The sequence below is a fragment of the Acinetobacter sp. SA01 genome (assembly GCF_011319235.1).
Classification (GTDB): Bacteria; Pseudomonadota; Gammaproteobacteria; order Pseudomonadales; family Moraxellaceae; genus Acinetobacter.
Window position 1 is genome coordinate 1 of sequence record NZ_WXXM01000004.1, and the last position, 115,343, is coordinate 115,343.

Here is a 115,343-nt window from a genome sequence, read left to right on the forward strand (position 1 = left end):
TGGTGGCTGAAGGCGTAGGTGGTGTGGTAACTCCCTAATGGTTTTCAGCCACCTTTTTTTCAAGCGAATTTCTTATCCGCGATTCAGGTTAATTAATAGATTGTATATTGATGAAGAAAATGAGTATGGAACGTATAGATTAATTTAAAAAGCCCAATATGTGTTAATTGGGCTTTTTAACAATGTTTAAGTGTTTGAGTTATATTTAATTAAAAAAGATATTTCGTATGACGTATATTATGCTAATTTTAGGAAAACTTAATAATTAATGACTGATTTAAAAATAGAAAATTACATGTTCGATGAAAAATCTTTATATGTCGCTTTCACGATTATTTACAATGATCTTTTAACTTATGACAACAATCTCAAAGCACCTATTGAGGATATTCAATCTTTTATTTACAAATTACAAAATGTGCGAAATGTTTTTGTATCTTTAAAGAATTTGAAAGATATGTTAGATAACAAGCTACTTAAAAGTTTTGATAAATCAGCAACTAAAGCTCTTAAAAAACAATTAGATTTTGTAAATTTTATTCGAAATAAATCAATAGCACATTTAGATTTAGATTTATTAACAAGAGCTAGTCAATGGTCACCACAAATTTTTATTGCTGATCATGAAAAAGATTCAAAACAAATTATTTTAGAATGTTATAAGGCTTCTATTGAAGCTTCAATCAACGCATATATAGCAATGCATAAGCAAGAAACGTTTAAAAATGAAATAGATCTGTATTATCCACCAGATGCTGAACAATTTTTTAAATTTCTAGAAAATGCAATTCAGAAATCTCTTTCATGGTTAAATGAAAGATTAAATTTTCTTGCTGGAAAATTTACAAGAATTAGTGTGAGAGAAGAGCTGCAATTGTACTGCATAGCAGGAAGCACAAATTTTAATTTAAATGAGCCTTTATCTTTAGGTGAAGAAATTACAGAAGAAAGATTAAAAGAAATACAGCAAGGATTTGTATCTGGTTTAAATAAACATAATCTATTAACACCTGAATTAGAGAGCTTTAATCAAAAGTTGTATGAGGTATTCAAGACAATTTTATAAAAACCTCACTCATTTAACATACTGGTGATTATACGGAATTGACACAATAAACATTGGTGAGATCGAAGTGTTCTTCAAATCGATGCTAAACTAAAATAGTATAAATCATCATGCTATTTTATATTTATAAGAGTCTCCCATGCTGTACTCCATGCCCAAAAAAATCCAACTCGCCCTCTCCCAAGCCAAATGGCAGCTTTCAGCAACTGAATCGGTTTTAGTGTTGGTGGGATTGCACAACCTAAGGATGATGGCAGGCATACAAGACAGCGACCTCATGACCCATCTTGTTCAGATCACCAATAAAGCCAAAGCTTTAGATATTCCGATTGTTGATTTGTATGGCGATGACCTGATGCAGGGCATGCAGCAACTCGGTGAATATGCATCATCACATCCCCAACTGATTTTTGCCGGGCAGGTCACGCCGATGCTCAAGCAAATATTGCCGCATCTACAAAGTGTCACCGAGCAAATCTGTGTAGTGGACGATGCGATTTTATTGTCGAATCAAGATCAGCATATTCAATGGATTGATAACATTTCGGCACAAGGTTTGCATCACATGAATAGCTATAGTTTGACTAGATTATGGGATTTAAGTGCACCATCCAATTATGTGCTTTCCACCAAAGGAATTATGCTCGCGGTTGCAGAGCAACTGAACATGGATGCTCTGGAAATTGATCCTGATGTCGATCTGAAACAATACGGTTTGGATTCTGTCGCTATGGTCACCTTGGTGGGTATTTGGCGAGCGCATGGGGCAAACATTACGTATGAAGATCTCTTAAAACACAATTCACTACATGCGCTGGTCAGCTTTGTGTTGCAATCAGCACGTTCATAACACGGGATTGAAATAATTTTTGAGCAAAATCGGAAAAACCGTCACCAATTCGAATATTGTGCATTGTAATTCTGCGCCAAGCTTTCTATCATTGCCGCCTTGTTTGCGCGATCAGCCTGGGATTGAACATTGAGTAATTTTCTAACCGAACATCTGATACATCGTGATGAAGATTTTATGGTCATTCATAAGCCTGCAGGTGTACTCACCGTTCCCGGCAAAACCGAAGATTTACAAGATTGCGTGATCAACCGATTATTAGAAATAGAACCCAAAACACTACTGATTCACCGCCTGGATCGTGATACTTCAGGCATTCTGGTGTTTGGCCTGAGCAGATGGGGGCAAAAAACCATTTCCCGCCAGTTTCAGGAACGTCAAACCGACAAAACCTATCAGGCGCTTGTAGCAGGGCATCTTGAAGGGGAAGGCACGGTTGACGTACCTGTCGTCTATGATCCTGAACGTCCACCTTTACATATTGCCGATCCCAATCATAACAAGCCTGCACTGACCCATTGGCAGGCCATCGAACATTTTGAAATTCAGGGACAGGCGGTGACGCGGGTCAAACTTAGCCCGATTACCGGCCGTTCCCATCAGCTACGCGTGCATATGCAATATCTGGGTCATCCCATTATTGGTGATACTTTATATGCAACTCCTGAGCAGCAACTGATGATGCCGCGTCTGTGCCTGCATGCTGAAAACTTAAGTTTTTATCATCCGCAAACAGAACAGCTGATGGAGTTTTATGCTCCAGTTCCTTTTTAAAGTAAAAACTTTTTAATCCTCATAGATTTTGCGCACTTTTTAGTGGGCTTTATGTCAAAATATATTGCTTAAAGACCTGGTTTTTTGCTCAAATACCAAGCAGATTTTGGGCTTGAAATTAGTGTCCTCATTTTTAGATAAAGGTGGAAAAATTGCATCAGTTTGCTATTGGTCAGCGTTGGTTATCAGACACGGAAACAGAACTCGGTTTAGGGGTTCTTATAGACGTAGATGAAAGATCGGTTAGCATCTTATTCCCAAAAAGTGATGAAACACGTGTCTATGCACGTAATAATGCACCTTTATCACGTATTGTGTTCAATGTGAAGGATGAACTACAGGATCAGGAAGGCACCAAATGGACAGTTGAGTCTTTGGAAGACCGTCATGGTGTAGTTCGTTATAATGTGGTGCGCAATCTGGAAGATGGCTCAGAAGAACGTAAGTCACTCAACGAAACCCGTATTGGTGCGACCATCCAGCTGTCTAAACCGCTTGACCGTTTGCTGGCCAGTCAGGTCGACTATAAAGAATGGTATGACCTGCGTATTGAAGCTTTACTGATGCAAGCCAATATGAAGAACAGTCCTCTGCGCGGCATGGTCGGTGCGCGTGTAGGCCTGATTCCGCACCAGCTTTATATTGCCCATGAAGTGGGACAGCGTTTTGCACCGCGTGTCTTACTTGCTGACGAAGTCGGTTTGGGTAAAACCATTGAAGCGGGCCTGATTATTCATCAGCAACTCAAAACATCGCGTTCTGAACGTATCCTGATTCTGGTGCCAGATTCACTGCAATATCAGTGGATGATTGAAATGCGCCGCCGTTTTAATCTGGAATTTTCACTGTTCGATTTGACCCGTACTGCATCCATCAAGGAACATGATCCTGATCTAAACCCATTTCTGACTGAGCAGCGCATCATTGCTTCTGTTGATTTGATGGTGGATCACGAAGATTTACGTGAACAGGCTTTAGAAGCTGGTTTTGATCTGCTGGTGGTGGATGAAGCACATCACCTGATGTGGAGTGAAGAAGAAGGCGGTAATGACCGTTACGATTTGGTTGAAGAACTGGCGGAAAAAACCCCGGGTGTGTTACTGCTCACGGCTACTCCAGAACAACTGGGTGTAGAAAGCCATTTTGCCCGTTTACGTTTGCTCGATCCGCAACGTTTCAGTTCACTTGATCGCTTCCTTGATGAAGAAGAGCAGTATCATCAGACTGCAAAAATTGCTGAAGTGCTGATGTCAGACCTGCCTTTGGAAGAAGGGCATTTAAAAGCGATTGAAGGCTTGTTGGGGCATGGTATTCAGGATGAGCCGGAACAGCGTTTCCGTGCTATTCACGAATTATTAGACCGTCATGGTACCGGCCGTATCTTATTCCGTAATACCCGTGAAGCGATTCAGGGTTTCCCGGGTCGTGACTGTCAACCGGCACCTTTACCAGCACCTGCAAACTGGTCAAAAGACGGTAAGCTACGTGAACAGATGTGGCCGGAAGAAGCACAGCTCGATGGCGCATGGATGGAACATGATCCACGCGTGATGTGGCTGATGGAAAAGCTGCGTACTGATCTTAAACACAAAAAAGTCTTGCTGATTGCGCGTAGTGGTCCTGTAGTGGAAGCACTGGAAAATGTGCTGCGTTTACATGCTGGTATCCGTACTGCCATGTTCCATGAAGGTATGAGCCTGCTTGAGCGTGACCAGGCAGCGGCTTATTTCGCTGAAGAATCTTATGGCGCGCAAATTTTACTGTGTTCTGAAATTGGTTCTGAAGGTCGTAACTTCCAGTTTGCCTCTGACCTGGTCTTATTTGATTTGCCTGCGAACCCGGATGTGCTTGAACAGCGTATTGGTCGTCTGGATCGTATTGGTCAGGAAAACCGGATTCAGATTCATGTGCCTTATCTGGTTGGTACAGCGCAAGAGCGTATGTTCCGCTGGTACAACGAAGGCTTAAATATTTTCAGTAATATTTCCCCGACGGCACAAACACTGCAAGAAAACTTTATTGTGAAATTAAAAGACTGTTTATTGGCAGACCTAGGCCAGCAGTTTGAAGATTTGCTGGAAGAAGTCAGTGTTCAGCGTGAAGCGCTGGAAGCTGAATTGCAGGAAGGCCGTGACCGTCTGCTGGAATACAATTCTTGCCGTCCAATTGTGGCGCAGGAAATTGTGCAGGCGCTTGAAGATTATGACGACAACACCACTTTGCCGATGTTTATGAAACGCTTTATGGCGTCGACCAATATCGATTTTGATGAGCAAAGTAACGGTACGGTGATCATCAAGCCGACTGATCAAATGCAGGTTCAAGGCTTGTCTTTGGATGAAGAAGGCATGACTGTGACTTTCTATCGTGATCAGGCGCAGGTTCGTGAAGATGCCCAGTATTTAACTCTTGAGCATCCATTCACTGAAAGTGTGATGGAAATGATCAATACTCAATCTTTTGGTAGTACCAACGTTGCGGTATTAAAATCAGCAGCCTTGCCACAGGGTTCGGTATTGATGGAAGTCTGGTTCAAGGTGGATGTGGTTGCACCGAAGGCATTGAACCTGCCATCCAGCTTGCCACAACAGTTGATTCGTGTATTGCTCAGTGAAAAAGGTCAGGATCTCTCTGAAAAGATTGCTCCGGAAATCCTGAAACCCTATTTGCATCACCTAGATGGCAATAGCTGCCGTCAAGTGGTGAAAGCACGTCGTGAAGTGATTGAGCAGCGTTATGCACAGGCCTTGGAGATTGCCAAATCTGCATTGCCAAACTTCAAGCAGCAGGCAAAAGAAGTTTATGGCAATAAATGGCAATATGAAATTGACCGTTTAACTTACCTGAAGCAATTCAACCCAAGTATCCGTGAAGATGAAATTTCACGCTTACAGAAATTCCAGAAAGAAGGCTTGAGCTTGTTGGATGGCTTATCTGTCACACCGGAAGCCATTCAGGTGATGGTGGTAGTTAAACCATAATTTGGAATTGAAACATAAAAAGCACCTGTGGGTGCTTTTTATGTTTAAGATGAAGGGGTTCTGAATCATCTAGCTTAAAATTCAACTCATGCTAAAATAAGAAAATAATTTTTATAAAGAAAGTACAAGAAAAATAACAATGGCAAAGTCTTTAGTTACCCTGGGTTCTATAACCTCGCACGGCGGTATAGTTTCGGAATGCGATTCTTCTTTTATCATAAATGGAGTGGCTGTGCATTTGCATGGCATGAAGCATTATTGTCCGAAATGCCAAACTGTTGTGTCCGCGATTGCTGCTGAACAGTCAACTACTGTGAAAGGACGTGGGGTGGTGATTGCAGGTGATAAGACAACTTGTGGAGCGACTTTTTTAGGTAGTCAGTTTCTGGTGGTTTCGCGAAAATAAACCGCAGCAGTCAAATCATTTGGTGTGCAGAATTCTGTAATTAAGCCTTCTGACTTGCAAGTCAGGGAGTTAAGCATTTAGTGATTTCATCCAGGCCTGCTTTTGCTTAAGCTATCGCACTACTACGGGAACAATTTTAACAAGAGCAGCTTGTATGGCAGATGAATTATTCAGAAAAAATGCAATTCATTTTACTCATGCCAATGGTATTCCTTCGGCTAGTTATCAGAAGTTTTTTCGCTCTTTTGAAGAAGAATTTGATATTAAAGCTATTCCAGTGATTGGAATGAGTCCTGAATATCCCGTCACTTATACATGGACACATCTGGTGGATCAGGTGATTGCAGACATTGAACAACAGTTTCCAAACCAGCAGGTGATTGGCTTGGGTCACTCATTTGGTTCTTTGCTCACTTTAATGGCCGCCTATAAACGCCCTGATCTGTTCTCACAACTGGTGATTATGGATCCACCTTTTGTGATTGGCAGCAAGTCAGCTATTTTTGAAGGCTTGCAAAAGCTCAGGTTAAAAGCCGTGGATAAAATCACGCCTGCAGCGATTACGCTTAAACGCAAAGATCATTGGCGCAGTTTTGATGAAGCGTATACATCTTTACGCAATAACCGGCTGTTCAAAAATTTTGCTCAGCAGTGTTTCGATGATTATTTTGCTCATGCTATTACAGAAGATCAAAGCAGAGGAGGCGTGACCTTAACTATTCCTAAAGCCATTGAAGCAGAAATTTTCAGAACCGTTCCAGCCTGGTGGTGGCGTACACCACGTCAAGCACCGCAAATGCCTGTACATTTAATTACGGCAGAACAGAGTCACTTTTATAAACAGGGCTTGCCGCAAGGAATGAAAAAAATCTATGGAATTGAGTTTAGTGTGGTTGAAGGCGGACATATGTTTCCTTTAGAGCAACCTGAAAGCATATCCCAATCAGTGAAAAAAATTATTTCAGCACAGCAAAATATTGAATGCATAGTGAAGAATCCATATGTGTATTCTTCACGAACAATAAAATTATAAATTACCGGATTTTCGCTTCATCCAGATGGCGTGCACCTTCTAGAATCATCCGAATCATGATCATGGTTTGTTCGGCAATTTCCTTACGTTCCTTCGCAGAGATATCAATCACTGTTGCACCCATATTAAATACCAGCTGGGTAATGGCTTTTGCGGCGATATCGGGGTGAGAAAGCCTGTTGTTATTGAGGCGTTCCAGGCGAATGAGATCTTCCTGTAATTCTTGCTGGAAATAATTTAACTGGCGTTCAACCGCTAATTTATATGAAGCGGAGCCGGTATAGGCTTCACGCAGCAATAAACTTAAATTGCCTTCATCTGCATCTAACTGTTCAATAAAAACTTCGACTGAACTGCGAATAATGCTGTTTTGTTTGGAGGCCTTTAAGCGCGCTTGGTGCAAAATTTGACGCAATACAATCCCGGCACGATCAATCAGCTCAATCGCAAGTTCATCTATATCTCTAAAATGCCGATAAAAACTGTTGGGCGCAATGCCGGCTTCACGCGCAACTTCACGTAGGCTCAAGGAAGAGATGCTTTTTTGCGGTCCAATTAAGTTCAATGCAGCTTGAAACAGCTCTTCTTTGGTAATGGTTGCTTTTCGTCCTACAGTACGGACGGTCACCGGTTCATGAACAACATTCTGTTTATCAACAGGAGCATCAATATTTTTTTTGATTGAAGACGGGTTCATATTTTTCAAGGGATTAGAGATACGAAAACATTATAACGGTTGCATTGCAACTTGGGAAATGAATAGAAACAATACAAATATATATACAAGTATATATACATGTGTATAATAATTAAAAATCGATCGCGTGGTACTGACTATGCATGTTGTAGAAAAAATGAAAAAATCTCCCCTAAGTTCACTGGCTGAAAGCGTTATTGACCAGTACGCAGCTGATTTCTGGTTGCAAAAAATCAATCCCCTTTGGTCAGTCAATCAGGCCTTGGGTAAAATTGTCCAAAAAGAAAATTCTGCGCAAAATATGATGAGTTTAACCATTCAGGTGAACCGTCATTTTAAAATGGGGCAAGCAGGGCAGCACCATCCGGTTTTTGTGGAAGTCAACGGTGTTCGCTATGAACGTAGCTATAGTCTGACGCAGCTTGATACTCAACATGTCTTATTAACAGTTAAAAAAGTTGATCAGGGCAAAGTCAGTTCCTGGCTGGTTGAACATGCTCAAGTCGGCGATATTCTTGAATTTGGTCAGCCTTATGGGGACATGCTGTTACCAGAACAGGCTCAACCGATGATATTGCTTGCGGCGGGTAGTGGTATTACCCCAATGTTAAGTTTACTCAAAGCACTCTCTAAAACAGATCGTATGACTCAAGCACCGATCCAGCTATTGTATTGGGTTAAGCAATATGCTGATGTTGCTTTTAAAGCACGTTTTGAACAACTGGCTGAACAATATCCGAATTTTTCTTTTCAGGTTTTTTATACCCAGGAAGAAGATGCGGGCAAACGTTTAAACCAAGAACACCTGGCTTTGGTGAATAATATTGAAAATAGTCTGGTGTATGCCTGCGGCCCATCCGGATTTGTTGCACAGGCGGAACAGCTGTTTGCAAATGCACAGAGTTTCAAAAGTGAAGCTTTCAGTATGACCCCGGTTGAAAATTCGGATATTGGCTTTGTGAATATTACTTTGCTCAAATCCAATAAAGTACTGGTCATCCCTAAAGGCCAGTCTATTCTGAGCAGTCTGGAACAACAAAATATTAAACCTACTTATGGTTGTCGCATGGGCATTTGTCATAAATGTGTGTGTAATAAAGTTGAAGGTTCAACTAAAGATCTAGTGAATGGTAGTCAAAATTCCGAACCTGGTAATTTATTAAAAATCTGTGTCAATTCAGCACAGTCTGACCTTGTCATTGATTTATAAGTGAGATAAATATCATGAATATGCCTGTTAAAATAGAATATTTTAAAAATCCGAAAAATGGTGAGCTCACACAATCTCAATTAGATGATTTGGCTCGTGAACTGGATGCGATTAAACAAGAAGTGCTTGATGATATCGGCGAAAAGGATGCGAAATATATCCGCCGAGTTTATTCAACCATCCGTTATGCTTCCATTGCCGGACGTGCCTGTTTATTTGCAGGCTGGTTCCCGCCAGCATGGGTATTAGGTACCGGTTTACTGGGCTTTGCCAAAATCATGGAAAATATGGAACTGGGGCATAATGTCATGCATGGTCAATATGACTGGATGAATGATCCTAAATTCTATGGTCCAACGTTTGAGTGGGATATTGTCGGGACAGCAGATAACTGGCGCCAAACCCATAATTATAAGCACCATACCTATACCAATATTAAAGGAATGGATGATGATATTGGTTATGGTTTACTTCGTCTGTTTCCTGAGCAGCGCTGGAAGCCGGGTTATTTATTGCAGCCAATTTACAGCATTCCATTTTGCCTGCTGTTCCAGTGGGGCGTAGCTATCCAGAATCTTGAAATTGGTAAGGTTTGGAAAGGACGTAAATCTAAGGAACAGGCCAAGAAAGAATGGCAACCCATGCAGAAAAAAATTGGTAAGCAATTGTTTAAAGATTATGTGTTCTTCCCGTTGATTGCCGGTCCAGCAGCTTTACCTGTATTTACAGGTAACCTGGTGGCGAATGGTATCCGTAATATCTGGACATTCAGTATTATTTTCTGTGGTCATTTTACTAAAGATGTGGAAGTGTTCCCGAAATCGGTACTGGAAAATGAAAGTCGCGGTCATTGGTATATGCGCCAGATTCGTGGCTCATCAAACTTGACAGGTTCAGAGGCATTCCATATTTTGACCGGTCACTTAAGTCATCAAATCGAGCATCACCTATATCCGGATATTCCGGCGCGCCGTTATCGTAAAATGGCGCCTAAAGTTCAGGCAGTTTGTGAAAAATATGGTTTAAATTACAATAATGCCAGCTTGGTTAAACAGTATGGCAGTGTGCTTAAACGTATCGTTAAATATGCTTTTCCATTCAAGAAGTAAATAAAATTTAAATAGATGGGAAGATCATTTAAGTTGTGAAAGCGATTTGAACTGCGATAAGACGCGATTTTCTCATCTAGCCAAACTCTTAACTAAAAGTGACTTTGAAAGAGTCACTTTTTATATTTGAGGAATAGGTCAAACATTTAACTCATACAGTAGACTGTTTCAAAAAATACTTTTTTAATTTATTGTAAAATTTTGTTTAATTTTTTTCAAAAAAAACATGAAATTTATTATTTTGAGCATTTTTGCTATTGTTAATATTTAAAAATTAAAGTTAATAAAAAAAAATCTCTTATACACATCTTGTTATAAAAATACTTGCAAACTATTTAGCTAAAGAATTTATATATTTTTTATACATTTTTTTCATCCTGTTGAAAAATAAAATAAAATTATTGATTCAACATATTTTATAAAAGCTAAATATAAGTAATTATTTAATATTTAATGTAATTTAAAATAATAATCATTATTAATAGTGTTAATAAAATTTTGTTTGTAAAACAAAAAATGAGCATTTCTACAAATTAAACCTTAATTGTTTTATGGTATTTTTACAGATAGTTACAGACTGTAAGAGATTAATAAAATGTATATAAATAGAAAGAATACTCATCAATCTACGCAGGTCGGTTTCACACTTATCGAATTAATGGTCACTGTTGCAATTATTGCGATTTTAGCAGCAATTGCACTGCCGGCTTATGGGAATTATATCAAAAAAGCAAGAGCTAATAATGCTGGGTCTGATTTAGTCACATTAAGCCTGATGATGGAAAATGCTTATCAGAAAGCATTAAAGTATCCAATGGATCCTGTTACAGCTACGACTACCGCTACGACTACGACTGCTGATACTAAAACTTATATCAGTAATCAGACTGGTATCACCTGGACACCTGCAGAAGCTGCTAATTTTAATTATACAATGAGTATAACACCCACTACTTATACACTTACTGCTACGGGTATAAATGGTACACAGAGTAACGGCTGTACCTTAACGCTTACTAATACCAATACAAGAGGTATGCCAAGTACGACGGGCTGTGGTGGTTTAACCTCATGGTAAGGGCTTACAAAGGGGTAACCCTAATTGAACTGGTTATTGTGATTGCTATTTTGGGAATTTCAGCAGCTTCATTAATTCCCTTGGGAGCGTCATGGGTAGCCAAAACCCAGGTTGAGAAAACCCAAAAATTGCTGGTTGAGGCTTATAACAAAGCCACCACAGAGGCAATAAAAAATCCAAATGGCAAGCTGCAAACAGATACTAATCCAATGGTTGCAAAACTTACGGTAACGAATGGTAGCAGTGGTGCAGAAGGTGTCATTAACGTTAAAGCATCCGATGACAGCACTGTTTTATGGAGTACAAAATATCCTGCGGCTGTCTCGATAACGTTAAATGCTTCTTCTGGTTCTTCTTGTACAGCTATTCAGTTAAATAACAATGCTGCACTCATAGATACAACTTGTACTGGTGGCTATACAATATCTCGCTCAGGAGTTTCTAATGTTACAGTTACAGCACAGTTCTAAATATCAGCATCAGGCCGGTATTACACTGATCGAAGTGCTGATTTCTTTACTATTAATGGCGATTATTGGTTTAGGTGGTGCTTATATTGCTGCGCGTACTGCTGTTGTGCAGAGGGATGGCAATATTCAAATTCAGACCATTAACAAAATGCGCCAAATTGCAGTGAAGGCAGATACTTCAAGCTGTGTTGATACGAGTAGTATTACAATTAATGGAACAAGTGTTACTACACCATGTACCTTGACTTCAGCCACCTATACGGTCAATGCATCAATTAATAGTAGTCCACCGCCTACATCTCCACCTTATTCGGCAAGCGTTACTGTTCAATCACCTTCCATACAGGTAAGTAGTTCGAATACGTTTGTTCCTATTAAATCAGTGATTTCTCCCTGAAGGTGCTTAAAATGAACAGTACATTAAAAAAACAGCAGGGGATGTCACTGATTGAGATTATGGTTGCTCTCACCCTCTCTTTAGTTATTATTTTAGCGATATTAAGAGCTTATGTTTCTTTGGGGTATGTTTCTGCTGAAACGACACGCGGTGCCAGCATTGATGCCAATATTATGAAAGGCTTGATTGTTGCTGACCGTATTTTGCAGGGAGTGGGTTATAACATGACTGTACCTACAGATTCTTATGGGAGTGCTAGTGATAAATTAATTCAAGCTTACTCAGGTACAGCAACAACCAGTTTAAATACTAATGCTGATGCAATTGTATGGAAATTATCAAGTGGCAATTGCCAAGCATTAAAATCTGAAGGTAAGAGTTTAATTTATTATCTTGGTACAGATGGTGCAGGATATAGCTGTACGACGTTAGCACTTCCTTCAACAACCACGCCTCCACCTTCACAAACGTTAATTTCCGCTGCTCCTGATATGCCAAGCAATGTGGCTCCAACTGTAGGGAATATATCGTTAAAAATTACTAAACTAAGTGGTATCAATATATGTACCCCTTTTGGTGTTAAATACACTTCTGCAACGGCCTCTGGCGGAAAGTATTATGTAGAAATAACAGCCAATATTTATTCTACCAGTACTAGCACTACATCTTCTACAATTAGTAACTCAACCTGTTTATTTAATCTTACTACCTAAAGGAGCACTTAATATGCTGAATGATCAAGTTTTTCGCACTGTGCGTCTTCCTGTTGGTGGTGGAAAAATGCATAAACAGGCTGGGTTTGCTTCTATTTTGCTTATTTTATTGATTGGTCTTGCCTTAACTACTTTGGTTATCGGTATGGTCACGTCTTTACGGAGTTTGCAAGATAGTTCACTGACAACTCATGCGCAAACTCAGGCTCAGATTAAGTCGGCGATTGGCTATCAAGCTTTAACTGGTTTGTTAAAACCGTTGTCCGCTACGCAGATTGCTCAAATTAATAATGGCGTGATCAAAGATAATGGCTCCCCAGCAGCGACGATCGCAACGTATAAAGTAGTGACTACAACAGAAGGTTGCCCTGACAGTACAGGCGGTAAGAATTATTTTTGTTATGACATAACCGCAAAAAGCGGTGGTGCTTCTTCCGTGGTTCGGGCAATTTATACAGATATAACAATAGGAGGTGGTGCTTTTAATGGTTCAATATTTGCAGGGGGACTACAAGTAGGCCAAGTGAGAAATCTACAGGGTAATCAGACGATACAAGTAGGAAATGCTGGGCAAGGTAACGGTATTGTTTCAGGTAATGGTAGTAATTCTTATACAGCAGAGGATTTTTTTGATCAAACTGGTTTTACAGTACAGGCTTACCAGCCAACAACTTTTTTAACCGCTGAGGAAGTACGTCCTTATGCAAATTATATTTTTTATGCCGATGGCACTTGCGCTAAAAATAATCTTTATAGTGTCAATACTGCAGGTACTGCAGCAACTATTACTGCGGAAACAACACCAGCAATGACTATTACTATCGGATCAACATCTGTAGCTTGCAACAGTATTCCTGGTATTACGACCAGTGGCAGTGGAAGTAGTAAAGCATGGACAATTGATGCGGGTAATTCATTATTACCGGTAGGAGTGCTATGGTTCCAGGGTACAGTTACTATTGAATTAACTGATACTCGTGATTTAGTTAACACGATCATTGCAACCGGTATTATTAATGTTTCTAGTGAGAATGGGGGTAGTACCAATAAGGCTTATGCGCCCAACCATTACAATTTGGAAGCCGAAACCAACCTTGATACAAAAAAAGCCAGAATATGTGGTTCAAGCTCAACTGGCATACCGACACAATATTGCGATACGACGGGTACGCTTAAGGCACTGGATACAGAACTGGCCAAAATTGCAAATATTTTATTTTTAAGTAATAGTGACATAAATTTTAAAGTAAAGAATAAAAAAACTATGAGCCTTTATGGAAATATTATGGGTTCAGGTGGAGCGGGTGGTACAGGATTTTCTTCTGGTAAATTTACTGGTACAGGGGAGATTAATGTAAAGGGTAATTTATCCTTTACGGGAACGGGTATAACTGCAACGAATGGTAATGTTAACGTAACATTAAATAGTGGGAACAGTAGTGGGAATGTTACACCTAGTAAAAAAGTAATGATTTTATCTAGTTTCCGTTATATGTAAGGCTTTATGGGGTGACTTAAACGGATTCAACAAACAAGTACGACAGCATAAAAACCAGCCTAACCTCACTGGGTGCATCCCAGCCCAGTGATTTTTTAAGGAGATTATTTAGAGCGGATTTATAATAGCCCCAGCATTAGAAAGTCATCGCAGCTCACAGAGCGATTTTCTTCTCGTCCATATTCACCCAAAACTCCAGTAAGAAAAAGCACTTTTGGTAAGTTTCCATCTTAAAGGAATATTGTCGCTCGTATCTGAATTTTTGTGCACTAATTTCATCAGCTAATCGAAATCGACTGTTAGATGTGGAATCAGCAACTAAATACTGTCCTTATTTAGGGCTTGAATAAATGATCTGTATCTATGGAATCTGGGTTTTTATCTACTGCTTCAGATCAGATGATTGAAGTTTCTTCTATCACACATGTATGTCGTAAATTCCATGAGCTGCATATGAGCTGGGACATTAAAATTGCTGAAAACTAAGCCAATTTTTTATGATTTAAAATGTTTGGCAAATGATCAGGTCCACCAACCATGTAGCCATGATCAGCAAGCGCAAGCATTTCATTATCCTCATGACTATTTCCATAGGCATAAATCACAGCATAATCAGCTAAATGATATCTTTCTAAAATTCGTAGTCTTTTCTGTTCCGAACTGCAATCGGGTGTGGTGTATTGTCCTGTATAGATATTATTGAACTGTTCAGTATGGGTGCAAATTAAATCAATATTTAATAACTCACAGACAGGCTTGAGATAGACATCGACCGATGCCGACACCAATACAACATCATCACCTAAGGCTTGATGCTGCTTAAGCTGGTTAAGTAAAGGCTGATTTAATTGATTCATTAAATTTGCTGCATATTCCTGTGCCATTTGTTGTAGTTCTAAGGCATTGGCATTGCTAAACATGGCACGAAACAATTTGGAGCGCATGGCAGGGGCAGAATAGATATTCAAATAATAAGCTTGAATCCAGGGCAGAATTTTTATGCCTTGTTTAACGATATGACGTTTAGATAAGGCGTAAAAGATAAACCCTGTAAAACTGTCCTTTTTACACAGGGTTCCATCAAAATCAAAGAGCGCTAAATTTTTATTCTTTTTGCCCGTTGCATACATGATTGATATCTTCCATTTACGCGCGTTGCAAACCAGTTGGTATTATAATCACGACTCAGTTTAGGGCCGGAAATGACCACTTCAGGCATAATAGCATAAATTGGCTCTTTGCCTGTTTTCTCTTGGTAGAGCTTGGTTACCGCACGATAAGTTGCCGTATCTTCGAAACTTTTCTCTTTTTCTTTTTTTAAGTCAGAACGAATCTGTCGTGGTGTAACCAAAATATTATTGGCTGCAAATACACTAATCAGTTCACGTTCGGACTGACTGGCTGCAGAACGGACTGAGCCATCCTTAGTGTAAAGCAACAAATCACCATCCAGGTCAAGCTCTGTTGCCGTCAAGTCATTGAGCATGCTTTGAAAAGCTGCGTTGCGACTTGAATACATGCCAGAGTTATAATCTGCAAAACGATAAATCGCTTTGTCATAATCGGCAGGGTACATCATCAAACGGTGGATACCGTAATACAAACCGCCATATTGACTATATAAATCAGTACGTAATTCGGCCATGTTACCACCTTGACGTTTATGTTCTTTGGCATAGCCAATATGAACCTGCATGGAACCTAAAGTGGTAATCGGATTTAATTTTTCGTCCATGTCTTGACCGACCAGTTTGGCTGCACCAGTTAAGGCGCTGACATGATAATGTTTTGACATATAGTCAAAAATTTCACGATAGAGTTCATCTAATTCACGCTCGGTTTTCACGCGACGCATTTGACTTAAATAATTATTTTCAGGGGTGGGCTGATTTTTCAGAACCTGCTCAAAATAACCGGCCATGGTTCCGCCCAGAGTATCGCCCAATTTATCTTTAAATTTTTCATCCAGACGATCTTGAACTTCCTTCACTGCTTTTTCACCTAAACCGGGAACTTGCGGGTCAGCAACGAAGTTGGATTCCTGATCCACCACAGCCACAATACTGCAAATATTTTCTTTGGTTTGGGGAATGCCGAGCTGATCGGTAATGTCGTAAATGTCTTTGGCCCAAGAACTACGGTCATTAACACGTGGTGGGATAAGACGTTTGACTTGATCTTCTTCTAGAGTTGGTTCATTGTTTTTTGACCACCACGAACTATCCCCACATGCCACTAAGCTAAGAGACAAAGCCAGAATACTCAAAGATTTAAACCGAGATGAAGTAAAAAGAGTTTTTTTCATAATGATGAAAACATGTTCCAAAAGGATGAGCCCATACAGCAGATGCAGTATACTATGCCAGTCGAAAAAGTGATGAATTTATATGTATATTGGTCCATATCAACTGTCAAATAATTTAATTGTTGCTCCCATGGCAGGTGTTACGGATCGTCCCTTCCGGACGTTGTGTAAATATTTTGGTGCAGGCCATGCCGTCAGTGAAATGATGACTTCGGACCAGACCTTACGCATGAGCAAGAAAAGTCTGTACCGTGCCAATTTTGACGGCGAACTTGCTCCGATATCCGCGCAGATAGCCGGTTCTGAACCCGACGAGCTGGCAGAAGCGGCACGCTATCAGGTGGCGAATGGTGCACAAATTGTTGATATCAATATGGGATGCCCGGCCAAAAAAGTCTGTAATAAATTAGCAGGTTCTGCATTATTAAAAGATGAAGATCTGGTGGCACGAATTTTAGATACGGTGGTTGCGGCAGTAGATGTCCCTGTGACTTTAAAGACCCGTTTAGGATATTTAAATGGTCATGAAAATATCCTGCGGGTTGCTAAACGTGCCGAAGAAGCCGGGATTGCCGCATTGGCACTGCATGGTCGCACCCGTGAAGATATGTACTTGAATATGGCACGTTATTCTTTGATTAAAGAAGTCAAAGAAATGTTGAATATTCCAGTCATTGCCAATGGTGATATCGATAGTCCTGAAAAAGCCAAATATGTGCTCGATTATACGGGTGCGGATGCTGTGATGATTGGACGTGCAGCACAAGGTCGTCCCTGGATTTTCCGTGAAATAGCACATTATTTAAAAACAGGTGAACAGCTGGCTGCGCCAAGTATTGCTGAAGTGAAAGATGTGTTGTTGGGACATTTATCTGAACTTTATGATTTCTATGGTGAATACTCAGGTTGCCGTATTTCTCGTAAACATATTGCCTGGTATACCAAGGGTTTACGCTCAAGTAATGAATTCCGCCAGAATATGTACAAGGTTGAAAGTACGGCTGAGCAGTTTAATGTGGTGGAAGACTATTTTAACCAGCTCCTTGCTCAAGGTGAAATTATGAGTGACGTACAGGTGGAGCAGGTGAATTTGCTCGAAACCAGATAATTTTTATTGCTCCAATTTAAATAGATTACTGCTCTTTATTACAAAGAATTTCAGCAAAAAAAGAGTAGTAACTTTTTCTTTATCAAAACTTTTTTTCGTAATTTGTATAAAAAATATTCAAAGAATTACATGTGAAAACATCTCATCACCCAATCAGGACATATATAAGACAGAGCTGGCCGTAAATTACCCTATGCTGAATTCTTCTGAAGCTTGTTAAAGCTATTTATCTAAAATTATCCAAAAAACTTGATGATATGGATCTGACAGAAGGAGAAAGAAAATGGTGAATACCAAGCGGCCAGTTTCGGATATTAATCCTGCAGTTCCAACAGAGTTGGCTCCAAAACAGAATGATGCACTAGAGAGTGATCAATCTAGTCCATCCACGATTGCCAGTGCGCGTCCTGACCTGAATTCTCCAGAGACTAAAAGCCATCGGGTACCAGATATGAATGAAGCTGGCGATCATTTGGTTGCGACCGATGCCGGTACTTTAGGTGGTGCAGCTGTAGGAGCGACTCTGAGGATGGTCGGTGGTCCTGCAGATGCGGTAGTTGGCGGTATTGTCGGTAGTGTGGCGGGTAATGAAGCTGCCGATGCCATTAATCCTGCCGAAGAAGATGCCTATTGGAGAGAGCTGCACCGCGATAGACCTTATTTCCATGAAACCCTAAATACCTATAGTGATTTAGATTATGACCGGGATTATCGTGGCGCCTATGAGGTGGGATATAAGAATCGTCCTTTGTTCGACAATGATACACATTTTGAACAGGTGGAAACTGAATTGAGAACCCAATGGGAAGCAATCAAAGGTCAATCCCGTTTAGACTGGGAGCAAGCAAAATATGCTGCCAAAGATGCATGGCTTCGTGCTCCATGCTAGATGAATGTTGAACAAAAAACCTCTCAACTGAGAGGTTTTTTATCGAATATATACGCCAGTAAATTAGGCTTGACTAATTTCCAGAACTAGCTGATTAATTAAATCCGCAGCTTCCATCTCCCGAATTTGGGCGACATTGGTTCCCGCCCAAAATGCTCCAAAACCATGGTCACCTTGTGCAGCGGCTGCGGCATGCAGTTGTTTACCCAAGTCATAGCAATAGGGGTAAGTGGCAACTGGAGGGCGTTCAGGTCGATCGATTTGGGTATGCCAGTGGTTAATTAGACCCCGAGCAGGTCGTCCCGAAATGCTTGCAGTCATTTGGGTAATTGGTTTGCTAAACAGGGCTTGTCGATAGGCCGTGTTGACATTGGAACTTTTGCACTGTACGAAAGCGGTGCCCAATTGCACAGCTTCGGCACCTAACTGGATTAAGAGCTGAGCCTGGGTGCCATTCATGATTCCGCCCGCAGCTACAACAGGCTTGCTACAGTACTGTTTTAACAATTGTACCAGATCAGAAGTTTTGACTGCGCTGTCAAATGTTTCATTAAAAATGCCACGGTGCCCACCGGCTTCAATGCCTTGCGCAATAATGATATCAATCCCAGCCGCTTCAATCTGCAGTGCTTCAGCCAGATTGGTCGCCGAAACCATCGTCATGATACCGGCCTGTTTTAAGGCCTGAATTTGATGAGGATGCGGAATGCCGAAGTGAAAACTTACTGCCTGAGGTCGAGTTTCTAAAACAAGGTTTAAATAGTCATCGTTATCGAGAAAGCTGGGATAGATACATTTTAATTCTGTCGGCGGAGTTGAATGATACTTTTCGAATTGAGGTTTTAAGTATGCAATCCATTGTTTGGCAATATTGGGGTCAAGTGCTGAACTTTGATGGCAAAAGAAATTGACCTGAAAGGGTTTATGCGTAAGGGCTTGCGTTTCTAAAATTTGTTGACGTGCTGCTGCAACTGTACTGGCACCCAAACCCAATGAACCCAAACCGCCTTGATTGGAAACCTCAGCTGCCAGTTGGGGAGTAGAAATACCTGCCATCGGTGCAAGGAAAATAGGATGTTTAATTTCAAGTTGTTCTAATAAAGTCATATTTGGCTCCTATGCATCTCATCACTTTGCCCAAGCCCTATAAATTAAGCAAATAATATTCGTTATTTTTTTATGAAATAAAAAGTTTTCACCGCTAAGAATAAATGAAAATGAAATGATCAATAAGGCGTCAAACCATGTCGCATAAAAGATCAGTGAGCATGCGGTTTGAGTTGAAAATTTTATAATACAGATTCATTTTTTAGCGCTGTTTATCCATGTCTGATCGTATCCGTGAAAAACTGCAAATTTTAGCCGATGCTGCCAAATATGATGTCTCCTGTTCCTCAAGTGGCAGTAACCGAAAAAACAAGGACAAAGGGCTAGGGAATACAGGCTCAGGCATCTGCCATAGCTATACTGAAGATGGTCGCTGTGTTTCTTTGCTTAAAATTCTGTTTTCCAATGTCTGTATTTATGATTGTGCTTACTGTGTATCGCGGCGCTCCAATGATGTAAAACGGGCGGCTTTTACCGTTCAGGAAGTGGTGGATTTAACCATGAACTTTTATCGCCGGAATTATATTGAAGGCTTGTTTTTAAGTTCAGGGATTTTTAAATCGGCAGATTACACCATGGAGCGCATGCTGCAAGTGGTGAAAAAATTACGTCTGGACGAAAATTTTAACGGTTATATTCATTTAAAAACCATTCCCGGCGCATCGCAGGAAATCATTACTGAAGCGGGGCTGTATGTTGACCGGATGAGTATTAATTTAGAAATGCCGACTGAGGCAGGCTTGCAGAAATTCGCCCCCGAGAAAACCCATGCCGAAGTTCAAAAAGACTTGGGTATTGTGCGTGACCGTTTAATCCAGTTTAAAGATGAACGTAAGCTGATTCGTTCAGTTCCTAAATTTGTTCCGGCAGGGCAAACCACGCAAATGGTGGTGGGAGCATATAGCGAAAGTGATCAGGATATTATTTTGATGGCAGACCGACATTACAAAGAGTTTAAACTGAAACGGGTGTATTACTCGGGTTATATTCCAATTAATGAACAGGAAAAAGCCTTGCCGGCGATTGGTTCAGCACCACCCTTATTAAGAGAAAATAGGCTTTATCAAAGTGATTGGTTGATGCGTTTTTATGGTTTTGAGGCGACAGAACTGGTCGATGAAAAACACGCGAATCTGGACCTGGATGTTGATCCGAAACTGGGTTGGGCATTACGTCATCCTGAGCAGTTTCCTGTCGATCTGAACCGTGCAGATTACCGCATGATTTTACGTGTTCCGGGTATTGGCGTGCGCTCAGCGAAAAAAATTGTCCAGGCGCGTCGCTTTGGCACAATTCATATCGACCAACTAAAACGTATGGGTGTTGCATATAACCGTGCGCAGCATTTTATCCGCTGTACCGATACGCCAAAATTTATTAAGGAGCAGTTGCCAGGCCAGATTCGGACACAGATTTTGCAGTCGGGACAGTCCAAATATGTGCAGCAGTTATCGCCACAACTGGGTTTCGCTTTCTAATGGCAACTTACTGTTTTGATGGCAGCATGAACGGCCTGTTAAGCTGTGTATTTCGTGCCTTTCAATTTAAAGAGTTTCGGGTACAGGTGACGAGCAATCCACATGCGCAAAAGGGTTTGTTTGATGATTTTATACAGGTCGCATCGAATGAAGAGCATGCACAGCGGGTCTTGCGGGGATTGAAGCAAAAAACATCGGGTCAGAGTCAGCGTAATTTTTACTATACTTTTCTATCTGAAAATCAAACTGCTTATCAACATCTGTTTAACTATTGCCTCTATGTTTTTCAAAGTCGCTACAAGGTCGATGAAAACTATGGGCATGCTGATGTGCTGGCTTTATCGCAATGGGCAAAGCAGGTTGGTCGTGAAAAGCATCGTATGGAAGCCTTTGTACGCTTCAAGAAATGTCAGGACGGTCTGTTTTTAAGTCTGGTTCGGCCTGATTTTAATGTGTTGCCGCTGATTGAACGGCATTTTAAGGCACGTTATCAGGATCAACGCTGGCTGATTTATGATGAAAAGCGTAAATATGGCATTTATTATGATTTGCAAAATGTGCATCAAATTGAAATGGACGCTCATCAGGTCGATGCCACATTCGCGAGTGGTTATAGTCAGGCGTTTACTGTAGAACTGGATGAACAGGAATTACTGTATGACCAGCTGTGGAAAGATTATTTCCGCAGTGTCAATATTCAGGTTCGGCAAAATATGAAATTGCATATTCAGTATGTGCCGAAGCGTTACTGGCGTTATATGAATGAAAAATCAATATAGCTGTATATTTCAGGCATACTATTGCAAGATTTAGTGATGAGGACAATTTATAATGAAGCCGTTCATTTTGGCGACTTTAATTTTAAGCGTAGTACTTTCAGCATGTTCATCTTCCGAACAGCAAAAAATCCAGATTGATCCTCAAAAATATAAGGTGCAGGATGTAGCCAGCTTGCAGCAGCGCTTTGAAAGCTTAAATCAACAGCTATCTAAAGATTATCAGGCTTTTAAAAAAAGCAACAATATTGCCTTTTCAGACCAGTCGCTACTTGATGTGAATCAATTACAGACTTTAAATCTGCATGCAGTGAGCAGCACATCTTTAAAACCGGTCAAACAGGCATATTGTCAAATGATGAATGGCTATTTTGCCGAGATGTATCAGTTGGGGCATCAAAACCTGAACATTATTGGACAGGTGAAATTACCCCATGCGCAGGGTGAAAACTTAAGCAAAAATTTTGCGGATGTAGACCAGTTTTATGACTTTATTTTAAACCGTTATACCTCATACCGTCAGGCTCAAGAGATTATGGGTTTTGGCTGTAATTTAAAAGCGGCGCTGCATTAATTAAAAATAGGATAAACAAAAAAGCCCATTCAGTGATGGGCTTTTTATAGGCTGAAATTCGGATTTAACAACCAGTTAATTTTCCAGGTTGTGGTCGTTTGTCCGGGAAGAAAATGGGACGAAGTTTCACGCCAATACTGTTACCCAGGAAGGCAAAGATCAACCATAACCAGCAATGCAAACTCCCTGAAGCAATCCTGCTGAAGTAAGCACCAGATATTACAGTCATATGTGAGACGGACACCGTATCCGAGCAGTAATCCTCCAACTAGTGCAGCAATAAAGTATGCAGATATGCATTGCTGGTAGCCATACCCATAATTAAGCTGGTCACGGAAATAATTCCGTCATTTGCTCCTAATACTACAGTACGTAATAATCTACCTGTTCTTTGAACATAATATTTTTCATGAAGATATGAATATGGTATGTGAACATGCTTTGAATCATTGTTTCTTGCAACTATCATCGAAGTAATGTGCATAAAAAGTCAGATTTTTCAATAAAAAAGCTCCTTTTTTAAAGGAGCTTTTTTATTTCAACCATTCACATTATTGTTGAGCTTTTTCTCGAACATTTGAAGCACCTTCTTCCACAGCACCGGCAGTTTTTGCAGTAGCTTCTTTCGCTGCATTTTTAATATCTTTTGCTGCGGCTTCAGTTTTAGCAGCAGCTTCATCACCTGCTGCCTCAATTTTAGAGCTGGCTTCATCAGCAGCAGCTTGAGTTTTAGCTTCAGCTTCCTTTGTGGCATCAGAAATATCATGACCTGCTTGATTGGCTGCATTTTCAAGATGTTCGCCAGTGGTTGCACCTGTTTCTGGTGCTTCTTGTTTATTACAACCCACCAGGGCAACGCTAGCAGCAAGACCTAAAGCAATAAGCAATTTATTCATTTTCATTTCCTTCTAATTGTGGCACCCACCTAAATAGGGGTATTTTGAATATAGCTAAAAAAATGCACAAATTATGAGCTAAAATTGTTAATTAAATGTAATTATTTTTTATGAAAAAATGAGGGAAAAAAAAGGCTTATACCACATTGTGATATAAGCCAGATCAAACTATTTATGCTGAATATAGATTACTGTCCCGAACGGATAATGTAATCAAACGCAGATAGCGATGCCTTGGCACCTTCACCGGTGGCAATGATGATCTGCTTGTACGGCACGGTAGTACAGTCACCGGCAGCAAACACCCCCTTCACGTTGGTTTCGTTGCGCTCGTTAATCACGATCTCGCCACGATTGGTCAGTTCAACAGCGGTTTCTTTCAGGAAGTCCGTGTTTGGCAACAAACCGATCTGTACAAAAATTCCCGCCAGTTCAATCGTATGTTCTTCATCCGTTGCACGGTCCTTGTATTTCAGTGCAGTGACCTGTGAACCATCACCGACTACTTCAGTCGACAGCGCATTCTTGATCACGGTGGTATTTGGCAAGCTGTTAAGCTTGTCTTGTAAGACCTGATCGGCACGCAGTTTGGTATCAAATTCCACCAAAGTTACATGCTCGACAATCCCGGCCAGGTCAATCGCCGCTTCCACACCCGAGTTACCGCCACCAATCACCGCAACGCGTTTGCCTTTAAACAGTGGACCATCACAGTGCGGACAGTATGCTACACCACGGGTTTTGTATTCCTGTTCACCCGGAACGTTCATCTCTCTCCAGCGTGCACCGGTCGATAGAATGATGGTTTTCGACTCTAACTTCGCCCCATTTTCCAGAGTGACTTCAACTAGGCCATTCGCCGTTTCATCTGCACCTTTAATGTTAGCAACACGTTGCAGATTCATGATGTCCACACCATACTCACGTACATGCGCTTCCATTTCAGCGGCAAATTTCGGACCCTGGGTTTTCTGTACGGAAGTGAAGTTTTCAATGTCCATGGTATCCATGACCTGACCGCCCATGCGTTCCGCTACGATTCCGGTTTTAATGCCTTTACGCGCGGCATAGATCGCTGCGGTGTTACCTGCAGGGCCGCTACCAATCACCAGCACATCAAACGCGTCTTTGGCATTTAACTTTGCTGCATCTTTGGCTGCAGAATTGCTATCCAGTTTGGCAATAATTTCTTCTAGCGTCATACGGCCCTGACCGATGTGGGCGTTGTCCTGGAACACCATTGGTACCGCCATGATCTTGCGCTGTTCCACTTCATCCTGGAAAAATGCACCGTCAATCATGGTGGCCTTGGTGCCCGGGTTATAGATCGCAATTAAGTTTAGGGCTTGTACCACGTCCGGACAGTTATGGCAGCTGAGCGAGACAAACACTTCAAAATCAGCCGTTAAATTTAAACCCTTGATCTGTGCCAGGACTTCATCTGACACTTTCGGGGCATAACCCGACACCTGTAACAAGGCCAGAATCAGGGAAGTAAATTCATGTCCCATCGGCAAACCGGCAAAGAAGACACGTGGTTCTTCACCTTGTTTTGCCACCCCAAAGCTTGGGGCACGTTTATTTGTACCGTCGAAGCGGGCAGTCACTAAATCAGACAAAGCTGCAACTTCAGTCACCAGTTCTTTAATCTTGTCAGACTTATCTGAACTATCCAAAGTCGCGACCAATTCAATCGGGCTTTCCAGACGTTCCAAGAGTGTTTTAAGTTGTGCTGAAGTATTTTGGTCTAACATGGCTAACGTCTCCAAGGGAGTAAATGCTGATTTAATAAAGCTATAGTAGGCTAAATATTTAAATAGGTAAAACATTTCATTTTTATAAAAACAATCGGTTTAATAGATTGATAGGTTTTTTACAAAAATACTGTCTTAAGTAAATGCTGATTTAGTGTGAATATTCAAGTATTAAGTTGAAATTAGAGCATTTTTAATAAATTGTTGCATACTTCTGGGTAATTTTGATTATGATGACCCTATGTTTTAACAAGGTCATAAAAATGCAACTCAAATCTGGGATTTATCAACACTACAAAGGCAAGTTATATCAGGTTTTTCATGTAGCTACCCATAGTGAAACAGCTGATAAACTGGTGGTATATCAATGTTTGTATGGCGATTATTCAATGTGGGTACGTCCCTTGGAGATGTTTCAGGAAATGGTCACACTTGATAATGGTATAGTTGTTCCACGCTTTAAATTAATTCAAGCAACTTCATGAACTAGATTAACGACATCGATAAACGCTAGACTCAACAGAATAACAAGACAGGAATAGCTGTGATGAGTATGAGTGAAACATTCCAGAAGCGAATGCAAGAGTTGCATCAAAGTTTTATTAAATTTGATGCCTTACAAAAAGACCGTATTCAACGTTATCGAAATATAGAACCGGATTCTGCATTATTTTTAGCCATGCAAGTGCGCATCCAACAATCTAAAAATATTTTGGAGATTGGCACTTCAACAGGTTATTCGACTTTATGGCTGGCGAATGCAGCACAGACTTCACAAGGTCATGTCACTACTTTGGAAATTGATCCGGCACGTAGCCAGCAAGCTCAGCAATATGCCAATGAACTACAATTGAGTGAAGTGATTGATTTCTGGGTAGGGGATGCACAAAGTTTTCTTGAAAAGGCCGAACAGCAATATGACTTTATTTTGTTGGATGCTGAACGGGATGCCTATATGGATTACTGGCAGTATTTGCCGCATATGCTGTATCCTAAAAATGGCGTCATGTTTGTCGACAACGTCATATCACATGCAGCAGAAGTTCAGCAATTTATTGCACTGGTGAAAAGTGATGAACGTTTTATGAGTATGACTTTATCTATTGGGGCAGGTCTGTTGATGATTTGCTATAAATAAATTTGTATGAATAAAAATATCTGTGAATCAGGGCAGAGCCCTGATCATTCAAGCCATGGAAATGCGAGTAAAATGTAAGTCATATTCTAAATATTTATGTACAAAAGCAGCCTTGTCATGACATCGGAGCATGTTGTTATAAATAAATTCCGGAACTGGATGGTACAGTTCTGCTGAACCATTGTTATAAAAAATTTTAAGATAACGTGATGAAGAACTGTAAGTATAGGAAGTTACAGTAAGTATTGATCCCATAAGCACTCCTTTTTTATATTATGTTTCACAGATTTTGTTTGTCATTTGACGTTAAGCTATAGAGGTTGTGCGCTGTAGAGCAGCCTTGTAAAACATTCGTCACAAACCTGTATAAGACTTACATTACAATAAAAAGTGACAAAATATAATAGAAATAAATATATTAAATTGATGAATTATAGATAGATACATTTTGTATTGAAGAATAGGGTTGTACGCTATTCAGCTTTTTATTGTTGAAGTAAAAAATATAAATTCTGTTATGTTGACAATATAGGACATACCAAAAGTTAAAGGTATTTGAAAACAGTGTCTTATTCAAAATGTAAAAAACCACGCAAAAGAGCGTGGTTTTTACATCAGTTCAATCTAAATAGAGATTAGATTTTACCTACTAGGTCGATTGAAGGAGCTAGAGTAGCGTCGCCTTCTTTCCATTTAGCTGGGCAAACTTCACCTGGGTGAGCATGAACGTATTGAGCTGCTTTAACTTTACGAAGAAGTTCTTGAGCATCACGGCCAACACCACCAGCGTTGATTTCAACGATTTGGATTTTGCCTTCAGGATCGATAACGAAAGTACCACGGTCAGCAAGACCAGCAGCTTCGATTAATACGTCAAAGTTTTTAGCTAGAGTCCAAGTTGGATCGCCAACCATTACATATTCAATTTTTTTGATTTCTTCTGAAGAATCGTGCCAAGCTTTGTGTGTGAAGTGAGTGTCAGTAGAAACTGAATAGATTTCAACGCCTAATTTTTTGAATTCAGCGTAGTTGTCAGCAAGGTCACCCAATTCAGTTGGGCAAACGAAAGTAAAGTCAGCTGGGTAGAAGAATACAACAGACCATTTGCCTTTAAGATCAGCTTCAGTCACTTCAATAAATTGACCGTTTTGGAATGCAGTTGCTTTAAATGGTTTAACTTCAGTATTAATTAAGCTCATCATTGTCTCCATGATTGAGGTTTGTATTTGATTTCCAAAAGGATAGCGAATTTTTTCTTATTGCTGAAACAGTATTTTTACATTATTGAAATCGGAAAAACCGAATTAACTAATATAAAGTCTACAATTCCACCAAATCTGATTTTTTATCTATTCAATCATTTAAAGATGATTATTGAATGACAAAATATCAGTTTTTCAGCTTGCCTAAGAACATGAAGGCTTGAGACCTAAAATTCAAGGGTAAATTTTTTTAAATTAAATTTATTTTTGACGCTCGAATCATTTTTAGGCTGAGTAATGGTGATCAGAAGAGGTGTGTGAACATCATTAAAGATGGTGAATAGTGTAACTCTTGTTATATGTGGCGGATTTTAGCGTGGTTGATGATCTATTTTCCATGCTTTTGAATATTCTTTACCTCAAATGCCATGAATAAATATTTGCCTGTCTTTCTCTCTGCGGCGTTACAGCGTAAAATATTCAGTTCAATTTTTTGTTTTGGGATAAATTATCTGTGTTAAGTCATTTAAATGTAGATCAATGGGTCATGGCACGTGACCGTCATCGTTTAAATCGACTACGCAAAGGTAAAGATGCGAACGAAAAACAGTATCAAGAATTATTAGAAAAATCGAATCATAAAGTGCGTGAGCGCCTGTCCCGTGTTCCGAACATCAAACTCAATCAAGACCTTCCTGTTACCCAATATAAAGACAAGTTGATAGAAGCGATTCAACAACACCAGGTGATTATTGTGGCAGGGGAAACCGGTTCAGGTAAAACCACGCAATTACCACAAATTGCCATGCTGGCCGGTCGCGGTTTAACCGGAATGATTGGTCATACCCAACCCCGTCGACTGGCTGCGCGTAGTGTATCGCAGCGTATTGCCGAAGAAGTGGGCGAGAAGCTGGGTGAATCCATCGGTTTTAAAATTCGTTTTAACGAACAGGGTTCGCAAGACTCGATAGTTCGTTTGATGACTGACGGTATTTTACTGGCGGAACTGGCCAATGACCGTTACCTCACGAAATACGACACCATTATTATTGATGAAGCGCATGAACGTTCATTGAACATCGACTTCATCATGGGCTATTTAAAACAGCTTCTACCACGCCGTAAAGATTTAAAAGTCATCATTACTTCCGCAACCTTAGATGTAAACCGTTTTAGTAACTACTTTAACGGAGCACCTGTTTTTGAAGTGGAAGGGCGCAGTTATCCGGTAGAAGTGCGTTATCGTCCAATTTCGGAAATGAGTATTGGTGGTAGTGATGATGACGAGTTTGATGACTTTGAAGAAAACTTGCCCCGTGCAGTGGTACAAGCGGTAGAAGAATGTTTTGCTGATGCACAGCAAAAAGGTCATCCTGAACATGCCGATATTCTGATTTTTGCCAGTACCGAACAGGAAATTCGTGAATTGCAGGAAACCCTGCAAAAGCATGGTCCGCGGCATACCGAAATTTTGCCTTTATATGCGCGTTTAGCTATTGCAGAGCAGCAAAAGATTTTCAATCCTGGCGGTGGTGGACGACGCATTATTATTGCCACCAACGTGGCTGAAACAGCTTTAACCGTACCCAATATCCGTTATGTAATCGACAGCGGTTTTGCCCGTATTTCACGCTATAGCTACCGTTCACGGGTGCAGCGTTTACCGATTGAGGCAGTATCACAGGCGGCTGCCAATCAGCGTAAAGGTCGGTGTGGTCGTATTGCGCCTGGTGTTTGTATCCGGCTGTATAGTGAGGAAGATTTCCAGAGCCGTCCTGAATTTACCGAACCCGAGATTAAAAGAACCAACTTGGCTTCGGTCATTTTACAGATGGAAAGCCTGAATCTGGGCAGTCTGGAAAGTTTTGACTTTATTGAGCCACCAGATCATCGATTGGTGAATGATGGCCGTAAGTTGTTAATTGAGCTTGGGGCGATGGTGGAAGGTAAAGCCCCTCTTTTTAAAAGAGGGGTTGGGGGAGATTTATCTGGCAATAGTCCCTCTAAAGGTGAAAATCCAAATGCAAATCCTCCTAAGTCCTCCTTTGATAAAGGAGGACTTCAAAGCAGTGGATTAACCAAAATCGGTCAGCAAATGGCAAAAATGCCAATCGACCCGCGTTTAGCGCGAATGATTTTAGGCGGCGCGCATTTTGGTGTGCTCAATGAAGTCCTGATTATTGTCGCAGCTTTGGCTGTACAGGACCCACGAGAACGTCCTGCCGATAAACAGATGCAAGCTGACCAGAAGCATGCCTTGTTTAAAGAAGGTGACTCTGACTTTTTGTTCTACATCAAGTTATGGGAAACCTTGCAAGCTAACCGTGCATCGATGAATGAGAACAAGCGTCGTAATTTTGCACGGCAGCATTTTTTAAGCTGGTTACGTTTACGCGAATGGAAGAAAACCCATGAACAGTTGACGGAATTGGCGCAAGACTTAAAGCTTTCCTTTAATGATAAAAAAGCCAGTTATGAAAACTTGCACCGTGCTTTATTGACCGGTTTGCTTTCGTTTATTGCCAATAAGACCGATGAACGCAATGTGTTTATGGCCGTTCGTCAGCAAAAAGCCCGTATTTTCCCGGCATCGACTTTGCATAAAACCAATACGCCGTGGGTAATGGCCTTTGAGATGGTGGAAACATCACAGGTTTATCTGCGGACACTTGCAAAAATTGAACCGGAATGGATTCTGCTGGCTGCGCGTGACTTACTGAAACATCACTATTTTGAGCCACATTGGTCGAAGAAAGCCGGTATCGTTAATTGTTATGATCAGATTTCCTTGTTTGGCCTGATTATTGAGCCGAAACGTTTGATGAACTATGAAAAAGTTGATCAGCTGGCAGCGCATGAAATCTTCCTGCGTGATGCCTTAACCACAGGTAATCTCGGCATTACACCGCCATTTTTGAAGCATAATTTACTTAAGCTTGAAGAAGTGGAACGGGTAGAAGATAAGCTGCGTCGTCGTGATCTGGTGGTGGATGAAGAAACCATCTATCAGTTTTATGCCGAGAAAGTACCGCCAGAAGTGGCGAGCCGTCGAAGTTTTGAAGACTGGCGTGCGACGGTTGAGCCGCAAAATCCGCGCTATTTATTTGTCGAAGATGATGCGCTGTGGATGAATGACCGTCCGACTACCCAGCAATTTCCGGATTATTTGCATAATGGTGCTTTGCGTCTGGCAACGAGCTACCGTTTTGATCCAAGCCATGATGAAGATGGAGCGACGGTTAAAATCCCGCTACAGGCCTTGCCACAGGTCGATGAAGGTATCTGGTCATGGGGCATACCCGGCTGGCGTGAGGACTTGATTGAAGCCTTATTGAAATCCTTGCCTAAAGACAAGCGCCGCAATCTGGTGCCGATTCCGGATACTGCACGCAAACTGATGAAAATCATTGATGCAGTTCATTTACGTGAGCATATCTTCAAGTTTTTGGCTTTCCAGTTGCGTGGCGAACAAATTAGCGAAAAAGACTTTTCCTTTGAACGGATCGAGCAGTATTTGCTGCCGTTGATTAAAGTGATTGATGAAAAAGGTCGGGTGATTGAAAAAGGTCGTGATCTGTCCGAACTGAAAGCACGTTGCCGTACCGAAACACATAGTCCGGTCAAGCAGCTCAAAGGCGAATTTAAAGTTTTCCCGGAAAATTTCACTTTTGAAGCTTCACAAAAAGTGACCGGTGTTGTGGTAAAGCAATATCAGGCGCTGGTACCGACTAAAGCATTTGCAGAACTAGATGCCAAAGATGAATCTGGTGTGGTGATTCAGACCTTTAATGACCAAGCGGAAGCGATTAAACAGCACCGGGAAGGGGTCATTCGTCTGGTCTATATGCAGATCGGCGATCTGGTACGTCAGCTGAAAAAACAGATTTCTAAACCGCTGGCTTTGGCCTATTCACCTTTGGGCGATAAGGCTCAACTGGAGCAAATGTTAGTTTATGCCACCCTTCAGATGGCAATAAATGAGCTTCCTGTCAATACTGAAGAGTTTCAAAACTTGCTTTTAAATGTAAAAAAATCTTTCCTAACGCATGGTCAAGTGGCATTATCTATACTGAGCGATATTTATATTCAATGGCAGGATATTCGTCGAAAATTGTTGGTTTTAGACGATTCTATCTTTGGAAAAAATATTGATGATCTTGAAGATCAGCTTGATTTAATGAGTCTTTCCAACTGTGTGTATGTCAAATCTTTTGATATATGGCAGGAATTTCCACGCTATTTAAAGGCTTTGGTCTTGCGTTTAGAACGCTTGCCAAATAACCTGCAAAGAGATAATTCTGCCATTGAGCAAGTTGACCCATGGATGGAAAAATTGTTTAAGTTTAAAAATGACGCTCGCCTGAAAGATCTGTACTTTATGGTCGAAGAATTTCGTATTTCCCTGTTCTCACAACCAATGAAAACAAAAATGCCGGTTTCTCCAACCCGCCTGCAAAAAGTATGGAATCAATTGGGCATTAATTAACAGAGCGCAAAATTAACGGGAGTTTTACATGGGCATTCGTATTACCGGTACCGGTCTTTATCATCCAGAAGAATCCATTAGCAATGATGAATTGGTTGCAAGTTTAAATGCTTATGTGGAACAGTTTAACCACGACAACGCGGACAAAATTGCAGCGGGTGAGATTGAAGCGCGTCGCGGTTCAGATGCAGAATTTATTGAAAAAGCATCCGGTGTTAAAAGTCGCTATGTTGCTGAAAAGTCAGGTATCCTTGATCCGAAGCGTCTATATCCGCGTTTACGTGAACGTAGCAATGATGAACTTTCCATTCAAGCCGAATGGGGTGTGATTGCTGCTAAACAGGCGATGGAAAATGCAGGGGTTACAGCTGAAGATATCGACGTTGTGATTCTTTCATGTTCAAACATCCAGCGTGCTTATCCTGCTGTTTCAATTGAAATCCAAACCGCTTTGGGCATTCAAGGCTATGCCTATGACATGAACGTTGCCTGTTCTGCTGCAACCTTTGGTTTAAAACAGGCTGCGGATGCAATCAGAAGCGGTGCACGCCGTGTATTATTGGTCAATGTAGAAATTACCTCTGGTCATACCGATTTCCGTTCACGTGACTGCCACTTTATTTTTGGTGATGTGGCGACAGCATCGATTATTGAAGATACGACTACTAAAACCGGTTTCGACATTTTAGATACGCATTTGTTTACGCAATTTTCTAACAATATCCGTAACAACTTCGGTTATTTAAATCGTAGTGAAGATGCAGTTGTAGATGACAAACTGTTCCGTCAGGACGGTCGTAAAGTGTTTAAAGAAGTGTGTCCGCTGGTTGCAAAAATCATTACCAAACAGCTGGAGAAAAATAACATTGCACCAAGCAATGTGAAACGTTTCTGGTTACACCAAGCCAATGCCAGCATGAATGACTTGATCTTGAAATATGTAGTCGGTAAAGATGCTGACCGTGCGCTAGTACCTATTATTCTGGATGAGTTTGCCAATACCTCTTCTGCAGGTGTGATCATTGCATTACACCGTACTGCACATGAAGTGAATGATGGTGAATATGGTCTGCTTTGTTCATTCGGTGCGGGTTATTCTGTTGGCTCGGTTCTGGTGCAAAAACACGTTGTAGCATAAGGAATCATCTATTGCAGGTTGAGCATGATGCCAGATGGATTAAATGCCTCAGTGCGTTGTCCAAACTGTATTTCACCCCAACCTTTTTAGGGGCTGAACAGATTGATGCTACTAAACCTGCAATGTATGTCGGGAATCACACCCTATATGGGATATTTGATTCCCCGATTCTGATTGATTATTTATATAATCATCATAAAGTGGCTGTGGTCAGTGTTGCTGATCATGGCCATTTTTATTTGCCGGTTTGGCGTACCCTGTTTAAGAAATTCGGTGCTGTCGATGGTGAAAAAGCCTATATTCGTGCAGCGATGCAGCAAGGTTATTCGATTCTGGTCTTTCCCGGAGGCGGGCGGGAAGTTTTAAAAAGAAAGGGCGAAGCTTATCAGCTGATCTGGAAACAGCGTTATGGTTTTCTAAAACTCGCGCAAGAATTTAACTATGATATTGTGCCTTTTGCGGCTTTAGGAGGCGATGAAGTTTTTGAGCTGGGATTCGATGCCAATCGGATTATTGAAAGCGCGTGGTTTCAAAAATTGTTAAAGTTGCCGCAACTGGATAAATTGTTGCGTCATGGTGATGTCATTCCATCCTTGCCTAAAAGTATCATTCCGAAGCGTCTGCCTTTTTATTTTCAATTTATGCCGCGACAAAGCTTGATGAATATCAAAAATACGGAACAATTAAAAGATTTTCGTGATCAGATTCAGCGGCAAATTTATGCAGGTTTAGACGATTTAAAACGACAACGTGACCACAGAGAAGTTTGACTAGGTTGGGCCTGTATTTCATTTCCACAAGTATAAATGGATGAAGCAATGATTGAGTTTTAGAAATTGATCAGGCAAATTTGCTTAAATTTTGAACTCAGCATACAGTATCTTTACTAGATTACTATATGATTAACATGATTAAATTCATCTTAGGATGATTATTCAATTTGAGGCGAGTATGGAACAGGATCGTTTAGTACCGCAATATCAAGGGATTGCGAAACAGTTACTCAGAATTTCTAAAAGTCTAAATGACATTTTTCAAGATCAGCTCAAGATTGTCAGTGGGCTGAATGCACAAAATATGTTTCGTATTGATCAGGAATGGCATACGGTACAAGTGGCCAATGGTCTGTTTCAGTTACAATTTTATGCCCCTGACTCTGCGCAGAAAAGCATTTTGCATGGTGATTTCACTTATCTTGGACAAAAAGCTGAACTACTGGAAGAGTTTATCCTTCATGATCTGTACTTTCTCACCAATGACTTAAAGCCGCAACATTCACTCTATTTGCGTCAAAAAGCCCAACAGCTGCGGCAGATACTGCTTGATCAGGTGTATTTGTGGGTGCAGGGCACCGAGCGGGTAAGGGCGTATCTGAAAAATCTTTCGCTGCTTGAAGCTGAAATTATTGATCAGCTGATGATGAAGGCAAACATTTATTCTTTTGCTGTTTTAACAGATTATGTCATGAATAGGACTGCATTGCCTGAAACGCTCATCCAGTTTTTACAAGAGATGTGTTCCATTCAAAAGGTGTACGGAGATGAATTTTTACCCTTGCAACCTTTAATGGAAGCGCTGGATGAGTTTTGTTTTAGCGCTCCGCAGTTTTTACCTGTGGCCATGTACCGCATTATGGCACTTTCATTTGAAGAGCGTTTTAACTTGCATGAGTTAATGGAACATCAGGATGATATCCATTTGCTCTATCGGCATGCCCAGGAACAGCCTGCCTTGCTTGGCTTTGTGCGTTTAATGCGGCGTGAGCTCTGGCAGCGTGATAATTTACTCTCAAAACATAATTTTCTGCATTGCTCGACTGTAGTCTGGCAAAAAAAAGTCGCAAAATTACCGTTATTTGATTATCCACGTGCGGCAAACTGGCTGTTTAAACAGTCTGCCGAGGTTCTGGACTGGCTGAGCCGTAATATTCAGCAAAGCAGTGTCCGGGTAGCAGTCACGGCATTCAGTTTTATCGATAGCAGTCAGGTTCACCCCCAGGTCATTCTGGCAACTTTACAGTACTTTCAGCATTGTTCAGCACGCATGTTTATTCATAGCTGTCATTATTTTGCCATGCAGGAAGCCTGGTTTGAGCATGAATATAATCAGAGTATGATGCTTAAAGGGCAGAGCCAGTCTCTGGAAGACCATTGCATTGCCATCAGTCCTTCCATTTTGTATCTGGATGAATGGATGGACTTAATGCGCAATGTCACACAAGGCAATGAGCAAACAGTCAAGAAAATCTATGTGCGCTTAAGTCGGGTGATGCAGGCCTATATGTTGTACCTGCACAAAATAACCCGGGTTTTCGGCAATGATTTAATGGCTTATATCCGACCAGAAACCCATCAGAATCGCGAATTTTATAGCATATTGCAGCACTACAAAATGCGGCAGGATGAGTTCCGGCAGATTTTTTATCTGCGTGGTCGAAATATCAGGGTGTCGGTGTTCGACTCCTATGTGCGAGATTATCTGGTTGAATTTTTTAAGGATAATAAGCCTGTAGCGAAAAATACCAGCTGGATCGGGTTTTATCATCAGGCCACAGATTGGCATAATCACATCCAGAAGCGGGAAATTATCAGCCAGCTCAAGAAAAATTATGCAGTGTCGGTATGGCAACCTTTAATGCCGGAAAAAGTCATGCACTTTTCCAGCTGGAGCTTTGAAGAATTGACAGATCTGGACCGTCTTATTGAAGAGTCGCAAAGATGTCAGAATTGTCTGGCAGCAAGCTATGCACAGCGGATTATGGAAAGAGAGTATGTGGCTTTTCATATGGTTTCGCAAACCGGCAAGCTGCATATGACCTTAGGCTGCTACCTGCGCGAAGGTCAGCTGATCTATGACCAGCTGGAATATCCGCATAATAGAAAAACCGAATATCTTTTTGTCAATATTGCGTTGCAATTTATCTCCTGGTTAAACCAGCAGTTTGCGCCGTTTAAGTGACAGTGGCTGTCGCTAAACTTTTTTCTGGGCTTAACTTTTAAGGAAAAAATCGGTAGGCTATAGCCGTTAATTTACGGTTATAGGTCTTATGAAACAAGAAACTGCACTCAAGCTTTTGAAAGCCGGCGAAAATGTCTTTTTAACAGGTTCGGCTGGTGCAGGGAAAACCTATACACTCAATCAGTACATTAATTATCTGAAAGCCCGTAAAGTGCCAGTGGCCATCACGGCATCTACAGGAATTGCAGCAACCCATATGAACGGCATGACCATTCATACTTGGGCCGGTATTGGCATTAAAGATTTTTTGGCTGATGCTGACCTGAAAAATATGAAAGAGCGCAAGTATCTGAAAGAGCATTTGGAAAATGCCCAGGTGCTGATTATTGATGAAATTTCCATGTTGCATGCCAAGCAGCTGAATCTGGTCAATCAGGTTTTAAAATATTTTAAAGAAAGTGATGAAGCCTTTGGCGGGATTCAGGTCATCGTTGCTGGCGATTTTTTCCAGTTGCCACCAGTAGGTAAAAATGAAGAACGTAACCGGGATAAATTCTGTTTTATGTCGGATGCCTGGGTCGAAGCCAAATTTCGGGTCTGTTATCTGACTGAACAGCACCGTCAGGGTAATGACTATTTAAATGATATTTTAAATGCCATTCGCAACCAGAGTATAAGTGCCGAACATCTTCAGGCTTTGGAGCAGACCCGCCAGCAGAACGTGGGAGAAACCTTTACCCGTTTATATACCCACAATATGGATGTGGATAGCATCAACTTTAAGCATCTGAATGCGATTGATGCTGAAAGCAAGCAGTTTGACGCCATCTGTGATGGTAATGACAAGCTGATTGAAACCCTAAAATCTTCCGTTCGTGCGCCTGAAAATCTGACCTTAAAGAAAAATGCCAAAGTGATGTTTGTTAAAAACAACTTTGATATGGGCTATATCAACGGCAGTCTGGGCGAGGTCATTGGCTTTGAAGAAGATGATGAGTACGGCATTTTACCCAAGGTAAAATTGACCGACGGTACGGTACTGCTGGTGGAACCTGAAACCTGGTCAGTCGATAATGATGCAGGTAAAACTATTGCCAGTTTTCAGCAGATTCCATTACGTCTGGCTTGGGCCATTACTATTCATAAGTCGCAAGGCATGACGCTGGAAGCAGCCGAGATTAATCTGGCCCATACCTTTGAGAAAGGTCAGGGTTATGTGGCGTTGTCGCGTTTAAAAGCATTAAGTGGCTTAAAGCTGCTGGGTATGAATGAACAGGCTTTGGAGCTGGACAGTTTGGCCATTAAGGCCGATCGCCGTTTTCAGGAACTGTCTGAAGAAGCTGAAAACCACTTCCAACTGATTGATTTAACACCGCAGCATAAAGCTTTTATCCGTCACTGTGGTGGTACCTTGAATGAAGCTGAAATTCAGCGTAACGAGAAGAAAATTGCCAAAAGTGGCGGCAAAACCAATTATGCGACAGCTACACTGGATGAAACTCGTGAATTGTTTGAAGAGGGTTATGAAATTCAGGATATTGCCGTTGAGCGTGGCTTGACTCCTGCGACCATTATCAATCATTTGGCGAAATTACATAAAGAGCAGGGCTTGGACATTTCCGTGGCTCATCCGGGGGATGAAGTGGTGGAACAGGTGCGTAAAATTTATAAACGCTTGATGAAACGTCAAAGTCCTGAAAACTTTAGTGAGGATGGTGCAATTAAGCTGCGTCCGATTGTAGAAGCGACCAGTCCACGTATGGGCTATGACCAAGTACGTTTAGCTTTGCTTTTTGTTGAATAAATTGAAATAAAGTAAAATGAATGCGTGATGAGGGCTTCTTGGCTTGTCACGCATTACATCTTTTCCAACTTGGGTTAAACTACAGCCTTTAAATTACAATATGTACGGCTATGGCATTTAGCACGTGGTATACACTAAGAAGATTCGTTTATAACAATTTACATAATGAAGACTACGAAACCAGGTTTAGTCGGACGATCAACTATTTTTTAATTTTATTGATCCTTGGTAATGCGGCAGCCATATTATTGGAGTCGGTAAATGATGTGTATCAATCCTATGCGGCATTTTTCGATTTTTTCGAATACTTTTCTATCTTTATTTTTTCGCTTGAATATTTACTCCGTTTTTGGTCAGTTGCCGAAGAAAATCCATTTTACAGTGCCTGGAAGAATCGCCTGAACTGGGTCAAAAGTGGTGCAGCAATCATTGATTTATTTGCCATCTTGCCGGCTTATATTAATTTCTGGGTGCCGATTGATTTACGCTTCCTGAGAATTTTACGGCTCATGCGACTGTTAAAGTTGACACGTTATTTTGTCTCCCTACAAATTCTATTGCGCGTGATTGAACGTGAAAAAGGGTCTTTTCAGGCAGTCCTCTTTATTTTAAGCATCATGATTGTGATGGCTGCCGCCTGTATTTACGTGGTCGAAAGTAAAGCTCAACCTGAGGTGTTTACTTCAATTCCAGCATCGATGTGGTGGGCGGTAGTGACCTTGACCACTGTGGGTTATGGAGATGTAACACCGATTACTCCTTTGGGGCGTTTTTTGGGCGCAATTATTACCATTTTAGGCGTGGGGCTGGCCGCTTTACCGGCAGGTATCTTGGCAACCGGCCTGACTTATGAACTGGAACAGCGTAAGCAGAATCTGGAATTAAAATTTAGAGAGTTATTGCAAAGTTCTGAAATTGATCTATTCAATGATCAGGAAAAAATAGAAAGTATGCGTAAAGAGGTGGGACTCACTTCAGAGCAAACGCGCAATATTATTTTCCAGTTGCTGCGTGAACAGCGAGAAGAAGCATTGAAGCAAGAACGCGAGCAATATGCTTACTGTCCCCATTGTGGAAAAAAATTACCAGATTAAAATTAAGAGTTTATAAATCATTATTTACGGTCCTTTTGCATGCCTAAGAGGGGTCAAGCGGAAATCTTCATCCAGTTTAGAGTTGTCTTTATTGCTGAATTGAGGTGTACATAACAAATTTGAATACCTGATTTTCATTGGGTATGAACAAGAAAATGACCAAAGGGTAGTCTGATTAAATATTATTTTGAGCTGGAAAAATAGTTTGTTATGGTGTTTGGGGAATCACAACTATTTAAATAAGTTTTAAAGTTAGAAAATAGGATGATTTTTTGACTGACGAAAAAGAATAAAAATGAAAAGGAAAAATATATGCGACAGTATCAGCGAGCGGCTTTGGCTTTGGTGGTGGCCAAGCTGGAATTCGGCAATCATAAGTCAAATATTTATGATTACAATGAAAGTGCCTATTCTCAAATCAGCGGTAACGTTAATCCGGGCGAGGCAAAACTTTATGATTATCACCGATCAGCTGTTTTTGAGGGGCGAAACACCGGCCGGGAGTTTAACCTGTATGATTATGGTCATAGCGAATTTATCAGTTTAAAAAAGAAAGGCATAAAAAAATACGAAGGCTATCATTATGGCAACTCAAGTTACTACGAAATTACCATTTCTGGCTCGACCATAACACTGTATGATTTTAGTACAGGACAATATTATAATTTTAGTTAGTTCATCCTGAATTGGATGCTAAAAATAGCTCCGATAAAGGAGCTATTTTTATTGTGCGATCTGGATTATGCAGCTTGCAGCTCTTTACGTACCTCTTTGGCCATTTTCACTAGCGTTGCCAGTGCTATTTTCGTCTCAGCCCAACCACGTGTTTTTAAGCCGCAGTCCGGATTGACCCATAAACGTTCAGCAGGAATGGTTTTTAATGCACCATCAATCACGGTACGCATGTTGTCACTGGTAGGGGTACGTGGACTGTGAATGTCATACACACCTGGACCAACTGCATTGGGATAACCTTGCTCGTGGAACACCTCTAACAGCTGTAAACCTGAACGGGAAGTTTCAATCGTGATGACATCTGCATCCATCGCTGTGATTTGTGGCAGGCAGTCTTTAAAGTCTGAATAACACATGTGGGTATGAATTTGCGTATCCACACGTGCGCTGCTTGAACAGTGTTTGAACGATTTTACCGCCCAATCCCAATATTCAGCCTGATCGGCTTTACGCAGGGGTAAACCTTCACGGAATGCCGCTTCATCAATCTGGATAATTTCGACACCAGCATCTTGCAGATCAGAGACTTCCTGACGGATTGCTTCAGCCAGCTGTAAACATACTTCACGACGAGTCCGATGCACAGGAGGGAATGACCAGTTTAGAATAGTAACCGGGCCGGTCAACATGCCTTTGACAATCTTGTCAGATAAGGTATTGGCATACTCAATCCATTTCACTGTCATGGCATTTGGACGAGTGATATCCCCCACGATGATTGGCGGGCGAACACAGCGACTACCGTAAGACTGAACCCAACCAAACTTGGATAACCAGAAGCCGTTCAGCAGACCTGCAAAGTATTCAACCATGTCGGTACGTTCGGCTTCACCATGTACCAGAACATCTAGACCAAGTTCTTCTTGCTGTTGAATCGCATATGCGATTTCTTTTTTCATTGCTGCTTCATAGGCATCGTTGGTCAAATTTCCGTTATTCCAGGCTGCACGTGCTGCACGAATTTCAGCAGTTTGTGGGAATGAACCGATGGTCGTGGTCGGGATCAAAGGCAACTTCAGCTTTTCTTGTTGGGCCTTGAAACGAATTTCAAACGGTGCTTGGCGAGATTGGGCCACTAAATCAAATGGTGCATCCACAGCTTTAGAAAGTTTTTCATTTGCATAAATGTGACCGTTTGCTAAGGCGACAAGCTCCTCTAGTTTTTGGCGGGCAAAAGCAAGTTTGCCGTCTACTTCAGCAGGAATAGTTTCAGAACGCAGATCAACCGGCACGTGCAGCAATGAACAGCCCGTAGCAAGCCATAAACGCTCACCTAAAGATTTTTGTGCTGTTTGAACAATATCATTCAGGGCCACTAGGTCACTTGCCCAAACACTACGACCGTTGATTAAGCCCAAAGACAAGATTTTGTGTGTGGGTAATTGGTCAATGACTTTTTTCCAGAAAAACTCACCCACTTTTTCACGGGTAATGTCAATGTGTAAGCCTGCAACTGGGAGATTGACAGCAAGATTTAAATTGGCACCTAGAGTTTCAAAATAACTTGCCACAATCAATTTTAAACAATCATGACGTTGTAACAGATGATAAACCTGTTCAAATGCAGCTTGCCATTCTGGTGCAAGATCAAGTACTAAAGCCGGTTCATCGACCTGTACATATTCTACGCCGCGTGCTTCGAGTTCATCGAATAATGCTGCGTAAATTGGCAGCAATGCATCTACAAATTTTAAATTTGCCTGATCTGCGCTTATGTCAGCATGATCATTTCCACATTCACAGGCATGTTTTTCTGCTTCTGCTGTATTTGTATCGACAATACGGGATAAATACAGAAAGCTGACTAAACCAGGGAGTACCACTTTAAGCGGTTGATTCAATGCCTTGGCGCGATCGACTTGCGCCAGTAAATCAGAAAAATCAGCTTTAAACTGTTGTGCTGAATTTAATTCAGGTACTAAGTAGTGGTAATTGGTGTCAAACCATTTGGTCATTTCTAGTGCAGCAACATCGGTGCAGTGGGGGGCACGACCCCGTGCCAAATAGAACTGTTGATCAACTTGATTTAGCTTTTCAGCTTCTTTAAAGCGGGCTGGAATTACCCCTAAACGCACTGCATGGGTTAAAATACTGTCATAAAAGACAAAGTCACCCACAGTCACCAAAGATAAGCCGGCATCTATTTGTGCTTGCCAGTTACTTGCTTCTAGCGCTTGGGCTTTTGCTAAAAATTCTGCTTGAGTTATTTCACCTTTCCAATAGCTTTCTTCTGCAAATTTAAGTTCACGTTTTGCACCAATGCGTGGGTAGCCCAAAATATGTGTAGTTAAAGTCATGATATTTCCAGGGAGATAGATGATCTCATTTTGTTGCAACTATCATCGAACAAAAATAAAGATGAATCAAACTCATTATTTTAATGTTAAAATTATTTTTATTCATTATATGATTTTTTGCTTTTGGGCTTCGCGTACAAGGTCTCAAAAATTATGCTCTGTTGGAATGACTATTAATATGCTAGAAATTCGCCATTTAAAAACACTGACTGCTTTGCGTGAACATGGTTCACTGGTGGCTGCTGCCAATGACCTGTGTTTAACACCATCGGCCATTTCACATCAGTTAAAAGAACTTGATCACTGGTATGGGGTAGAGGTGGTCAATCGCCGTAGCCGACCGGTCACTTTTTCCAATGTAGGGCAGCGTTTGCTCAAACTGGCAGATGATGTACTGCCACAAATTCAGATTACCCAGACAGATATTACCCGTATTGTGCATGGCCAGACTGGACGTATTATTTTCTCCTCTGAATGTCATAGCTGTTTTGACTGGTTAATGCCACTGCTCAACCAGTATCGCCACTTATATCCAGATGTAGATCTGGATTTCGCTTCCGGCTTTGAAGCCAATCCACATGAACTGCTGCAAAATGCCGAATTTGACCTGTTAATTACGGCGGATCCGATTGCCTTAAAGGGTATTGAATATTTTCCGATTTTTGAATATGAATCACGTCTGGTCTTGTCGAACACTCATCCACTGGTTCGTGCAGAACGTATTACCGTGCAGGAATTGGCAGAGGAAACCCTGATTACTTATCCGGTAGATAAGCACCGTCTGGATATCATGGCGAAACTGTTTATTCCTGCCAATATTCAACCCAAACAGATCCGGACCACGGATTTAACCCAAATGCTGATTCAACTGGTGGCCAGTGGGCGAGGTATTGCTGCACTTCCAGACTGGGTGGTGAATGAATATGAACAAAAGGGATGGGTGACTTCGCGCCGTTTGGATTGCGTTTCTGCGAGTGGTTTGCGCCGGACCTTGTATGCGGGTTATCGAACTGAAGAAAAAGAAAAAAGCTATTTTGAAGGTTTCCTGAAACAACTGGAAAAATTCTCGCAAAAGCGTAATCCGTATTATTCTGCTTAAAAAATCATGCTTGAATCCTATATAGAATCAAAGCCTTATAGGGAATTTTTTCATGATCCGAGTCAATGCTAGATTGATTGTTACAAGCTCTTAGCTTATTCAAATCAACGATAAATAATCGTTTTTATTCTTGCTAGTCTAACGCTGGAATTGCCGAAGGAGAAGGTTGTGAGTGCCGTGCGTTGGCTCAGCAAAGATTTATGGATTATTGCAGCAGGATTTGTCGCTGCCATGCATGTAGGCAAGTTGCCACCCGCGGTTCCTGTACTCCAAGCCGAGTTAGGCATCAGCTTGGTGCAAGCCGGTTTTTTATTATCTCTGGTACAGGTTGCCGGTATGTGCATGGCACTCGTGCTGGGTAGTTATACCGCTAAAATTGGCTTAAAACGCTGTGTACTATTGGGCTTGAGTTTACTCGCATTCGCCAGTTTTACTGGTGGTTTTGTGCAGGAATTCCCGGCGTTGCTGGCACTGCGTGTGGTTGAAGGTTTCGGATTTTTACTGATTACCTTAAGTGGTCCTGCTTTTATCCGCCAACTGGTTCCGCTCGAGCAGTTACAAGCCAAGATGGGGCTATGGAGCGCCTATATGGGAGGCGGAATGGGAATAGGCTTGCTGTGTACGCCATTCCTGATCAATAGTATGGGCTGGCAAGGGGTTTGGATGTGTTTCGGGATATTATCACTGGCTTTGGCAGCTGTGATTTACAGGGTTATTCCCGCAGTGCAGACCCATACCCAGTCGGTTGCAATATTTGATTTAATTAAACTGACTTTAAAACATCCTCCAGCCTGGATTCTGGCCGCTATTTTTGGTGTATATGCCGGACAATGGTTGAGTCTGGTGGGATTTTTGCCCAGCATTTATCAGCAATATCAAATTCCTTTAGCCGTGGCAGGAGCCTTAACGGCAATCGTGGCGATTGCCAATGCTGTTGGCACCTTTGTGTGTGGCTTAATGTTACAGCGTGGTTTGCGGCCTCAAACTTTAGTCCAAACCGGTTTTGCCACCTTAATGGTCTGTGCCCTGAGTTTTTATCTGTTACGCGAATTCTTGCCCTTTATTCTGCAATTTATATTGGTTTTGAGCTTTTCATTATTTGGTGGTTTGGTCGCAGCGGTCGTGTTTTCTCAAGTATTAAATTTCTCCGCAAAGCCGATTGCCATTACCACTACAATAGGATTGGTCTTGCAATTTTCCGCCACATCACAATTTCTGTTGCCGCCTTTGATTGCCTCAATTGTACTGGCCACAGGTGGATGGTTTTGGGTGGGAATTTTAATGGCAAGCATGTCCCTGATTGGCATGCTTTTAACCAGAATTTTATTTCGAAAAGCTGCATAAATTGTGCAGATCAAGCCTGTCAATCATCCATTGTCAGGCTTAAGAATAAAAAATCAAGAATGACCAATAAACAGGGTTAATATCCCTGCTGCAATTAATGGACCGACTGGAACGCCGCGCAATACTGCCACACCTGCAACCGTACCAATCAGCAAGCCTGCAACCACGTCAGGCTGATTGCTCATCAGTTTGACTCCGCGTCCACCCAGCCATGCGACCAGTACGCCAATGGCGATGGCAAGTAAGGATTTCAAACCCAAGAAGGATTTTAAAATGGCATCGCCGGGAATTTTGCCACTGGCAATCGGAGTCAGAACACCAATAGTTAAAATAATGATGCCAATATTTAAACCATGTTGTTGCAGATAGGGAAAATATTCACTCAGCGGGGTAATGCGAAAAACGATCAATACACCTGCAGCAATCGTTACGGCACTATTATGGCTAAAGATACCACAGGCCAATAAAACCAACAGGACAATCAGGTTTAAATCTAGATGGGACATTATTTAAAGGGAGAAATTTATAAATCATTGCTATTGTATAAGGTTTTGATGGAAGATTTGCCCGAAAAAGCAGGAACAATAAAAATACCCCTCATTTCAGTATAGAATGCGCATTCCGTGAGAGTAAAAGGTCAGGTCTATGTTGTTGGAAAAGATGTTGCAATCCCAGGGTTTTGGTTCGCGTAAACATTGCCAGCAGCTCATTAAGAACGGAGCGATTGCCATTCAAGGGGAAGTCATCAGCAATCCAAAACATAAACTGGATTTAAAGGATTTAACTTTTACGGTCTATGGTGAAACCTTTGATTATCGGGAAAAGGTGTATATCGCCTTAAACAAGCCACAAGGTTATGAGTGTTCCCATCAGGCCACCCATCATTTTAGCGTATTCGATTTATTTGATGATGTGCTGATGAATCGTGGCTTGCAGTGTGTGGGGCGTCTAGATCAGGACACCAGTGGACTGTTGTTATTGACTGATGATGGACAATTTCTACAGGCCTTAACCCATCCAAAAAAACATGTGGCCAAAGTTTACCGTATGCAGACAGCGGATGCTGTAACAGCAGAGCAAATTCAGCAGTTAGAGCAGGGGGTGGAATTACGCAATGAATCGGGTATTTTTGCCGCGACTGATATCATTCTACTGGCTGAACATGAATTGCAGCTGACTATTCATCAAGGCGTTTATCATCAGGTCAAACGCATGCTGGCCGCAGTGGGGAATAAAGTAGAGCGATTGCATCGTCAGCAGATTGGCGCTTTGGAGTTAACAGATTTACAAGAAGGGCATTGGATCTATTTAAGCCCCGAACAGGTGGAATTAGCCAAGACAAGAATGACAGCTTAATTGTTATTTCAGGAAACAATGATAGGTTTGGAATTCATCATCTTTGACAAAACCCATTTTTTGATAAAGCTGATGGGATTGATAATTATTCTTTTGCGTTTGTAGGCTGATACGTTGAGCGTTTTCATGACGTGCAAATAAAATCGCAGTATCGATGAGCTGTTTGGCTGAACCCTGACGACGAAAAGTCGGGGTGACGTAAACATCATCCAGAATGTAATAGGTGCTACAGGCGACTGATGAAAAGCCGAGATATAACAAAATAAAACCAGTAAAAATATCATCTTTTACATGAATGAAAATGATGCTTTCCTGATTTTCAAATCGCTGCTTTAAAAATTGATAAGATACATCCATATTAGAAGAAGCACCATAAAATTGACGGTATTCATCGAATAAAACAGCAAGGGGGTGTAAATCTTCTAAAGAGGCGCGTCGTACGATCATGCGATACTCCATGCTTTTTTATAGTCTTTGCATGAAGCATACCTAAGTTTTTATGAGAATTTTTCTAAATTTTGTTTATAAATGCGACAGTGTTAAGTTTTGTCACTTTCACCCAAAATGGCATTCAATTCTTCAAAAAGGTCAAGATGGTCATCATCCAGATCAAAGTCCTGATCATGAGAAACAGCCTGTTCTGTAGAGGTGTTTGAAGGGTTTTGTTGTTGCTTTAATTTTCGGATTTTTTGCAGTTGATCAAGGTTAATATTCTGATTTTCAATAGAAAATGGAATAGATTTTGTTAAAACAACTTGTTTGAAAAATAGTCGGACTGCTTGTGCTGGCGTAATGCCCAATTGTTTAAATACTGCAAAAGCATGCTTTTTTTCTTGGGAATCCAGTCGTATTTGATAAACTTCGGTTTTTCTCATGATTTTTTAAATACGTCTAATTACTTAACTTTTCAGCATTTATTTTAATCAAATTGAATGTAATTTCAATATTCATACGTTCGTTTTACCAAAATATCTTGTAATGACAAAGATATTACAATGTTAGGTCAAAATGGGATGAAAAAGTCATGTTCTGTCCACTCAGGGGATCAATAAATGCAATATGTTTGGCTAACAGTTGCAGTGGTGCAGAAAAATCATCTTCTCTTTTATGTTGTACTGTTGGATAAAAGGGATCGTTTTTAATGGCAATGCCTAAACTACTTAAGTGCAGCCGCAGTTGGTGTTGCTTGCCGGTGGTTGGTCTTAGCTCATATTTTCCCCATGCTCTATCATGTTCGATCAGATCAATCTCTGTTTCACTATTTATTTTGCCTTCAACCACTTGCATGGTATAGAAGGGTTCACCTTTTTCCATACGATAACGTGTATAACATGGAAATGTTAAAGTGGCATGAAACGGTGCAATAGCGTGATAGGTTTTTTTCACCTCACGTTTGGCGAACATCTCCTGATAGATTGCACGGCTAGCAACCTGTTTGGAGAATAAAACCACACCGGCAGTTTCGCGATCTAAACGATGAATCGGGGTTAGAAATTCATTGCCGGTCTGTTTTTTTAATCGTACCAGCAGGGTTTCCTGTACGTATTGCCCTGTCGGACTGATGGTTAAAAAATGCGGTTTATCGATGACCAGCAAATGTTCGTTTTCAAATAAAACTTTATGTTCAAAAGGAACAGGTATTTCATGGGCTAAAAAACGGTAATAGAACACATGGCTATTTTCATTATAAGGTGCATCAACTGTTAAGATATTGCCTGCGGCATCATAAATTAAAGCATCAGTAAAACGTTGTTGCCATTCAGCAGCTTCAATATGCGGGAACTGCAGACATAGATATTGATAGACACTGTTCGGTGCAGGAGAGGTTTTAGGAAGAAAAACTTTACTTGCGCTAACACCATCAATCATGGGCGGAAGAAATTCAGTACTGGTCATGTGATTTGTCGTAGATCAATCTGCTGTGCATAAAATCACTGCTATTTACAATGAAATGCAGGAAAAGTTCCATATTTGGAAGTGTGAACATGGGCAATAAAGCGGTGCGATGCTATCATAATTGTTCTTTTGAATCTTGTCGTGAGTAATATGCAGTATTCATTTAATTTGGCTTTAAACAATGAAGACGATACCCAAAATTTAGCACAGGTTTTGGCGCAGCATTTTACAACAGGTGTAATTTATTTAATTGGTGATTTAGGTGCGGGTAAAACCACACTGACACGCTATTTTTTGCAAAGTTTAGGCCATCAAGGTGCGGTAAAAAGCCCCACTTATACCTTGGTGGAACCGTATAATATTCATGGAAAAGACATCTTCCATTTCGATTTATACCGTTTAAATGACCCTTATGAACTGGAGTTGATGGGCATTCGTGACTATTTGGAAACGCCGAATGCGCTATTTTTATTTGAATGGCCATCCAAAGGTGGCGATGAAATTCCACAGCCTGACCTGATTATCAATATTGAAAAGTCTGAAGATGAACTGACGCGTACTGCGAGTTTAAGTTTCTCGTCTGCAGCATTAAACCAAGCATTAGAGAGCCATTTTAACAATGCGTGATAATTTAAGCGAACGTCGTATTCATACCCTTAATCCTGCACTGGCGAACCAGATTGCAGCAGGTGAGGTGATTGAACGTCCAGCATCGGTGGTCAAAGAATTATTAGAAAATTCAATTGATGCGGGTGCGACGGAGCTTATTATTCGGGTTGAGCAAGGCGGCAGTACCCTGATTGAAATCATTGACAATGGTCATGGGGTTCATCCTGACGATTTGGCTTTGGCCGTCATGCGGCACGCCACCAGTAAAATCCAGACAGCAGAGGATTTACATGCCATTGTCAGCTTGGGTTTTCGTGGTGAAGCTTTGGCATCGATTGCTGCAGTGTCACGCCTGACCCTGATTAGCAGTCAAAATGATGAAGGCATCGGTTATCAGGTGGAAGTGAACGGCACAGCTTTTGATCATCAGGAAATTCAGGCGGTTGCAACACAAAAAGGCACCCATATTCGGGTACAGGATTTATTCTTTAATGTACCGGCGCGGCGCAAATTCTTAAAAAAACAGGCGACTGAATTTGGTCATATTGAAGAGATCGTGCGCCGTCTGGCATTGACCCATTTTGATATCCGGTTTGTGTTGGAGCATAACAACACTATTCGGCTGAATTTGCCGGTTGCAGATAGTGGTGAGCTGCGTTTTCAGCGAGTGCAGCAGCTCTTGGGCCGACAATTTACCGAAAATGCGTACTGGATTGATGCCGACAGTATCAATATGCGCTTGTCCGGATGGTTGGGGCATCCCTCAGATGCGCGTGCGCAGGCCGATTTGCAATATGTTTATGTGAATGGCCGGATTGTAAAGGACAAAACCATCTCGCATGCCTTGCGTATGGCCTATGATGGTATCCTGCATGGTCATCAACATCCGGCGTATTTGCTGTTTTTAGAGGTTGATCCTGAAAATATCGATGTCAATGTGCATCCAACCAAACATGAAATCCGTTTTTTAAACCAGCGTGAAGTACACGAGTTTGTACGTCATTTTGCTAAAGAAAAATTGTCTGAATTTCAAACGGCCACAGCAGAACTGGCTTCGGCCATGAAAAGGGATGAAGCAGACCAGATTGCTGCGCTGCAGCCGCAACCACGTTATCAGGAACAATTTCAACTGCATAAAGCGGTAGATGCGTATACGCCACAACCGGAAGCGCAAATTTCCACCGATTTGCTCAGTGATTTTAATGCCAGCAGTCCGCAAACGGTACATTATGCTTCATCTCAGGCTGCAAATAGCTATGCAGGTTCACAACAGCTGAATAATGCCTTGAAAAGCTATCTGGCACCGTTAAGAGAAGAAACTGATACTGTTTCTTCTCAAATCAATAGCCTAAGTAATAGTGATAATAGTGAAAAGTCGCAATCGACCTATGTAGATGAGCATCCGCTCGGAATTGCAATCGCACAGTTACACGGCATTTATATTCTGGCACAAAACTCTGAAGGCCTGATTATTGTCGATATGCATGCCGCACATGAACGCATTGTGTTGCAGCAAATGAAAGCCGCATGGGATAAGCCTGAATTCTGGACATCACAACAATTGCTGATTCCTAAAGTAATTAGTATTAGCCGTATGCAAGCCATGCGGGTGGATGATTTAAAAAGCCAGTTGGCGCGTCTGGGTTTGGAAATAGATCAATATGGCGATGAACAGGTAATTGTTCGTAGTGTTCCTGCCATTTTGCACAAGGCAGATTTTGCTGCTTTGGTTCCTGAATTGCTCAATGACCTTGATCCTAATGATGAAGTACAGGGATTGTTGCAAAAGCGTGACCAAATTTTAGCAGGTATGGCCTGTCATGGTGCTGTACGTGCGCATCGTATTTTAAGTCTTTCGGAAATGAATGCTTTACTGCGGCAAATGGAACAAACCGAATTTGCCAGTCAGTGTAACCATGGACGTCCAACTTGGCGTGCATTTCCACTTTCACAATTAGATAAACTTTTTGCTCGAGGAGAGTAGTTGTACATGTCGAATCAATTGCCGGTCATCAATTTAATGGGACCAACTGCAAGTGGTAAAACCGCTTTGGCATGTGAACTTTATGAGCAGGGTCATTTTGAGCTAATCTCTGTTGATTCTGCGCTGGTTTATCGAGATATGGACATTGGTACCGCGAAGCCAACGAAAGAAGAGCAGGCACGTTATCCGCATCATCTAATCGATATTATCACTCCATTAGAAGTGTATTCGGCCGCACAGTTTGTAGAAGATGCCTGTAGCTTAATTGATGATATCCATGCACGTGGTAAAACACCTATTCTGGTGGGTGGTACCATGCTGTATTTCAAGGCTTTATTAGAGGGATTGTCAAGTAATTTGCCCAGTTCCGATTATGCAGTACGTGCAGAAATTGAGGCTAAAGCAGAGCGTGAAGGCTGGGAGTCGGTTTATCAGGAATTATGTGAGGTTGATGCTCTGGCGGGGCAGAAATTTAAGGTCAGTGATAAACAGCGCATCATTCGCGCTTTGGAGGTATTTAAGCTGACTGGACAGCCAATTACAAAACTACAAGCTGAACAACCCAAAAATATACCATATCGTTACACATTTCATAATCATGCCTTATTACCTGATCGTGTAGAATTACACAAGCGTATCGAACAACGTTTAAAAACCATGTGGGATATCGGATTTTTACATGAAGTGGAAGGACTGATTGAAAAATACGATTTAAATGATAATTTGCCATCCATGCGCTCAGTTGGTTATCGTCAAGCTCTAGAATTTATACAAAAAAGTGATCTAAGTATCAAAAAACGACAGGAAATGGAGGATAAGTCTTTATTTGCAACACGACAACTGGCAAAACGTCAATATACTTGGTTAAGATCTTTGCAAGAATCGCATAATTTTAAAACATATTTGACGGTCAAGCAGGCTCAAGAAGACTTGCGAAAGTGTTACGGATAAAGCAAAATTTAATAACTATCTTTTTTATAATTTTTATTGAGAAATAAAGATAGTTTTTTGCGCTGATTTTTAATTTTTTGGAGTTATAACATGTCTAAAGGTCAAACTTTACAAGATCCGTTCTTAAATTCTCTCCGTAAGGAACGTATTCCTGTTTCTATCTTCCTTGTGAATGGTATTAAATTACAAGGTCATATTGAATCATTTGACCAATATGTAGTTTTGTTAAAAAATACTGTAAGCCAAATGGTTTACAAACATGCGATTTCTACAGTTGTTCCTGCACGTAATCCACGTCCTGCTGGTGCTCCTGCTGGTGCTCAAGGTGCTGGCGGTTTTGGTGGTGGTCAGCCTCAAGGTGGCTTCGGTGGTCAAGGTGGCTTCGGTGGTCAAGGTGGCTTCGGTGGTAATCAAGGTGGTTTCGGTGGCCAAGGTGGCTTCGGTAGCCAAGGTGGTTTCGGTGGCCAAGGTGGTTTCGGTAGCCAAGGTGGTTTCGGTGGTCAAGGCGGCTTCGGTGGTCAAGCAAACCCAGGTTTTGAAGGCGAAACAAAATTTGAAGATTCTCAAGACGATGAAAATAATCGTTAATTGTTAATTTTTAAAAGCCTCTCTTTATGAGAGGCTTTTTTATTTTGAAGCAAATGAATGGACTAAAGATTGTAGACAATTCATCTATGCTTGCTCAATTTGGGCATAAATTTATATATGAAATATCAATAACCCTTAATTAGTTTTCTTGTGGGTAATAAAAAACCAGTTGCTTAAACAACTGGTTTTTGGGCTCAAATCAATTGAGGCTTATTTATTTTTTTTACGGTCTAGATTTGGGTCTTTGACTTCTACAAAGGCATTACTACGAATTTCACGTAACCAGCTATCCAGTTCAGCATCGAATTGACGTTCACCCAGAATTTGACGTGCCATGCGTTGTTGATATTCACGTGTCATATCTTGTTGGCGCATATCTGTAACCTGAAGAATGTGCCAGCCAAATTGAGTCTGGAAGGGTGCACTGATCTGACCGACAGCCGTGTTTTTCATTTGCGCCTCAAATTCAGGTACCATAACGCCCGGGTTCACCCAGCCTAAGCTGCCGCCATCACGTGCAGAACCCGGATCATTGGAAAAAGTTGATGCCAATACGGCAAAATCTTCACCCGCTTTTAAGCGGTTATAGATACTGTCAATTTGTTGTTTGGCATTTTCAGGACTTACTACTTCCGAAGGCTGAATGAGAATGTGACGTGTCTGGTATTGCGATACGATCGCTTTTTGCGCACCACCTTTACGTTCAATCAATTTTAACACATGAATACCGTCTCTAACTGGAATCAGGTCTGTAGTCTGACCTTCTTGCAGCGTACTTACACGGGCTGCCAGTTCAGCCGGGATATCAGACAGGCTTCTAAAGCCCATATCTGCACCTTCCACTTTAACCGTCTTGGTGGTGAACTTTTGGTCAATCGCTTTAACATCATTGCTGTTATTCAGTTCAGCTTTGACAAGTTTTGCAGTTTTTTCTAAGGCTGCTTGGTCATCACCAGCTACACGGATATGAATAACATGCGCTTGGTTCCCTAAAGCGGCTTGACCTTGTGGCGTCTTTAAGAAGTTTTCTACATCCTGATCGCTAATTTTAATACGGGACATCACCACTTGTTGACGCAGACGATTAATTGCTAAATCTTCTGCAATGCGATTGCGCAAGGATTCGTAAGTCCCCGGTGCAATACCGTCAAGCTTTTGCTGGAAGGCTTCTAAACTTTTGCTTCCCGATTGACCTGCGACCTTAAGCACCGCTTCATTCAGTTCTCTTTCATTTGGCTTGATATTGTAGCGTTTAACTTGTTCAAGTTGTGCTTGACGAATAATGAGCTGGTCAAGTGCCTGTTGCTGTAAATATTGTTCTGGTGGCAGCTGTTTTTTTTGTGTTTCTAGTTGATGTTTGAGTTCTGCGATACCTTGTTCTAAATCACTTTTTAAAATGACACTGTTATCTACCACTGCAACCACTTCATCTGAGGATTGAGCAAATGTAGTCATTGATGAAGATAAGGCTAAAGCAAGCGCAGTCGCTTTAAAAAAATGTTTTAACTGTATTGTCTTCATTAACGTTGTGTCCAAGATTGATTAATATTATTGAAACCTAAAATACGGTTTTCTAGTAAAGATGAAAGCTTGTTGTTGAAACCGCCTAAGCCTTTGAGGCTAATTTCTGCCATAATGGCACGTTTGGGTGAAACACCATCATCGTTCAAGTTGTCTAGGTCATTATAGTAAGAGCGGCCATACACCGAAATGCCCCAGCAACAGGACTCATAATTTACACCGAGTAAATACTCGCGAGCGACATTATTGTCCATATCATATTGGGCATGACCTAAAATACGCCAGTTATTTGCTACAGGTTGAATGAATGATGCGACAACCTGATCATACTGGTCTTGACGGTTTGGAATGTCTTTGCGGTAGAAATAACCCAGATTATAAAGATTTCCCTGATTACCTGTGTAATACAATTGCAGATCACGCTGTGCATTATCACCATTCGACATCCATGCGGAATTTGCGCCAATGGTGAAATTTTGTGACAGTTGGCTAGAGACACTTAAAATAGGGCCGGTACGACGTTCAGTATCAAACTGATCAGTTTCATTTTCTAGCGTTACCCGGCGATCTTCAAAAAAGAAGCTTTGACCCACGCTAGTTTTCAAGCGTTCTAAACCTACTTCATCAAACAGGCTATAACTTAGTCCTAAAGACAGGAAATTATTGTCTTCTAAACGGTCATGTCCATAGAAACGACGTGGACTGAATAACTGATCATAATTGATGGATGCAGGAGCCGAGTCAAAGTTTGGATGCCCATCCTGGTTTTTATACGGTGCATAGGCATAAAAAGCGCGAGGAGTAAGCGTTTGCAGATATTTACCTTCTTTTTCAAAGGTTAAACCGGTATCTAAAGTGAATTGGGGGACGGTGACGGTCTTTGTTTCATCTGATGAGCTAATATTCTGAGCAGCAATCGTATTTTGATCATATACGGTATTTATATTGCGCAGTGAAATCTCAGGAATCATAAATGACCAAGGAGTACGATAGTTGTAACGCACTGCAAAATCATTGTAAATACGGGTACCGCTTGGTTCGTTGTTTGGGCTATTGAAATCAGTAATATCTTTTTTAAAGTAAGCGGTGTCATTATTGAATTCATATTGCAAACCTAAGGGATTGCCAGTTTTATAATTCAATAAAAATTGTGGCAGACGTGCATAAGGGCGGTCTACAGATGAAACGGTCTTATCGAGCGTTTGGAAATCTTCAACTTTGAGTTGCGCAGATAATCCTGGAATTCCATTGCCGTAATTGAGCTGCCAGGCACGGCGCAAGTTTAATTCTGTTTTTGAGTTGGGATTGTTATTTAAATCAGAGAAATAGTCTTTATCTGAAACATAGTTATATTCAATATTGGTAGAAAACTGGTTGTTGATTTGCCAGTTATGTAAAAATTGCAAGCCTTTACGGTCTTGGTCGTTGTATTCGTTATCTGAAACCAAGTAGCCGCCCGATACTCTGCCAGTGCCGTAATTTTCCGTTAAATAGCGGAATTCGCCTTCAAGCATTGCGCCGCGATTACCGATATAGCGCGGTGTAAGGGTTGCATCGTAATTAGGTGCCAAGTTTAAATAAACAGGAACTGTAAGTTCTACGCCACCATCGTTGGTAAATCCAAAACCTGGGGTCAAAATACCGGTAGTGCGACGGTCATCAATCGGGAAGTTGAAATAAGGTACTGCAAGCACTGGTACTTCTTTGACATAAAGTTTGGTGCCGCGCGTTTCACCGCGTCCGGTTTCTTTATTTAAGGTAATTTTATCAGCCTGAATTTTCCAGCCTGGTTTTTCATCGGGTGGACAGGTGCTGTAGGTGGCGTTATTCATCACCACCATATTTTCTGAAGTGCGGGCAATTTTTTCTGCACGGCCATGTGCATGCTGCTCTTCAGAAATATAAAAGCTGTTATTTAAATCGCCTTGCTGGGTCTTTAAGTTGTAATTGATCTGGTCACTTTGTGCCAGTAAGCCGGCTTGTGCCATTTGCACGCGACCTTGTGCATTGGCGTAGGTTTGGGTCTGGTCGATGGTGATTTTATCGGCACGAATTTGGCGGCCTTGCTGGTCAATTAATACATTGCCTTCAAGAACAGAGTCGCCATTCGGGTCAAAATGACCATAATCTGCAGTCACTGTAGATGTGGCATTGTCTGGATCTGCAGCTTTGGTCTCCGGACTGATTGGTGTAATCCAGGCGCCTTTGCAATAAGCAGAGCTCAAATACTGCCCTTGACGTTGTTGAGCTTCAGGTGCTGATTTGTCTACATAGTATTGTTCAAAAAATTGTTGTCCAGGATATGACTCCTGAATACTGTCTTTCATTTTTTGGTTGTCGACAGTCGAAGCTGGAATTGTAGATTCAGCATAGCTTGAGATCGAGCTGCCACATAAAAGGGTTAAAATAGCAGTCGCTAAAGGATTAAATTTAAACTGATGCTTCATTTGTATCATTAACCAAGTATGCTTAATCGCAATTAATTATTCTCGCATCATAGAGAAAAAGTTGATAAGTGGCTACACTTAGCACTTTAAAAACTCAGCCTGTATTAGAATTTATCGCAAATGAATACACAACGTGAACAATTGATACAAACATGGATTACATCTGTACTTGGTTCAGATCAATTTGAGACGCATTTTTTGGCAGGCGATGCAAGCTTCCGTCGTTATGCACGAATCAAATTGAATAATAAAACATTTATGCTCATGGATGCACCACCAGAAAAAGAAGATTGTGGGCCTTTTGTGACGATTGATGAATTTTTTGATCAGAATGGTGTGCGTGTGCCGCATATTGTTGCCAAAGATCTGGAATTGGGCTTCTTGCTGCTGGAAGATTTTGGTGATGTTTTACTTTCGACCTTGCTGAATGAGCAAACTGTAGATGCTTATTATGCGCAAAGTTTTAAACAGCTGATTCAATTACAAGCCATTGATGGGACAAATCATTTTCAAAATTATTCCTATGAAAAACTGATTTCGGAAATGGAACTGTTGACCGACTGGATGTTGCCTTCATTGCACATTCAGCCAACAGCAGAAGAAAGTGGCTTAATTAAACGCACCTTTGCCATTTTAGCCAACGCAGCTTTGGCACAACCGCAAGTGATTGTGCATCGCGACTTCCATAGCCGTAATTTAATGAAAATTGCAGGCGAAACCGATCTGGGGGTGATTGACTTTCAGGATGCTGTGATTGGTGCAGATACCTATGACCTGATTTCAATTACCCGCGATGCCTATGTGCAATGGAACGCAGAGCGTGTTTATACATGGTTTAAGACCTTCTATGATCTGTTGCCTGAATCGGCAAAGCAGGATCGTGATTTCGAGCAGTTTAAAAAAGATGCCGACATGATGGCGATTCAGCGTCATATCAAAATTTTGGGTATTTTTGTGCGCCTGTTTGAACGCGATGGCAAATCAGGTTATCTCAAAGATTTACCGCGTGTCATGTGGTATTTACTGGAAGAAAGTCAGCCTTATGCAGAACTGCAACCCTTTATACAGTTTATTCAAACTCAGGTGATGCCGAAATTTGAAGCCAAATATGGTCGTTATGAGGTTGCTGCATAAATGAAAGCCATGATTCTTGCTGCAGGGCTGGGTAACCGTATGCGTCCACTGACCCTGCATACGCCAAAACCCTTGCTGGAAGTGGGTGGAAAGCCCTTGATAGTTTGGCATATTGAAAAACTGCAAAGTATTGGCATCACTGAAATTGTCATCAATACGGCCTGGTTGGGCGAAAAACTGGCCTCAGCTTTGGGTGATGGGTCAGAATTTGGCGTCAATATCTTGTGGTCACATGAGGGTGAAGGACTAGAAACTGCGGGGGGGATTATTAATGCCTTACCGCTTTTGGGCGAAGAACCTTTTATTCTGGTCAATGGTGATGTCTGGACCACCATGGATTTTGCGACCTTATTTGATGTGAAATTGCAGGATGACCTTGCTCATCTGGTTTTTGTCGATAATCCGGCTCAACATCCCAACGGTGACTTTATCCTTGCTCATGGCCGGGCTTATACTTTTGATCAGGCACAGCAAGGTGAAGCACTGACTTATAGTGGCGTTGCAGTGATTCATCCTGCGATGTTTGCAGGCCTGGAAAATGGTAAACGACCACTAGCACCTTTATTAAAGCAAGCGATGCTTGAACAGCAAATTACTGCATCTAAAATGCAGGGTGTCTGGGTAGATGTTGGCACTCCCGAGCGATTAAATGTACTGGATCAACAAATTAAGCAAGGCTTGTACGATTAAGTGCATATTCACTAAGCACAAGCTACTGTGACTTGTTGTATAAATCGGTATACTTCCATTAACTTTTCGAGACGTTATTTGTATATGCACCAGTTTTTCAAAGAACTTAAGCAGGGTAGTCAAGCTTTGGGTTTGGAGCTTAGCGATGAGGCTTTAAATTTATTACTCAAATACCAGGATGCTTTGGTACTGTGGAATAAAGCATATAACTTGACCGCGATTCGTGATCCGAAAGAGATGCTGGTCAAGCATCTGCTGGATAGCTTGAGTATTTTGAAAGATTTGCCTCAAGGCCGCTTGCTGGATATCGGAACCGGTGGAGGTATGCCAGGCATGATCATTGCATTATGTCAGCCTGAGCGTCAGTGTGTGTTGCTAGACTCGAACGGTAAAAAAATCCGTTTCCTGAAACAGTTTATTGCCGATTTAAAACTAAAAAATGTGGTTGCCGTACAGACGCGTGTCGAAAATGAGGAAAGTATTCAGGAGCTGGGGCAGTTCGATGTCATTACCAGTCGTGCATTTGCCTCTTTAACTGATTTTGTTGTCGCTTCTAAACCCTTTATGCATGCGCACAGTATTATTGCATCGATGAAAGGATTAATCCCTGCGGATGAAGTAGAGGCTTTAAAAAATGAATTCAGTTTTGAGATTATTGAACTGAAAGTTCCGCGTTTAGACGAACAACGTCATTTGCTTTTATTGAAACATATTTAATTTTTTCGAAGGATTGGGGTCACCATGGCACAAATTATTGCGATTGCGAACCAAAAAGGTGGCGTAGGTAAAACCACAACCGCAGTAAATTTGGCAGCATCGTTAGCTGTTTTAAAAAAGCGCGTTTTACTTGTGGATATGGATTCACAAGGCAATGCCACGATGGGTTCCGGGATCCAGAAAAATGATCTGTTGTATTCGGTCACTGATGTATTATTGGGCGAAGTCCCAATTGAAACTGCAATTACCAAAGCAGAAGTCGGCTATAAAGTTCTCGGAGCTAACCGTGATCTGGCCGGTGTAGAACTGGCGATTGCCGAACAGGATGGCCGCGAATATATTTTGCGTGAAGCATTGCAAGAAATAGAGTCTTCTTTTGATTATATTATTGTTGACTGTGCGCCCAGCTTAAGTCTGATTACGGTGAATGCCTTGGCTGCCGTACACGGTGTAATGATTCCGATGCAATGTGAATACTATGCTCTGGAAGGTTTGGCGGATTTAACCCAAACCATTGACCGTATTCAGCAAGCCCTAAATCCGGATCTGCAAATCGTGGGCGTTTTGCGCACTATGTACGATGCACGTAATGCTTTAACCCGTGATGTTTCAGAAGAGCTTGAACAGTATTTTGGCAAAAAACTATACGATACGGTGATTCCGCGTAATGTACGTTTAGCTGAAGCCCCTGCACATGGTTTGCCGATTATCTATTTTGAAAAAAGCTCCAAGGGTGCAGTTGCTTACCTGAATCTGGCAGCTGAAATGTTAAAGAAAAGTAAAGTAAAAAAAGGAAGTAACGCATGACCACAAAAAAACGCGGACTAGCAAAAGGTCGTGGTCTGGATGCCTTGCTTGGCTCAATCCAGAAAGAAAAATTACAAATGGAAGCACAAGCATTAGATCATGGTCAGCTGAAACAGATTAATGTCCATTTACTCAAGCGCGGTGAATATCAACCGCGACGTTTTATTCATGAGCAAGATCTTCAGGAACTGGCAGCATCGATTGAAAAGCATGGGGTGATGCAGCCGATTGTGATTCGTCCAATTGATGATGAAAAGCATCCCTATGAAATTATTGCCGGTGAGCGTCGCTGGCGCGCAGCACAACTGGCGGGTTTGACAGAAGTTCCTGCAATTGTTCGTGACTTGAATGATCAGGTTGCCATTGCCTTGGCATTGATTGAAAATATTCAACGTCAGGATTTAAACCCGATCGATCAGGCGATGGCACTCCAGCGTTTTCATGAAGAATTTGGTTTAAGTCATCAGGAAATTGCCGATACGGTCGGTAAGGCGCGTACTACAGTCAGTAACTTGTTGCGTTTACTGACACTGGCTGAATCGGTAAAAGACTTCATGCAGCAAGGTTTGCTGGATATGGGGCATGCGCGTGCAATTTTGACCTTAAAAGCGAAAGATCAGCTTAAGGTTGCAGAGCATGTGATTGAGAAAAGTTTATCTGTACGCCAAACCGAACAACTGGTGCGCGACTTGAATACGCCAAAACAAGAAAAACCGAAAGCTGAAATTGCACCCGATATTCAGCAACTGACACAGCGGCTGGCAGAGCGTTTCAGCGCAGATGTGAAAATTGACCATAATAAACAAGGCAAGGGGAAACTTGTCATTCAATACCATTCACTTGATGAATTGGATGGGATATTAAATATCTGCTTTGCAGAATAATTTTTAAAATTTTTATTGGGGAAAACATATGTGGGAATTAGTTAAGGCGGGTGGGTGGCTCATGCTTCCCCTTGTTTTATGTTCAATTTTTACTGTAGCAATCACGATTGAGCGCTTTATTCGCTTAAAAAGAACAATGATCTTGCCTAAGGTATTGCTGTTAAATCAGGTGCAAAATATTGATATGGTCATTCAGCAGTTAAAGCAGGATCAAGCCTTACAAAGCAGTACTTTGGGGCGCATTTTTATGGCGGGTTACCAAAGTAAAAATCAAAATGAACTATTTGCCCGTGCACAAATGGAAACCACTGCTTCCCAAGAAATTGGTTATCTGGAAAAAAACATTAACTTCTTGGGAACCTTAAGTGCGGTAGCACCATTATTGGGTTTGTTGGGTACCGTACTGGGTATTATTGAATCCTTCTTGGTGATTGATTTAGGCACCAATAGTAATCCTACTTTAATGATTCCTGGTATTTCCAAAGCGTTGATTACCACGGCAGCAGGGATGTTTATTGCCATTCCTGCACTGTTTGCCTATCGCTATTTTCAGCGTTTGGTACAAGAATATATTGCAGAGCTTGAACAGCAATCGACCTTATTTCATGCGGCACTTTTCTATCAAAATTCTACAGATCAAGAACAAGATATTAGAAAAGCGGGTTAAGGTGGTGAAAAATGAAATTCAAACGCACACAAGTTGAAGATATTCATATTAATTTAACCCCCATGATTGACTGCTTGCTGTTTATCCTGGTTTTTTTACTGTTATCTACCACGTTCAACCAGTTTAGCCGCATGAATTTAACCTTGCCTGATGCGCAAGGCGTGCCCCCTAAACAGTATGATCATAAAATTGAAGTAGTAGTGGATGCTTCTGGTCACTATTCCATTAATGGACAATCAATTGCCAGCAAAGATGTTGTAGATTTAAGTACTGCAATTAAACAGATTTCCAATGATCGACGTGATTTAATGTTTGTTATTGCTGCGGATGCCAAGGCAACGCATCAGGATGTGATTCGTGTGATGGATGTAGCAGGACAGTTAGGTTTTGTTAACGTCAATATTAGTACCAAAGTTCCGTCTAGGGGTTATGAGTGAAGCAGGATTTTAAAGTCTATCTACGTCTTTTGGGCTATCTGAAGCCTTTTTGGGGTGTAGCGATACTGGTTTTTATCGGTTTTGCAATTAGTGCGGCAACGGAAGTATCTATTGCAAAATTACTGGAAAAAATTATTACCGCTATCCAGAATCGAGATCAAGGCTTTACTTCCATATTTCCTTTTCTGGTTATTTTATTGATGTTCTTTCGCGGGTTAGGTTCCTTTGTTGGGGGCTATTATACCGCAGTAATCTCTCGGAATTTGGTATTTAATATTCGTCAGGAAGTTTTCGCCAAACTGCTTAAGCTTCCATCGCAATATTATCTGGATAATACCAGCGGGCATATCACCGCTAAAATCATGTATAACGTGGAGCAATTAACGGCTGCTTCATCTGAATCTCTAAAAACCATTGTACAACAAGGTCTGATTACCCTCGGATTATTAGGGTATCTGTTATATAGCAATTGGCGACTTACTTTTATTATTCTGATTTTTGCTCCACTGATGGGGTTGCTGGTTCGTCAAGCATCAAAACGCATGCGTAAATTATCCTTGCAAGTTCAGGATACTATGGGTGATGTTAACCATGTGGTACAGGAAACGGTGAATGGGAATTTAATTGTTAAAGGTTTTGGCGGACAAGACTACGAACAAACGCGTTTCCGTGACAATTCGCTGGAAAATTTAAGACGCGGTTTAAAAATGGTGGTGGTACAGCAACTGAATAGCCCGATTGTACAGTTGATTATGTCGATCGCCATGGCAATTATTATCTGGATTGCGTTACGACCAGAAATTTTAGGCGATACCAGCGCGGGTGAATTCGTTGCTTATATTACTGCAGCAGGGATGTTGAGCAAGCCAATTAAAGCTTTAACCGATGTCAATGAAAAATTACAACGTGGTATGGCTGCAGCACATTCCGTTTTTGAGTTGCTGGATTTGTCGGAAGAGCAAAATACCGGTACGGCTACGCCAATGCTGAAAGGCAATATCCAATTTCAGCAGGCTAATTTAATTTATCCAGATGGTCATCATGCGATTCATGATTTTAACCTTGACGTCAAGGCGGGTGAAACCATTGCCTTGGTGGGGCGTTCAGGAGCAGGTAAGACTTCTCTGGTCAATTTGCTGGTACGTTTTCAGGAGTTGAGTTCAGGTAATATTTATTTAGACCAGTATGCCATCCAAGAGCTGGAAATTAATACTTTACGTACACAAATTGCCATGGTAAACCAGCAGGTGGTGTTGTTTAACCGCACTGTACGTGAAAATATTGCCTACGGGCAGCTTGAAAATGCTACTGATGCAGAAATTATTGCAGCTGCAAAAGCTGCCTATGCACATGATTTTATTATGGCTTTGCCACAAGGTTATGATACGCAACTTGGCGCACAAGGCCTGAATCTTTCAGGTGGACAGCGCCAGCGTATTGCCATTGCACGTGCCATTTTGAAAAATGCACCGATCCTGATTCTGGATGAAGCCACCAGTGCACTGGATAATGAATCAGAGTATTTTATCCAGAAAGCATTTGATGCAGCCATGCAAGACCGGACAACGATTGTGATTGCCCATCGTTTATCAACCATTGAAAATGCAGATCGCATTGTGGTGATGGACAACGGTAGAATTGTCGAGCAAGGTACGCACGCAGAATTGATAGCCCAGCATGGGGCTTACTATCAGTTGCATCAGCGTAATTTCGAGGAAAATTGATCTATGTCATTTGCACAATTTATTCAAGATGCTTGGAATAGACAGGCCAAGTGGTTGATTGTGCTTAGACCTTTGTCATGGATTTATCGTGGTGGTTTTTTACTGAATAAAAAACTGTACCAATGTGGCGTTAAAGCCAGCTATCAATCTCCAGTTCCGGTGATGGTGATTGGTAATATTACGGTTGGTGGCAGCGGTAAAACACCATTGCTGATTCAACTGGTCAATTATCTACAAAGTCAAAATGTTCGTGTCGGTGTCATCAGTCGCGGTTACGGTGGAAAAGGACCTTTTCCTGCTTATGTGGATTTGGAGTCAGTTCCTGAAGTGGTAGGGGATGAACCTTGTCTGATTGTGCAGTCTACCGGTGTGCCCATGGTAGTGGGATCAAACCGGCAAGATAGTATCGAATATATGTTATCCAGACATAAGCTGGATTTAATTATCAGTGATGACGGTTTGCAACATTGGGCTTTAGCACGACAAATTGAGTGGATTGTGCTGGATCAGAATCGTGGTTTGGGTAATCAAAAGTTATTGCCGGAAGGATATTTACGCGAACCGCCAAGCCGCTTAACCACAGCAACCGTTATTGAGCATGCCAGTCAGCCAAATTCTGCGCTGAATATGCATTTAGAAATTGCTGCGCCTTATTTGCTTAATGATGCGGTAGATGAAAGATCTTTTAATCCGACGGATAATTTTTATGCCGTGGTTGGTATCGGTTTTCCACAGCGTTTTTACAACACTCTAGATTCCATGGGGATTCATCAGTTTCAGTGCCATGAATTTCCTGATCACTATGATTATGAAATTACGGATCTGCAGTTTGAAGATAACAATCCCATTATTACCACGGAAAAAGATGCAGTAAAACTGCTGCCATTATTAAAGCAAAATCCAAATTTTAAACGGGAAATCTGGGTGGTTCCTGTTGAAGCAGTGCTTTCGTCACAGTGTTATGATGTTTTGCATCAACAGTTACAGCAACTCGGTATTCAAATTTCTTAAGGTTCATTGTTTATGAAACATATTGTTATTCCAGCACGTTTTGCAAGTTCCCGTTTGCCGGGCAAGCCACTATTGGAAATTCATGGTCGTCCCATGATTCTACGTGTGGTGGATCAGGCAAAAAAAGTGGCTGGTTTTGATGATTTATGTGTGGCAACCGACGATGAGCGTATTGCAGAAGTGTGCCGTGCAGAAGGGGTGGATGTAGTCATTACAAGTGCAGATCATCCTTCTGGCACCGACCGTTTAAGTGAAGTTGCCCGCATTAAAGGCTGGGACAGCGAAGACATTATTGTCAATGTACAAGGTGATGAACCTCTGCTTCCGGCTCAATTGGTGCAGCAGGTGGCGCAATTGTTGGAATCGCAACCAGAATCTTCCATGTCGACACTCTGTGAGCCGATTCATAGTCTGGAAGAGTTTCAGCGCGACAGTATTGTAAAAGTGGTGATGTCCAAATATAACCAGGCTTTGTATTTTAGCCGTGCCACGATTCCTTATGACCGTGATGGTGCAAAACAAGAAATTCAGCAATTACATCAGCAGGCATACCGTCATTTAGGCTTGTACGCCTACCGTGTGAATTTGCTGCAAGAATATGTGTCCTGGGACATGGGTGCGCTGGAAAAACTGGAAAGTCTGGAACAATTACGTGTACTGGAAAATGGTCACCGTATTGCCATTGCCGTTGCAGAAGCCAACTTGCCACCGGGTGTCGATACACAGGCAGATTTAGACCGTTTAAATCAGATGGATGTTTCTTGCTTCGAATAAGGTGAACTCCTCCATGCAAAATAATGTTGTGGCACAAGTCTACCCATGGCAGCAAACGGTTTGGGAGACCTTGACCGGACGCTTTCCCAAACTGGGGCATGGCCTACTTTTTTATGGTAAAAAAGGCTGTGGCAAGGAAGCTTTTGCACAATATTTTTTGGCTTGGGTGCTATGTGCCAATCGTCATGAAAACAATGCCCCTTGTGGTGAATGTGGTAGTTGTTTGTGGTTAAAGTCTGATACCCATCCCAACTATGTTCATATCAGCACAGATGAAGACAATAAAAAGCAGAATGCCAAAATCAAGATTGAGAAAATCCGTGATTTATTGCCCTTTGTGCAGCAAACTGTAGATGGCTGGCGTGTGATTGTGATTGAACCGGCAGAAGCTTTAAATATCGCTTCTGCCAATGCATTACTCAAAACCTTGGAAGAGCCGGGTGATCGGGTAGTCATTATTTTACTGGCCGATCATTACTTAAAACTTCCAGCCACGATTCGCAGCCGTTTGCAGCATTTTGCGCTGGACCGTATTTCTTCTTCGCAAGCAGATGCGTATTTAACCGAGCATTTACCCAATTTAGATCAAATGCAAAAACAACTGTTGATGAATTTATCTAATCAGATGCCATTACAGGCCATGCAGCTGGCTGAAACGGAGTGGTTAAATAAGCGACAAGAATTTTTAACGGACTGGCAAAAACTGGTCACGCAAAAAAATATGCCCATGGCGATCGCGACCAAGTGGAATAAAGTCTTAAATTTTAGTGACTTTGCGCAAATGTTTGAATACTTGTTGTCAGATTTAATTTGTGTCAAGCTCAGTCAGCAAGTTAAAAATTCCGATCTAGATTTGAGTGCATTATCCGAACAATATACCTTGGAATTTTTATTTGCGGTTTATTCTGATTTGCAGCAAGCTAAACAATATATTGAGCAAAATGTACAAAGCAATTTAGTGCTTGATCAATTGTGTATAAAACTAATGAACATTTAAATATTTTTAAGGGGAATAAAAATGCAACCACGTATGGGCGGTATTATTCATGCCAATATTCCGGATATAGAAACTTTGTATGCCAGCTATATGCCTTATGTTGTCGGTGGAGGATTGTTTATTCCGACCAAACAGCCGGTTAAGCTTGGTGAAGAAGTTTTTGTGCTGGCAACCTTACCCGAACAATCACAGAAAATTCCTTTAACAGGCAAAGTCATCTGGGTCTCTCAGAAACAAAATGGCATCAAATTACAAGGTTTTGGTATGCAATTGACCGGAGAAAAAGGCGTTTATTACAAATCAGAAGCTGAAAAGTTGCTTACAGGTCTTAAGTCTGAAGGTCGAACTAGTTACACTATGTAGATATTTAAAAGATTTAGGAAATCACTGTGTTTGTAGATACTCACTGCCATTTAACCATGCTGGATTTAACGCCTTATGATGGCAATCTGGACTTGGCATTAGCTCAGGCGCGTGAAGCAGGGGTATCCAAATTCATGACGATCTCTGTTGATCTGGATGACCATATCGAGCTGGCTAAAATTGCCTCACGCCATGCTGATGTGGGCTATAGTGTCGGTGTTCATCCTTGTGAAGATCCTGCGATCATGGCACGTGCTACTACAGATTATCTGATTGAACTGGCACAGCCTGAAAAGGTCTGGGCGATTGGTGAAACCGGCCTGGATTATTTTCATAGCACCGATTTTATTGCTGAACAAAAAGAATGTTTTGCCCGCCATATTTATGCCTCACAGGCAGTAAAAAAACCGGTGGTGGTGCATACCCGTGCAGCGAAACACGATACAGTCGATATCATTCGGGCTGAAAAATCCACGCATGGTATTTTGCACTGTTTTACTGAAGACTGGGAAACCGCAAAAGCTGTGCTGGATTGTGGTTATTATGTGTCATTTTCCGGCATTGTCTCTTTTAAAAATGCTCAGGATTTACGTGATGTGGCGAAGCAGGTTCCACTAGATCGGGTGCTGATTGAAACCGATAGTCCTTATCTGGCACCGATGCCATATAGAGGAAAATCTAATGAACCAAAATACGTGCCTTATGTAGCCAAAGCCTTAAGTGATGTATATGATAAGTCTGTTGAGGAAATTGCTTTCATTACAATGCAAAACTTTGAAAACCTCCTTAATTTAAAGTAAATAAATTAAATTGATATAAGCGCAGAAGAGAATTACAGAGTGAAGATGGATCGTCAGGCTCAGTTTCGAGCAAGAGAAGCGTTAATTTTTCAGGTTGCAGAGCAGTTGCTGTTAGAAAATGGCGAATCAGGGATGACACTGGATGCATTGGCAGCAGAACTCGATTTGGCGAAGGGAACTTTATATAAGCATTTCCAGAGTAAAGATGAACTGTACATGCTTCTGATTATTCGTAATGAGAACATGTTGCTCGAGATGATTAAGGATGCAGAGAAGGCTTTTCCCGAGCATCTGGCATTCTTTATGTTGCATCATTTGCATCATCCTGAGCGCACGGTACTGTTCCATCAAATTGAAGAACGTTTGTCTACGACCGGTATTGGGATCAATCTACTATTTAGTGAACTGTATCAGGTGAGAAAACAGCGTTTACGGATTATTATTCGTATGACTGAAAGCTATCTGGAAAGTATTCAAAGCAGCATGTCGACACGCGATTATCTGGCCTCTATTTGGGCCCTAACTCATGGTGCTGCGGCTATTCTAAATTCCAGTTTTTACCAGCGTTATTTGGGTTCACGTGACACATTGCGCGTAGCCTATATTGATCAGGCACTGGCAATGCCAAAACAGGTCAGTTCTGCGGAACAGTTTGCTTAAAGGTATGCCATGAAGCCAATCCGACCATTATCAGTTCGTGGTTTTACCTTAATCGAGTTGATGGTGGTCATTGTGATTATGGCAATCATGGCTTCTTTAATTTTGACCAATATTAACGGGGTAGACCAGCGTAAAGCGATGCAGGCACGGGAAGTGTTTATTATGGATTTACGCAGGATTAACCGTGAAGCCAATGATCAGGCGCGCATTTTCGCCCTAGATGTGCACAGCGCGACAGATGTATCACCATTCTGTTACGGGGTGGTTGAATACATCATTCCTTCCATTCAAACTGTAGCCCCGCAAATTGTTGAAGAAAACAAAAAATGGCAACCATATGCGGAATTTGCTCAAAGGGCTTTACCCGAGCATGTTTCTTTTAGCATCACTTCACTCGATCATGCTTATGAAAATGCCAATAATGAGGATTTATTGAATTCGAATGCACCGCAGCTGTTGTGGCTGGGCAATGGCGAGGCCAAACCGGTACGGATTCAATTTTATTTTGAACAGCGCCCGATTGGCGAAGAAATCGAGATTGATCATCTGGGTAAAATCAATGCAAGCTAGATACTCCAGGCATCACGGCTCTCCAAATAAAGCTTTCGAACTTTCTTGCGAGGCGACACCTCTCAGGTCGAGTATTACTCGACTTAATCTTCACTCCGAGCATAGCTCTTTGTCTTGCGCTCGGACGAAACGTTGTTTCGTTTATCCTCGCTCAGGTTTTACTCTATTGGAAGTCATGGTTGCTTTGGCGATTTTTGCCACTGCTGCAATTGCTTTTACCAAAGTGGCGATGCAATACACTCAGGCAACATCGAATGCCATTTTAAGAACCAAGGCGCAATTCGTGGCCTTGAATGAAGTCGCCGTGATGGAAATCAATCAGGAATGGTTGCAGGGAACCCAATCCAAACAGGTCACCCAGCAAGGTGAAACTTGGCAAATTGACAAGTCTGCACAATCGACCATTAGTCCAAATGTACAACGCATAGAAGTACAGGTCAGTTTGTTTAATGTGGAAAGTGGCAAGGTTGAATCAGGAGTGACGCATTTGGTTTTCTTCAACCCGAAGGCCAAAGCATGAAAAAGCAGACTGCAAAAAATAAAAAAGGTTTCACTTTGGTTGAACTTTTGGTGGCAATTGCCATCTTTAGTGTGCTTTCCGCGTTGGGCTGGAAAGTCTTTGATTATTTAATTAAAGTCAAAGACCGTAATGCTGAACATGAGATCAATTTAGGTCAGTTGCAGGAAGCCTATCAGCAGATTCTGCGGGATACTGTTCAGGCTGTGCCACTGAATGCCAATATCAATGGCGATATTCAGCCTGCTTTGGTTTTGCAAAATGGTCGATTTAATTTTAGTAAAACCGGGGTCACTGATCCTTTACAGCAAGGTATTTCTCCGGACGAGCGTGTGGAATATCAATATCGTGCCGATGAAAAGAAACTGTACCGACTGAAATACCGTCATTTAAACAGTACAGGGCGGGATCAGCCTGAATCCAGTGTGCTGTTAAATGATGTTGACCAGTTTGAAATTGTGGTGTTGAATCCGAATGAACTCAATGCATGGCCAGAGGCGCAGGTAGATTTAAACGATGTTACACAAAAACAGATCTTGCCGAAGGGCATTAAAATTAAACTGACCGTCAAAGATGTGTCCTATGAGTGGATTTTCAGTTTATTAAATACCGATTATTTAAAATAGCAAACTGGCACTTCAAATAACAATGCAAATAGCGATACAAATAACTCTACATTATAAGGTTTGGTCCAATTGAACATAAAGCCGCAACAGGGTGTTGCCTTAATTACGATTTTGGTCATGGTGGCATTAGCCACCATCCTCGCTGCGACCATTGCCAAAAGACAGGCCAATACAGCTGAAAATACAGCATATTTAATGCGCCAAAATCAATCCTTGCTATATGCCAAAAGTGCTGAAGCCTTTTTTTCAGAGCTTTTGGTCGATGATGCTGAAAATGCGGGTGCTATTGATCATTTACAGGAAAACTGGGCCAAACCGATGCCGGCTTTTCCTGTAGAGGACGGTTTTATTGCGGGCACTTTAGAGGATCAATCAGGCAAATTTAATTTAAACAGCTTGGTGAATATGGATGGTACGCCCAATCCTCAGGCAAAAGCATGGTTTGAAAAACTGCTGCTACGTGTGGGATTACCTGAAAAGTTAAGTGAGGCAGTGATTGACTGGCAAGATGCCGATAATGAAACCATTGGCTCGATGGGTGCAGAAGCCAGTTATTATCAGGGATTGGCACAAGGTTATTTACCGGCAAACAGTAAATTCCATAATGTGGAAGAGCTGAAGATGGTGCGCGGCTTTGAAGGAAAAAAATATCTGCAAATTGCTGATTATGTCAGTGCTGTTCCAACCATGGATAGCAAGATAAACATTAATACAGCTCCGGCGATGCTGTTGGCCAGTCTTGATCCCAAGCTGGATGTCAAAGCGGTGCAGCAGGTTTTACAACAGCGCCAGGCCAAGTTGGAGCATTTTTCCAGTGTGAATGAGTTATGGGGTATTGAGCCGTTTAGTCAGGTTGGTGCCGATGTGAGAAGTGAGACAAGCAATTTGCTAGATGTAAAATCTGCGTATTTTAAAGCCAAAATTGAAGTGCAGCTCGGCGGACGTAAACGCCAGTTCAGTAGTGATCTGGTACGAAAAGATAAGTCGGTGTATATCGCATCTCGCAGTATGGCTCCATTCTAATCAGATCCCGAGATATGATGAAAAATGAGAAACACATCCATTCAACGGCATGAGTTTCTTCAATGCTATTGAACAGTAAAATTAATGTTCAGAATTTCACTTTTGCTTTATAACTTTCACTTTTGCTTTATAATCAAATTTAATTCACAGATTTTTGATTGCATCACGGCACATGTTAATTCGTAAGTTATTTAAGTTTGAAAATGCTCATATTGTGCGAAACTGCACATCGGATCGCTGTAAGCGTTCGATTCATGGTCATAGCTATAAAGTTGAATTGTTGCTTAAAGCGTCCAAGCTTGATCATGGTCAAATGGTCTATGATTTCGGATTATTAAAAGGCGTAATTAAAGATATTTTTGACAGTTTTGATCATGCAATTTGCTTCTGGCAATATGATGATGCTGAATATATTGCTGCTTGCAAAAAATTTAGTGCCCGCTGGGTATCTTTACCTGTTTCACCTTCTGCAGAACAGTTCTCACGCATTTTCTTCTATCTGGCACAACAGGTGCTTGCATCGACGATTACCCAAAATGGGGAAGGTGATGTAGAGGTCTATTCGGTGATTGTGCATGAAACCGATACCGGTTATGCGCAAAGCTTTATTGAAGATATTGAAAATGAACAAATGGGTGTGCTCAATCTTGACCAGATTGTATTTTCTGAACAGGTCCAAGCGGAATGGGCAGATCCTGGAATGTATGAAAAATTACAACAAGGCATTAAATTCCAGAATCCAGCGGTCGATCTTCAAGTACAAATTTGAAGAAAATGAAAAAAGTTTGGGCTGGTCAAAAAATTAGGAAGCAAGTATGTCTTTAACGGAACAACAGCAAGCTAAACTCGATAAAATCCAGTTGGATGCAAGTTGGAAAAATGCATTGAGCGATTTTTTGCTCAGTGCCAAAATGGATGATCTAAAACAGTTCTTGCTGACTGAAAAACATGCCGATAAAATTATATATCCCCCGAATTCACTTATTTTTAATGCCTTAAATACAACACCTTTCAACCGTGTTAAAGTCGTTATTCTGGGTCAGGATCCTTATCATGGGCCCAATCAGGCACATGGATTAAGTTTTTCAGTACAAAGAGGGGTTGCATTACCGCCATCTTTACGTAATATTTTCCATGAATTAAATACTGATCTGGGTATTCCTGTTCCCAAGCATGGTGATTTAACCCGTTGGGCTGAACAAGGTGTGTTATTGCTCAATGCGGTATTGACTGTTGAAGCAGGACAGCCGACATCACACCAAAAACGTGGATGGGAGGATTTTACTGATCATGTGATTGATGCTTTAAATGAGCAGTGTGAACATATCGTATTTATCCTTTGGGGAGCCTATGCACAACGTAAAGGACAACGTATCGATCAAAATAAACACCTGGTATTGAAAGCTGCACATCCTTCTCCTTTGTCAGCAAATCGTGGTGGTTTTTTTGGTTGTAAAGTATTTTCAAAAGCAAATAATTATCTGAAACAAAATGGCATTGAGCCGATCAATTGGCAGCTGGACGCATGACACAATCTCCTGAACTAAAAAGTTATCATCCTGATCTGATTGTAGAGGAAGCAATCAACGGCTGGCGCATTGTTCGCCTGAATCGGCCGAAATCTCTACATGCCCTGGATGAATCTATCGTTACTGCACTCTTAGAAGTGTTCCAAGATTTTCACCATGATGATGCGGTAAAAGCAATCTGGCTGGATTCGACCACCCCGAAGGCTTTCTGTGCCGGTGGTGATGTGCGTAAACTTCGTCAGCTGGTCATTAATGATGAAGTTGCAACCGCAAACAAATTCTTTGAACAAGAATATGCGCTAGATTTATTGCTGCATAACTATGCCAAGCCAGTACTGGTCTGGGGTGAAGGTTATGTGATGGGTGGTGGTCTGGGCCTGTTTATGGCTGCACCATTCCGCCTAGTGACGCCTTATTCGCGTTTGGCAATGCCTGAAATTAATATCGGCCTGTATCCGGATGTCGGTGCGACACGTTTCTTGGCCGATCGAGGCGCAATTGGTCTGTTTACTGGTTTAACCGGTTCGATTATGACCTCTGCCGGTGCATATGGGATTGGTTGGGCAACCCATATTTGTGATGCGCAGCGTGATAATGTGCTGGACAAAGTGCTGAATATTGATTGGGGACATTATCCGGCAGGGGATTTTCGTGCCATTGATGATACTTTAAACAGTATGCACCGTCCGGTGGGTCCAGGACCTTTACAAAATTCACTGGATGTCATTCATAGTGTTTGCCGTGGTGTGAACTTTGAACATGACTATGAATCTATTATCGGGCTGAGTGATGCACGCAGTGACTGGCTTCGTCAAGCGAGTGAAAATCTGCAAAAAGGTTCGCCTACTACAGCAGCATTAACCTGGCTGCTATGGCAATGGGGCAAGCGTGTTCATTCTTGGAATGAAGTTTTTGAGCTTGAAACGCAAATCTCCAACTGGAAGATTCGTCACCCTGATTTCGTCGAAGGTGTACGGGCGCGTCTGGTTGATAAAGACCTGTCTCCGGAATGGATAAAAGGCAGTGATTTCTCTTTAAAAACCATCTTGTCTGACTGTCCGCCTGTGACCAATATTCAAAGCTGGAATGATCTGTTGAAGCATTACGGTATCATCAGTTAAGCAGATGACTGATGCTACACAATTGACTGATGAATACTGGATGCAGTTTGCGTATGAGCAGGCTGCTATTGCCGCTTCAAAACAGGAGATTCCTGTGGGAGCGGTGATTGTCAGTCAAAATCAGATTATTGGCGCAGGACATAATGCACCCATTTCTTTAAATGATCCGACGGCTCATGCTGAGGTTCAGGCTTTACGCCAAGCCTGTACAAATCTGAATAACTACCGATTACCTGAAGACGCGGTACTTTATGTGACTTTAGAGCCTTGTACTATGTGTGTTGGGGCTTTGATTCATGCACGGGTCTCCAGGGTCGTGTTTGGTGCAACTGAACCGAAAGCAGGTTCCTTAATTAGCGTGCGTCGATTATTTGAAACCGGTTACTACAATCATGTTTTCGAGTATGAGGCAGGGTGTATGCAAGAACAGTGTTCCCAGCAGCTCAGCAATTTTTTCAAGATGCGCCGTGAGCAAAAAAAAATGCAGAAGTTACAAGAAAAATCTCTAAATAATCAAAATCATTAATTAAAATCATATAAACTATAATGACAATGAGTATTGTCAATAAAAATCAGGATAAGTCATGAATTCTATTCAAGTAAAAAAAGAATTTAACGCACCCATCGATCAGGTTTTTGATTTGCTATCAAAGCATGCCACCTACAATGTAGCTTTTGCACCGATTCAGGTTGAACGGATTAAAGATTCTACAGATCCTGAGCGTCCGGATGGTGTGGGCTCGGTACGCCGTATGGGTTTTGGTCCCGTCAAGCCTTTACGGGAGCAGATTACCTTGCTGGAACCGAATCAGCGTATCGAATACCAGATTGTGAAAAACCCTTTGGTGAAACACCATTTAGGCATTATCGAGTTTGAGGCTAAAGATGATGACAAAACCTTGGTCACCTATACCATTGAATTGCAGGCACGTGCACCTTTTATCAGTAAATTAATCCTTGCACAGCTTAAATCTGCGATTAAACTAGGTTTTTCGAAATTAGCTAAAACTGTATAGGGTAAAGTGGAAAATTAATGACAGTTCAAATTATTACCATAGATGGGCCGAGTGGTTCCGGGAAAGGCACACTTGCGGCTAAACTGGCAGCACATTATCAATTTCATCTGCTTGATTCGGGTGCTCTATATCGTCTGCTCGGGCTGTCATTACATCAACAGGATTTACTCGATTGCCTGGATTCTGAACTGGAGCAATGCGTAAAAATTGCAACAAATTTAGACATAAAGTTTGTTACAACTGAGTCAGGTACGGTGGTCCAGCTTGATGGTGAAGACGTTACTCAAACCATTCGTACTGAACGAGTAGGAGAGTTTGCTTCAAAAGTTGCGGTAGTTCCTGAACTTAGAGCGGCGCTATTGGAGCGTCAACGTGCATTTGCACAAGCCCCGGGGCTGGTTGCAGATGGTAGAGATATGGCAACGTCCATTTTCCCTGAAGCGCAAGCAAAAATTTATCTGACGGCATCGGCTGAATCACGAGCGGAGCGACGAGTAAAGCAGTTGCAGGGGATGGGGCTAGATGTTAAAATGAACGACATTTTAGCTAATATACAAGCTCGAGACAAAAGAGATATGGAGCGCACGGTCGCACCACTCAAACCGGCAGCAGATGCATATATTATTGATAGTTCAGAATTGAATATCAATGAAGTATTCAAATTGATGACCCATTTTGTCGACAAGCAGTTAGCCAATTAACGAATTTTCAGCAAAAGCATAGCTAGATCAGTTTATTACGGACTATGTGGAAGCTTAATTAAACCGGCCTTGTCTGATCCAAGACCGCTGACTTATCAGGTATATCATGACCGAATCTTTTGCAGCCCTCTTTGAAGAAAGCGAATTAAACCTCAACGTTGAAAAGGGTGCAGTCATCCAAGGCGTTGTAGTAAATATCGACTCTGACTGGGTAACAGTTGACACTGGCCTTAAATCAGAAGGTATTGTTGACCGCGCTGAATTCTTAAACGACCAACGTGAACTTGAAGTTCAAGTTGGCGATACTGTTGATGTTGTTGTTGAAGCTCTTGACAACGGTATGGGTCAAACAGTTTTATCACGTGAAAAAGCGAAACGTGCTGAAACTTGGACTAAACTTGAAAAAATCTTTGAAGACGGCGAAATCGTTACTGGTGTTATTTCTGGTAAAGTTAAAGGCGGTTTCACTGTTGACATCGGTCCAGTTCGTGCGTTCTTGCCAGGTTCTTTGGTAGACACTCGTCCTATCCGTGACACAACTCACCTTGAAGGCAAAGAGTTAGAATTCAAAGTAATTAAACTTGATGCTAAACGTAACAACGTTGTTGTATCTCGTCGTGCTGTTATGGAAGCTGAATCTTCAGCTGACCGTGAAGCTCTTCTTGCTCAGCTTGAAGAAGGTCAAACAGTTACTGGTACTATCAAGAATCTTACTGATTACGGCGCGTTCGTTGACCTTGGTGGTATCGATGGTCTTCTTCACATCACTGACATGGCTTGGAAACGTATCAAGCACCCTTCAGAAGTTGTTGAAGTTGGACAAGAAGTTACTGTTAAAGTACTTAAATTCGACCGCGAACGTAATCGCGTATCTTTAGGCCTTAAACAATTAGGCGAAGATCCATGGTTAGCGATCATGAACCGTTATCCTAAAGGTTCTATCGTTAAAGCGCGCGTAACTAACCTGACTGACTACGGTTGTTTCGCTGAAATCGCTGAAGGCGTTGAAGGTTTAGTACACGTTTCAGAAATGGACCACACTAACAAAAACATCCACCCATCTAAAGTTGTTCAGATTGGTGACGAAGTTGATGTTATGGTTCTTGAAGTGGACGAAGAACGTCGTCGTATTTCTTTGGGTATCAAACAAACTCGTGCTAACCCATGGGAAGAGTTTGCTAAAGACCACGACAAAGGTGAAAAAGTTTCAGGTACAATCAAATCAATCACTGATTTCGGTATCTTCATCGGTTTACCTGGCGGTATCGATGGTCTAGTTCACTTGTCTGACATCTCTTGGAACGAACAAGGCGAAGAAGCGATTCGTCGTTACAAGAAAGGTGACACTGTTGAAGCAGTTATCCTGTCTGTAGATGCTGAAGGCAACCGTATCAGCCTTGGTATCAAACAAATGAACAGCGATCCGTTCAACGATTTCTTGGCTGCTAACGAACGTGGTGCGCTTGTTAAAGGTACTGTAACTGCAGTTGACGCTCGTGGCGCTACTGTTAAGTTAGCTGACGAAGTTGAAGCGACTCTTAAAGCATCTGAAATCAACCGCGACCGCGTTGAAGATGCAACTAAGTTCCTTGAAGTTGGTCAAGAAGTTGAAGCTAAGATTATCAATGTAGACCGTAAATCTCGCTCTATCAACTTGTCTATCAAAGCGAAAGACGAAGCTGAAGAGAAAGAAGCGGTTGCTAACTTGAAAACAGCTGCAGCTGGTCAAGACAATGGTCCTAAGACTATTGGTGATTTGATCAAAGCTCAAATGGGTAACTAAGTAGATGTTAAAATGTATTGTTAATGTAAATTAACTAATACTTTTTACACAAATACTGTAAACGGTAGCGTAGTATTAACTTATTACGCTACCGTTTTGTATTTAAACAGGTTATTATCGTTTCATCTACAAAGTAGCTTGATAATTAAAGAGGTCGCAGATGACTACTGAAGCACTGAATAAGTCTGACTTAATAGAGCGAATTTCCCTAAAAAATCCACACTTGGCAGAACCTTTGGTTGAAGAAGCTGTTAAGATTATGATTGATCAAATGATAGCCGCATTATCATCTGATAATCGTATTGAAATCCGGGGTTTTGGCAGTTTTGCTTTGCATCACCGTGATCCACGTGTGGGGCGTAATCCTAAAACAGGTCGATCTGTTGAAGTAGCTGCGAAAGCAGTTCCGCATTTTAAACCTGGCAAAGCATTGCGTGATGCAGTAAACGAATCGGTACAGTAATAAAAAATTTATGGGGTGTTTATGCGTTACATTTTAGTCGCATTGCTCATTGTACTTTTTGGCTATTCATTGGCTCTTGTGCTGCAAAATGGTACTGAACTTTCAGTTGACCTATTGTTTACACAGGTACCGGCAATGCGTTTAGGTTTATTGCTGTTATTAACCTTGGCATTAGGTGTGGCATTGGGTTTGTTGTTAGGGGTACAAATTTTCCGGGTATTTCAAAATAATTGGGAAATTAAGCGACTACGTAAAGACATCGAACATCTTCGAAAAGAACAAATACAGGCTGCACAACTGGCAGCAGCTGAGGCAGCAGCTCATAGCAGACATGAAAAAACAGTTTTAGACATTCATTCGAATGATCGTTCGTCTAATCCCTTGTAGTGCTGTGTGTTAACGATAATGTTTGGGTTTTAGCCAGCCAGCTTGAAACCGAAACATTGGATAAATTTTGGGACACCCTAAAGTAAAATGCTTCAGGGTGTTTTTTATTTTTACAAGCTAACCTTATAAGGAAAATTTAAAGCAATAACGTCAATCAACTAATTTTTTATCACTTTGTTAAACTTTGGAATACCTTTTATAATAAGCTTTCTTTTTTGTCTGAGCGAAGGTAAGTCTCTTGAGTATCATTGTTGCACTGGATGCTAAAAGCCAATATGACGCATTAACGATTGCAGAGCAGTTAGACCCTGCATTATGTCGGGTGAAAGTTGGTAAAGAGCTATTTACTCATGAAGGCCCAAATGTGGTAAAGGCATTACATGACAAGGGTTTTGAAGTTTTCCTGGACTTGAAGTTTCATGATATTCCCAATACTACGGCTCAAGCCGTATGTGCAGCAGCAGACCTAGGTGTTTGGATGGTGAATGTGCATGCATCAGGTGGCCGTAAGATGATGGAAACCTGTGTAGAGCGCTTAAAAGCGGGTAGTTATAATACGCAGTTGATTGCAGTGACTGTGCTGACTTCAATGGGGCGTGAAGATTTAAAAGATATTGGTTTAGATGTTGAACCATTTGAACAAGTGCAACGTCTTGCAAAACTCACTCAGGAAAGTGGTCTGGATGGGGTGGTTTGTTCTGCTCAGGAAGCCAAAATGCTGCGTGAAACTTTAGGCCAGGGCTTTGCTTTAGTCACTCCGGGCATTCGTCCGGCAGGTTCTGCAGCAGATGACCAAAAACGTATTGTTACCCCTAAGCAAGCCATGCTGGATGGTTCTACACATTTGGTGATTGGACGACCAATTACCAAGTCGGACAATCCGCGTCAAATGCTAAAAGATATTTTGGCGACCTTGTAACTTTACACCCTTTCCCTTGCGGAGCGGTGTTCCTCATCTCCCAAAGGGAGAGAGAACGTCCCATTATTGTAAAAATGGACAAGTTCTCCTTCTGGGAGAGGAGGTAAGTGAGGGATAAATATAAAAATTAAACTGCTGCCAGCACACTCACCAATATGGGCGCTAGTATAGAAAGAATAAAGCCGCTGACCATGGCGTGTGGAATAAAATCATTGCCACATGCCTGTTTTACCATCGGCAAAGTGACATCCATTGCTGTTGCTCCTGCTGAAGAAATTGCAGAGCGTGGATAACGCCAGCCGATAATATACATAAATAAAATCGCCAAAATTTCTCTGAATAAGTCATTCATCAGTGCAATACTACCAAGATGGGCATTTTTGAGTTCTGTGACTACAATGCCGGTCATGGAATAAAAGCCATAACCTTGGGACAGCATAATGAGATCTTTTAAACTAATGTCTTGAATGAGTGTAGCTGTAACGAACGCGCCCAGCAGTGAACCGACTATACATCCCAATGGCACCAGTAAAATTTTCCAATTCAACCAAGATCGGTCTAAGGGTGAATAGGCGAGATCCAGGCCAATAAGGAACATAAACATCAGCAATAAATTCCATGTGCTTATATGCAAATTGTAGCCCATGTTGGCTACAGATTCAGAGAGTACATAACCGAATGCTAGAGCAATGAAAGCATAACTGATGTTGATCAGGGATTTGCTCACAAGGCTCATAGACACTTTGCCGTGACTCGGTTGATAACCCAAAAGCCTGAATAACACATAACAGCAGAGGAATGCGCCGAGGCTGGTGAGTATGGCTAAAACAGCGGCCTGATTCAGGATTTGCCAAGGCTGAGCAACAGTATGCAATGTTTGCCTAAACTCAATGGCAATAGCAATCAGCAGAATATAGGTAAAATAGGGCAGAATCTTAAAAGCAAGATGCTCAAGCCAGTGAGGTAAGCGTCTTGCCAAAAAAAATCCGAGCACTAAACAAAGCAGTAACTGGAAAATCAACCAAAAGGATTGCATAAAGAATTAAGCAGTTAATAAATACCTGTTTATTATGACCATTAAATATTTAGGCTGCACGACTTCCAGCTGTTTTATTTAGCAGACGGAAGTCAGCAGGATTAAGCTTTTTTGTCTGTAGCCAGTATTTCCAGGTATAAGTAGGCCACAGGGCAAAGTTCTTGCCGCTATCTTGCTGGTACCAGCTCACACAGCCAGATTGCCAGACTGTGCCATCAAGCCATTTTTGTACACGCTGGTTGAATCGGTCTTGTACCTGATCTTTAACCACAATGGCATGACTCTGCGTGTTTTTGACCAGTTCAATCATTTGTAGAATATAGTTCACCTGAGATTCAATCATAAAAATCACAGAGTTGTGTGCCAAAACCGTATTAGGCCCCAGCAACTGAAATAAATTGGGAAAGCCTTTGGTACACATCCCATAGAAGCTTTCTGCACCCTCCTGCCAGGCATTGTGCAAATCTTGTCCGTGTTCACCACTACATTGAAATGATTTTAGATAGATGCGTGGATCGGTAATAAAACCGGTTCCATAAATTAAGCAATCAATCTTACGTTCTTTGCCATCTTTGGTAATGATGCTGTTTTCAGTAAATTTCTGAATAGCCTTGGTCACTAGTTCAACATTGCTTCGGTTAAAAGTGGGATAGTATTTATTGGATACCAAAATACGTTTGCATCCCATGATGTAATCAGGTGTTAGTTTTTGCACCAGATTTTTGTCTTTGACCTGAAACTTGATAAAAGCTTCTGCCAGTTTTTGGGTGTATTTCATCACTGCAGGTTGAACAATCGGAACCACACGAGATTCATTGGACCAATATAAGCGTGCCCGGTGCAGTTTTCTAAACCAGTCTAGTTTTTTAAATAATTTCTTTTCAACATTCCAATAGCGGCGTTCATCTCTAGGAATGACCCAAGCCGCAGTACGCTGGAACACATAGAGTTGCTTAACTTTAGCTGCAATTTCTGGAATGTATTGAATTGCACTCCCACCTGTCCCAATTGAAGCAACATTTTTGTCTGTCAAGTCATATTGGTGATCCCATTGTGAGGAATGAAAAACTTTACCCTGAAACTTTTCAATGCCCTTGATATGAGGGATATGGGGTACATGTAAAGGGCCGGATGCAAAAACCACAAATTGAGCAATTAAAGTTTGCTCATTATTGAGGATGAGTTTCCAGTCACAACTTTGTTGATTGTATTGGGCAGCCAGAACTTCACAATTAAATTGGCAATATTTTTCCAGGTTAAAGCCAGTGACTAAATCTTGTATATATTTAAAGATTTCGGGTGCTTCAGCATAGCGTTTTGACCAGTCGCTTTTGGGGGCAAAAGAAAGGGAATACATATGGGACTGGACATCGCAGGCTGCACCGGGATATTGGTTTTCGCGCCAGGTTCCCCCTACATCACTGGCTTTTTCCAGGATCACAAAATCATGCATATTGCTTTGTAGTAGACGTATAGCCATCGCCAAACCGCCAAAGCCTGCACCAATGATAGCGATTTTTGTTTGTGTTGGCATAGATTGTGGCAGTGTTTGATTGTGCATTTTTTATTGGCCTTATTGCTTCTATTATTTTTGTATCTTATAGCAAGGGTGAGATAACCGACATGATAGCTATGACAGAAAAATTGATAGTTTCGGCAATTTGCAAGCATGAAAAATTATAGTAAAAATTAAGAGGTTATTTTGATGTGATCCTGCTATGAAACGTTCCATTCTCGGCTTGATGTATTTAATTCAAGGCATGCGTAAAGCTGGGATTGCTGTTGATCCAAAACTTCAAAGTATTGGACTGCGTGCGGATGCATTGGATCCTAGCTCAATTATTCATCCAGGTCTGGAATGGGATGTGCTTAAAGTTATTGGGCAGGATGTGGCACCAGAAAAAGGTCTGTTTATTGGGCAGCATTATGCACTTGCGGGTTATGGTCCTTTACTGATGTTACTGGTTACCAGTGAAAATATCCGTACTGCTTTAGAGCAGGGGATTCGCTATCAGGCATTAACTCATTTAACAGGTGTGTTAAGTTTAAAATATAAAGCTCAAAAGGTGGCTTTGTGCTATGTACCTGAAGATTTAAACAGTGACCTCGGACTGTTGCGAGCACAATGTGAAATATCGGGAACTTATAAATTTATTCAAGATCTGTATAACATGATGGGCTTAAGTATTCCCCGAATGCAGATTGAACTGCCGTTTGTGCTGCCTGAAAATCAGCAGGATCTAGATGTCTATCAAGATTACTATGGTACTGAATTACAGTTTGCTGCTGAGTCGGCGGCATTCTGGTTTGATGATGCCGTGTTAAATGTACAAATCCCTTCAGCAGATAAAATGACCTTTAATCTTTATGAGAGCAAATGTATTGCTGAGTTGGAGCGTTTAAAGATGAATAAATCTGTACCCTCCCTGGTGCAGCGTGTGCAGGATTATCTGGAGCTGCAAGCAGGTGTAATGCCTAGCATGGCAGAGACGGCACAAGCGCTGCAAATTCCAGAACGTACGTTGCGGCATCAACTGCAACAGTTACAAAGCAGTTATAAACAGATACGTGAACAATTGATTAAAGATAAGGCATTAAGATTGATGGAATATAAAGAATATTCCATTGAAATGATTGCAGAATTGCTGGGTTATTCAGAGCCTGCAGCTTTCAATCATGCCTTTAAACGCTGGTTTGGACAAAGTCCACGCCAGTACTTTAAGTAGTTTTGTAAATAGCCTAAGTATATTAATGCCAAAGTGTTATATATTTCACCTCAACCTTCGCTATACTTTCAATAGCCTAAAATAGTATTCAATCCTATGTCAGATTTAAATTCTAAGCACAGTACAGCCTTTATTCCCTTATCACCTGCGGAGCGCTATGCACAGGCCATCGCGTCTGGTCAGTTCATGCCGGATGAGGCACAGGCGCAAGCTGTACATGAGTTGGATCGCGTTTGGCAAGAGTTGATTCAGCGTTTCAAAGCTTCAAAAAAAGCGTTTCGCCGTTTTCGTCGTCAAACCTCACCACGAGGTGTATATATGTGGGGTGGTGTGGGGCGAGGTAAAACCTGGTTAATGGACCAGTTTTTTGAGTCGATTCCGTTTCGCCGTAAAACGCGCATGCATTTTCATCATTTCATGCAACATGTACATCGTGAGCTGAATAAATTATCAGGGCAGCGAAATCCGTTGGATCAGGTTGCAGACCAGATTTACCAGCAGGCAGTGGTCATCTGTTTTGATGAATTTTTTGTTTCCAATGTCACAGATGCCATGATTCTGAGCGAGTTATTCCAGAAACTGTTTACCCGTGGCATTACCTTGGTGGCGACTTCAAACATTGCACCCGATGGTTTATATAAAAATGGAATCCATCGTGACCGTTTTATACCTACCATTGAAATGGTGAAAAAACATTGTGTAGTTCTCAATGTGGATGCCGGCGTGGATTATCGTTTACGTGTGCTGAAACAGGCACAATTATTTAAACATCCATTAACACATGAACATAAACTCTGGATTGCGCAGCGCTTTACTGCTTTAACTCAGACTCAAACTCAATCCCAAGAACCGATTATCATCAATAACCGTATAGTTGAAACCATTGGTCATACTGAAGATGTGTTGTGGTGTGAATATTCAGAGCTGTGTTTAAAACCGCGCAGTCCGGCTGACTTTATTGAAATCGCAAATATCTATAATACTGTACTGGTCAGTAATGTGCCGCATTTGACCGATTATCTATCGGAAGGTACACGCCGTTTTATCTATCTAGTCGATGAATTTTATGATCGTGGGGTCAAACTATTGCTGACTTCGGAAGACAGTATTATTGACATTTATCAAGGCGAAAAACTGGCCTTTGAAATTGAACGCACGCGTTCACGTTTACTGGAAATGCAGTCTGACGATTATCTGAACTCTGAACATAAACAAATACAGGGATCGGCTTCAGAAGCCAGCTAAAGATCAAGCGCCTAAACAGGCGCTTTTTTTACATAAATTGTTTGACTGTTTTATCGACATTTTGTTCTATTCGTGGCTTAATCTTTGCTCGACAGTGATAGAAATAGCGTTTTTGGTTGGTTTTAAAACAAAATTCTGCACTTAAGTCTAATTTCGACATTTTAAAAACTTTATAGACTATAAAAAGGTATTCAGGCAGATAATAATGTTGCATTTGTGATCTTTATTTTATTGAGTGATGTGTACATTCATTTATTAGAAAATGATCATTATTTAGGAATGTGATAATACTATTCAGCTAGGTATAAATCGGTATACTAGAATCTCTTGTTATAAAAAGTAGCAATATCAGGAAAGACAATGACTGCACGTATTCAAAAAGGCAAGTTAGCGATTGCTAAAGAACTTTACGATTTCATCGAAAATGAAGCATTACCAGGTTCTGGTTTGGACAGTGAAACATACTGGAAAAACTTTGAACAAGTCGTTGTCGATCTTAGTCCAAAGAACAAAGCACTATTGGCTAAGCGTGATGACCTTCAAGCTAAAATTGATGAATGGCACCGCAACAACAAATTTGAACTCGAAGCTTACAAAGCTTTCCTTACTGAAATTGGCTACTTATTACCAGAAGTAGAAGATTTCCAAATCAGCACAGAAAATGTAGATGAAGAAATCGCATTATTGGCTGGTGCGCAATTGGTAGTACCTGTGCGTAATGCACGTTACTGCTTGAATGCGGCAAACGCACGTTGGGGTTCTCTATACGATGCGCTTTACGGTTTTGACGTGATCTCTGAAGAAGGTGGCGCGGAAAAAGGTAAGGGCTATAACCCGGTTCGTGGCGCAAAAGTTATCGAATTTGCTAAAAACTTCTTAAACGAAACCTTCCCTCTGGCAAATGGTTCACATGCAGATGCAACCAAATATGCGGTTGAAGGCAAAAAATTAGTTGTGACGCTAAAAGATGGTTCAACAACGAGTTTAACAAAAGAAGGGCAATTTGTAGGTTTCAATGGTGATGAAGCTGCACCAACTGAAATCGTACTTTTAAACAATGGCTTACACGTTATTGTTGAAATTGATGCAACCAGCCCGATTGGTCAAACTGACGCTGCTAGCGTAAAAGATCTTGTACTGGAAGCTGCTGTAACCACTATTCAAGACTTGGAAGACTCTATCGCAGCTGTAGACGCTGAAGAGAAAGTTGAAGGCTACCGTAACTGGTTGGGCTTGATGCGCGGTACACTTTCTGAATCAATAGAGAAAAACGGTAAAACCGTGACTCGTACATTGAACCAGGACCGTACTCATAAAAACCTGATTGGTGGTGAAACGACGCTTCACGGTCGTTCACTCATGCTGCTTCGTAACGTGGGTCACTTGATGACAAACCCTGCGATCTTGGTAGATGGTCAAGAAATCTACGAAGGTATCATGGATGCGTTAATCACGCCGTTATTGACTTTTGCTGACATTAAAGGCGAAAATACGATCAAGAACTCGCGTAAAGGTTCTATGTATATCGTGAAGCCAAAAATGCATGGTCCAGAAGAAGTTGCATTTGCAGTTGAGTTATTTGAACGTGCTGAACAGGCACTTGGTTTACCTGCGAAAACTTTAAAAATCGGCATCATGGATGAAGAACGTCGTACATCTGTGAACCTGAAAAACTCTATCGCTCAGGCCAAAGACCGTACCATCTTCATTAACACAGGTTTCATGGACCGTACTGGTGATGAAATCCATACGTTTATGGAAGCAGGTCCATTTGTTCGTAAAGGTGAAGTGAAGTCACAAATCTGGTTCCCGGCTTATGAAAACCGTAACGTGATGATCGGTCTTCAAGCAGGTTTACGTGGTAAAGCGCAAATTGGTAAGGGCATGTGGCCAAAACCAGATATGCTTGCAGATATGTACAAAACCAAGATTGAGCATCCAGAAGCTGGTGCAAGCTGTGCATGGGTTCCGTCTCCATCTGGCGCTGTGATTCACGCGATCCATTACCATCAATGCAACGTGTCTGAGCGTCAAAAAGAATTGTTGAATACTCAGCCGTTATCATTAGATGACTTGTTAACGCCGCCTTTAGCGACAGATACTAACTGGACTGCTGAAGAGAAAACTAAAGAGCTTGAAAATAACCTTCAAGGTATTTTGGGTTATGTAGTTCGTTGGGTTGATCTGGGTGTAGGTTGTTCTAAAGTGCCAGATATCAACGATGTTGGCTTGATGGAAGACCGTGCGACATTACGTATTTCTTCTCAACACGTTGCAAACTGGTTGCGTCACGGTATTGTAACCAAAGAGCAAGTGGAAGAAGTGATGCAACGTATGGCTAAAGTGGTTGATGAGCAAAACGCAAATGATCCAGCTTATACACCAATGGCACCAGGTTTTGATGGCTGTGCTTACAAAGCTGCATATGACTTAGTCTTTAAAGGTGCTGAACAACCTTCTGGTTATACTGAACCGCTACTTCATGCATACCGTTTGAAATTAAAAGGTTACACAGGTGATTAATCCTGCGTAATCAAGCTAAAATATAAAAAGGCCTCTTCGGAGGCTTTTTTATTGGCTAAAAGTAACAAAAATCCTTTTATTCTGGCACTTTAATACATTCAGTTATACATTAATCTTCAAAGCAAAATAACTAAAGGATTTGATGATGCAAGCTTATCAATTTAATGATGAACAATTTATAGCAGGGCACTGGCTAAAAGGAACGTCAACCCATCCGCTTAATAATCTCAATCCTTATACTCAAGAACTTATTTTAAAATTGCAGGCTGCCAGCCTTGTCGATGTGGATAGTGCTTATTCAGCTGCAGAGCGTAGTTTTACTACCTGGTCGCAAACGCTTCCATCCGAGCGTAAAAGCATTATCCTCCGAGTTTTGGATGTGGTCAAAAATAGACGCGAAGAAATCATTGACTGGCTCATTCAGGAGTCTGGCAGCACACGTTTTAAAGCCAATATTGAAGTAGATGCTGTATTGGGTATTATCAATGAGGCCATCACATTTCCTGAAAGAATGGAAATTCAGAAATTGCAATCTATAGACCCTACTCGCAAAAGCCATGTTGTACGAAAAGCGCTCGGCGTGATTGCAGTAATTAGTCCTTGGAACTTTCCATTTCATCTTAGTATGCGTTCTGTAGTCACAGCCCTGGCGATTGGAAATTGTGTGGTGTTAAAGCCTGCAAGTGATACACCTATTACAGGAGGAATGCTACTTGCCAAAATTTTTGAAGAAGCGGGTCTCCCTGAGGGGGTATTCAGTGTGGTGGCAGGTTTAGGCAGTGAAATAGGGGATTACTTTGTTGAGCATGATGTACCTAAACTGATTTCATTTACTGGTTCTACCTCGGTAGGTAAGCGCGCTGGTGAATTGGCTATGGCTTCGAATAAGATCAAACGGCTTGCCTTGGAGTTAGGTGGAAATGCGCCTTTGGTAGTGCTGGATGATGCTGATCTGGATCTGGCAGTGGAACTCGCTGTGATGGGACGTTTTTTGCATCAGGGACAAATTTGCATGAGTACCAATCGGGTGATTGTCGATGCTAAAGTTTATGATACTTTTGTTGAAAAACTGGTCATTCGCACTAAAAACATTGTCTACGGTGACCCTGAGCAAGAGGATACTCTCATTGGTCCGATTATTAATGGGGCACAAGTTGAAAAAATAAAACACATTATTGTTCAGGCACTGCAAGAGGGGACTAAACTTATCGTGAGAGGAGATATTCAAGATAATGTGGTGCCACCGCATATTTTTATTGATGTCAATCCTGAATCCAGTTTAGCCAAAGAAGAAAGTTTTGGGCCAGTCTTACCAATCATTAAGGCTCAAGATGAAGCCGATGCTTTACGTTTGGCTAATAACACAGCCTATGGGCTATCCAGCGCAGTATGTACCACCGATCTCGAGCGCGGAACTCGTTTTGCAATGCAGATTGATGCAGGTATGACACATATCAATTCCATAACCGTGGCAGATCAGCCGAATGCACCCTTTGGCGGAGAGCGAAATTCAGGCTTGGGGCGCTTTAATGGACAGTGGATATTGGATGAGTTCAGCCGTACACATTGGTTAACGCTTCCGAATAGTCATGTGAAGTAGAAATGATGTGATTAAAGTTATAATGGAATAAGTTTTAATTTAAGTCTTATTGTATGTGCGCTAATTTTAAACCGCTTACTTTAAAGCAGCTTCGTGAGTTGAATCTTCCGGATATTCCTTTTGAATATCCGGATGAGGTCTATCCAAATTATGAGTTGCCCTTGCTGTTCAAATCAGCGTAAGGTTTGGAGTGGCGTAAGGTTGGTTTTGGGATGGTGCCTAAATGGGCTGAAGATAAAACTATTGCCCTAAAAACCTATAATGCTCGAAATGAAACTTTGCTACAAAAACCGACATTTATAAATGCTGCTTCAAAATGCAAATTTGGCGTGATGCCGGTGAGTGAGTTTTATGAGTCAAAATATATTGAGAATAAGCCTCAACGTTGGGGGGTACGCCGAAAGGACGGCCATGCTTTTTATATTGCAGCGCTCTATGAAATTTGCCGAATTGGAGATGAAATTATTCGTTCAGCAACCATGCTTACGATGGATGCCATAAATCACCCTATGATGAAAGATTTTCATGAACCCGGAAATGTAAAACGCTCAGTGATTATTATTCCTCACGAGCGTTTAGAGGAATGGTTAAGTTTGAACTCACCAGATATTCATTCTTTCGTAGAAGGGTTTCCGGAGGTAGATTTTGAATGTTCACATGTTCCAAAGGCAAAAATCGAAAAAATTAGTCCCCAACTTAATTTTTTCGATTAAGCTTAGATGATTACGATAAATTTTTAAAAATATGTTGCAGGCTTTCCATCATTTTTTCAATTTGTAATGGAGTTAGGCCTTGGTAAGATTGTTTGAGAACTATATTGCTCAGATCTTTAATTTTCAGGGTCATTCGTTGTCCTTTCTCGGTTAAGACAACTCGGGTAATCCGGGCATCATCTTCACATGAATAGGTTTCAACAAGTCCTTCATCTTTTAAACGATAGACGATTTTGGTGGTGGTCGACATTTTGGAAATGACCATTTCGGATAGATCTGACACGCTGGCATGAGGTTTGGATTTTAAAGCGAGTAAAATACGGCGACGTGAATTGTCCAGACCATATTTTTTCAGTGCATGATCTAGTTTTTTTACACTTTGTGCATGAACTTGAGTAATCCAGTAGTAGGGGAAATCTCCTAAATCAAAATTTTCACCAGATAGAAGTAAAAATCTACTATATTTCTTGGGCATTGTTTATTTTCTCCCCATTAATTTTTTATTTATAATTTATTGCTTCAACATTTTTTAGAAAATGTAAAAAATGCATGAATTGTATATTATCTCTAAAGTCCAAAAGAAAAATTCAGTATTAAACCGAAATTTTAAATTTACAGCTCTATTACATTATCGTGATAAATTTTTAAAAATATGTTGCAGGCTTTCCATCATTTTTTCAATTTGTAAAGGGGTTAAACCATCGAATGATTGTTCCAAAACCACATTGGTCAGGTCATTGATTTTCTGAGCCATTTGTTGTCCTTTCTCGGTTAGGATAACTCGGGTAATCCGGGCGTCATCTTCACATGAATAGGTTTCAACCAGTCCTTCATCTTTTAAACGATAGACAATTTTGGTGGTGGTTGACATTTTAGACACCACCATTTCGGATAGATCTGACACGCTGGCACGAGGTTTGGATTTTAAAGCGAGCAAGATACGGCGACGTGAATTGTCCAGACCATATTTTTTCAGTGCATGATCAACATTTTGTACGTATTGAGCATGCACTTGACTAACCCAGTAATATGGAAAATTTTCCAGCTCAAAATTATCTGTAGATGGTAAAAACTTACTGTATTTTTTTGTCATCTATACTCTTCCCAATAATAATTGTTGTAATTGTATTTTATTATTGTAACTTATTTTTAATAAATTTAAAGTGAAAACGATATCTTTTAAAATATTGTAAAGTAAAACTTAAAAATCATTTGTTTACTTTCGAATTTAACCCGACTTAATGGGCTAAATTTTTAAAAATATATTTTAAACTTTCCATCATTTTTTCAATTTGTAGGGGAGTCAGACCTTCAAAAGATTGTTCCAAAACCACATTGGTCAGGTCATTAATCTTATGTGCCATTTGTTGTCCTTTCTCGGTTAAGACAACTCGTGTAATACGGGCATCATCTTCACAGGAATAGGTTTCAACCAGTCCTTCATCTTTTAAGCGATAGACGATTTTGGTGGTGGTCGACATTTTGGAAATGACCATTTCGGAGAGGTCTGATACGCTGGCATGAGGCTTTGATTTTAGTGACAGTAAAATACGGCGACGTGAATTGTCCAGTCCATATTTTTTCAAAGCGTGATCTACATTTTGTATATATTGGGCATGCACTTGAGTGACCCAATAATAAGGAAAATTTTCTAGAGAGAAATCTTCTGCAATAGAAGGTAAAAATTTGCTGTACTTTTTAGTCATGGAGAAAAGCCTCCCTAAGATTGTTGTATTTAATTTGTTGAAAAGCGTCTTATTTAAATCCAATTTTGCCTAACAACGCACATTATTTTTATTGTTATTAATATATCTCAAGTTTTTTATATTGCAATAAGGAAACTTATATTTATAAATTTCCTTACAAAAGAATTAAAATTTGAGCATAAGGATTAGAAAAGACAGGGTAGAGCTGTCTTGGTCTTGATGAAATCCGACAATATTTTGAACGAAATTCAATACGTGTACGAGGATTTCAGGATTTTGATAAGTTCTGAAGATAACGTTATTTTGGTAATATTGTATTGTAAAATAGCGGGCTTAAGCATTTCAAACTTTTGGGCTGTATGCCTGGGCATGATCTTATTTATGAGGCATTGCACATCATCCTGTAAATTTTAATAATAGAATTAGAAGTTTGCCTATCTTAAGTTTAGCTATCATTTATTCAATTCAATAATCTTGATCATCCTTGATTCGAATGAAAAAGGCTGGGGAACTGGTCTTGTTAATAAAATATTTTCGACATTGAGATTGTACATACAATAAGTCAATCCTGTGTATACAAGTAAATCCTCTAAATAAGTCTTTAAATAAATAATTGTTTAATAATATTTTTTGAATAATTTATTCATTGAAGGATCAATCTTAATTTTCTTAATCTAAAAATCGGATGAGGTCGAAATAAAAGCGTCAAAAGTAAGCTAAATTGCATGGCAGGCTAAGATAAAACTGCTCAAAATACAAAAATTTGATTACAAATTTAATAGATTGTGCATAATAAATTTATCTATTGTTGAAAAGGTCACTTATATGGATCCGTCGCCGTGCCGGTTTAAATTTTTTTTTAACCAAATTCTTGAAAACGGAGATATAAACTAATGGAGTTTTTATTAGATCCGGGAATTTGGGTTGGTTTGCTTACCCTTATTGTTTTAGAAATTGTTTTAGGTATTGATAACCTAGTATTTATTGCCATTTTGGCCGAAAAACTTCCTCCAGAACAACGTGATAAAGCACGTGTAGTAGGTCTTTCCCTCGCTTTATTCATGCGCTTGGGCTTATTGTTTGCTATCTCTTGGTTAGTCACTTTGACCAAACCGCTTATTACCGTCTTTGATTGGACATTCTCAGGGCGAGATCTTATTCTTTTATTCGGTGGTTTATTCCTGGTCTATAAAGCTGTGACTGAACTGCATGAAAAAATTGAGGGCAAGCCTGAAGTTAAAGTTACCACTAATATTGTTTATGCAAGTTTTACCGCAGTTGTTGCACAAATTGTAGTGCTAGACGCGGTATTCTCTTTAGATTCGGTGATTACCGCAATCGGCATGGTCGACAATATCTATGTGATGATGGTGGCCATGATTGTTGCCATGGCTGTGATGTTGCTGGCTTCTAAATCGTTAACTGCTTTTGTAAACCGACATCCGACTGTCGTGATTCTGTGCTTAAGTTTCTTGTTGCTGATTGGTATTAGCCTGATTGCAGAAGGTTTTGGTTTCCATATTCCGAAAGGCTATATCTATTCAGGTATTGGTGTTGCCATTGCAATTGAAGCATTTAACCAGTTTGGTCAACGTAATATAGCCAAACATGAATCTAAAATTCCATTACGTCACCGTACTGCAGATTCCATCTTGAAAATGATGGGCGGCAAAATGGAAACTGTCACTAACAGTGCCCAACACTTTGAAGCGCAAGAAGCATTTGCTGATGAAGAGCGTTATATGATTGGTGGGGTATTAACCCTGGCAGAAAGGTCTGTTGCCTCGATCATGACTCCGCGCAGCCAGATTTCATGGGTGAATCTGGATGACACTGCTGAACAGATTCGTGAACAGGTACTTGCTGTACCGCATAGCCTGTTTCCGGTTTGTCGTGGCAGTCTGGATAAAGTGTTGAGTGTGGTTCGTGCCAAAGAACTCCTTGATGTCATTGAAGAGCCAGAACAGCTCAAGGCTTTAATCAAACGCCATCGTCCGATTTATATTTTTGAAAAAATGAAAGTGATTGATGCCATTAATACTTTGCGTAGCTCGAAAGGTTCATTGGTATTAGTCAGTGACGAGTTTGGAAATGTACAAGGTTTGATTTCTCCTCTGGATGTATTTGAGGCGATTGCAGGTGAGTTTCCGGATGCTGATGAGCAGCTCGATCTGGTGAAAATAGATGATCATACCTGGAAAGCCTCTGGTATGCTTGATGTGTATCAGCTTGAACTGGAGCTGGGCATGCTGGATTTAGTTGAAGACGAGGCTGGTTATATCAGTCTTGCCGGTCTGATTTTAGAGAAAACTCATGGCAAAGTCAGTCTTGGGGCCAAACTGGAATATCACGGTATTCACTTTGAAGTGACTGAACTGGAAGATAACCGGATTAAGTCCGTACTCATTACCTATCCTTAGAGAATATGATTGGGTAGAGTTTGGTAAAGAAGGTAATTCAAGATTTAAACTCGATATTTATATATTTTAATCCCTCTTTTTACCTATTGAAAAAGCCTGACAGACTCGATCTGTTGGGCTTTTTTATTATGCTTTGTAGTATTTTTATATACATAGATTGTCGTCGTAATGTTGTAACCAGGTAAAAAACTGAGGAACTGTAGTTTAAATCACTATTTTTAGTGATATTTAAGTCAGCTGAAATCGGGAATAATTGATAGTTATCAAAAAATTGGATCAATTTGATGCGTATTACAGAAACGATTGTCGATTTTGCAAAACTTGCATCTGAAGAAAAGCATCGTTTTTTTAAACTGATTTGTGAATTTGATCAACAAATTTTTCCGGATTCTTGCGAAGAAGAAATTTATCATTTTGTCTATGATCAGGATGCTGTTTCAGTTCTGGTCGTTCATTATTACCATAAGGACACACTGGTCGGACAAAATATTATTCCTGTGCTTAAGCTTTCGCTAGAGGGGCATCCTATCTTTGTGGTGAGTTACCGGGCCAGTATTTTACCTGCTTATCGTAAAGGTAACAGGACACTTAAAACAGCAATCCGGGTTGCAATTAATCACCGGATTAAACATCCCAGTATTCCATTATGGTTTGTACCTACCATTATACAACCCAAAATTTATACTTATTTTGCGTCTCGTTCACAAAATTTCTTTCCACGTAGAGACAAAGAAATTCCACAGGAATATTTAAAAATTCTACAGATGATTCAGCAGCGTAAATCGGAAGTGCATAAACGTCGTGAAGATATTTTTGTCTATCCTTATGTGATACCCCACACGACACCTGAACACATTCAACGTCTAAGAAATAAGGCAACACCACATAGCAATTTTTTTATGCAGCATGTCCCTGACTATTTTGATGGCATGGGTTTGCTTTGTATCTGTAAACTGGATTTGCCAACGATTTTGGAAACGGTATTTAATTTATTTACAGGTCGAAAAGTCTATTAAATTTCCGTCGTCATTCACTTTTTTATACCGATACTGGCATGGATATAAGCCCAGACCCGGTCATTACAATCTGAACCAGGTCAACCTTAGTAACAGGAATGTAGACTAAACTTAAAGGCTAAGAATTTTAAGATCCGCATATTGCTGGATTAAATCCGGATTTAAACTTTGAATTTGATCCATAAAGGCCACATTAAAACGTCCGACCGTTTGAGCTTGATCGAAGGCCAGTTTTCCTGCAATGGCAAAATGGGTATGGGCTGCAATCGTCGCAATCGTTGGTGATGTAACAGCGCAATAAGCTGCGATTAATGCACCCAGTGCACAACCTGTCGCAGTGACTTTGGGTTGTAAATAAGAACCGCCATTGACCTGAATTACGACATCTAGCTCTTTAGTCAAAATAAAATCGGATTCACCAGAAATGGCAATACAGTCAGCATGGGCTAACAGTACTTTAGCCTGATGATAGACATCGGCACTATCCAAAGTGCTATCCACGCCTTTGGATTCTACCTGGTTGCCTGCAAGAGTACTGATTTCTGAAGCATTACCTCGAATGACCGTGGGATGATATTGCAGTAATTTATCTACCATATCCGAACGCCATTTTAGAATAGGACCATAACCGACTGGGTCGAGCACCCATGGGGTATGGGTACGCTGTGCTGTTTGTGCAGAAATTTGCATGGCCTGCATCTGTTCATGGGTGGGTGTACCCAGATTAATACTGAGTGCAGCGGCAATCGTGGTAAAACTTTCGGCTTCGAACGGATTGTCAATCATAGCCGGAGAGGCACCTGCGGCCAGCAATACATTGGCTGCATAATTTGCTGCAACACTGTTAGTAATACATTGCACCAAAGGCTGCCGGCTTTGCAGTTGTGTCCATGCTTCAACAATCTGCTCGACCAATGTTGACGTTTGATTCATGGGATTATTCCTTGAATTGTACAGGGTAGAGTCGGAGAAACTGGACATATCAATCACCATCTAGTGGGTGAAATTTTATTGGGTAAAATAGTGGTCTTGATGCTTACAGGTTCGACAGCAGAGTGTCACATAATTTTCAGCATCATAATCGACAGTAAGTTCATTAGAACCACAATACATACAGCGTTTTTGTGAATAAAAACTTAATCGCGGTTCAATTTTTTTCCATAATTTCCAGATGGGCTGGAAAAAAATACTCTCATCATAGCCCAGAAAGCGGAACAACAGGATTTCGCTCATCTTGCTAAAAGGAATGTTGTGTGGACGAGGCAGGGTGGAGGTTTCCCATTTTTCAGTTACGGAACGTTCACGATATTGTTGTAAGGTTTTCTTTAACAAATTGGTGTTAATGAAGTTTTCATTGCGTGCTTGTAGTACTTTTTGCTGATGCAAATATTCTAAAGCAGTTTGTACTAAATAGTAGATTTGACCCACTGCCAGAGAATCCATCAGGCGATAGCAGAAAGTTTGAAAGCTATTGTTCCCTGCAATCTGGATACCCCAAGTACGACAGTAAAACTGGGCGAACTGAATAATTTCCTGATACAACACCAGATAGAGCGTATTTTTGACTTCATCTGCATTTTTAAAAGGCACACCCAAGGTTAAATTTTCATAGAACCAGTTTCTCAGTTGCTGGGTAATACTGAACAGACTCGGTTCCGAATAACCGTCCAAACGGACATTGACGTAATAATGATGGGCTTCGGATGCAAAATCCTTGGCAATCAGGATCTGTTCTTTTACCAGTTGCTTGATCAAATAATTCTGGAACAGATAATTTGGTGTAAGGGAATGATATTTAATGTTTTCCCAGTCTATATATTCATAATGCGTAGTATGTTCCTGAACCTGATTATCCAGAATACTGAGTACAAACAATTTATTTAAAAAACTGATTTGATCCAGCCGGTATTCAACAGCATCTTTGTCTTTGGACTTCAGCTTACGCTGTTCTTGCAGCCGTGTTTCAGCCAGCATTCTTTTACGCTTGGACAGACATGTTTCACAGTGGCAGTTGCCGCGTCCATCCTGAAACAGGCGATGATGACAGTGGCTGCATTCATGAAAATTCATTGCTTGATCGTACTGTTCAGCTTCTATCCAGAACATTGATGCCTGACATAAAGGACATGATGTACTTTCATCGAGCTGTTTTTGCAGAATTTGAAGAAGCATGGAATGGGTCGATCACAAGTCGGGTTAATCATTGCAGAGATTATACACCTGTCTTTTGCTAGGACGTGATGGAATAGTACTGAATGGAAAATAATTCGCTAAGCACAAGCTGGCCAGAAAGTAGGATACTGAAAAAATAGCCTAAGTTTTATAATACATTGAAATATGTGGAGGTGAAGACCTGATCTTTCATCTCCACAAGAAAGGATAGGGGGCATCAGAAGGATGGGATTGAATCAGAAGGCAATTTTTCGGTTAATAAGAGGCAGGGCAAGGCAGAGACTCATCCTCCTCGCCTAGCTGCTTTGCATTAATCAAGGCCTGAACTTTTTTAGATGGAACTTTTTTGCTTCCTAGAGCATCGTAATTATTTAAAATTGCGCAAATATCCGCTGATTGCATTGGAATACCTTCACAGCTTAGAAACATGGCAATCACTTTGTGATCAATTCCGGCAGCATCAAGCGTTTGCATGGTTTTGATATTTTCAACGCGAACAATATGGTCTTTTAAATACATAATACACCTCTTCTCATTTTGTTTTAATTTTATAGTGCGCTTTACACAGATGAATACAAGCAAAAATCGTGCTCAAAATGTAGTCATCTTGAAAATTAGTGTCAATTTGGGTTAAGTCTTTTTATTTAATCTGAAAAAAATAAATTTATACAAACATATATGAAAAAGGCGCTATCCGAGCCGCAGGAGTATAGGGCAGAAAGTGAGGACATATTTTCGGCATGATGTGTAGTATGCGCTTCTTTTATGCACCTTAAGTCATCAATAGGGACATTAATTGTACCAATGTGCATAACTTGAATTGAAAACTGACAGCAATATGCCCATATATGACTTAAATCAATGGCACAGACAGATTGCGAAAGTTGTCGTATGATCGAAGCATTTCACAACAACAAAGTCTTGGCTTAAGAACGACAGGATTAGGACATTATATGAATATCGCGGCAAACCCGTTGGTTGAAGCAGACCAAACAGTTTATTTAAAAGACTATCAAAAACCTTCTTTTTTGGTGGATTCAATCAACTTAGATATTCGAGTCTATACAGATTATACCCAGGTCAATGCAAACTTGGTGATGAAGCGTCAGACTGCCGGGGATTTGGTGCTGCTGGGCCGTGATCTGGAATTAAAATCTATTACCTTAAATGGCAAACTGCTGACAGCTGCAGATTACACGCTCGATTCTGAACAATTGGTAATTGCCAATGCACCAGATCAGGTCATTCTGGAAACAGAAGTGGTCATTCATCCGGAAAGCAATACCCAGCTTGAAGGTTTGTATCAGGCCAGTGGCGATTTATTCGTAACGCAAAACGAGCCTGAAGGTTTCCGTAAAATTACCTTCTATCCAGACCGTCCGGATGTCTTGTCTATATTTACCACCCGTGTCGAAGCCGATAAAAAATTTCCGGTACTGTTAGCCAATGGTAACCTGATGGAAGCTGGTGAGGCTGGTGAAGGTCGTCACTATACCATCTGGCAAGATCCGACCAAAAAACCAAGCTATCTGTTTGCCTGTGTGATTGGTGATTTGGCGGTACTGAAAGATTCTTATGTGACCTCTGAAGGCCGTAACGTTTCGCTGGAAATTTATGCCGAAGAAAAAGATATTCCAAAATGCCACATTGCCATGGAAGCCCTAAAACATTCGATGCAATGGGATGAGGAACATTATGGTCGTCCCTATGACCTGGACAATTACATGATTGTGGCGACCAGTGCATTTAACATGGGTGCCATGGAAAATAAAGGCCTGAATATCTTCAACACTTCATGCGTGCTTGCCGATGAAGAATATACCACCGATGCTGCCATCATGCGGGTACAGTCAGTCATTGCCCATGAATACTTCCATAACTGGACCGGTAACCGGATTACTTGCCGGGACTGGTTCCAGTTGTGCCTGAAAGAAGGCTTGACGGTATTCCGTGATCAGTCTTTCTCGGAAGATTTACAGTCCGCAGCGGTACAACGTATTGATGATGTTGCGGTACTCAAAGCCCACCAGTTCCCTGAAGATTCAGGTCCATTATCGCATCCGCCACGTCCAGATCATTTTGTTGAAATTAATAACTTCTATACGGCGACGGTGTACGAAAAAGGTGCGGAAATTAACCGTATGATGTCGACCTTACTTGGTAAGGAAAAATTCCGCCAAGGGACTGACGAATATTTCCGCCGTCATGACGGTCAGGCAGTAACCGTTGAGGACTGGGTGGCTGCGCTCACTGCTGGTTCAGGCGTGGATTTATCGGCATTCCTGATCTGGTATAACCAACCGGGTACGCCAAAACTGCAAGCCACAGGCGAGTATGATGCTGCAACTCAAACCTATCGCTTAAGCTTTAAACAAAGTTTAAAAACGAATGCAAAATATCCTAACCTCAAAGCGGTTCCGATTCCTGTGGCTTTGGCATTGTTTAATGCCGAAACAGGTGAGCAATATACCTTGCAATCTGAAGCACTGTTTGAAAATGGCGTAAAAGATGGCGTGTATTTATTTGATCAAAATGAGGCAAGCATTGAATTTACCAGCGTAACAGCAAAACCTGTGGTGTCATTGCTGCGTAATTTCTCTGCACCGGTCAATCTTGAATTCAACTATTCAGATGAAGAACTGGCCTTCTTGATGCAATATGAACCCAACGGTTTTAACCAGTGGCAGGCCACTCAAACCCTGCTGGAACGTATTTTGCTGGAAGGGCATGATGCTGATATTTATATTCAAGCCATGAAAAATACCTTGCCTGAAGTCATTAAAAAAGATCCACTTTTGGCTTCACGTCTGTTTGATGTACCGACCGAAGGCTATTTGGGTAGCCGTATTGATACCGATTATCAACCTGCTAAAATTCAGGAACAGCGTAATGCTTTACTGGACACGTTAGCACGTGAATTGGGCGCATTCTGTAAACAGACTTATCTGGACTTAGATCCGGATAATCAGAGCGAATTCTCTCAGGCGATGGGTGTACGTGCCCTCAGAAACATCATGCTTGGTATGATTGCACGTCAGGGTGATACCTCTGCCTTTGATTTAGCGTATGAACAGTATCATACAGGCAATATGTCTGAACGTTTGGGTGCACTTAAAGTCTTGGTTTGGAATGATGCGCCACAAGCCAAAGAAGCTTTAGCAGACTTCTATAGCCGCTTTGAAGATGAAGCCTTGTCGTTAGATCAATGGTTTATGGTCCAGGCTGCGCATCCAAAAGCAAATGCAGAAACCATCAAATACTTAACTTCACATCCTGACTATGATTTGGGTAACCCTAACCGTATTCGTTCGGTAAGTGGCGGTTTAAATGCAAATCCGGTCAATACCTGGAGTTTTGGTGTGCAACACTTTATTGATCTGGCTAAATACCTGGATGAGAAAAACCCGATTGTCGGTTCACGCTTATTACAAGTGCTTTCTCGCTGGTACACCTTGGCAGAGCCACAACGTACAGAAGTGAAAAATGCACTGGAAGCCTTAAAGCCACAAGTGAAATCTAAAAATGTATCGGAAACTTTGAATAGTATGTTGAGTATCTAACTGAGCATCCATTAATCATGAAAAGCCTTTTCTTGGTGCAAACTGAGAAAAGGCTTTTTTGTTGATATTTCAAATATTGTACGGGCTGAAAATGCTGCTTATGTTTAGATTGACTTAGTTGAATACTGGAATAGTAAGACATAATTCATATTGCATAATTACTTTAAAAGTGTCGAATAAATCACTGTTATGGCTTAAAATAGCCATGTCAAAGCTCATCTTAAGGTGAGCTTTTATCATTTACAGACTGTGATTGCATTAGCCTGTCATTTTACTAAATAGACTGGAGATTGGTTTTGTTAGTTAAAATTGAAGATGGTTTCTACCTAAATTCTCAGCATATCATTGCAATTCGGGTTTCAAAAAATGCGACTGACGGCAATTTTGCTGTGCTGATTGAATATACACCGAATAATATTCAGGCGACGGGAAGCTATCAAAAAAACTTTGCCAGCAAACTTGAAGCAGAAATTTACCTGCAAAATTTACATCAGCATATTTCCAAAACATAAACTGTGTTGAGGTCACTTCAATGCTGATTAAAAACAGTTTCTTTGGCAAATATTCCCCATTCAGTTTAGCAGCTTGAGATCAAGTGCATGGATGGCAGCAGCAGAAGCACATGATAGATATGCTTATATAAAAAAGTCCCTGTACTGCAGGGACTTTTTTATTGCTTAGACTTTCATAATCAGTACTGGAATAGGAGACTGGGTCAAGACTTCTTGGGCCACACTTCCCAACACTAATTTCTTAAATCCGGTACGACCATGTGAGCCCATAATAATCAGATCGGCACCCACTTCATCGGCAACCTGCATAATACCTTCAGCAGGTGATACACCCCGAACGATTTTGGTATCGACCGCAATGCCATCACGAATGAAAGATTGCTTGATTTCTGCTAGGTTCAACTGTGCATTTTTTTCAGCTTCGATAAAGTAATCGGTAATTGCCGGTGCGACTTTATAAAAATCAACTCCAACAAAAGGATCAACCGCAATCACACTGGTAATGGTGACCTGGCAATTTAAAGGCTTGGCCAAAGCCAGAGCCTGTTCAACAGCGGCATAAGAAATAGGAGATTCATCTACTGGAACCAAAATATGTTTATAAGTCATGAAATTACCTTATGAATATTGCTGAATGGATAAGTGTGATGGCGATTTATAATCAGTTATGATGATCATTTTACCAATTGCCGAAATTGATAAAATGAGCCTTTCATCTATGGAGAGGCTCATTAAAAAACTTATTCTTTGACCACTAAAACAGGAAGCTTGGTGGTTTTTAGAACATCCTGAGCAAAGCTGCCCAGAAGGAATTTTTGAAAACCTTTACGACCGTGCGAACCCATCACAATCAGGTCAGTTTTCAATTTTTCCGCAGTTTCCAGAATACCTTCTTCTGAAATATTGCCCTTAATGATTTGAGGTGTTGCAATGACACCATTTTCAGCGGCAATTGCTTTGGCTTTTTCTAGGGCTTTTTCGGCATTGGCATAAGCCTGCACAAAATATTCTTTCATGATTGGAGATGGATAATAAAAATCTGCTTGAGAAAATGGGTCTTCAGTAACCAGGCTGATTAAGGTTAACTGACTGGAAAATGCTTTAGCAATTTGAGCTGCATTTTTAACTGCAGAGAAAGAAATTTCTGAGCCATCAACTGGGACTAAAATATTTTGATAAGACATAAGCATGATTCCTTAGCATTTATTATGTAGCTATTGTTTATACATAGCACATTGTATTGAATTGATCAATTTACTCTGTAAAAAATGTTTTAAAATTCATTAAATTATATACAAATCATAAATATAACTGTATTCACTGTGACATTCAAAAACCGAGTTTAAAACTCAACATTTAGGCCTGTATTTCTAAATGTTTAAACAGTCATTAAAATGCTGCAAAATATGATGATTTTTCTCAATTTTGTGGAAAAGTTGATAGGGCAAATTGTGTATTCGAAATCTTTTAGTCTAAGTGTATGTCTTATTGCTGCACTATCCAGTAGTGCTTGCCAGAATATACAAAATAATAGCAAGGTCATTGCCAGTGTATTTAATGCCTCGACCAATGTTCAAAAAAAGTTTATTGATCGGCATGCTCCTGAAGTTTTAGCTCAAACCAATATTGCATATCTGCAAAATCCGGCGCTGCATCTGGATCTTTACCAACCCCGTGATATTGCAGAGTTGGGAAACCGGCCGACGGTGGTCTGGATTCATGGCGGTGGCTGGATTTCCGGTTCTAAACAACATGCTCGAGGCTATTTTAAACGTCTGGCGGATCAAGGCTATAACGTGGTTTCAGTCGAATACCAATTTGCTCCGCAAACGATTTATCCTGAGCAGCTGCTGCAAATTAATCAGGCCCTAAAATTCATTAGCGAGCATGCCGAGGCTTATCATATTAATGCCCAGCACCTGTATCTGGCGGGTGACTCGGCAGGTGCAAATTTAGTCAGTCATTATGCAGCTTTACTCAGTAATCCTGATTTTGCCCGAAAGTCTGCGATTTCACCGTTAATCCAGCGTGAGCAAATTAAAGGGTTAATTCTGCATTGCGGTATTTATGATATGAATGCCTTTATCAAAACGGCTCCAGATGAATTAAAACTGATCGAATGGGGAGTGTTTAATCTGGTTCAGGCCTATACCGGCAATAAAAAAGATGATGCAGATTTCTTAAAAAGTATTTCTCCCATTCAATATTTAACTGCGAATTATCCGCCTGTTTTCATTAGTGGCGGCAATAAAGACTTTTTGACCAGGACTCAGTCTGTCCCTTTTGTAAGTGCTTTGCTTAATCAGAAGATACCGGTAACCGAAGTTTTTTATCCTGAATCTAAAGAGTTTTTGGTCCATGAATATCAGTTTATGATGAGTAAAAGGGCCAGTCAGCAGACATTTAAGCAAACCATCCAGTTTATTCAAAAATATAGTGATTCAGCTTTGTAGCTTCGTTTTAGACAGCTCATATCTAAAAATGGGACAGCCCTTAAATTATTCAAAATAGCACTTTAAGGTGAATTGAGAAAAAGAGGATCCGAATTCTGTTTTGTTAGCTTATCCCTTACTGGGTTTAGCTATTATTTTAGAAGGAACTGAACTCACTTTTTGCTCAAAACGGAAGATTCTGGCAAACAGGGACCGAGTTTGCTGGTGGTTGTGTGTTCTAAATTCATCGGGCAGGGTTAAAGCAGGAAGATTAAGAGATTATCATCCTGCATGTAAAGCACACAATTATAAACCTGATCCTGACTTACCCTGTGCCGGAATATCCATAGCCTGATTAATAAACCGCAAAAATTATTTGCAGGATTGCACTACTTTAAACTTGAATATAATGGATACGACAATACCAAAAATTAAACCCCAGAAGGCTGAACCAATCCCAAAAAACTGGATTCCCGAAGCGCTGAATAAAAAGGTCAATAACGCAGCTTCTCGTTCGCGGACATCCTGAAAGGCGATAGCTATGTTGTGGCTAATGGTGCCCAGTAAGGCAATACCTGCCAGCGCGACAATAAAAATGGCTGGGAAAGACATCAGCAAACTGGTCAGTGTCGCCGCGAAAACCCCCATCAAAATATAGAAAAATCCACAGCTTATGCCGGCAATATAGCGTTTCTCTGGGTCAGGATGGACCTGATCATCCAGACTGACAGCTGCACTAATGGCTGCAATATTGACCGTGTAACAGCCAAATGGAGCCAGCAGGGTCTGGGTAACTCCGGTCCAGCCAATCAGCTGATTGACATGGGGCTGATAGCCATAGCTTTTGATCATGGCAATACCGGGTAAATATTGTGATGCCATATTGATGACAAATAATGGTAGGGCTAAACCAAAAATCGCCGACCAGCTAAACTCGGGTTTCATCCATACAGGTTGCGCCAAACCCCATTGTAAAACTGGAGGATGAAACTGCATAAACATTGGACAGAGCACAAGTCCGGCAATCACGGTAATGACGATGCTGTAACGTGGAGACAGACGTTTAGACAGAACATACGCTGCTAACAATGAAATGATAAAGCCCCAGTCATTTTGCATGCTGGCAAACAGGGCAATACCAAATTTAAGTAACACGCCTGCCAACATGGCACTGGTTAAGCTTTGTGGAATATAAGATAAAATTTTCTGAAAAATACCCGAAAAACCTAAAATGGCACTGAGTAAACCACAGACCAGAAATGCACCGATGGCTTCATGCAAGCTATAACCATTGCCAGTGGCTAAAATCAGGGCCAGTCCAGCAGTAGACCATGACGTGGCAACCGGATATTTAAATTTCCAGGACAAAATTAAACCAGACAGTCCAATCCCTAAACCGAGTGCCCAAAACCAGGAGCTAATTTGCTCTGGCGTAGCCCCTAATATTTGTGCAGCTTGAATGACCAAAACTGCCGAAACACTGATACCAATCAGAAAGGTAATGAAACCTGCAAATACCGCAGGAACGGAAAAGTCTTGGAGAAATTTGTGCATACATCCTTTGCGTGCTGGATTTGTTAAAATTTGAAAAGTGTAATAATCATACGCCTGTGGTTGATAAGCGGAAAGAAATTATTGCCTCAATTTATAGGCTTTTTGCAGGTTTAATTTGCTTCTTTAGACCGTAGAATTAAAGGGTTGAGGTCGCGAGTTTAATTCCGAAACCACAAAATAACAGTCCCACAGCTGCTACACATGAGGCCGTTACTTTATAACGCGAAGTAAAATAAGATGCCAGTTTTGCACCGGAAAAAATCAGGACGGTTAAATAACTCATGCTAATGATCTGCAAGATGACTGCAAGTGCAGTAAAGGTAATTGCCGGATAAGGATAGTCCGGATCGACAAACTGCACAAAAAAGGACAAATAAAATAAAATGGCTTTGGGGTTTAAAATACTGATGGTTAATGCTGTTTTAAAGGGTTGCAGCTGTTCAATATTTTTTTCCACTGTTGCTATTTGCGTTGTGGCGTACAGGATATTCCAAGTGTGATAGGCAGCAATCAGCAATTTTATGCCCAAATAACTCAAGTAAATTGCACCAATAATCTTCAGTAAGGTAAATACCCAAGGGAAAGCATGCAGTAATGAGGCTGCACCCAATGCTGTCAGTAGAATTAAAATCAGGTCGCCGGTATAGACACCAAAAGCACTTTTATAGCCGGCTTTGATACCGAAACGTGAAGCGATGGACATCACATACAGTGAATTTGGACCGGGTAGTAATACGATTAGGGTAGTGCCAATAATATAGGTGCTAAGATCGGTTATGCCGAACAAAATATACTCTCAAATCATCAAAAAAGCCGACCTGTTCACTATAACAAAATCGGCTTTTTTTTAGGGAAAGATAGGAATAAATTAAGCTTTAATTTCAGCATCCAGGCCGAAAGATTGACGCAGTAAGGTATTTAACTGTTCACGTGCTTTAATAAATCCGTCAATGCCGCTTTGTAACAGTTGAGAAGACATTAAATCTTTTTCAATTTGGGCTTTAAAGTTTTCTTGGGTTAAAGGCTCAACCTGATGCTCGCAATGGGCTTGGGTATGATCATTGCTAAGCTGGGCCACCACTTCACGTTGGTCCTGTTCCAGTTCTGCCAGAAGGTTAGGAGAAACGGTAAGCAGATCACAGCCAGCCAATCCAAGTACCTGATCTATACTGCGGAAACTTGCGCCCATTACTTCTGTTTTGATGCAATGCTGCTTGTAGAAATGATAAATCTGTTTGACTGAAAGTACACCCGGGTCTTTATCAATTGGATAATGATCGACATTTTCCGCTTTTTTATACCAGTCCAGAATACGGCCGACAAAAGGTGAAATCAGGGTGACATTGGCGTCCGCACAGGCTTGAGCCTGATGCAAGCCGAATAACAGGGTCAAGTTACAATGAATGCCTTCAGCTTCTAATGCTTTGGCTGCCTGAATGCCTTCCCAGGTGGAAGCGATTTTAATCAGGATACGGTTCTGATCGATCCCATAGGTTTTATATAATTCCAGAAGTTCTTTGGCTTTGGCAATGGTGGCTTCAGTATCGTAAGAAAGTGCTGCATCGACTTCGGTAGAAACACGTCCTTGAATCAGTTTTAGAATTTCCACACCAAACTTGACTGTCAGGATATCGATGGTACGTTCAACCAGAAGATCGCCACTATACCCTTCAGATTTCGCCTGTTCAAAGGCAGCTTCAATCAGTTCTTTATTTTCAGGCTGATTCGCTGCAGCTGTAATCAGTGAAGGATTTGTTGTTGCATCAAGAGGGCGAAACTTTTCGATTGCGGAAAAGTCGCTACTGTCGGCAACAATGGTGGTGAGGTTTTTTAATTGATTTAAGGCTGATTGAGTCATTGTCGTCTGGTTCTTAAAGTTATTTCCCGTTTATTTGTTATATCACAATCTCCTGTTATCCAAAGTAAAAAGCGCGTATAAGGCCTGTCTATTTTATGTTTTTTCTTGAATTTCGGATGTGATTAATCAAAAAATGAGCAGCCGCACCCAGCTGGCTTTCACGACTCCAGACCAGATCAACAAAATATTCAAATTTTGGAGTGAAATCCAGAAAGTTAAGAATCTTAAGTTGTTGTTGAATATGCGGATTCTGGTTTAGCATTTCTAAAGGCAAAACGCCCCATCCCAGACCTTGCTGGATCATGGCACAGGCAGATAAATGGTTATCTGTACGCCAGTATTTTTTTGAAAATAACAATTCCGGCTTGATGCTGCGATCGCGACTTGCCACTACAATTTGCCGGCTTTGCAAAATTTGCTCATAGCTCACCTGTTCAAATCTGGCTAATGGAGAATCAATAGCCGTAACAGGCACCAAAGCCTCACGCTTGAGTTCGACAAACTGTTCGCGCGTTTCCAGCTGTTCGCGTTCAAACATGAGTGCCAACTGCGCAGTCTGGTTGAGCAGCATTTTCAACGCATCTTCCTGTGGCGCTGAAAAAATGTTGATTTGCAGTTCAGGAAATTGTTTTTCCAGCAATGAAATATAGTCAATCCATTTTGTGTGCAACAGTTCAGAGACCACCACAATATTTAAAGCAGATTCCAGACCTTGACTTAGGGCAAAAGCCTGCTGTTTCCATTGATTGATTTCAATTAAGAGCTGTTCGGTTTTTTCATACAAGGTCAGCGCTTGTGGGGTCGGTACAGGCTCACGGCCAGCACGGGTGAAGAGGGTTAAATTGAGATCAACTTCTAGGTTGGCAATCGACATACTAACTGCCGAAGGCACTTTGCCGAGCTGTCTGGCAGCCGCAGAAAATGAACCACTTTCAATCACGGTTTTAAAAATGATTAGTTGTTCTTGATTAATATTCATCTATCAAAACTTCTGAAAGAATCTAATTCGATTAATCAATATTATCAAAATAAAATGTCTGCATCCAAATGAAAGAGTTTTAAAATGTTGATGTCCAAAAGAAGGATAATCCATGCGCTAAGCTATGAAACGATCCTACTGGTGATCATTGCAATGGCGTTAAGCTTTATTTTTGAAATGCCTCTAGAGGTGACAGGTGGCCTAGGTATTGCGATGGCCGTGACTTCCGTGATTTGGAATATGACTTTCAATCATTTTTTTGAAAACTTTGAAGCCAAACGTCAACTGAAAAGAACAGTCGGTGTACGTATTTTACATGCCATTGGTTTTGAAGGTGGTTTGATGCTGGCGACCATTCCAATGGTGGCTTATGCTTTGGAGATGTCAATTTGGCAGGCGATTTTGACTGATCTCAGTATGACTTTGTGTATTCTGGTCTATACTTTTATTTTCCAGTGGTGTTATGACTATATTGAAGCTAAATTGAACATTAGTCATCATGTGAAATCTACAGCCTGATTTAAATCTGTGATCTAAAAAGCATGGTTGATGCATGGTTTTTGATAGACACTCATCTTATTTGTATTTTCGCGTATTCGAGATATTAGTGAGCATATAAATAGCCAAATAATAAGATGATAATAAAAAAGCCCCTCACTCGAGGAGCTTTCCTGAACCAAAGATTCAGATTATTTTTCAATAATTGCTGTTACACCTTGACCACCCGCAGCACAAATCGAGACTAAAACACGGCCTGAACCTTTTTGGTTAATCAGTTTTGCTGCAGTAGCGATAAGACGGCCGCCAGTTGCTGCAAATGGGTGACCCGCTGCTAAAGATGAACCTTTCACATTCAATTTGCTACGGTCAATAGAACCCAGTGGAGCATCGAGGCCTAAACGTTCTTTACAGAATTTTGGGTCTTCCCATGCCTTAAGGGTAGAAAGAACCTGTGATGCAAATGCTTCATGAATTTCATAGTAGTCGAAATCTTGCAGGGTAAGACCAGCACGTTCGAGCATACGTGGAACGGCATAAGCAGGTGCCATCAACAAGCCTTCTTTTTTCTCAACAAAGTCAACTGCTGCAGTTTCCTGGAATGTTAAGTAAGCTAAAATTTCGTGACCATTGGCTTTAGCCCATTCCTCAGAAGCTAACAATACACAAGATGCACCATCAGTGAGTGGAGTTGAGTTGCCCGCAGTCATGGTACGCGCATCACCTTTACCAAAAGCCGGTTTAAGTTTTGCAAGTTTTTCTACAGAAGAATCTGCACGTAAGTTATTGTCACGTTCTAAACCGAGGAATGGTGTGATCAGGTCATCGAAGAAGCCTTCTTCGTATGCAGCCGCCATTTTTTGATGAGATGACGCTGCAAGTTCGTCCTGTGCTTCACGAGAAATACCCCATTCAAGTGCGGTAATCGCCTGATGGTCACCCATAGAAAGACCGGTACGTGGCTCACCGTTTTTAGGGGCATCCATCAAGTCTTTAATATTAATTTTGGTTAATGCTTTTAAACGGTCTTTCGCAGTTTTCGCAATGTTTAGTTCAAGCAATGCCTTACGTAAGCCATCACCGAAAGAAATTGGCGCATCAGAAGTCGTATCTACACCACCCGCAATACCCACTTCAATTTGACCCAGTGCAATTTTGTTGGCAATCTGGAATGCTGCTTGCAAGCCTGTACCACAGGCTTGCTGAATATCGTAAGCAGGTGTTTCTGGAGCAAGTTCAGTATTTAACACGCACTCACGGGTCATGTTAAAGTCACGGCTGTGCTTTAAAACCGCGCCGGCAACGACTTCGCCTAAACGTTGACCTTGTAAATTAAAACGCTCAATCAGACCATTTAATGCTGCAGTAAACATGTCGCTGTTAGAAGCAGTAAAGTAAGCACCGTTTGAACGGGCGAAAGGAATACGGTTACCACCGATAATTGCAACGCGGCGAACTGTGTTTTGGCTCATGGTGTTATCCTGTTGAACAGACGTTTGAGGTGTAGATTCGGGTGTTGTTGTCGTTGAAGCTGTAGTTTTACTACGTGCCGATGTGGAACGGGTACGGGGCATTTTAGGCGCAGCATCTGCTGACGTGGCCGCCGGGCCAGAAGTTTTAGTTGTGCGCGCAGTACTTTTTGATGGTTTTGACACAGTTTCCGTAGCAGAATTATCGACTGCCGGATTTTCTTGAGTTGTTTTGCTCATCAGGCTTTTCCAAGCATTTTACAGTATTCTTGGCGTGTACATTAACATAATCTAAAAACAGCTGAATTGACTAAAATGACATTAGGCAAAGCATTCAGGTCAAGACATCTAGGATTTAACTCAAGTATGATTCTATGGAAACTGATGGATGTATTGAAATATAAGTGCCTGACATCATATTGAAGTTAAAAAGATATTTTCAAAACCATCAAAAATTAATTTGTATGAGAGATAATAAACATGACTGATCAATACCAAACCTTTGCAAAATCTCCTATTGGTAAATTTGTCATCAAAAATTTAGGCTTGCCATCGCCAACTTTTTTAGAGCGTTTTGAGTCTGGGACACCTGTAGTGAAAGGGGCGGTGTTATTTGGTGCTGCATCATCAAGTACATTATCTGGTGCAATCGCACAGGTTCTGGCCAATATTCATGCCAATAGCTACGCAGGTAACAACTCCGAATTACAGCAAGCAGCTGCAAAAACAGGTTTAAATCTGGGCGCTTTTCACCCGGGCGATAAAGAGTCTAAATTTAAAGCAGTCATTTTTGATGCGTCTGGTATCCAAAACTCTGAACAGCTGAAAGAACTTTATAACTTCTTTAACCCGATTGCGCGTCAAATCCAGGCTTCAGGCCGTGTCATCGTTGTAGGGATTAGCCCTGAGACTGCAAAAACGCTAAAACAAGCCATTGCCCAACGTGCACTTGAAGGTTTTGTAAAATCAGTCGGTAAAGAGTTTAAGAAAGGTATAGCGGCAAACCTGATTTATGTCGATCAAGGTGCTGAAGCAAACCTTGAATCTACAGTGCGTTTTGCATTATCTCCGCGTTCTGCTTATGTGTCTGGTCAAGTTATTCGGGTTTCTAAAGCTGAAGTTGTTGATGTAGACTGGGCCAAACCTCTTGCTGGAAAAACTGCTGTAGTCACAGGTGCAAGCCGCGGGATTGGTGAAGCAATTGCCCATGTACTTTCACGTGATGGTGCACATGTCATTTGCCTGGATGTCCCTCAACAACAAGTTGATCTGGATCGTGTTGCGGGTGCCATTGGCGGTTCAACTTTAGCAATTGACATCACGGCTGCGGATGCCGGTGAAAAAATTAAGGCTGCAGCAGCGGCGAAGGGCGGTCTGGATATTATCGTGCACAACGCCGGAATTACCCGTGACAAAACTTTGGCCAATATGAAACCAGAGCTTTGGGATTTGGTGATCAACATTAACTTGTCTGCAATTGAGCGTGTCAATGATTACCTTATTGAAAATGCAGGGTTGAACAGCAACGGTCGTATTGTTTGCGTATCGTCAATTTCAGGTATTGCGGGTAATTTAGGGCAAACAAACTATGCTGCTTCTAAAGCGGGCGTGATTGGTGTGGTGAAATTTACGGCACCTATTTTGAAAAATGGCGTAACCATTAATGCCGTAGCACCCGGCTTCATTGAAACGCAAATGACAGCGGCAATTCCATTTGCGATTCGTGAAGCAGGTCGCCGTATGAACTCAATGAGTCAAGGCGGTCTACCGGTTGATGTTGCTGAAACAATTGCATTATTTGCATCTTCAGCGTCTACAGGTTTAAATGGTAACGTGGTTCGTGTGTGTGGTCAAAGCTTGTTAGGGGCTTAACACATTAAAGTCCTCTCCCTTGGGGAGAGGATTTAGGAGAGGGAGATAAGGGGATATATTATTAACCCTCTCTCTAGCTCTCTCCCAGAGGGAGAGAGAACTCCATTAAATAAATTAGAAAAACTTCTCAAAGGTTCAGTATGAATACTCGCCATTTTAGTCAACTTCCAAAACCTTATTTAGCCTATCCGAAAGTGATTCAAGGCTTGATTTTTAAAAAGCCTAAAGGTGAACAAGTGCTGCCGCAAGTTGAATATGTGGTGGATTCATTCAAGGTCGATCAAAAGCATCTTAAAGCCTATAATGAAGTGTGCGGCTTCAAAAATAATGGTTATATTCCTGCAATTTATTTAGCGGTGCTATCGCAAAGCCTGCAAATGCATATGATGACGACGGAAGCCTTCCCATTTGCAATTTTAGGTCTAGTACATATTCGCAACCAGATTAAACAAAACCGCAAAGTGGGTACTAATGAAGCATTAACATTGTCCTGCAAGTTTGGTGATGTACAACCGCATGATAAGGGCGTGCAGTTTGACTTTATGACCACGGCGAAAGTCGGCAATGAAGTGGTGATGGAAGGGGTAACTACCTATTTAGCCCGTCAAAAAACCAGTGTTAAAGCTGCGCCTAAACTGGTCGACAATAAAACGCCAGCCTATGAACTCAATGCCGAATGGAATATATCTGAAAATACCGGTCGTCGTTATGCTTTAACGTCTGGTGACTTTAACCTGATTCATATCCATGCGATCACGGCAAAAGCATTCGGTTTTAAACAGGCAATTGCCCATGGTATGTGGAGTAAGGCGAGAGCTCTTGCCAGCTTAACTTTACCAGATGCTTATGAAGCTGATGTATGGTTTAAACTCCCGATGTATCTCCCTTCGAAAGTTGAATTTTTAACTGCTCAGGAAGGAAAAGATACCGAGTTTGTCATTCGAAGCAGTAAAAACAAAAAGCCGCATGTCACGGGAAGTGTCAAAGCACTTTAAAACAAAAAGGCCTAAGTCACTGTCGATTTAGGCTTTTTTGTTTTAAGCTCATGGAAAACAGATTTCTAGGGATGGAAGGATGCAGCAACTAAAAGATTATCTTTTTGCCAATACTGCAAATTATCAAGGTCACGTCGATGAACGGTTTATCGACCTTGCCAGACAGTTCAGCCGGATGCAGGATGCACGGACAGAGTTAGGTGGCGCTGCTCTGGTGATTTATTTTCAGGGTCAAAAAGTCGTTGATATCTGGACCGGGAAAAAGTCTGAAACTGAAAGCTGGCAAGCAAATACCTTGTCGCTCTGCTATTCCACCGGGAAAGGGGTTTTATCTACCTTAGCGCATATTTTAGTCAGTGACGGTTTTGTTGATTATGATATTCCAGTAGCAACTTGCTGGCCTGAATTTGCCCAACAGGGTAAAGATCAAATTACCTTAAGGCATATGCTGAGTCATCAAAGCGGTTTATATGATATCCGTAATCTTGTTGCTGATGCCTCGGAAATGGCGGATTGGCAGCATATGCTTGCTGTTATGGCACAGGCTAAACCACGTTTTGCAGTGGCGACAGATGCAGCATATCAGCCCTTAACCTTTGGCTGGCAAGTGGGCGGGTTATTGGAAAAAGCCACAGGTAAAACACTGGCAGAACTGATGCAACAATATCTGGTTGAACCATTGCAATTAGATGCTGCTTATTTTGGTGTACCTAAGGAAAAACTGGCTGAAGTTGCCCGGATTATTCCTCAACAAAAAGTTTCAAAAGATAAGCTTCAAAATTCCAAACCTAAAGTAAAATCTGCACAGACACGCAAAGCATCTCCATTCGATAAATTATTGGAGTTATCTGGCCAAAAACCTCAAGACTTTCAGGATGCGATGATTCCAAAAGGAATGAAAAATTTCAGCTTTTTTAGTGATCAAGGTTTACAAGCTATAATTCCTGCGGCAACAGGTGTGTTTAGTGCCAATAGCCTGGCTCGAATTTATGCCATGCTTGCCAATGGTGGGGAGTGGCAAGGGCAGCAGTTGATAGGCACTGAAATCTTTAAGCAGTTAAGCCAAATTCAGTACACCCGACGTGACCGGATTATGCCGTTACCTATGCATTGGCGGTTGGGTTATCACCGGATTTTAACTTTAGGCAAATCATCATCAGGGTTTGGGCATATGGGCTTTAATGGCTCTGGTGCATGGTGTGACCCGGAGCGTGGTTTAAGTTTTGCCTATACCCATAATTTTTCCACGGCTTCCATCACAGGCGATTACCGGCTGTGGGGCTTGACCCAGGAAACACTACGCTGCGCGGATCGGATCTTGGCAGGTCGTAAGGGTTGGTTTTAATTTGCAACATGTTGCTGAGGAAAATAACGGAAAAATATGCTACTTTGCCTGAGATTCTAGCTGCTGTTGATATTTCATGAAAAATGTCGTGTTAATTCCTTTGCTGGCAAGTACTGCATTATTGGGATGTCATGATGCCAACCAATTGAATACGCAAGGTAAGGCATCTATAGAATCACAAAAGCAACTGGCAGCGTGGGCAGGAGAATATGAGGGTACAACACCGTGCATGAGCTGTTTATCCCGTTGCGAAGATTGTCCAGGTATGGCTGTGACTTTGGCATTGTATGAAGATCAAACCTATACCTTAACCCGTGAAAGTTTAAGTGGTCATAGTGAAGTCGAAACCTTGAAAGGTAAGCTGTGTTTTACAGATGAATCAAAGCAAAGAATTGAGCTGATCAATGTGGCAACGCGTAATTTACTCTATGTGAATTTAGATGAAAAAGTTCTTGAAATTCGTGAAGATCAAAGCGGTAAAAGCTACCAGATGCAAAGTGATTTTCTTTTGGGAAAACTGAGCTAATTTTATTGAATGTATAAATAAAAATTTCGTCTTTGTTTCGGCAGAATACAAGATTTTTATTGTTCATACCTCCGCCATTTATTTCACTATTTTATAAAAAAACAGTATGCTTAGACCTGTAAAAAGGAGCATACATGTATCAAGTACTTGCACGAAAATACCGTCCACGTAATTTTAATGAATTGGTGGGGCAAAACCATGTGTCGCGCGCACTGACGAGTGCCTTGGAACGTGGTCGGTTGCATCATGCATATTTGTTTACTGGGACGCGCGGAGTAGGTAAAACCACCATTGCCCGTATTTTGGCGAAATGTCTGAACTGCGAAACTGGCGTGACCTCAACGCCTTGTGAAGTGTGTGCAACCTGTAAAGCGGTGAATGAAGGCCGTTTTATCGATTTAATTGAAATTGATGCGGCATCACGTACCAAAGTTGAAGATACACGTGAATTGTTAGATAACGTTCCCTATGCGCCTACGCAAGGTCGTTTTAAGGTTTACTTGATCGATGAAGTGCATATGCTCTCAACGCATTCCTTTAATGCGCTGCTCAAAACACTTGAAGAACCGCCAGAACATGTAAAATTCCTTTTTGCCACGACTGATCCACAAAAATTACCGATTACCGTTATTTCCCGTTGCTTGCAATTTACTTTGCGTCCACTAGCAGTCGATGAAATTACCGAACATCTCACCAGTATCTTAAACAAAGAAGAAATAAAAGCCGAACAGGATGCCATCTGGCAAATTGCTGAATCTGCCCAGGGTTCATTACGTGATGCCTTATCTTTAACCGATCAGGCCATTGCCTATGGTCAGGGCGCAATCCAGCATCAAGATGTCAAAGACATGCTGGGTCTGATTGACCGCACCATTATTTATGATTTGATCTTGGCCATTCATCAGAACCAGAAAGCCCGTGTCAGTGAATTGCTGATGCAATTTAGGCAACAGGCTTTGGATGTGTCACTGGTTTTAGATCAGCTGATTTCGACCTTGCATGAGCTGGCTTTGTTGCAATATCTGCCTGAGCTGAGCTTGAAATATAGTGCTGAAATCAACCAAAAGATTATGCAGTTGTCTCAACTCATTTCAGCACAAGATTTACAATTGTATTATCAGGTGGCCTGCAAAGGCCGGGCCGACCTGCAACTTGCCGTGACACAAGAGCAGGGCTTTGAGATGTGCGTGCTACGTTTGTTGGCGTTCCGTCCATTACAGCCCAATGAAATTCCTGTATCACAAGTACAAGTTGCTACACAAAATGTTCAGCTCCTCGTACCACAGACGGTTCAACCCGAGAGCCAGCAGGAAGCATCACAACAAGTAGCGGTAGAGCCGACCGTATCTATTGAATCAGCACCGGTATATGATAATTTTGATGATGCTCAGTATGATGATGACCCATTTAATGAAGTTACAGCTCAATCTGTTTCTGTAGATGAACCAAGTTCGGATGATTTCCTGGAACTCGAAACAGTAGAAGCTGAAGCGCTATCTAAATCACCAGATTCACCATTAAATCCGGATCAAGCACAGTCAGAAAAAATTATCTTCGATCTATCCAGTGACGATGCATTATTTGGCTTTGATGATGAGCCTGAAGGAATAAGTACTAAAGCTGATGAAAGCAGCAGCGATGATTTTCTGTTTGATGAAATAGTACCCTTAGTACCTTTAGCAGCCAATGACTCAACGCCTGTCAAAGCTCCAGCGGAAGTTCAGGTGCAAATTCAGCAACCTATAATAGAAGAAACAGCACAAGATTCCTTATTTGATTTGGCAGCTGAACCGGCTGTTCCGGCACATCAAGATGTACAAGGCAATCTGACCGATATTTCATCAAAACTGATGCCACAAGATATTTTAAAACTAAAGCCTCAAGTTCTTGAAGGCGAGTGGACGGTGGATAAATGGGAGTACTGGTTCCGCAACAGTGAATTATCGCCTGCAGTTCAAGAGTTGGCTCAACATGGCGTGATGACTGGTCAAATCAATGGTGAATCGACTTTCCACATTCCAAAACAATATGAAGCTTTGTTGACTCAGTTGCAGCATGCCCTGGAGCAGGCCTTAAAAACGGAATGGTCGAGCACCCATTTCCAGGTTCATTATGCAGATGTAGAAACCACAACGCCGTATAGCATGCAAAGTGAGCGTAAAGAAAAAGCCTATGCACGTGCGGCAGAGCTACTGCATGCAGAACCAGCGGTCAAAGAGCTTCTGCAAAACTTTGAGGGTGAAATACAGAATATCCAGCTCAAATAAACTTATTCATTCACATTATATGGATATAAAGCATCCCGTATTTTAATTGGAATCGGGGTGCTTTTTCGTGTCTTGCGGTCTACAAATACATGCACGAAATGACCCTGTGCAGAAGCCACCTCATGACCCTGTTTAAAAATCGCTAAATCATATTGTACGGATGAATTTCCCAGTTTCGAAATA

General features: G+C 41.2%; 108 protein-coding genes and 3 pseudogenes (1 of these 111 running past the window's edge). 78 read left to right on the forward strand and 33 right to left on the reverse strand.

The features are described 5' to 3' along the window. Positions 1–268 precede the first annotated feature (268 nt). The 6 genes from GTU69_RS05355 (at position 269) to GTU69_RS05380 (ending at position 7,110) form a co-directional block, all read left to right on the forward strand. Positions 269–1,066, forward strand: a complete 798-nt coding sequence (locus GTU69_RS05355; RefSeq protein ID WP_166168788.1) for a hypothetical protein — start codon at positions 269–271, stop codon at positions 1,064–1,066. Positions 1,067–1,205: 139 nt separating this feature from the next. Continuing rightward, complete coding sequence (locus GTU69_RS05360) at positions 1,206–1,916, forward strand: phosphopantetheine-binding protein (RefSeq protein ID WP_166168789.1); 711 nt, start codon at positions 1,206–1,208, stop codon at positions 1,914–1,916. A 129-nt stretch (positions 1,917–2,045) separates the two neighbouring features. Beyond that, positions 2,046–2,690: an RluA family pseudouridine synthase gene (locus tag GTU69_RS05365; RefSeq protein WP_166168790.1), complete on the forward strand. Its 645-nt coding sequence runs from the start codon at positions 2,046–2,048 to the stop codon at positions 2,688–2,690. A gap of 143 nt (positions 2,691–2,833) precedes the next feature. After that, positions 2,834–5,671, forward strand: coding sequence for an RNA polymerase-associated protein RapA (gene rapA, locus GTU69_RS05370; RefSeq protein ID WP_166168792.1), 2,838 nt, complete (start codon positions 2,834–2,836; stop codon positions 5,669–5,671). Positions 5,672–5,810: 139 nt separating this feature from the next. Beyond that, positions 5,811–6,077, forward strand: coding sequence for a PAAR domain-containing protein (locus tag GTU69_RS05375; protein WP_166168794.1), 267 nt, complete (start codon positions 5,811–5,813; stop codon positions 6,075–6,077). Between the two features lie 154 nt (positions 6,078–6,231). Then, positions 6,232–7,110, forward strand: a complete 879-nt coding sequence (locus GTU69_RS05380; protein ID WP_166168796.1) for an alpha/beta hydrolase — start codon at positions 6,232–6,234, stop codon at positions 7,108–7,110. A gap of 1 nt (position 7,111) precedes the next feature. On the opposite strand, the gene fabR is transcribed toward GTU69_RS05380, so the two are convergent. Further along, positions 7,112–7,807 carry an HTH-type transcriptional repressor FabR gene (gene fabR, locus GTU69_RS05385; RefSeq protein WP_086195526.1) on the reverse strand — a complete coding sequence of 232 codons (696 nt, stop codon included), beginning with the start codon at positions 7,805–7,807 and terminating at the stop codon, positions 7,112–7,114. 139 nt (positions 7,808–7,946) lie between these two features. On the opposite strand from fabR, the gene GTU69_RS05390 reads away from it, so the two are divergent. The 7 genes from GTU69_RS05390 (at position 7,947) to GTU69_RS05420 (ending at position 14,282) form a co-directional block, all read left to right on the forward strand. Beyond that, complete coding sequence (locus tag GTU69_RS05390) at positions 7,947–9,017, forward strand: ferredoxin reductase (RefSeq protein ID WP_166168798.1); 1,071 nt, start codon at positions 7,947–7,949, stop codon at positions 9,015–9,017. Positions 9,018–9,031: 14 nt separating this feature from the next. After that, the gene (locus GTU69_RS05395; RefSeq protein ID WP_086195524.1) at positions 9,032–10,126 is read left to right on the forward strand and encodes an acyl-CoA desaturase; all 1,095 of its coding nucleotides are present in this window, start codon (positions 9,032–9,034) and stop codon (positions 10,124–10,126) included. A 595-nt stretch (positions 10,127–10,721) separates the two neighbouring features. After that, positions 10,722–11,204 (forward strand): type IV pilin protein, encoded by a 483-nt coding sequence (locus GTU69_RS05400; RefSeq protein WP_166168800.1) that lies wholly within the window; start codon positions 10,722–10,724, stop codon positions 11,202–11,204. Beyond that, positions 11,198–11,674: a prepilin-type N-terminal cleavage/methylation domain-containing protein gene (locus tag GTU69_RS05405; protein ID WP_166168802.1), complete on the forward strand. Its 477-nt coding sequence runs from the start codon at positions 11,198–11,200 to the stop codon at positions 11,672–11,674. The genes GTU69_RS05400 and GTU69_RS05405 overlap by 7 nt, the downstream gene beginning before the upstream one ends. After that, positions 11,649–12,071, forward strand: coding sequence for a prepilin-type N-terminal cleavage/methylation domain-containing protein (locus tag GTU69_RS05410; protein WP_166168804.1), 423 nt, complete (start codon positions 11,649–11,651; stop codon positions 12,069–12,071). Before GTU69_RS05405 ends, GTU69_RS05410 begins: the two co-directional genes overlap by 26 nt. Positions 12,072–12,082: 11 nt before the next feature. Beyond that, positions 12,083–12,784: a type II secretion system protein gene (locus GTU69_RS05415; RefSeq protein ID WP_166168806.1), complete on the forward strand. Its 702-nt coding sequence runs from the start codon at positions 12,083–12,085 to the stop codon at positions 12,782–12,784. A gap of 13 nt (positions 12,785–12,797) precedes the next feature. After that, on the forward strand, positions 12,798–14,282 hold the full coding sequence (locus GTU69_RS05420) for a hypothetical protein (RefSeq protein ID WP_166168808.1): 1,485 nt from the start codon (positions 12,798–12,800) through the stop codon (positions 14,280–14,282). 482 nt (positions 14,283–14,764) lie between these two features. On the opposite strand, the gene GTU69_RS05425 is transcribed toward GTU69_RS05420, so the two are convergent. Beyond that, complete coding sequence (locus tag GTU69_RS05425; RefSeq protein ID WP_166168810.1) at positions 14,765–15,412, reverse strand: HAD-IB family hydrolase; 648 nt, start codon at positions 15,410–15,412, stop codon at positions 14,765–14,767. Next, positions 15,379–16,587, reverse strand: a complete 1,209-nt coding sequence (locus GTU69_RS05430; RefSeq protein ID WP_166168812.1) for a DUF1615 family protein — start codon at positions 16,585–16,587, stop codon at positions 15,379–15,381. Before GTU69_RS05430 ends, GTU69_RS05425 begins: the two co-directional genes overlap by 34 nt. 82 nt (positions 16,588–16,669) lie before the next feature. Between GTU69_RS05430 and dusB the strand changes: the two genes are divergently transcribed. Next, entirely contained in the window at positions 16,670–17,695 is a 1,026-nt protein-coding gene (gene dusB / locus GTU69_RS05435; RefSeq protein WP_166168813.1) for a tRNA dihydrouridine synthase DusB, read from the forward strand. 283 nt (positions 17,696–17,978) lie between these two features. Next, entirely contained in the window at positions 17,979–18,584 is a 606-nt protein-coding gene (locus GTU69_RS05440; RefSeq protein WP_166168815.1) for a hypothetical protein, read from the forward strand. Positions 18,585–18,647: 63 nt separating this feature from the next. Here GTU69_RS05440 and GTU69_RS05445 read toward each other — a convergent pair whose 3' ends face one another. Next, positions 18,648–19,691 (reverse strand): nitronate monooxygenase, encoded by a 1,044-nt coding sequence (locus tag GTU69_RS05445; RefSeq protein WP_166168817.1) that lies wholly within the window; start codon positions 19,689–19,691, stop codon positions 18,648–18,650. A gap of 218 nt (positions 19,692–19,909) precedes the next feature. Between GTU69_RS05445 and GTU69_RS05450 the strand changes: the two genes are divergently transcribed. The 3 genes from GTU69_RS05450 to GTU69_RS05460 are packed head-to-tail and all read left to right on the forward strand — an operon-like array spanning position 19,910 to position 22,519. After that, positions 19,910–21,169 (forward strand): putative DNA modification/repair radical SAM protein, encoded by a 1,260-nt coding sequence (locus GTU69_RS05450; protein ID WP_166168819.1) that lies wholly within the window; start codon positions 19,910–19,912, stop codon positions 21,167–21,169. Then, on the forward strand, positions 21,169–21,948 hold the full coding sequence (locus tag GTU69_RS05455; RefSeq protein ID WP_166168821.1) for a TIGR03915 family putative DNA repair protein: 780 nt from the start codon (positions 21,169–21,171) through the stop codon (positions 21,946–21,948). Before GTU69_RS05450 ends, GTU69_RS05455 begins: the two co-directional genes overlap by 1 nt. 52 nt (positions 21,949–22,000) lie before the next feature. Continuing rightward, entirely contained in the window at positions 22,001–22,519 is a 519-nt protein-coding gene (locus GTU69_RS05460; RefSeq protein ID WP_166168823.1) for a hypothetical protein, read from the forward strand. A gap of 64 nt (positions 22,520–22,583) precedes the next feature. On the opposite strand, the pseudogene GTU69_RS05465 reads toward GTU69_RS05460, so the two are convergent. The 4 genes and pseudogenes from GTU69_RS05465 to ahpF all read right to left on the reverse strand — a co-directional run. Continuing rightward, positions 22,584–22,800: pseudogene (locus GTU69_RS05465) on the reverse strand (YeeE/YedE thiosulfate transporter family protein); the annotation flags it as partial. Then, a pseudogene (locus GTU69_RS17120) lies at positions 22,794–22,949 on the reverse strand (VIT family protein); the annotation flags it as partial. The pseudogenes GTU69_RS05465 and GTU69_RS17120, both read right to left, overlap by 7 nt. A gap of 121 nt (positions 22,950–23,070) precedes the next feature. Beyond that, positions 23,071–23,415: a hypothetical protein gene (locus GTU69_RS05475; RefSeq protein WP_166168825.1), complete on the reverse strand. Its 345-nt coding sequence runs from the start codon at positions 23,413–23,415 to the stop codon at positions 23,071–23,073. A gap of 188 nt (positions 23,416–23,603) precedes the next feature. After that, entirely contained in the window at positions 23,604–25,169 is a 1,566-nt protein-coding gene (ahpF, locus tag GTU69_RS05480; RefSeq protein WP_166168827.1) for an alkyl hydroperoxide reductase subunit F, read from the reverse strand. Positions 25,170–25,432: 263 nt separating this feature from the next. On the opposite strand from ahpF, the gene GTU69_RS05485 reads away from it, so the two are divergent. Both GTU69_RS05485 and GTU69_RS05490 read left to right on the forward strand, forming a co-directional pair. Next, positions 25,433–25,654, forward strand: coding sequence for a DUF1653 domain-containing protein (locus GTU69_RS05485; protein ID WP_166168829.1), 222 nt, complete (start codon positions 25,433–25,435; stop codon positions 25,652–25,654). 62 nt (positions 25,655–25,716) lie between these two features. Then, complete coding sequence (locus GTU69_RS05490; RefSeq protein WP_166168831.1) at positions 25,717–26,307, forward strand: class I SAM-dependent methyltransferase; 591 nt, start codon at positions 25,717–25,719, stop codon at positions 26,305–26,307. 48 nt (positions 26,308–26,355) lie between these two features. Here GTU69_RS05490 and GTU69_RS05495 read toward each other — a convergent pair whose 3' ends face one another. Further along, positions 26,356–26,562 (reverse strand): KTSC domain-containing protein, encoded by a 207-nt coding sequence (locus GTU69_RS05495; RefSeq protein ID WP_086195511.1) that lies wholly within the window; start codon positions 26,560–26,562, stop codon positions 26,356–26,358. A 380-nt stretch (positions 26,563–26,942) separates the two neighbouring features. Then, the gene (gene ahpC, locus GTU69_RS05500) at positions 26,943–27,506 is read right to left on the reverse strand and encodes an alkyl hydroperoxide reductase subunit C (RefSeq protein WP_166168833.1); all 564 of its coding nucleotides are present in this window, start codon (positions 27,504–27,506) and stop codon (positions 26,943–26,945) included. Positions 27,507–28,023: 517 nt separating this feature from the next. On the opposite strand from ahpC, the gene GTU69_RS05505 reads away from it, so the two are divergent. The 7 genes from GTU69_RS05505 (at position 28,024) to GTU69_RS05535 (ending at position 39,664) form a co-directional block, all read left to right on the forward strand. Beyond that, positions 28,024–31,995, forward strand: a complete 3,972-nt coding sequence (locus GTU69_RS05505) for a DUF3418 domain-containing protein (protein ID WP_166168835.1) — start codon at positions 28,024–28,026, stop codon at positions 31,993–31,995. 28 nt (positions 31,996–32,023) lie between these two features. Next, positions 32,024–33,133, forward strand: a complete 1,110-nt coding sequence (locus GTU69_RS05510) for a beta-ketoacyl-ACP synthase III (protein ID WP_086195508.1) — start codon at positions 32,024–32,026, stop codon at positions 33,131–33,133. A gap of 11 nt (positions 33,134–33,144) precedes the next feature. Further along, positions 33,145–33,903, forward strand: coding sequence for a lysophospholipid acyltransferase family protein (locus GTU69_RS05515; protein WP_166168837.1), 759 nt, complete (start codon positions 33,145–33,147; stop codon positions 33,901–33,903). Positions 33,904–34,084: 181 nt separating this feature from the next. Then, on the forward strand, positions 34,085–36,091 hold the full coding sequence (locus GTU69_RS05520; protein WP_166168839.1) for a hypothetical protein: 2,007 nt from the start codon (positions 34,085–34,087) through the stop codon (positions 36,089–36,091). An 88-nt stretch (positions 36,092–36,179) separates the two neighbouring features. Beyond that, complete coding sequence (locus GTU69_RS05525) at positions 36,180–37,895, forward strand: AAA family ATPase (RefSeq protein WP_166168841.1); 1,716 nt, start codon at positions 36,180–36,182, stop codon at positions 37,893–37,895. A 110-nt stretch (positions 37,896–38,005) separates the two neighbouring features. Beyond that, the gene (locus GTU69_RS05530) at positions 38,006–38,989 is read left to right on the forward strand and encodes an ion transporter (protein WP_086195505.1); all 984 of its coding nucleotides are present in this window, start codon (positions 38,006–38,008) and stop codon (positions 38,987–38,989) included. 312 nt (positions 38,990–39,301) lie between these two features. Beyond that, positions 39,302–39,664: a hypothetical protein gene (locus tag GTU69_RS05535; protein ID WP_166168843.1), complete on the forward strand. Its 363-nt coding sequence runs from the start codon at positions 39,302–39,304 to the stop codon at positions 39,662–39,664. A gap of 65 nt (positions 39,665–39,729) precedes the next feature. Here GTU69_RS05535 and metE read toward each other — a convergent pair whose 3' ends face one another. Beyond that, positions 39,730–42,021: a 5-methyltetrahydropteroyltriglutamate--homocysteine S-methyltransferase gene (metE, locus tag GTU69_RS05540; protein WP_166168845.1), complete on the reverse strand. Its 2,292-nt coding sequence runs from the start codon at positions 42,019–42,021 to the stop codon at positions 39,730–39,732. A 178-nt stretch (positions 42,022–42,199) separates the two neighbouring features. On the opposite strand from metE, the gene GTU69_RS05545 reads away from it, so the two are divergent. Further along, the gene (locus GTU69_RS05545) at positions 42,200–43,120 is read left to right on the forward strand and encodes a LysR family transcriptional regulator (RefSeq protein ID WP_086195502.1); all 921 of its coding nucleotides are present in this window, start codon (positions 42,200–42,202) and stop codon (positions 43,118–43,120) included. Positions 43,121–43,288: 168 nt separating this feature from the next. Next, complete coding sequence (locus tag GTU69_RS05550; RefSeq protein ID WP_346764451.1) at positions 43,289–44,464, forward strand: MFS transporter; 1,176 nt, start codon at positions 43,289–43,291, stop codon at positions 44,462–44,464. 53 nt (positions 44,465–44,517) lie between these two features. On the opposite strand, the gene GTU69_RS05555 is transcribed toward GTU69_RS05550, so the two are convergent. Continuing rightward, on the reverse strand, positions 44,518–44,973 hold the full coding sequence (locus GTU69_RS05555) for a DUF441 domain-containing protein (RefSeq protein ID WP_166169101.1): 456 nt from the start codon (positions 44,971–44,973) through the stop codon (positions 44,518–44,520). A gap of 136 nt (positions 44,974–45,109) precedes the next feature. Here GTU69_RS05555 and GTU69_RS05560 point away from each other — a divergent pair, with 136 nt between their 5' ends. Next, positions 45,110–45,820, forward strand: coding sequence for a pseudouridine synthase (locus tag GTU69_RS05560; protein WP_166168847.1), 711 nt, complete (start codon positions 45,110–45,112; stop codon positions 45,818–45,820). Between the two features lie 3 nt (positions 45,821–45,823). Here GTU69_RS05560 and GTU69_RS05565 read toward each other — a convergent pair whose 3' ends face one another. The 3 genes from GTU69_RS05565 to GTU69_RS05575 all read right to left on the reverse strand — a co-directional run bounded on the left by GTU69_RS05565 (position 45,824) and on the right by GTU69_RS05575 (position 47,716). Beyond that, positions 45,824–46,267: a GNAT family N-acetyltransferase gene (locus tag GTU69_RS05565; RefSeq protein ID WP_166168849.1), complete on the reverse strand. Its 444-nt coding sequence runs from the start codon at positions 46,265–46,267 to the stop codon at positions 45,824–45,826. Positions 46,268–46,359: 92 nt separating this feature from the next. Next, positions 46,360–46,695: a type II toxin-antitoxin system RelB/DinJ family antitoxin gene (locus GTU69_RS05570; protein ID WP_166168851.1), complete on the reverse strand. Its 336-nt coding sequence runs from the start codon at positions 46,693–46,695 to the stop codon at positions 46,360–46,362. A gap of 115 nt (positions 46,696–46,810) precedes the next feature. Further along, positions 46,811–47,716 (reverse strand): pseudouridine synthase, encoded by a 906-nt coding sequence (locus GTU69_RS05575; RefSeq protein ID WP_166168853.1) that lies wholly within the window; start codon positions 47,714–47,716, stop codon positions 46,811–46,813. A 150-nt stretch (positions 47,717–47,866) separates the two neighbouring features. On the opposite strand from GTU69_RS05575, the gene tsaE reads away from it, so the two are divergent. The 4 genes from tsaE to hfq all read left to right on the forward strand — a co-directional run bounded on the left by tsaE (position 47,867) and on the right by hfq (position 51,848). Beyond that, positions 47,867–48,343 carry a tRNA (adenosine(37)-N6)-threonylcarbamoyltransferase complex ATPase subunit type 1 TsaE gene (gene tsaE, locus GTU69_RS05580; protein ID WP_086195496.1) on the forward strand — a complete coding sequence of 159 codons (477 nt, stop codon included), beginning with the start codon at positions 47,867–47,869 and terminating at the stop codon, positions 48,341–48,343. Continuing rightward, the gene (gene mutL / locus GTU69_RS05585) at positions 48,336–50,309 is read left to right on the forward strand and encodes a DNA mismatch repair endonuclease MutL (protein ID WP_166168855.1); all 1,974 of its coding nucleotides are present in this window, start codon (positions 48,336–48,338) and stop codon (positions 50,307–50,309) included. Before tsaE ends, mutL begins: the two co-directional genes overlap by 8 nt. A gap of 6 nt (positions 50,310–50,315) precedes the next feature. Continuing rightward, positions 50,316–51,260: a tRNA (adenosine(37)-N6)-dimethylallyltransferase MiaA gene (gene miaA / locus GTU69_RS05590; protein WP_166168857.1), complete on the forward strand. Its 945-nt coding sequence runs from the start codon at positions 50,316–50,318 to the stop codon at positions 51,258–51,260. 90 nt (positions 51,261–51,350) lie between these two features. Then, positions 51,351–51,848 carry an RNA chaperone Hfq gene (hfq, locus tag GTU69_RS05595; protein WP_166168859.1) on the forward strand — a complete coding sequence of 166 codons (498 nt, stop codon included), beginning with the start codon at positions 51,351–51,353 and terminating at the stop codon, positions 51,846–51,848. A gap of 210 nt (positions 51,849–52,058) precedes the next feature. Here hfq and GTU69_RS05600 read toward each other — a convergent pair whose 3' ends face one another. Then, on the reverse strand, positions 52,059–53,369 hold the full coding sequence (locus GTU69_RS05600; RefSeq protein ID WP_166168861.1) for a peptidylprolyl isomerase: 1,311 nt from the start codon (positions 53,367–53,369) through the stop codon (positions 52,059–52,061). Continuing rightward, positions 53,369–55,816, reverse strand: coding sequence for an LPS assembly protein LptD (gene lptD, locus GTU69_RS05605; protein ID WP_166168863.1), 2,448 nt, complete (start codon positions 55,814–55,816; stop codon positions 53,369–53,371). The genes GTU69_RS05600 and lptD overlap by 1 nt, the downstream gene beginning before the upstream one ends. 120 nt (positions 55,817–55,936) lie before the next feature. On the opposite strand from lptD, the gene GTU69_RS05610 reads away from it, so the two are divergent. The 28 genes from GTU69_RS05610 (at position 55,937) to pyrF (ending at position 78,136) form a co-directional block, all read left to right on the forward strand. Next, positions 55,937–56,950 (forward strand): phosphotransferase, encoded by a 1,014-nt coding sequence (locus tag GTU69_RS05610; RefSeq protein ID WP_166168865.1) that lies wholly within the window; start codon positions 55,937–55,939, stop codon positions 56,948–56,950. Further along, the gene (gene murU, locus GTU69_RS05615) at positions 56,951–57,640 is read left to right on the forward strand and encodes an N-acetylmuramate alpha-1-phosphate uridylyltransferase MurU (RefSeq protein WP_166168867.1); all 690 of its coding nucleotides are present in this window, start codon (positions 56,951–56,953) and stop codon (positions 57,638–57,640) included. Between the two features lie 84 nt (positions 57,641–57,724). Beyond that, entirely contained in the window at positions 57,725–58,357 is a 633-nt protein-coding gene (gene rsmG / locus GTU69_RS05620) for a 16S rRNA (guanine(527)-N(7))-methyltransferase RsmG (RefSeq protein WP_166168869.1), read from the forward strand. 24 nt (positions 58,358–58,381) lie between these two features. Continuing rightward, positions 58,382–59,164, forward strand: a complete 783-nt coding sequence (locus tag GTU69_RS05625; protein WP_166168871.1) for a ParA family protein — start codon at positions 58,382–58,384, stop codon at positions 59,162–59,164. Beyond that, entirely contained in the window at positions 59,161–60,048 is an 888-nt protein-coding gene (locus GTU69_RS05630) for a ParB/RepB/Spo0J family partition protein (protein WP_086195486.1), read from the forward strand. The genes GTU69_RS05625 and GTU69_RS05630 overlap by 4 nt, the downstream gene beginning before the upstream one ends. 28 nt (positions 60,049–60,076) lie before the next feature. After that, positions 60,077–60,715 carry a MotA/TolQ/ExbB proton channel family protein gene (locus tag GTU69_RS05635; protein WP_166168873.1) on the forward strand — a complete coding sequence of 213 codons (639 nt, stop codon included), beginning with the start codon at positions 60,077–60,079 and terminating at the stop codon, positions 60,713–60,715. Positions 60,716–60,726: 11 nt separating this feature from the next. After that, positions 60,727–61,152, forward strand: coding sequence for a biopolymer transporter ExbD (locus GTU69_RS05640; RefSeq protein WP_166168875.1), 426 nt, complete (start codon positions 60,727–60,729; stop codon positions 61,150–61,152). Then, positions 61,149–62,876: a lipid A export permease/ATP-binding protein MsbA gene (msbA, locus tag GTU69_RS05645; RefSeq protein ID WP_166168877.1), complete on the forward strand. Its 1,728-nt coding sequence runs from the start codon at positions 61,149–61,151 to the stop codon at positions 62,874–62,876. Before GTU69_RS05640 ends, msbA begins: the two co-directional genes overlap by 4 nt. 3 nt (positions 62,877–62,879) lie before the next feature. After that, on the forward strand, positions 62,880–63,887 hold the full coding sequence (gene lpxK, locus GTU69_RS05650) for a tetraacyldisaccharide 4'-kinase (protein ID WP_166168879.1): 1,008 nt from the start codon (positions 62,880–62,882) through the stop codon (positions 63,885–63,887). Between the two features lie 12 nt (positions 63,888–63,899). Then, complete coding sequence (kdsB, locus tag GTU69_RS05655) at positions 63,900–64,661, forward strand: 3-deoxy-manno-octulosonate cytidylyltransferase (RefSeq protein WP_166168881.1); 762 nt, start codon at positions 63,900–63,902, stop codon at positions 64,659–64,661. A gap of 13 nt (positions 64,662–64,674) precedes the next feature. Continuing rightward, positions 64,675–65,658: a DNA polymerase III subunit delta' gene (locus tag GTU69_RS05660; protein WP_166168883.1), complete on the forward strand. Its 984-nt coding sequence runs from the start codon at positions 64,675–64,677 to the stop codon at positions 65,656–65,658. Positions 65,659–65,679: 21 nt separating this feature from the next. Beyond that, positions 65,680–66,021, forward strand: coding sequence for a PilZ domain-containing protein (locus GTU69_RS05665; RefSeq protein ID WP_092818360.1), 342 nt, complete (start codon positions 65,680–65,682; stop codon positions 66,019–66,021). Positions 66,022–66,047: 26 nt separating this feature from the next. Next, entirely contained in the window at positions 66,048–66,821 is a 774-nt protein-coding gene (locus GTU69_RS05670) for a TatD family hydrolase (RefSeq protein WP_166168885.1), read from the forward strand. Between the two features lie 45 nt (positions 66,822–66,866). Further along, positions 66,867–67,481 carry a TetR/AcrR family transcriptional regulator gene (locus GTU69_RS05675; RefSeq protein ID WP_086195477.1) on the forward strand — a complete coding sequence of 205 codons (615 nt, stop codon included), beginning with the start codon at positions 66,867–66,869 and terminating at the stop codon, positions 67,479–67,481. A 9-nt stretch (positions 67,482–67,490) separates the two neighbouring features. Further along, entirely contained in the window at positions 67,491–68,051 is a 561-nt protein-coding gene (locus tag GTU69_RS05680) for a type II secretion system protein (protein WP_166168887.1), read from the forward strand. Between the two features lie 175 nt (positions 68,052–68,226). Next, positions 68,227–68,571, forward strand: a complete 345-nt coding sequence (locus tag GTU69_RS17125; RefSeq protein WP_240921597.1) for a type II secretion system protein — start codon at positions 68,227–68,229, stop codon at positions 68,569–68,571. After that, positions 68,568–69,194: a type II secretion system minor pseudopilin GspJ gene (gene gspJ, locus GTU69_RS05690; protein ID WP_166168891.1), complete on the forward strand. Its 627-nt coding sequence runs from the start codon at positions 68,568–68,570 to the stop codon at positions 69,192–69,194. The genes GTU69_RS17125 and gspJ overlap by 4 nt, the downstream gene beginning before the upstream one ends. A gap of 75 nt (positions 69,195–69,269) precedes the next feature. Next, complete coding sequence (gspK, locus tag GTU69_RS05695) at positions 69,270–70,217, forward strand: type II secretion system minor pseudopilin GspK (protein ID WP_166169103.1); 948 nt, start codon at positions 69,270–69,272, stop codon at positions 70,215–70,217. A 172-nt stretch (positions 70,218–70,389) separates the two neighbouring features. Then, positions 70,390–70,986 carry a 6-carboxytetrahydropterin synthase gene (locus GTU69_RS05700; protein WP_166168893.1) on the forward strand — a complete coding sequence of 199 codons (597 nt, stop codon included), beginning with the start codon at positions 70,390–70,392 and terminating at the stop codon, positions 70,984–70,986. 46 nt (positions 70,987–71,032) lie between these two features. Further along, positions 71,033–71,746: a uracil-DNA glycosylase gene (ung, locus tag GTU69_RS05705; RefSeq protein ID WP_086195473.1), complete on the forward strand. Its 714-nt coding sequence runs from the start codon at positions 71,033–71,035 to the stop codon at positions 71,744–71,746. Then, a complete protein-coding gene (locus tag GTU69_RS05710) occupies positions 71,743–72,867 on the forward strand; it encodes an enoyl-CoA hydratase/isomerase family protein (protein ID WP_086195472.1) in 1,125 nt (374 codons plus the stop codon). Before ung ends, GTU69_RS05710 begins: the two co-directional genes overlap by 4 nt. A gap of 4 nt (positions 72,868–72,871) precedes the next feature. Then, entirely contained in the window at positions 72,872–73,393 is a 522-nt protein-coding gene (gene tadA / locus GTU69_RS05715; protein WP_166168895.1) for a tRNA adenosine(34) deaminase TadA, read from the forward strand. A gap of 58 nt (positions 73,394–73,451) precedes the next feature. Next, entirely contained in the window at positions 73,452–73,883 is a 432-nt protein-coding gene (locus GTU69_RS05720) for an SRPBCC family protein (protein WP_166168897.1), read from the forward strand. 17 nt (positions 73,884–73,900) lie between these two features. Next, positions 73,901–74,584: a (d)CMP kinase gene (gene cmk, locus GTU69_RS05725; protein WP_166168899.1), complete on the forward strand. Its 684-nt coding sequence runs from the start codon at positions 73,901–73,903 to the stop codon at positions 74,582–74,584. A gap of 106 nt (positions 74,585–74,690) precedes the next feature. Further along, on the forward strand, positions 74,691–76,367 hold the full coding sequence (gene rpsA / locus GTU69_RS05730) for a 30S ribosomal protein S1 (protein WP_086195468.1): 1,677 nt from the start codon (positions 74,691–74,693) through the stop codon (positions 76,365–76,367). A 160-nt stretch (positions 76,368–76,527) separates the two neighbouring features. Continuing rightward, positions 76,528–76,830, forward strand: coding sequence for an integration host factor subunit beta (locus GTU69_RS05735; RefSeq protein WP_086195467.1), 303 nt, complete (start codon positions 76,528–76,530; stop codon positions 76,828–76,830). Positions 76,831–76,851: 21 nt separating this feature from the next. Continuing rightward, the gene (locus tag GTU69_RS05740) at positions 76,852–77,217 is read left to right on the forward strand and encodes a lipopolysaccharide assembly protein LapA domain-containing protein (protein WP_086195466.1); all 366 of its coding nucleotides are present in this window, start codon (positions 76,852–76,854) and stop codon (positions 77,215–77,217) included. Between the two features lie 238 nt (positions 77,218–77,455). After that, a complete protein-coding gene (pyrF, locus tag GTU69_RS05745; RefSeq protein WP_166168901.1) occupies positions 77,456–78,136 on the forward strand; it encodes an orotidine-5'-phosphate decarboxylase in 681 nt (226 codons plus the stop codon). 127 nt (positions 78,137–78,263) lie between these two features. Here pyrF and GTU69_RS05750 read toward each other — a convergent pair whose 3' ends face one another. Both GTU69_RS05750 and GTU69_RS05755 read right to left on the reverse strand, forming a co-directional pair. Beyond that, entirely contained in the window at positions 78,264–79,172 is a 909-nt protein-coding gene (locus GTU69_RS05750; RefSeq protein ID WP_166168903.1) for a lysine exporter LysO family protein, read from the reverse strand. Between the two features lie 49 nt (positions 79,173–79,221). Continuing rightward, positions 79,222–80,733, reverse strand: coding sequence for an NAD(P)/FAD-dependent oxidoreductase (locus tag GTU69_RS05755; protein ID WP_171522005.1), 1,512 nt, complete (start codon positions 80,731–80,733; stop codon positions 79,222–79,224). Between the two features lie 157 nt (positions 80,734–80,890). Between GTU69_RS05755 and GTU69_RS05760 the strand changes: the two genes are divergently transcribed. The 5 genes and pseudogenes from GTU69_RS05760 (at position 80,891) to GTU69_RS05780 (ending at position 87,979) form a co-directional block, all read left to right on the forward strand. Then, entirely contained in the window at positions 80,891–81,898 is a 1,008-nt protein-coding gene (locus GTU69_RS05760; RefSeq protein WP_086195463.1) for an AraC family transcriptional regulator, read from the forward strand. A 96-nt stretch (positions 81,899–81,994) separates the two neighbouring features. Beyond that, entirely contained in the window at positions 81,995–83,143 is a 1,149-nt protein-coding gene (zapE, locus tag GTU69_RS05765) for a cell division protein ZapE (protein WP_166168905.1), read from the forward strand. 360 nt (positions 83,144–83,503) lie between these two features. Beyond that, complete coding sequence (locus tag GTU69_RS05770; RefSeq protein WP_166168907.1) at positions 83,504–85,666, forward strand: malate synthase G; 2,163 nt, start codon at positions 83,504–83,506, stop codon at positions 85,664–85,666. Between the two features lie 142 nt (positions 85,667–85,808). Beyond that, a complete protein-coding gene (locus GTU69_RS05775; RefSeq protein WP_171522006.1) occupies positions 85,809–87,266 on the forward strand; it encodes an aldehyde dehydrogenase family protein in 1,458 nt (485 codons plus the stop codon). A gap of 53 nt (positions 87,267–87,319) precedes the next feature. Continuing rightward, positions 87,320–87,979, forward strand: a pseudogene (locus tag GTU69_RS05780) (SOS response-associated peptidase family protein). Between the two features lie 10 nt (positions 87,980–87,989). Here GTU69_RS05780 and GTU69_RS05785 read toward each other — a convergent pair. The 3 genes from GTU69_RS05785 to GTU69_RS05795 form a co-directional block, all read right to left on the reverse strand. After that, the gene (locus tag GTU69_RS05785) at positions 87,990–88,454 is read right to left on the reverse strand and encodes a MarR family winged helix-turn-helix transcriptional regulator (protein WP_086195458.1); all 465 of its coding nucleotides are present in this window, start codon (positions 88,452–88,454) and stop codon (positions 87,990–87,992) included. 153 nt (positions 88,455–88,607) lie between these two features. Next, positions 88,608–89,072, reverse strand: coding sequence for a MarR family transcriptional regulator (locus GTU69_RS05790; RefSeq protein ID WP_166168911.1), 465 nt, complete (start codon positions 89,070–89,072; stop codon positions 88,608–88,610). A gap of 145 nt (positions 89,073–89,217) precedes the next feature. After that, the gene (locus GTU69_RS05795) at positions 89,218–89,685 is read right to left on the reverse strand and encodes a MarR family winged helix-turn-helix transcriptional regulator (protein ID WP_086195456.1); all 468 of its coding nucleotides are present in this window, start codon (positions 89,683–89,685) and stop codon (positions 89,218–89,220) included. Between the two features lie 893 nt (positions 89,686–90,578). Between GTU69_RS05795 and GTU69_RS05800 the strand changes: the two genes are divergently transcribed. After that, complete coding sequence (locus GTU69_RS05800; RefSeq protein WP_166168913.1) at positions 90,579–92,105, forward strand: TerC family protein; 1,527 nt, start codon at positions 90,579–90,581, stop codon at positions 92,103–92,105. Between the two features lie 284 nt (positions 92,106–92,389). Then, complete coding sequence (locus tag GTU69_RS05805) at positions 92,390–93,121, forward strand: hypothetical protein (RefSeq protein ID WP_166168915.1); 732 nt, start codon at positions 92,390–92,392, stop codon at positions 93,119–93,121. A gap of 111 nt (positions 93,122–93,232) precedes the next feature. Here GTU69_RS05805 and thiM read toward each other — a convergent pair whose 3' ends face one another. The 3 genes from thiM to GTU69_RS05820 form a co-directional block, all read right to left on the reverse strand. Further along, positions 93,233–94,054 (reverse strand): hydroxyethylthiazole kinase, encoded by an 822-nt coding sequence (gene thiM, locus GTU69_RS05810; RefSeq protein ID WP_166168917.1) that lies wholly within the window; start codon positions 94,052–94,054, stop codon positions 93,233–93,235. Between the two features lie 75 nt (positions 94,055–94,129). Next, complete coding sequence (locus GTU69_RS05815; protein WP_166168919.1) at positions 94,130–95,293, reverse strand: hypothetical protein; 1,164 nt, start codon at positions 95,291–95,293, stop codon at positions 94,130–94,132. Positions 95,294–95,548: 255 nt separating this feature from the next. Further along, positions 95,549–95,812: a hypothetical protein gene (locus tag GTU69_RS05820; RefSeq protein ID WP_166168921.1), complete on the reverse strand. Its 264-nt coding sequence runs from the start codon at positions 95,810–95,812 to the stop codon at positions 95,549–95,551. 434 nt (positions 95,813–96,246) lie between these two features. Here GTU69_RS05820 and pepN point away from each other — a divergent pair, with 434 nt between their 5' ends. Together pepN and GTU69_RS05830 are read left to right on the forward strand one after the other, a co-directional pair. Further along, entirely contained in the window at positions 96,247–98,853 is a 2,607-nt protein-coding gene (gene pepN / locus GTU69_RS05825) for an aminopeptidase N (RefSeq protein ID WP_166168923.1), read from the forward strand. A 296-nt stretch (positions 98,854–99,149) separates the two neighbouring features. Next, positions 99,150–99,365, forward strand: a complete 216-nt coding sequence (locus GTU69_RS05830; protein WP_086195449.1) for a hypothetical protein — start codon at positions 99,150–99,152, stop codon at positions 99,363–99,365. A gap of 165 nt (positions 99,366–99,530) precedes the next feature. Here GTU69_RS05830 and GTU69_RS05835 read toward each other — a convergent pair whose 3' ends face one another. Beyond that, entirely contained in the window at positions 99,531–99,974 is a 444-nt protein-coding gene (locus tag GTU69_RS05835; RefSeq protein WP_131274561.1) for a universal stress protein, read from the reverse strand. Positions 99,975–100,105: 131 nt separating this feature from the next. Next, the gene (locus tag GTU69_RS05840) at positions 100,106–100,549 is read right to left on the reverse strand and encodes a universal stress protein (protein ID WP_166168925.1); all 444 of its coding nucleotides are present in this window, start codon (positions 100,547–100,549) and stop codon (positions 100,106–100,108) included. Between the two features lie 225 nt (positions 100,550–100,774). On the opposite strand from GTU69_RS05840, the gene GTU69_RS05845 reads away from it, so the two are divergent. Further along, a complete protein-coding gene (locus tag GTU69_RS05845) occupies positions 100,775–101,818 on the forward strand; it encodes an alpha/beta hydrolase (protein ID WP_166169107.1) in 1,044 nt (347 codons plus the stop codon). A gap of 351 nt (positions 101,819–102,169) precedes the next feature. Here GTU69_RS05845 and GTU69_RS05850 read toward each other — a convergent pair whose 3' ends face one another. The 4 genes from GTU69_RS05850 to GTU69_RS05865 all read right to left on the reverse strand — a co-directional run bounded on the left by GTU69_RS05850 (position 102,170) and on the right by GTU69_RS05865 (position 106,188). Continuing rightward, positions 102,170–103,351 carry a benzoate/H(+) symporter BenE family transporter gene (locus tag GTU69_RS05850; protein WP_166168927.1) on the reverse strand — a complete coding sequence of 394 codons (1,182 nt, stop codon included), beginning with the start codon at positions 103,349–103,351 and terminating at the stop codon, positions 102,170–102,172. Between the two features lie 136 nt (positions 103,352–103,487). Further along, positions 103,488–104,138 (reverse strand): leucine efflux protein LeuE, encoded by a 651-nt coding sequence (leuE, locus tag GTU69_RS05855; RefSeq protein WP_166168929.1) that lies wholly within the window; start codon positions 104,136–104,138, stop codon positions 103,488–103,490. An 81-nt stretch (positions 104,139–104,219) separates the two neighbouring features. Next, the gene (gene tal, locus GTU69_RS05860; RefSeq protein WP_166168931.1) at positions 104,220–105,209 is read right to left on the reverse strand and encodes a transaldolase; all 990 of its coding nucleotides are present in this window, start codon (positions 105,207–105,209) and stop codon (positions 104,220–104,222) included. Between the two features lie 88 nt (positions 105,210–105,297). Next, positions 105,298–106,188 (reverse strand): LysR family transcriptional regulator, encoded by an 891-nt coding sequence (locus GTU69_RS05865; protein WP_086195443.1) that lies wholly within the window; start codon positions 106,186–106,188, stop codon positions 105,298–105,300. A gap of 84 nt (positions 106,189–106,272) precedes the next feature. On the opposite strand from GTU69_RS05865, the gene aceI reads away from it, so the two are divergent. Continuing rightward, positions 106,273–106,707: a chlorhexidine efflux PACE transporter AceI gene (gene aceI, locus GTU69_RS05870; protein WP_166168933.1), complete on the forward strand. Its 435-nt coding sequence runs from the start codon at positions 106,273–106,275 to the stop codon at positions 106,705–106,707. Positions 106,708–106,877: 170 nt separating this feature from the next. Here aceI and GTU69_RS05875 read toward each other — a convergent pair whose 3' ends face one another. After that, positions 106,878–108,395, reverse strand: coding sequence for an acetyl-CoA C-acetyltransferase (locus GTU69_RS05875; RefSeq protein ID WP_166168935.1), 1,518 nt, complete (start codon positions 108,393–108,395; stop codon positions 106,878–106,880). A 240-nt stretch (positions 108,396–108,635) separates the two neighbouring features. Here GTU69_RS05875 and GTU69_RS05880 point away from each other — a divergent pair, with 240 nt between their 5' ends. From GTU69_RS05880 to dnaX, 5 genes are all read left to right on the forward strand, one after another. Beyond that, entirely contained in the window at positions 108,636–110,027 is a 1,392-nt protein-coding gene (locus GTU69_RS05880) for a 3-oxoacyl-ACP reductase (RefSeq protein WP_166168937.1), read from the forward strand. 140 nt (positions 110,028–110,167) lie between these two features. Continuing rightward, the gene (locus GTU69_RS05885) at positions 110,168–111,022 is read left to right on the forward strand and encodes a MaoC/PaaZ C-terminal domain-containing protein (protein ID WP_166168939.1); all 855 of its coding nucleotides are present in this window, start codon (positions 110,168–110,170) and stop codon (positions 111,020–111,022) included. Positions 111,023–111,101: 79 nt separating this feature from the next. Then, positions 111,102–112,367 carry a serine hydrolase domain-containing protein gene (locus GTU69_RS05890; protein WP_166168941.1) on the forward strand — a complete coding sequence of 422 codons (1,266 nt, stop codon included), beginning with the start codon at positions 111,102–111,104 and terminating at the stop codon, positions 112,365–112,367. 76 nt (positions 112,368–112,443) lie between these two features. Next, on the forward strand, positions 112,444–112,893 hold the full coding sequence (locus tag GTU69_RS05895; RefSeq protein WP_166168943.1) for a copper resistance protein NlpE N-terminal domain-containing protein: 450 nt from the start codon (positions 112,444–112,446) through the stop codon (positions 112,891–112,893). 134 nt (positions 112,894–113,027) lie between these two features. Then, a complete protein-coding gene (gene dnaX / locus GTU69_RS05900) occupies positions 113,028–115,160 on the forward strand; it encodes a DNA polymerase III subunit gamma/tau (RefSeq protein ID WP_166168945.1) in 2,133 nt (710 codons plus the stop codon). Positions 115,161–115,162: 2 nt separating this feature from the next. On the opposite strand, the gene GTU69_RS05905 is transcribed toward dnaX, so the two are convergent. After that, positions 115,163–115,343 carry the 3' end of a thioesterase family protein gene (locus GTU69_RS05905; RefSeq protein ID WP_166169109.1) on the reverse strand. The gene runs 257 nt beyond the window's last position, so 181 of the gene's 438 nt are visible here — the last part of the coding sequence; its start codon lies off the right edge, out of view; it ends in the stop codon at positions 115,163–115,165.

Coding starts and splice junctions, on each gene's coding strand:
- GTU69_RS05360 (WP_166168789.1), top strand. CDS start 1,206: ATGCTGTACTCCATGCCCAAAAAAATCCAACTCGCCCTCTCCCAAGCC.
- GTU69_RS05840 (WP_166168925.1), bottom strand. CDS start 100,549: ATGTCTTATCAAAATATTTTAGTCCCAGTTGATGGCTCAGAAATTTCT.
- GTU69_RS05760 (WP_086195463.1), top strand. CDS start 80,891: ATGAAACGTTCCATTCTCGGCTTGATGTATTTAATTCAAGGCATGCGT.
- tal (WP_166168931.1), bottom strand. CDS start 105,209: ATGACTCAATCAGCCTTAAATCAATTAAAAAACCTCACCACCATTGTT.
- GTU69_RS05700 (WP_166168893.1), top strand. CDS start 70,390: ATGTTAATTCGTAAGTTATTTAAGTTTGAAAATGCTCATATTGTGCGA.
- GTU69_RS05835 (WP_131274561.1), bottom strand. CDS start 99,974: ATGACTTATAAACATATTTTGGTTCCAGTAGATGAATCTCCTATTTCT.
- GTU69_RS05565 (WP_166168849.1), bottom strand. CDS start 46,267: ATGATCGTACGACGCGCCTCTTTAGAAGATTTACACCCCCTTGCTGTT.
- GTU69_RS05530 (WP_086195505.1), top strand. CDS start 38,006: ATGGCATTTAGCACGTGGTATACACTAAGAAGATTCGTTTATAACAAT.
- GTU69_RS05680 (WP_166168887.1), top strand. CDS start 67,491: ATGAAGCCAATCCGACCATTATCAGTTCGTGGTTTTACCTTAATCGAG.
- GTU69_RS05425 (WP_166168810.1), bottom strand. CDS start 15,412: ATGTATGCAACGGGCAAAAAGAATAAAAATTTAGCGCTCTTTGATTTT.
- GTU69_RS05625 (WP_166168871.1), top strand. CDS start 58,382: ATGGCACAAATTATTGCGATTGCGAACCAAAAAGGTGGCGTAGGTAAA.
- GTU69_RS05895 (WP_166168943.1), top strand. CDS start 112,444: ATGAAAAATGTCGTGTTAATTCCTTTGCTGGCAAGTACTGCATTATTG.
- GTU69_RS05610 (WP_166168865.1), top strand. CDS start 55,937: ATGAATACACAACGTGAACAATTGATACAAACATGGATTACATCTGTA.
- GTU69_RS05445 (WP_166168817.1), bottom strand. CDS start 19,691: ATGACTTTATTAGAACAACTTGAAATTAAACATCCTATTTTCCTTGCA.
- GTU69_RS05570 (WP_166168851.1), bottom strand. CDS start 46,695: ATGAGAAAAACCGAAGTTTATCAAATACGACTGGATTCCCAAGAAAAA.
- GTU69_RS05890 (WP_166168941.1), top strand. CDS start 111,102: ATGCAGCAACTAAAAGATTATCTTTTTGCCAATACTGCAAATTATCAA.
- GTU69_RS05410 (WP_166168804.1), top strand. CDS start 11,649: ATGTTACAGTTACAGCACAGTTCTAAATATCAGCATCAGGCCGGTATT.
- GTU69_RS05885 (WP_166168939.1), top strand. CDS start 110,168: ATGAATACTCGCCATTTTAGTCAACTTCCAAAACCTTATTTAGCCTAT.
- kdsB (WP_166168881.1), top strand. CDS start 63,900: ATGAAACATATTGTTATTCCAGCACGTTTTGCAAGTTCCCGTTTGCCG.
- GTU69_RS05785 (WP_086195458.1), bottom strand. CDS start 88,454: ATGCCCAAGAAATATAGTAGATTTTTACTTCTATCTGGTGAAAATTTT.
- GTU69_RS05755 (WP_171522005.1), bottom strand. CDS start 80,733: ATGCACAATCAAACACTGCCACAATCTATGCCAACACAAACAAAAATC.
- GTU69_RS05380 (WP_166168796.1), top strand. CDS start 6,232: ATGGCAGATGAATTATTCAGAAAAAATGCAATTCATTTTACTCATGCC.
- GTU69_RS05720 (WP_166168897.1), top strand. CDS start 73,452: ATGAATTCTATTCAAGTAAAAAAAGAATTTAACGCACCCATCGATCAG.
- GTU69_RS05525 (WP_166168841.1), top strand. CDS start 36,180: ATGAAACAAGAAACTGCACTCAAGCTTTTGAAAGCCGGCGAAAATGTC.
- GTU69_RS05600 (WP_166168861.1), bottom strand. CDS start 53,369: ATGAAGACAATACAGTTAAAACATTTTTTTAAAGCGACTGCGCTTGCT.
- GTU69_RS05775 (WP_171522006.1), top strand. CDS start 85,809: ATGATGCAAGCTTATCAATTTAATGATGAACAATTTATAGCAGGGCAC.
- GTU69_RS05750 (WP_166168903.1), bottom strand. CDS start 79,172: ATGCAATCCTTTTGGTTGATTTTCCAGTTACTGCTTTGTTTAGTGCTC.
- GTU69_RS05560 (WP_166168847.1), top strand. CDS start 45,110: ATGTTGTTGGAAAAGATGTTGCAATCCCAGGGTTTTGGTTCGCGTAAA.
- gspJ (WP_166168891.1), top strand. CDS start 68,568: ATGAAAAAGCAGACTGCAAAAAATAAAAAAGGTTTCACTTTGGTTGAA.
- GTU69_RS05845 (WP_166169107.1), top strand. CDS start 100,775: ATGATTTTTCTCAATTTTGTGGAAAAGTTGATAGGGCAAATTGTGTAT.
- GTU69_RS05640 (WP_166168875.1), top strand. CDS start 60,727: ATGAAATTCAAACGCACACAAGTTGAAGATATTCATATTAATTTAACC.
- GTU69_RS05790 (WP_166168911.1), bottom strand. CDS start 89,072: ATGACAAAAAAATACAGTAAGTTTTTACCATCTACAGATAATTTTGAG.
- GTU69_RS05475 (WP_166168825.1), bottom strand. CDS start 23,415: ATGAATAAATTGCTTATTGCTTTAGGTCTTGCTGCTAGCGTTGCCCTG.
- thiM (WP_166168917.1), bottom strand. CDS start 94,054: ATGAATCAAACGTCAACATTGGTCGAGCAGATTGTTGAAGCATGGACA.
- GTU69_RS05735 (WP_086195467.1), top strand. CDS start 76,528: ATGACTACTGAAGCACTGAATAAGTCTGACTTAATAGAGCGAATTTCC.
- GTU69_RS05390 (WP_166168798.1), top strand. CDS start 7,947: ATGCATGTTGTAGAAAAAATGAAAAAATCTCCCCTAAGTTCACTGGCT.
- GTU69_RS05535 (WP_166168843.1), top strand. CDS start 39,302: ATGCGACAGTATCAGCGAGCGGCTTTGGCTTTGGTGGTGGCCAAGCTG.
- GTU69_RS05740 (WP_086195466.1), top strand. CDS start 76,852: ATGCGTTACATTTTAGTCGCATTGCTCATTGTACTTTTTGGCTATTCA.
- miaA (WP_166168857.1), top strand. CDS start 50,316: ATGTCGAATCAATTGCCGGTCATCAATTTAATGGGACCAACTGCAAGT.
- GTU69_RS05545 (WP_086195502.1), top strand. CDS start 42,200: ATGCTAGAAATTCGCCATTTAAAAACACTGACTGCTTTGCGTGAACAT.
- rpsA (WP_086195468.1), top strand. CDS start 74,691: ATGACCGAATCTTTTGCAGCCCTCTTTGAAGAAAGCGAATTAAACCTC.
- rsmG (WP_166168869.1), top strand. CDS start 57,725: ATGCACCAGTTTTTCAAAGAACTTAAGCAGGGTAGTCAAGCTTTGGGT.
- ung (WP_086195473.1), top strand. CDS start 71,033: ATGTCTTTAACGGAACAACAGCAAGCTAAACTCGATAAAATCCAGTTG.
- GTU69_RS05450 (WP_166168819.1), top strand. CDS start 19,910: ATGTCTGATCGTATCCGTGAAAAACTGCAAATTTTAGCCGATGCTGCC.
- GTU69_RS05875 (WP_166168935.1), bottom strand. CDS start 108,395: ATGAGCAAAACAACTCAAGAAAATCCGGCAGTCGATAATTCTGCTACG.
- GTU69_RS05495 (WP_086195511.1), bottom strand. CDS start 26,562: ATGGGATCAATACTTACTGTAACTTCCTATACTTACAGTTCTTCATCA.
- GTU69_RS05440 (WP_166168815.1), top strand. CDS start 17,979: ATGGTGAATACCAAGCGGCCAGTTTCGGATATTAATCCTGCAGTTCCA.
- aceI (WP_166168933.1), top strand. CDS start 106,273: ATGTTGATGTCCAAAAGAAGGATAATCCATGCGCTAAGCTATGAAACG.
- ahpC (WP_166168833.1), bottom strand. CDS start 27,506: ATGAGCTTAATTAATACTGAAGTTAAACCATTTAAAGCAACTGCATTC.
- tsaE (WP_086195496.1), top strand. CDS start 47,867: ATGCAGTATTCATTTAATTTGGCTTTAAACAATGAAGACGATACCCAA.
- dusB (WP_166168813.1), top strand. CDS start 16,670: ATGTATATTGGTCCATATCAACTGTCAAATAATTTAATTGTTGCTCCC.
- GTU69_RS05415 (WP_166168806.1), top strand. CDS start 12,083: ATGAACAGTACATTAAAAAAACAGCAGGGGATGTCACTGATTGAGATT.
- hfq (WP_166168859.1), top strand. CDS start 51,351: ATGTCTAAAGGTCAAACTTTACAAGATCCGTTCTTAAATTCTCTCCGT.
- tadA (WP_166168895.1), top strand. CDS start 72,872: ATGACTGATGCTACACAATTGACTGATGAATACTGGATGCAGTTTGCG.
- dnaX (WP_166168945.1), top strand. CDS start 113,028: ATGTATCAAGTACTTGCACGAAAATACCGTCCACGTAATTTTAATGAA.
- GTU69_RS05635 (WP_166168873.1), top strand. CDS start 60,077: ATGTGGGAATTAGTTAAGGCGGGTGGGTGGCTCATGCTTCCCCTTGTT.
- GTU69_RS05520 (WP_166168839.1), top strand. CDS start 34,085: ATGGAACAGGATCGTTTAGTACCGCAATATCAAGGGATTGCGAAACAG.
- GTU69_RS05820 (WP_166168921.1), bottom strand. CDS start 95,812: ATGTATTTAAAAGACCATATTGTTCGCGTTGAAAATATCAAAACCATG.
- GTU69_RS05800 (WP_166168913.1), top strand. CDS start 90,579: ATGGAGTTTTTATTAGATCCGGGAATTTGGGTTGGTTTGCTTACCCTT.
- GTU69_RS05805 (WP_166168915.1), top strand. CDS start 92,390: ATGCGTATTACAGAAACGATTGTCGATTTTGCAAAACTTGCATCTGAA.
- GTU69_RS05375 (WP_166168794.1), top strand. CDS start 5,811: ATGGCAAAGTCTTTAGTTACCCTGGGTTCTATAACCTCGCACGGCGGT.
- metE (WP_166168845.1), bottom strand. CDS start 42,021: ATGACTTTAACTACACATATTTTGGGCTACCCACGCATTGGTGCAAAA.
- zapE (WP_166168905.1), top strand. CDS start 81,995: ATGTCAGATTTAAATTCTAAGCACAGTACAGCCTTTATTCCCTTATCA.
- GTU69_RS05880 (WP_166168937.1), top strand. CDS start 108,636: ATGACTGATCAATACCAAACCTTTGCAAAATCTCCTATTGGTAAATTT.
- GTU69_RS05355 (WP_166168788.1), top strand. CDS start 269: ATGACTGATTTAAAAATAGAAAATTACATGTTCGATGAAAAATCTTTA.
- GTU69_RS05675 (WP_086195477.1), top strand. CDS start 66,867: ATGGATCGTCAGGCTCAGTTTCGAGCAAGAGAAGCGTTAATTTTTCAG.
- GTU69_RS05850 (WP_166168927.1), bottom strand. CDS start 103,351: ATGCACAAATTTCTCCAAGACTTTTCCGTTCCTGCGGTATTTGCAGGT.
- murU (WP_166168867.1), top strand. CDS start 56,951: ATGAAAGCCATGATTCTTGCTGCAGGGCTGGGTAACCGTATGCGTCCA.
- GTU69_RS17125 (WP_240921597.1), top strand. CDS start 68,227: ATGGTTGCTTTGGCGATTTTTGCCACTGCTGCAATTGCTTTTACCAAA.
- GTU69_RS05660 (WP_166168883.1), top strand. CDS start 64,675: ATGCAAAATAATGTTGTGGCACAAGTCTACCCATGGCAGCAAACGGTT.
- GTU69_RS05395 (WP_086195524.1), top strand. CDS start 9,032: ATGAATATGCCTGTTAAAATAGAATATTTTAAAAATCCGAAAAATGGT.
- GTU69_RS05630 (WP_086195486.1), top strand. CDS start 59,161: ATGACCACAAAAAAACGCGGACTAGCAAAAGGTCGTGGTCTGGATGCC.
- mutL (WP_166168855.1), top strand. CDS start 48,336: ATGCGTGATAATTTAAGCGAACGTCGTATTCATACCCTTAATCCTGCA.
- GTU69_RS05865 (WP_086195443.1), bottom strand. CDS start 106,188: ATGAATATTAATCAAGAACAACTAATCATTTTTAAAACCGTGATTGAA.
- GTU69_RS05430 (WP_166168812.1), bottom strand. CDS start 16,587: ATGAAAAAAACTCTTTTTACTTCATCTCGGTTTAAATCTTTGAGTATT.
- GTU69_RS05665 (WP_092818360.1), top strand. CDS start 65,680: ATGCAACCACGTATGGGCGGTATTATTCATGCCAATATTCCGGATATA.
- GTU69_RS05405 (WP_166168802.1), top strand. CDS start 11,198: ATGGTAAGGGCTTACAAAGGGGTAACCCTAATTGAACTGGTTATTGTG.
- ahpF (WP_166168827.1), bottom strand. CDS start 25,169: ATGTTAGACCAAAATACTTCAGCACAACTTAAAACACTCTTGGAACGT.
- GTU69_RS05575 (WP_166168853.1), bottom strand. CDS start 47,716: ATGACCAGTACTGAATTTCTTCCGCCCATGATTGATGGTGTTAGCGCA.
- GTU69_RS05460 (WP_166168823.1), top strand. CDS start 22,001: ATGAAGCCGTTCATTTTGGCGACTTTAATTTTAAGCGTAGTACTTTCA.
- GTU69_RS05770 (WP_166168907.1), top strand. CDS start 83,504: ATGACTGCACGTATTCAAAAAGGCAAGTTAGCGATTGCTAAAGAACTT.
- cmk (WP_166168899.1), top strand. CDS start 73,901: ATGACAGTTCAAATTATTACCATAGATGGGCCGAGTGGTTCCGGGAAA.
- pepN (WP_166168923.1), top strand. CDS start 96,247: ATGAATATCGCGGCAAACCCGTTGGTTGAAGCAGACCAAACAGTTTAT.
- lptD (WP_166168863.1), bottom strand. CDS start 55,816: ATGAAGCATCAGTTTAAATTTAATCCTTTAGCGACTGCTATTTTAACC.
- GTU69_RS05485 (WP_166168829.1), top strand. CDS start 25,433: ATGCAACTCAAATCTGGGATTTATCAACACTACAAAGGCAAGTTATAT.
- GTU69_RS05795 (WP_086195456.1), bottom strand. CDS start 89,685: ATGACTAAAAAGTACAGCAAATTTTTACCTTCTATTGCAGAAGATTTC.
- GTU69_RS05510 (WP_086195508.1), top strand. CDS start 32,024: ATGGGCATTCGTATTACCGGTACCGGTCTTTATCATCCAGAAGAATCC.
- GTU69_RS05710 (WP_086195472.1), top strand. CDS start 71,743: ATGACACAATCTCCTGAACTAAAAAGTTATCATCCTGATCTGATTGTA.
- GTU69_RS05455 (WP_166168821.1), top strand. CDS start 21,169: ATGGCAACTTACTGTTTTGATGGCAGCATGAACGGCCTGTTAAGCTGT.
- lpxK (WP_166168879.1), top strand. CDS start 62,880: ATGTCATTTGCACAATTTATTCAAGATGCTTGGAATAGACAGGCCAAG.
- fabR (WP_086195526.1), bottom strand. CDS start 7,807: ATGAACCCGTCTTCAATCAAAAAAAATATTGATGCTCCTGTTGATAAA.
- GTU69_RS05420 (WP_166168808.1), top strand. CDS start 12,798: ATGCTGAATGATCAAGTTTTTCGCACTGTGCGTCTTCCTGTTGGTGGT.
- GTU69_RS05815 (WP_166168919.1), bottom strand. CDS start 95,293: ATGCTTCTTCAAATTCTGCAAAAACAGCTCGATGAAAGTACATCATGT.
- GTU69_RS05400 (WP_166168800.1), top strand. CDS start 10,722: ATGTATATAAATAGAAAGAATACTCATCAATCTACGCAGGTCGGTTTC.
- GTU69_RS05490 (WP_166168831.1), top strand. CDS start 25,717: ATGAGTATGAGTGAAACATTCCAGAAGCGAATGCAAGAGTTGCATCAA.